This is a genomic window from Haloferax marisrubri (assembly GCF_001469875.2).
Lineage (GTDB): Archaea > Halobacteriota > Halobacteria > Halobacteriales > Haloferacaceae > Haloferax > Haloferax marisrubri.
Map to the genome: position 1 here is coordinate 1 of NZ_LOPW02000016.1, position 104,248 is coordinate 104,248.

Consider the following 104,248-nt stretch of genomic DNA (forward strand, 5'->3'; position numbering starts at 1 on the left):
CTGTTCCGTAGTTGTCGACGTCCCGGTCGATGTGACGAGTGTGTCCCAGTTCGTGTTGCGAGCGGTGTAGAACCGCCAGACACCACGGACCCGGGAGCTCTCATCGTCGGTGAGCGTATAGCCCTGCCACGGCCGGGACTGGAAAATCGCGACGCCAGTATCCCCGTTCGGATACTGCGCGTAGTAGGGGTACGCCGCGAGGTCGTAAATCTCGGTATCGAGTGTGTCCGAGACGGTTCGTGTCTCGGTCCGGTAGTTGACTGTCGTCTCAGGTTCGCCACCAACCGTTGTCTCAACGGTCTTCTTGAGGCGAACGGAGATGTTCGCTTCGAGCGTGAGGTTCGCGCTCCACGAGTGAGTGGTGTGATACTGTAATTCTGGCGTGTGAGTGCCGCTCGCAGTTGCGACTGGAATGCCATCGATTTTCAGACGGATGTTCTCAATCTCGTGGGAGACGAGTTCCCAGTCGGTAGTCCGATTACCCGTTTCGGTCCCAGTTGGAACGCGAACGCGGTAATCGACGAGTCCACGAACCGTCCCATTAGGAGCGATATAGAGCGGTGTCTCACCTGCGTCGAGATGCCCGCGCGTCGATGGGGTGACTGCGAAAATCGTCGCGTGCGCATCGTCGATGAACGTCCCATCTTCGAGTGATGCGTGGGGCGGGTACGTCGACGTGTTGGGCCCGCCGGCGTCGAGATCAGCGAAATCGTTGCGCGTCCACGTCGCGGCCGTTGCCGGCGGGCGCGTGAACGTGATGTCAGTCCCGTTGGCGAGTTGGTGGAGCGCCGTTCGGTCATCGCCGTACTGCTGCTGGTAGTCTTGTTGGCTGACGTAGCGGTCGCTATCACGAGACCAGAGCGTTGCCGACTCGTTTTCCGTGAGGCCGTTTGTCTCAGTCCCTGGTCTCGGGGGCTGTGCCGTGGCGAGGCCGATAATGGAACTCGACACGAGCAACGCGGCTACCAGTACGGAGGGCACTCGATGCTCCATGGGAGGGCAAAGGTGGATTGGTGGGGCGCTTACCAGGGAGTGAGATTCATACAGTCCCCAAGTGGGAGGCCCATAATCGACGCCACAACGGAATACAGCGGGCCGAGCACCGCCAAGATGAGGGCGGATTTGAGTGCTGCGCGCTTGTGGACTTTGAGTCGCTTTTTCTGTTCGGGGCTGGCGGTGAAGATCTCAGCGAGGGAGTCGGCCTGCCAGATGACTGCCAACCCAATGAAGCCGAGCGTCGTCGTGATCTGGAAGAAGCCCTCAACCATCCCCGGCAATTTCTCAGCGCTGCAGACCACGCTGTCTTGTGCGGCAACTGGCTGGACGGCAACGAGCGCGAACAGGACGCCGCCGATCGCGACGTGTCGGAGGATGGATTGGGAGGGCCGTTGCTGGTCGGCGGAGCGAGCGTCAGTTGGGGAGTGTGAGTCAGACATGAGGTCACTCGGTGTGGTCGTACACGAGCGCTTGGAGGTCGGCGTAGCGACTCGTCATAGTTGCAATCTCATCGAGCGAGTAGCCCAACTCACGCGCTTCGGTGAGTTGTGCGCGGAGTTCGTGCGGCTCAACGTCGCGAAGTTGCATCTCGTCGCGGAGGGCTTGCCGATAGAGGGCCGATGCGTTGAGATGGTCGTTCCACCTGAGGAACAACTCATCGATGTCTTCGACGGTGACTGAGCGGGAGATCATGTGTTCGGTATCGTTCCACATCGATTGTCTTGCGGTGCGTACATGTCAATCAGATTGATGGAATATTATATATTTACTGGCCGATATGAAGTGTGATGACATGCCAAACTAGGTACTAAATGATCATCTATATCCAAGACCGGTGTAGAATTCTCGTAGTCACTATATGTACTGATGAAAGAGTAATACCAGATGGGCCACGTCTACTACCACCATCCCGGTGACAAGCAGTTCTCTCTTGACTTCGTGCATCCAGACCCTACTGAAGTCGTCTCGCATATCGTCAACTACGACGACGACGTCGCTGTGAAGGTTCAGAAGTGCGAGATTGACGAAGCGTTCTACGTCGGCTACACGTCCCGTGTCGATGGTGGCCCTGTTCGTGAGATCAACTTCGATCTCAAAGCGTCACTCGCGAAGATGAGCGAGGACAACAGAACCATCGTCGTTCGGCTGCTCGAGATCTACCGCGCCCTCATCGCTCAGAACGAGGAAGAAGAGGGCCTTCCCGTCGAGGCATACAAGCAAATCGATGTCGACGCGCTGCCGGACGTGCTTGATCGGACGGTCTGGGAGGGCCCAGCAACAGCCGTTGCAGGCCGGCTCGCCTCAAACCTGATTCTGAAACACGCACTTCCGAACGCCAACCACCGGACTGCTGTCGCATTAGTTCAGTTCTACCTCCGACGTCTGAACTCGGATTTCTCGATGCCGGAAACGTCCGTCGAAGTCGATCCAGAATCGTACGACTGGCGAGAGTGGGTAAACGAGTACATCAACGAGTCAAAGCGGCTACTAACCGTTCGGCGGAAGAACGTCCTCTGCAAGCACCTGTACCGTTTCGGCGCGAGAACGCTTGAACGGAAACACGCAGTCGAGATCGACCTGACTGCATACGAGCTGGATATGTACCCGAGTGAGGCGAAGGTCGTCTACGCGGAGCAGCATGAAGAGCTCTGGATCGAGTTCGTCGAGGAGGCTGTCGAACGCGCAGGCTATCCAGAGCTGAGGGAAACGCCAGGGCTATTGAAAGCAGAGTTCGCTGAAAAGATTCGGAACCTCGACTAAGCGGCTCTGTTAGTCTTGGAGCGTGGCGACTGTTCGGCCCGTTTCCTCGGCCTCTTCGCTGCGCGACATATTGTACGTCGCGAGTGCTTCGTCAACCGCCTCATCAAGACTCATTGGTCAACCTAGTCTTGACCCTTCCAGCGTATAAACGCTTGCATGGCTAAAACGCCTCTACCCGGCGGAGAGAAGTCGGTCGAAGGAGTGATCTGGAAGTCAGATTATAAACTTAACTAACAGTATCTTCGGTGAGCGCTTCGTGTTGGTTAATACGAGGCAGCAACCGATGTCCGACGAACCACCGACGCCGCCGACGAACCTCCCTACAGAAGTCGTCAATGCCCTCAATGAATTATCACCGACCCGTCTCCGAGACGTTGCCCGCTATGCCGAAGAGTTGGCCGAACACAAGGAGCGCGAGACTCGTATCGAAGAAAATCAACCGGAAGGTGAGTTCGAAGAACGGCCCGAGGACCTTCCAGATGATGTCCCTACGAAGGCGACGATCACCATCAAAGAGATCAACGACAACCGATACTACTACTGGCAGTGGAGAGAGGGAGACAAAATCAAGTCTAAATATAAAGGCCCAGTCAACCCCAATGAGTAGCAAGAGCAATTTCCATGGCTGTAATCTGATCGCGTTTTAGACTGGTCTAAGCAGATAGTACCGCTCTCGTATTGTACATACCAACCCGTCATGATAGTTGGTTGAAACACCGGTGTTGCCAGTACTGCCAATAACCAGTCCACTATTGCCAGTAAAGATGGCGAAAGCGTGGAACTCTCGAAATCAAAGGTAGATCCGTTAGAGAATTTGTTCTCGGGACACCCCCGTTGCCAGTACTGCCAGTATTCGCTCGATTTAAATAACACACACACACCACCTTTGCCAGTAAAACTACTCGAACGAGTAGAAGACTACTCGTACCAATACTGATTATGCGATAGTTTTATGTTAACAGTAGTAAAACCAAATCCGCACTAGAAAAGAATTAGTAAAGCAAAGCTGTAGATATAGTTCGATACTCTGTTAATTACTTCATTTTGAACTCTGACCCTCTCCTACGAGAGAATACTGGCAATAGTGGAGAGAGTGTCTTTTATAAGCCACCGTGATATTGGCGGTACTGGCAACGGGGGTATGGTTATTGGTCATACTGGCACCCGTGGTTTTATCACACATAGCAACATCGTCCAATCCATGGGCCGGTTCACTCGGGAGTCATTCATCATTCGAGACAACGACGTGTTGCGAGACGATTACCAGCCTGAGACTCTTGAGGAACGAGACGCTGAACTCGACGAATACGCGGCAGCCCTCCGGCCGGTAATTCAAGGATGGCAGCCGAACAACGTGTTTCTGTACGGGGTCACGGGTGTCGGGAAGACTGCGGCCACACACGATCTACTCAAAGAACTTCAGGAATCAGCTGACCAGTACGACGATGTCGACGTGAATATTATCGAATTGAACTGTACTGGCTGCAATACGTCGTACCAAGTCGCGGTGAACCTCGTGAACGAGATTCGAGAGCCGAATCACCCACTAACAAATGTGTCGTCTTCACGGATGCCGATCAGTGAGACTGGCTATCAACAAAAGCGCGTGTTTCGTGAGCTCTACGCTGACTTAGAAGATATTGGGGGGACCGTGTTGGTTGTCCTCGACGAGATTGATAACATCGGATCGGACGATGATATTCTGTACGAGCTCCCGCGGGCACGTTCACAATTGGACCTGGACGTGAAGTTGGGCGTCATCGGCATCAGTAACGACTTCAAATTCCGCGATAATCTGTCCCCGAAAGTTAAAGACACACTTTGCGAGGAGGAGATTTTGTTCCCGCCATACGATGCTGGCGAACTCCAAAACATCCTCCGCGAGCGAGCAGAGATTGCGTTGTATGATGATGTGTTGGAAGATGATGTGATTCCGTTGTGTGCCGCGTTTTCAGCACGAGACTCTGGGTCGGCTCGACAGGCACTTCGACTGTTGCGGAAGGCAGTCGATATTGCAGAGTCTGAAGCACGGGCCGGTGGGGACGCGTTTGTAACAGAGGAACATGTCCGCGAGGGGGAGTTCCAGATTCAGCGCCAGCAGGTCGTTGAAGGGATGCATTCGTTGACACAACATGGGCAGCATGTGTTGTTGACAGTATGCCAACTGGCTGCTCGAGGAGAAACGCCCGAACGGACAAAGGCAATCTATCGTCGGTACCAGAAGGTTGCAAGAAAGAATGGGCAAGAGCCGCTGAAGCGTCGGCGCGTACACGACCACCTGTCGGATCTGAACCTCCATGGTGTGTTGCAGTTGGTTGATTCGAGTGGTGGTCGAGGGAACTACAACGAGTACGATTTGGACGTGTCGCTGTCATCGGCGTTGGATGCACTAGAAAGTGAGTTTGGGAATTTAGAAGGCATCCGCGAACTCGCAAAAAAGAACGGGACGTTAGACTAACCCCTCTGTTGTGGGGTGACCCCCGTTGCCAGTGTTGCCAATAACCTGTCCACTATTGCCAGTTTCACCTGTCGACGTCGAGTTTGATATTCTGTCAAAAATACGTGGAATCTAGATTAGACCACCGTTGCCAATACATTTGGTGACGCTTGTGTCTACGGGTTTTACTGGCAAAAGTGGTGTGTCTGACGAATTGTCTGATAGGATTAAATTTGCTTTTTCTCCATTCAAGAATAAGCCTTCGTAGCGTTAACCAACATGAATTGTAGGTCGGTAGGTGTTGGTTAATCTGTGATCAGTCAGTAGTGCGTGGAGTTCAACGACGAAGGAGGTCTCCGTTGGTTCATTGTGTTCGACTCAAACCGCCCCCCGTAGTGTGTGACCAAGGTGTCGGCGAGATAGAGTCCGATACCTGTATTGGAGATCTCGAGGCCTCAATCCCGTATACAGCCTAATCCAGCGGCAAAAAGCGCTAAAACTGCTTATCCTCCGAGATTGTGGGTGTCAAACCACATAGGGAGTTTGATATAGCGACATAAGATTCATCAACTAACTCGCAGACTCGCCAATATTTTGCTAATCCTCGTTGTCTCTGTGGGACAATGAGGTAATTGAGAATGTAAGATATCTACTATTATTGCGCTACCTTCGAACTCTTTGGTCCTTAGAATGGGCTACCAGGGAAACGACGCTCGTTCTCTTGGTCAACAAACCTCCCAGCGGATTCCAAGTCTCGGACCGTGGCCGACCGCCAACTGTCGACTTTCGCACCCACACTGCTGTAAGCGCCGTTTCTTGGCTAGTCGAACGTCATCCCGTAGCCCCACTCTTCGAGGCACTCTTCTGTTTCATCGAGGTGCTGCAGGCCGACCTTCATGAGCGCTTCACGGAGATCGGTGAGCGAGACGTTCTCTTCGAACCGGTCTTCGAACTCCCGGAGGGCGTCTCGCTCTGCGACTTTTGTCTCCTTCTGTAAGAACAGCGGAACCCGGTCACGACCGTCTTGGACGCCATCACGGCGGAATTTGTATGGAATCTGGATCTGCTGGCGAGACTCTTGGGTGTCTTCGCCCTCGGCTTGGTTCGAATTCGTTTCTTCGGCCTGTTCAGGCTCTGTTTCCTTCGTCTGAGTCTCTGTATCGGTCGTCGAGTCAGTCGACGAGTCATCTGCAAACGGATCTTCACCAGCTCCTTTCTTCATGCCAGTCATACCGTCACCACCTCGTGATCGACGTCACCCGGTTCCGGGGGGTTTGGCGCTTCGATACCAACCTGTTCTTCGAGATGTCTCGCGATGCGGTCGAACTGAGCAAGCGTTTCAATTTCGTAGTCACGGCGACGATCACGATGTTCACGGACGTATTTGAACGCCGAACATTGCTCCATCCAGCACCCCTCCATCAGGGAGGCACGCTCGCTGATGATCTCTGGGATCGGATAGTCGATTTCAGCTAAAACCTGCCGTTGGTCACGTGTGTTTTTGAATCCGGTTGGCACGGCGGCGAGCACACCAACGTCAATCTCGAGTTGGTCTTCAAACCCGGCGACGAGAGCCTCAAGCCCTTCAACTGCTGCACGGCCCTTTGCGCTTGGCTCAACCGGGATGACAAGCGACCGCGTCGCGTGAATCGCGTTGTAGAGGTGTGGCCCTTCAGTTGCTGGCGGGTCACAGATCAGTACATCGTACTCCTCTGGGACGCCGGCCTCGCGGAGTACACGGAGTAACTGTGCGTGCATCCCGAATGCTTCGCCCATGGCTTCGGCCTGGTCTTTCTCTCGCTGGAGAAAATCGGCTAAATCTGAGAGCATATTGTGCTCCGGAACGATGTCGACACCTTCGACGGTCCGAATGAGATCGTCAAAGTCGCCGTTGGGGCGTCGAATCATATGCCGGACAATGTTATCGACTGAATCCGTCCGCTGGTCGTCAACCCCGAAGAGACGTGAAAGATCGCCGTCTTGTGGGTCAAGTGGAACGACGAGCGGTTTCAACCCTGCCCGAGCGTGCGCAACCGCCAGGTTTGCTGCGGTGGTCGTCTTCCCGACCCCGCCTGCCTCGCTGTAGGTCGAATATGTGAGCATACTGTGTTCATGATGAACCATCACCTTGAACCTTCTGTGCATGCACTCATTGTGTTCAACAGAGGCATTCATTCGTTGTGTTCAGCAATGAATACACACAATGAACAAACGGGCTGAATATCTCCAATGAACAAACACAACGAACGCCATGGCTGGGTGAGACTATGCTCATCCATGATTACAGCGGTCTGCGGAGAAATCTGATCTAGTGAACAAAGTTAATGAACACAATTCATGAATGTATGTGGTGAATATCATTCTGGGCAAACAACTTTGCTGTGGCAGCGTGTGCACACTAGTGGAGACAATCTGTGTCACACACGTCTCCACAATCCCCCTCTGACGAATGATTCGACGGCGTTTGGTCGATGCCCAGACTGCGGCGAAGAGATTGAGGCATACCAGTCGCTCATTGAGTTTGAGCAGGCCGATGGGTCAACTGGCGTGTTCGCAGATGCTATTCATGCGACGAAGTCGTCCGTCCAGAGTGACGAACTGGCGTACTCGCTTTCGGTTGCTTCGGCTCTGAACTTCGGGTGAACAATTCGAACAGTCAGAGTATCGCCATATAGCGGTGCTGGCTGCGAGTTTCAATATCGTCGTTTGGTGTAGGAACCTGTGGATTGTCCTATGGAGGATACAAATCGAAACAACAACTCCCAGAATGAATGGCAAATCAGTCGCTCGATGAATGGACACCAACGATGAGTCGCTAATTGAACTATGTTTTGCTGAACTGTTATGTATGCCGGACAACTATTTCGGGGGGAGATGGGAAGAAAACGAATCACAGCGTACGAGGATGCGGGTAAAAAAATGAAATTGGTAATCGATTACTGTGCCCGATACGCAGTCGTTCCGCGGAAGAGCGATGACCCGAATCTTCCGAGCCCCTGGGAGGGAGTACCTGCTAATGAAGTCCAACAGGGTATCCTTGAGAAGTTCGGAGTCAATGTCTCAAATGGGACTCCAACATATACTTGGCAACGACTGGGTGCAGATAACGACCTTGAGGGCGCACTAAAATTCCTACAGGACCGACGGGAAGAGATCTTAGAGAACGGTCAAAAATAAACGAACGGCTCGATCCCCTATTATCGAAATCACGAATTAAATTAGAACTCGTCGGTATGGCCGAATTATCACAATGCAATTACTGACAAACCGGACTCAATACTGAGTTCACCTCGATATCAACGAAAATATCAGATGAATATTTCTTTCCTCCCTTTCAAGAATACACGGCCACTGTCGCTCAAAGTAACCGTTTTCGTCCGTCCCTCTTTTTCTGTTATGACCAAACATTCTGATTCCAAACTATCGACATGGCGAGCAACTGTACTCTTTGATTTCTCGAGCTCACTAGCAATTTGGCTTATCGACAGGGGTGTGTTCAGTTTCGATAATTCAATGAGTAGTTTTGCTTCGGCGTCTGAGACGTTCCCACGAAGGTTTAGACGTGGAATACGACGGACGCTACTGTCGATATCTCCGACTTGGAGTACTGTCTCGACGTAACTCTCGTTCGTGAATGTCGCGACTGTCAACGGCAATAGAATCTCACGCGCGCCCCCACCGAGGATGACGATGGTTTCACCTTTTGATGCCTGCATGAGGTCGGCGCAATACAGGGTTGTCTCGATAAAATCTGTATAGGGCAGGTATTCTGACTCCAGATCAAGACCAGGGACTACCTGTGTGAGAACTTCTTCTACTTCCCCGAAGGCGTCTTCGCCTCGCTCAGAACCGTTCGCTGGTTGTAACAGAATAACTCGGTCTTCTTCGTCAAGACCCATGCTAAGAACTGGTCGAACGACACGCCGACTGTCAAATCCTAAGGGGGCGAGGTAGGTTCTCATATCTACAAATTGGATATGCCACCTGGTTACTGTTCCGAATCAGTGCAACAGTTGGTGTGATTCTCCCACACAATTGGGGGCGTACGAGGCAATATTACGAGGGAACCGGTCTGTGTCCACTCAGACCGTCCCAAATTACTGCAATTGTCACCAATATGTTTCACTTGCGATAACTATTTGATAAATCCCGACAGAATTGATAATTGCTCGCACAGTCCGCAATCGGGTGACACCCACCTATCTGCGGTAGTGATATCTCTGCCCTGAAAATTATCACTTCCGCGACAGGTTTATGTAACTCGGGATGAAAGTATCATCCGGTCGAATTCACTCGAAACGGCCTAAACGGCTGATTCGGCATAGCCACGGCTATGTTGAGGGTGCGAGCGCCGGCGTCTATCCCACACTCGACGCCAACAACGATTCCCAAGCGAACCATGCAAGACCCACCCGATCCGCCCGACTCAGAAAGCCCCACACTCGCTGATTTCATCGGAACACGAGACTCAGTTTTCGTACTCCGAGACCCACAACTCGCGAAGACGGGTTCACAAGCACGTGCACAACTCCGTTCGTTGCCGTTTCTCGCACAGTTCGGCCTCGACCGAGTCGCCCATCCTGGTATCTACGATAATGGGTTGCGACTTGTCGAATACAAACTCCTCCCGAACGAAGACTTGCGAGCGAACGGAGTAGCCAACGTCGGATTTCCACTAATTCACTATGTCAGCCAAGAGATGCTGACTGGAGAATTACGGGATGATGAGAGTGTCTACGACGAGCAAGACGTTGTTCGCCGATTGCTTCGGAAGCGCCCCGACGGTGTACCGTACGTAATCGTCACTGACACGGGTTCCCCAAAGATGCCACGCCATACCCGAAAACCGGGTAAATCGTTTGTCGATGAGTTCGAGTGTACTGTCGTCGAGTACAAGGGGTTACTGAAGCGGTATCTCCAGTACAATCTCGACTCGGACCTTCCGCTATCGTCGACACAGAATCTGTACTTCCATCAGATTTCGGCCCACCACAAGCGGTTGGGTCTCGATGCGGGCTCAATCCCCGACCTCTTCGACTACACACAGCTTCCAGCGGACAGTCCAGCCTGGGATCCGATTTACTATCTCATCCGCGAGGATGCTGACCAGGTTCTCGAAGACTACACCGAGCGTATCCGCGAGGCACTCCGTTCGTGGACCGAGCGAGGCCCCACACAGAAGATCGCGAATAGTATGCTGGACATGCTTGAGTGGGTGGATTACGAAGAAGAACGCCTTGACGCATACCGATATCGCCATCAGGAGGATGCATGAGCACAAAATTCACACCGGCCAGTTCTAAGCCGGACAAACTACTCACCGGGTTCATCTCGGTGCGAGCACCGGAACTCAAACACATCTACAACGCAATCCAAGGCCCGACCTCCGTCTCCGAACTCACGAAGAAGTTCGGGAAGCCGACTAGCGGCGGAGTCGAAACCGATCACGTCGAAGAGACGGTTCGGTTCCTGAACGCGGTCGACTTGGTCGAGAGTCCCTCGGGAGACATCAGGGACACTGTCGAGCGCATCAACGAGCGTCACCTCGTTGGGTTACCGTTCGAAGCACGACTCCTGTACCACTGCAACCAACAGGGGGGACGGCAAACACACTTCGCAGCAGTTTATCGAGCTCTGCTGAACGAAGGAAGCCGAACTGTGAACGGAGACCGTGACAACCTCCGCACTATTCTGAAGCGTGAGACTGACTACGACTTCAGTTGGACCGACGAGAAGATCGACATGTGGGTGACGTTGAGCGAACAATTGGGACTGATTATCGAGTCCGAAGACGACATTACCCTGAGTCCTTGCCGGGCTCTGATGCACGATGCACTCGTCCTCGCTCCGATGAGCTCTGACGGGAACCCGAATTACGACGACGTCACCACCAAGAATGGGGAATTCCGTCGTGCACTCGATTGGATCAACGATAATCTCTTCAGTGTCTACGAAGAGCGCGCGGGAACGCCCCGTGTCCACCCAGCGATTGCCGACGTACTTCGCAACATGGAAGATGATGGCGTCATCTCCCTGTCGAGTCCTGGTGACTCACAGAACGCGGTCAAAATTCCACCGGAGAACCTCAACGAGGACGTTCGAGGGAACCGACGTGACGTGACCCGCATCTCGATCCAATCGCACCCTGACGAAACGGCCTACCAGTACCCCCTCACGCAGTTCCTCACCCAACAATGAGTCAAGACGCTCAACAACTCTCAGCCGGCAGCGAGATGCCGTGCTACTGGGATGATAACGAAGTTGACCACTTCATCACCTCGGAAGCACACACGGCGACGAAGACGCCCGAACAGTTCAAAGAAACTCACGTCGACATCGACCGAATCTGGGCCGATACGCTGACTCCTCTCGGCGTTTCGGGCGACTTTGTCACTCAGGAAGACGTACTCGAATCAATCACAGATTCCAACCTCGACGACCCAAACCGAATCTTCATCGTTCGCGGTGAACCCGGTTCCGGGAAGAGCCAACTCTGTGAGTGGACGAAGTACCAGATCAACGGCTTTGGTGAAGACGACGACGGTATCGAGGACTACGTTGCGCTTCACGTGTCCCGAAGCCAGACTCGGATGGACCAGATCATCGACGTTCTCACCGAACCGCTTGGTGTTGACACTGACGTCAGGAACATTCAGGGGAGCGACCCCTACGATCTGGCCGAACCAATCGCGGGACTCCTTCGTGGGTACTGGTCGACCAGTCTGCTCACGGATGAGGAACTGCGTGAGCTCACCGAAGAGCGTGACGACGGAACGGACCTCCGTGATATATTCGCCGAGAATATTCGAGACTACCAGGAGGCTCTGGAGTCCCGTGACGAGAATCCGGACTTCAAACTCCTCACTCGAGATAACTACCGCGACCTGCGTCTGACTCTGAGCTTCGGTGATAAGTTACGAGAGGAGAGTGAGTTGATCTTCCCTGCGCTGAAGAACCAAGCTCACGAGTATCTCTCGAACAACCTCGTAGGCAACTTCAAAGAGCAACTCCAGGAGTACTCTGAACTGTATCAGGAGAAAGGTATCCGGCCGGTCCTCATCTGCGAAGACCTAACCACGTTCTCCGTCCTGAAGGAGCAACTTCTCGACCACATCTTCGAACTGAGTAGTAGTCACTATGACATTGTCCTCGGATGGACAATTGGATGGGAACAGGATAACATCGACGACGCGATGACCCGTTCGGATGCGGCCACGTACATGAAAGGCCGATCCGAGGGGTACCTGACGATGACCGACGAGAATGGTGCGGCGTACTTCCTCGACGACGACGTCTCTGTCGAGCTCACTCGGTCGTACCTCAACGCAATTAAGCGCCACTCCACCACCGGATCGGCACCCGACGATGTCGAAGACTCCTTCGACGGATTGTACCCATTCAACGAGCGGTTCGTCCACGTCGCATACCGCCAACTGAACGACGAGGGGAGTGACCGCAAGACACCACGGTTGCTCCTGCTTCGTGTCGTAAAACACTGTCTGAAGTCGTCTTGGCCGCCTTACGAGGCGATGAAGTCGAATTCCTTCGTCGATACCCCTACCTTCGGGATCGACATGAAGTACGACCAGATATATCTGGATCTCAGCCGCTGGTACGGTGTTCCTGTCGAAGGTGGTGTCGGCGTCAAGGTCGGTATCTTCGAAACCTTTGGAATCGACCTCCCTGACAGCGACGTGGCACCAGTGAGGGGTGAGTACGTTGTGTTCGATAAGGGCAAGGGAAGCGCCGTCCTCGACAAAATCAAGAACCCACCGACGCCGAAGCACGAGACCGATGAGGACGAGGACGACTACGATAGCGATGAAGAAACTGGTGGAGACGACCAGGATGATGGTGAGACCGATCCCGACGAGGAAGATGACGACGTAACCGTCATCGACGAACCCGAACTCTCGGAGGAAGAGCGTGAGCGTCAGCACAAGTTCCAGGAGTTCCAAGACTGGGTTACAAACGGTGAGGAATACCCCAGTTCCGACACGCTTCACGATGGCGCAGTCGAAGTCCTCGAACGCTGGCACGACCCGACCCGCCTCAGTAACCCAAACGCATCGACGCGGTCCGCAAGTGCGATCTACTACGCACGCGGTGACAACATCCCAATATCAATTCAGGGAGACCAGCAGCGACAGGCAAGCATCGATATCGAACTTGAGTGGGGCGTAGAACACGCCGACCTCTACACCCCAATGCTTGAGTACGGTCTCTTTGAGGTGTTCGATACCAATGATACCAACTTCGACCGACTACGGGCGTGGGCCGACACCAACGTCGCGCAGTTCAAGCGTGAAATGCGTCAGGAGATCGAAGACTGTCTTCCCGAAGGGCTCACTATCGAGAAAACGCTCGTGCTGGCACAGTTCTTCCTTGTCAACGCTGCACAGGGGACAGAGGTCGAAGGCGATGAGATTCCCGCTGAACTTGTCTTCGAAGAGTACGATGCGAATCAGTCGTACGGGAAGCCAATCGTCGAAAACTTCGACCGAAGTAGTGCGTTTGGGCAGGCCTTCAACAACCTAACCACGTATTCGAGCGACATCAACGACCTCATCGAGGGCTTCTTCCTCCTCAAGTCGAACGTCGTCGACCACGACCGTCTGGCAGAAGCGCGGCGAGAGGTCGCTGCCGACTTCGAAACTCACGTTGACGACGCGATGATGATCGATGCGGGCGACCTGCCCGATGCGTATAAAATCGGCTCGACTCGCAAACAGGCGAAGACAAAAGTCTCGACGCTATTCGGTTGTATCTCCGACTACGCGGCCGAACTCCAGCGACTCACTGCGGAGGAAGACGCTTCGCATATCCAGTCCGCTCTCAAACCCGCCGAGCGGTGGTACGACAGCAGTCACACGGTCAACGACCTTGCTGAGTGGTTCGAGACGCTATACAATTGTGCCGGTGCGATGGACGTGCCCATCAACCCGACCTACGAGGAAGTCCACGAGATCCTTACTGAATCACCCGAGGAGGTGAAGCTCACGCCCTTCGGGAAAGACGTGAAGCGGTTCCAGAACATGGACGATGCGACCGGCGTGACGCTCGTCGCTCGATTGCACGACTTCGCTCGCAGTCGCCACGAGCAGCGTGCGTGGAAGTTATACGAGGCGTTGAACTCATTTATCAGTGATCTTCAAGACCAAGAACACTCCACTGGGGCCGACCTCGACCACAGAATCAAGCAACTTAGTGAGTACACCGAGTACGAACAGAAACGGCAGGAAATCACTGATATCACGGAGGATCTATAATATGCCCAACACTCAGTCACTACCCAACGTTGTCGAGGCTCTAGAAAATAAGGCCAAAGAGCACAAGCAAGCAGAGAACACCCAGTTCCACGTCTCGGTCGCCCGGCACAACATCCGCGAAGTAAATCGCGAACTCGACAAGCTTATCTCGAGCCTTCGGGACCTTCGGTACTACAAGACGGTCCTCGAAGGTGCCTTCGATGGTTCGCCACCGACAATGACTGGTAGCGCCTCACAGGCCGCAAAAAAGGCTATCAAGACGACACAAGAGGACTTACTGGGTAACATCCAGAATAACGAGATGGACGACGACGTTGATCTCGAAGAAAGCGGGGGTAGTGGTAACCCAGAAGTCCAACTGACCCCCGAAGTCGAGACGCAAATCGGACACATCAAGTCAGCGAAGCGTCAGGTCAACAACGTCGTCGATATCATCGAGAGTCGACTCGAGTCGAAGCGAAAAGACTGGAGTACAAAGGTTGGTGCAGCAGAAGAACTGCAAGAGATTCTCGGGGGGAAGAATGGTGACTTCTCGCGTACGCTCAACCACATGCATCAACTCCTGACTCGAGAGTTGATGGACCCGAGTGGATCTGCATCGAACTTCGTTTCCCAGTGGAACAACGCCGTCAGCAACTGGGAGGAACATCAGTCGCTCCAGAGCTTTGACGACTTCCAGGCGAAACACAACCTCTCGGACTCGACTATCGAGGACGTAAAGACGCTCAGCAAGTCCCAAAAACTCACCTTAGCTGATGTCTCGCTTGATTCCCTCAAGGAGATGAAGCGCGTTGATGAACTCGAATCGGCCGTGGAACTGAGCCTCTAACAATGAAAGACCCCGTCGCCCGCGCGGAGCAGATGCAGGATGCGTACCACGACTACTTCATTGGTCGTGGTGGGCGCGCGGCACGTAGCGTCGCCAATCGGCTCGCCGAGGGTGAGGACGACCTGACGGGAATACGCGGACCATATCTCCAGGCTCTGGACATCCCGAACTGGAGCACCCGTCAGTGGAACGATTTCGCCCGATCGGTACGTCTTGAACCACACATCCGCCGTGCCTTCTCGAAAATTGGCTTCGAGCGGTTGTACGACTTCCAGGAGCGCAGCATTAAGGCTATCCTCGAAGGCGACGACACCGTCATCACAGCCGCAACGGGACGGGGGAAGACCGAAGCATGGCTCATTCCGATTCTCAACCGTATCCTCGAAGACAAGCGGTACGGTAGGGACAGTAACGACACCAGCGTCAAAGCCACGCTCATCTACCCGACAAAGGCGCTTGCACAGGACCAACTGAAGCGTCTCCTTCAGTACCTCTACCTCATCAACAAACAACTGAAGTCAGAACAGCAAATCACGGTCGGCATCTACGACGGTGACACGCCGCGAAACGTTAGTGAATCGGGGTCTGAGGGATACCTCAACGCGACGTTCCGTCACTTCGAGTGCCCAGGGTACAACGACGAGCTCGCTAAGTGCCAAGACTGCGGTGGCGGTGTCCGAATCCGGAATACGGGTTCTCGGTTCAAACTCATCCCTGAAAAGGCAAAGTGTGAGGATGATGATCCGAATGACGTCCCGCTTGACTTCTTGCGTCTAACAAAATACGACATCCTCGAGAACGGTGTCGACATCTTACTCACTAACCCAGACACGATCAATTACCGGCTCATCAATACTAACGCCGAAGACGAACATGAGCGCTTCATTTATGAGCCCGAGTTCCTCGTGTTCGACGAGGTTCACACCTACGATGGCTTGTTCGGGAGTTACACCTCGACGCTGATGAAGCGGATTCAGTCGCTGCGGGAGGAACGCGGCGTTGAAGACCTGCAACTCATCGCGAGCAGTGCAACCGTCGAGAACGACGTCGAACTGTTCCAGAAAGTGAGTGGTGCTGTCGACATCAAGCAAGTGAGTGAGTCACCTCGTGACCTCGATGGGTCCGTTCCAACTGAAGTCCCAGACGAACTAACGTCGGATAGTTTGACCGTCGACCGCATTCTTGGTTCGACGGCGGACCCCGACGATGATGTTCCGGGGCTCGACGGGTTTGAATATACACTCGATGATTCGTCGAGTTATGACCGTGACCGGCGCGAGACTCTGGTGAGTGATGCGCTCTTCGACCATCTCACCGAGGCTGATGACGATTCGGGAGCACAGGTTGTTCGATACGTCCACCAGTTACTGTACAACGAACCCCTCACGCGGTCGGACCTACACGACACACTAGCCACGACGCTTGACCTCGACGGCGAAGAGACGTCTACGTTGGTGTCGAACGTCCGCACACTCGGGGAGTTCTCAGGTATGTTGGAGAACCGCAGCCACGTGTTTTCCTGGCCGATTGATGGCTTCTACACGTGCCCGTCGTGTGATGCGGCGTATCGGTCGCCACAAGACGGTTGTCGAGAATGTGGGTTCGGCTTCGTAACGCGAACCACCTACTGCCGTCATTGTAGTGACGAGCACCTCGTCGCGTGGTACTGTCCGAGTTGTGACCAACTGGAACCATACACACCGACTGAGCATGGCACGGTGGACCAGGATGAGGTCCATATCTGTCGACGATGCGAGTCTGGCCGAGATGATGTCGTTCAGATGGTCCGAACGACGTTTCAACCGTTCCTCGAGTGCCTGGATTGCGGGAATCAATCAGAGCGAACGACGAATCTCGAATGTCGGGACTGCGGCTCTAAGACCGTCATGACCGACACTGAGACGTTCACGTGTATCAACCCACAATGCGGGGCGACACACGAACCAGAACATGTCTGCACTCACTGCGAAGGCACTGACTTCGAGGTAAGCACAACTGGCGGTCAGTTCGACTGTCCTGACTGCGGGAGGATCTACGATCGGACAGAGCAGTCCCCCAACCACTGCGTTGATTGTGGCTCCAGTATCACTCCGACACGATTTCTTCCGTGGGTTTGCACAAACGATGACTGCGACCGAGTTCACTTCGAGAGTGACCCTAAGCAGTGCGACTGCGGAGAGTTATCGTTTGTAAAGCGCGGACTCTTCGAAATACGACATGACCACTACTGCCGGTCGTGTGACACAGCGTTTTTGGGTGACGAGGGGTGCGACTGCGATAACCCGGACGTTCATCCTCGAACTGGTCACCACCAGGCGTACAAGACAGTCGATACCCACGGTTGGATTCACAACATGAGTTCACAACCGTCGGCCGTCCCGTGCCCGCATAGGTATGCCCGGTACGAGATTGGCCGTCGGTTCGACGAACTGATGCGTGGACCGAGTAACCTCGCGGTGACGACCTCGCAGTACATGCTTCGGGCAGTCGCCGACGAAGAAGGCCAGCAAGCAGCGAAACTCCTCTCGTTCGCTGACTCTCACCGCGACATGAAAGAACTCAGTCGGGACTTCTCTGAGCCAGAAGTGGAAACGTTACTGGACCAACTCCTGATTGAGAGTGCATCGTCCAATGACGATGGCAACCAATGGATTCGCTTCGACCGTGTCCTCGAACATGCAGACGAGACCGTCGACAGGGTCAACGACGAATTAGAACCTCCACAAGTTGCACGGAGAGTCGAATTCAATCTCAAATCACGGTTGAAGGGTCAACCTCGGAAGAGGTGGGACGAGAATAACGCACTCCGAGATCGGTTGTCTCGTCGTGCACTCAGGCACACCTACAGTCAGCGGCTAGGCGAACGAGATGGCCCTCTCGACGAAGTTGGCCTACTTGACGTCCGCCTCGCCTTTGGTCTGAGCGAACTCGAGAATGACGAGCGCGCCATCGTTCGTGAACTTGCGGACGAAGGCAATGACTATCGGGTGGAAAAATTCGACTCACCGAGTCCTGACCGATCTGCCGGAGCTGTTGTCGAAGCGTTAGTCAACCAGGGAATCCTTGAGTATGGTCACTCTGAAGACTACGTCTCGTTTGACCCATCCGCACTCGAGGTCACGGTTGCTGGCGACGGAGACAACATCCGATTCGACCCCAACAAAGAGCGATACTACACGACGTTACAGCACCAGTTCGGCTTAGACACCCAGTCGACTGTCCGTTCAGGAGCATCACTCTTGGATCGTGCGTCGGTGTCGCATCCTCGGTTCTCACAGCGAGCTCACCGCGCTGAATACTCGCGAACACGAATCCTCATCTCCGAGGAGTATCTGGGAACAACTGACAAACGTAAGCGCCGTGAGTTAGAGTATCTCTTCCGCGAGGAGAACTACCCGCACCACCTCTCATCGGGTCCAACGATGGAACTCGGTGTCGACATCGGCGCACTCGACGCGCTCCTCCTGTACGGGACGCCCCCGAACATGAATGCGTACCTCCAGCGGGTTGGGCGTGCCGGGCGTAGTTCACACTCGTCGATGGTTCATTCTGTCAGCCAACGGAATCCCATCGATTACTACTACTACGACCACCCTGACGAGCTCATTGACGCGGAACCTACACCGGTGCCGCTCAACGAGCACAACGAGGAAGTCCTTCGCGTCTCGCTTTCATGGGCTGTCTTCGACTACGTTGCGGCTCACTTCACTATCCCATGGGACGTTAGCCGTCACGGTCGTGCACGCTCTATCGATGGTGGCGACACCTACCATCGTCGTAGCATGCTCGACGCCGCCGCACGCGAGGACGCCAGTAAGTTGACTCACGTGATGTCACTCAACGCTGATACATTGTCTCTTAGTGAGGTGGATTCGAAGCTCGAAATCCTCGGTGAGGTTGTCGAAGACCACAAGCATGACATCTCCGGCTATCTGGAGTCGCTACTCGATTATCGGTACTGCGAGGAGTGCGAACGCCGATACGCTACGGACGATGACCGAGGAGTCTGTGAACGGAGAGATTGCGACGGAACAGTCCGATACGCTCAACATGAATTCGATCACCTCGTCGACGACGCTCTCGATAACTTCGACGAGCGTTACATCAGCGGGTATCGAGAGTACAGACACTTGCTCGAAGACGAGCTTGCTGATCTGAAGCGGCGGAATCAGAAACTACGACGTACTCAACAGCGTGCCGGGTCAGAAGAGCGCAGTCGCATCATGCGAGAACGACGCGGTCTCCAGGACCGAATAGAGGTGCTCGACGACTATCTGTCTTCTCTGGGTAAGTCGAGTTACTTTGACTTCCTCAGAGAGTCGCGCGAAAGCAAGTACGACTTCTCCATGAGAAGTGTCGCCACCACAGCTGGGCTGACGTTGGTTGATGAGGGATATGACCGACGGAATCTCGGTGACCAGGGAAGCGGTCGCGCGATGCAGATGGCACTCTCCGAACTCCATCCTGGGGCCGCCTACCTCGACAGCGGTGAAACCTATACTGTCTCTCGTGTTCGTCTCGATGACAAGGCTGGATCCGACCTTCGCGAAGCAGTAAGCGAGGCGGTAGAGGGCGAACGCCTAGCTGAGGAGCTGATTTGCCCAGCGTGTCACACCTCATATGACCTCGATGCTCAGGGATGCGACTGTGAGTCTGATGCGCCGCTCAAGGTTCGGCGACTCACGATGCTCGACTCTGTCGAGGCATATCACGATAACCTCAAATTGACTGCGGAGGGCGACGAAGCACGACATCTCCACAACGAACCAAACAACCAGGTGCAAAATACGTACGCAGAACGTGAGACGTCGATTCTCGACTTCGACTCAAACAGGACATTTGAGCTTCAGGCTGCCGATGGCGAGCGGCTTGGAACACTTGAGTACGGCGATTACTCGGTGCTCCTCCACACCAAGAGCTACAAGACGAAGTACAAGTCCGGTGAGGTCGATCCCCGTGAGACACTCTTCGAGGTCTGTGGAGAAGAGAACTGTCCAGGCGTCATCTATCGCGATGGTGATGATGAACGCCGGTGCAGTGCCGACCCTGACCACTTCCCTGACGGACGTGGTGCAGATTCCCAGTTCATCAGATTGGGGTACCAATACAACACGCAGGGTGTTCGTATCGACCTTGACGACCGTGAGTTATCCCACACGCTGGCTCACGGGGTTCGGGTCGCACTACAGTATCTTGGAGGCGTGAACATTCGTGACCTCGCCGAGCACGTCGGCGAAGAGCGTGTTGACGTCTTCGAGTCGCAAGAAGGCGGATCCGACGTCGCACGACTCCTCTTCGAGCAGACTGATGGCGAGTTCAAATCATTCAGCCGCGCGCTCGGACTCATGCGTGACCAGTTCGATTGTGACTGCGACAGTGGGTGCCCGTCTTGTCTGTATCAATATGGGTGTGATCTCAGAAACGATCAGCGCTCGTTCGACCGTGAGCGTCTCCGCGAGATCCTCGAAGGGGGCGATATGACTATTCGAACAATCGAGAACCACGAACCCGACGAACAGTTCGCGAACTAACCAACATCCCACACACATTGCCACCGATGGAATTCGACCCACTCGAACTAGCAAACTCGATGCAAGAATCGTACGCTGAACACTATGCCGGCTCCCTGCCCCAGCGGGCAGTGAAAAACCTGGTCTCGCGGTATCACGATGGTTCGGGGGAGTCACTAGAGGACGACCTCCCCGAATTTATCCGGACTAAGGGACCCTACCTCCAAGTCCTCGACCTGCCACGGATGAGTGACACTCCGTGGGAGACATTCGCCGACGATAATGGCCTCCACGACGACGTCACCACGACGTTCACTGAGGCTGGATTCCGTTCGCTGTACGAGTTCCAGGAAGCGTCTGTCAAAGCCATCCTCGAGGATCACCACACACTCCTGACCGCGAGCACTGGTCGTGGGAAAACCGAAGGGTGGCTGATACCCATCCTCAACTTCATCACCGATGCGAAGGACGGACAGCATGACGCCCATCCACCGGAGAGCGTCAAGTGCGTTCTCACGTACCCGACGAAGGCACTCGCCCAAGACCAGTTGAAGCGGTTAATCGACTACCTCTTCACGCTCAACCGAGAGCGCTCGTCTGACGAGCAGATAACTGTCGGCATCTACGACGGCGATACAAAGCGTCGCGACCCGGACGAGCTCTCGTACCTCCAGACCACGTTCCAATACTTCGATTGCCCATGCGGAGAGTGCGATTCTTCGCTGACAGTCCGACGGCGTGATGATGAGTCGTTCGTGGTCGAACCGATGGAAGAACACGAAGACAACCTCACGTTCGATTTCATCAAGGTCACGCGAGATGCCATCGTCGAAGCACCTGCGGACATACTGCTGACCAACCCAGACACGATTAATTACCGACTGTTCAACGTCAACGAGGACGAAGAACAGCACCGCTTCGTCGCTGAGCCAAAATACTTCGTCTTCGACGAGATTCACGAGTATTCCGAGCTCTTCGGTTCGTTCACGTCGACACTCATGCGTCGGTACATCCGAGAGCGGCAGGAACTAAACGGCTACGAAAGCGAGAGTGACGACGACCTCACGATTATCGGTGCGTCCGCAACTGTCGAGAACAAACGGGGCGTCTTCCAGCGTATCAACCCGTTCGTTGACCCCGATGTTGAAGTCGTCGAGGAGGACGAGCGCACACTCGACTCGCCTTTCCCGACGGACATCCCCAATGAGTTCCTCTCGTCAACGCTAACCGCGGATGGATTGCGTAACGGCGACACAGCGGCCGCAGTGAGAGCACTCGAGACTGCTGGTGTGGACGGCGGTGATGAGGGCGTTGACGAAGCAATTTACGAACATCTCGTTGAGGAAGATGGTGGTCCACTGGAATTCGTTCGTGGGATCTACACGGCGCTTCGGAAGAAACCGCTCCGTCCTGTTGAGCTCCGCGAGCGCCTCATCGACGAGTCTGAACTCACCGAACAGCAGGCAGAGGTAGTGGTGGAGAACTTCATGACTATCGGCGAAGTGTCTGGTATTCTGGAGCGGCGTGCTCACCTGTTCAGTTGGCCGCTTGACGGCTATTACACGTGTATCAACTGCGGCACGGTGTACGACACCCCGCAGTCGTCCTGTAGTGAGTGTGACCACCACTTCGTGACGAAACTCTCACTGTGTAATCAGTGTGGTGAGGAATCGCTCGAATCGTGGTTCTGTCCAAACTGTGAGCGACTTATACCGCACACAGTTACGTCTGAGGAGGGGAGATTCGAGTATTTCCAGCGCAGGGAATGTAGCTGTGAGACTCTTGAGGGAGAGAATCCAGAGATGGTTCGGGTCTACTGGCGACCATACTACGAGTGTACAGAGTGTGGTGAACGCCAGAAGATCGACCACCAGCACGACTGCCTAACTTGCAACGCTTCGATGGTCCTCGACGACTTGATGGAAAACCACGTCTGCACCAACCCAGACTGCGACGAAGAACTCTCCATCGAAGAGGCTCACGAACCGGAGTGTCATTCTTGCCACTCTGCCGCATTGGAACCGCTAGCAGACGAAGACGTCCAGTACTGCACCGAGTGTGGTGAAGTCTACGAGGACCCGGAAGGGCAAGGATGTACTGCGAATGACTGTGACGGAGACCTCACTCCTAAGCGGTTCCTCGGGTGGACGTGCGGTGACCCCGAATGTGACGAGGTATTCTTTGGTCGTCCACCGGCGTCATGTACCTGTGGCAAGCGAAAGTTCGTCCGGTCCGCACTGTTCGATATTCGGATGGTCGACGAGTGCCAATCGTGTGGACATGAGTTCCTACTGAACGGCCCACACGACTGTAACTGCGAAAATCCCGAAATCAGCCAGCGTGCGAAAGGGTACAGCAACTTCCGGATGGTCGACGACGACGGACGGATCCGAAAGGCGAGCCAATTCCCCGGTGGACTTCCGTGTTACCACGAGGACCAACGCGAGACCTACTCGAAGAACCGTCGGTATGACTCAATGCTCCGTGGTCCAGCCAACGCAGCGGTCACGTCTGGCAGGTATCTCCTACGATCTCTCGCAGACCGAAACGACCCTGACACGTTCACCGAGTCGAAGATGCTCTCGTTCGCAGACAGTCAGTCCGATATGAAGGAGCTAGAACGGAACTTCCGTGAACCAGAGGAGTCGTTCTATTTCGACCGACTGTTCGTTGAGAGTGTCCGAAAAGAAGCCGACGGGTCTGGATGGGCGACACTCTCTGATGTCATCGACTGTGGCGTAAGCGACGCCCACCAGTACGAAGAGGAACTAGCAGGTGACGGTGGTAACTCGCCAAAAATGTACGAGTCGCTGACTAGCTACAATCAGTCGGTGGACGAGTACCTAACTGAGGAGTTGCTATCACGTGCTCTCGAAGGGAAGTATTCCGAACGTTACCGCAGCAAGCAGTTGAGTGATGAAGGGCTGGTCGACCTTCGTTTGACTGTTGATATTGATGACCTCGACGGTGGGGAACGAGAAATGCTCGTTGAGACCATTGGTCAAAATCATCGCTACGAACCCAACTTAGTCGCTGAAATCGACAACGGCCACAGCCACCTCGACTCACTCATCGAGCGTGGAATCCTGCGCCGCGTCGAAGAAGATGGAAGTCGGTTTGTGATGGTAGAAGAGGACGTAGTTGAGTGTGCGATCGTTGACGAGGAGACGCCGACGAACTACAGTCCGCATGAAGAAACGTACTCGACCTCACTTGATGTTGCCCTCGGCGTTTCCCCTGGGGATGTTGTTGAATTCGATGCGACGATCGAGGACCGGGCCGTCTTCCACCACCCACACTACTCACTTACTGCGCAACAAGTCGCTACGTCTGACCCGATGATGCTGCTCGCACGGGCGTACTACGGTGAAACTGACCGTGAAGAGCGGCGGAAACTTGAGTACCAGTTCCGGCAAGGGAGGTATCCACATTTCCTCTCGTCGGGTCCGGCGATGGAGCTCGGTGTCGATATTGGCGACCTCAATACGCTTCTCCTCTACGGCACGCCGCCGAACGCTAACTCGTACCTTCAGCGAATCGGCCGAGCAGGGCGTTCTTCGGGCAATTCGCTCATTCACTCAGTCAGCCAGCGGAACCCAATCGACTACTACTACCACGAGCACCCCGAGGAACTCATCGCTGCTGAACCGCAACCTGTCCCACTTAACGAGGTAAATCGAGAGGTTCTCCACCAGTCCCTCACTTGGGTAGTCCTCGACTGGGCTGCAACGACCCGGTGGGTTCCATGGCGTCAAGAGCAGAGCGGACTCGATGATTTCGTTGTTTGCAAAGATGACCCAACGCCTCGGACAGAACCCCGACCGAACGACATAATGCGGTTCACGGGAGTCCTGTCGTCTTCCAATTTTGAGGTCCAGCATCAGGGCGGTGACGCCCCGCTTGAGACACTTCGTACGCTGATATCTGAGAATCGCGATGAGGTTGAACAATGGCTCCGTGACATCCTCTCGTTCGGCGTTTGCTCGTCGTGTGGTCGGAAGCACGCGACTGGTTACACCGGAGCGTGTCAGCGGCAAGACTGCGACGGGAGCGTCGAATCCGTCTTGGACAGAGGCGAAGACGTCGTAGAGGGTGTGCTCACCGGGACCACAGAGGAGTTGAGTTTCGAGGAGACAATTATCGACCTCTACTTCGATCAGCAGAACAACATCAACGACGACATCGACGTACTCGATAGAGATCGTCAGGACCTACGACGAAAGGAGCGTAAAACACGCGACCGTGACGAAAAGCGCCGGCTACGGGACCAAAAGAATCAGATTAATCGTCGGATTGACCAGTTGTACGACTATCTCCAACGGCTCGAAGATATGGACTTCGGGCGGTATCTGAGTCGAGAGAGTCCGGCAGCGTTCGGGCTACGGTCGGTCGGTGACTCTGTTGATTACCGACTCGTTGGTGAAGACTTCAAGAACGTCAGCGACGGGTCACGTGACCGACGTATCGCCCTCTCCGAACTCCACCCCTCTGCGGCGTATCTCCACGATAGTGAAACGTACGTCGTCACGCAGGTGTCGTGGGAGCCGTTGGAGACCTCACGGATCAGCGAGGATTTGGAAGATGCAGCAATTTGTCCGACGTGTGCTGCTGAGTTCGATAGTGACACCTCGAACTGCGAGTCCTGTGGAACACGACTGAAGCGACTGGTGACTCGTGTTCCCGAGCGAGTAATCGCATATCAGCACGACTTACCGCTGAGTTCCACGCCCAGTACGGCACAACTTCGACCATCTACCGTTTACCAAGACGATAGCGAACCCCAGAGTACGTACGCACCCGTTGAAACTGATGCAGGAGACTCGTTCGAAGCGACGTTCTCTCGTAACATCGTCGACGAGGATGGAACTGTTCACGGACAGTTCGAATACGGTGATGTCACCCTGGTCGCTTCGACGGACAAATACTGGGCGACCTACAAAAACGGTGGCTCAGACCCGCTTCCGAACGTATTCGAAATGTGCGGTGTCGAGAACTGCAATGGGGTAATTGCGAAGACAAAGGACTCGGCGTATTGTTCGAACAACGTCGAACACCCTGTTGAAGAGAGTGTTGCTGTGCGCCCCGCAACGAAGTTCTCCACGAAGGCTGTTCGTGTCCGCTTCGACAGCGAAGAACTTGAACACGGTTTCGCTCACGGCCTCCGCGTTGCACTCCAGTACATCGGCGGCGTCAGCGTCAGGCAGGTCCCCGAATCCATTGAGGACGAAGGAACCTTGGTGTATGACTCAGACGAAGGTGGCAGTGGGATCACTGTACTGCTGACGCAAGATGACGGTGAGAAGTTCGAGCGAGCGATTAAGATAATGCGCGACGCGTTCTCGCCAGACGAATCGAAGTGCAACTGTGAAAACGGCTGTCCGTTCTGTATCTACCAGTACGGATGTGTAGAGCAGAACGACCCTGAATCATTCGACAAGGACGAACTGCTCGACCTGTTAGCTCACGATCTCCACCTCGAATCACGTGACGATGCCTGAGGATATACCCAGCGTTTCCACCGAGTTGCGAACGCAGTCTCCAGAGCGACTCTGGGGACTTTCACCGGAGAGTATCTACTCTGCTTTGGCGGCCGAGGCTACTGGCGACTCCGTTCATAAGCGACTCGAGCCACACATTCGGGCAGAAACACTCCGAACGAACGATGAGAGAGAACTGGACCAAGTTGTGGAGATGCATCAGTGGCTACTCGATGAACTCGGTCTCGTCAACGGTGAGGAGGTCACACTTCTGGGCATGGTGGTGCTCACCTCCGAAGAGCCACAACCACTCATTCGGGCTGTTGCAGTTTCCCGACTCCAGTCAGCTGAGATGGTACTTCGCTCGTGTGTCGACGTCGACGAGAACATCCCTCGACGTGAACTTGACAGTCTGATTGCTGATGAGTGGCATGAGTTCGTCTTAGCACCTCTCCTCGGTTCTCTCGGGTTCATGACGATATTCCCGGACAGTGTCGATCTCGAAATAGAGAGAATTGACTCCTCGCTCACGGCACAGCAGTCCACATCTTCCGGTAAGACGATTGCAGAGGCATACCGCAGAGTATTACCCTACATCGTGGACGTTACCGATGAGTCGTCTCTCGATGATTTGGTCTCCGGATTGACCGGTACCAAGTTGAACGAGAAAGAGTCGACCGTCGGTGTAGCAGCTAGGCTCGCAAGTTTGCCGTCTGTGGCCGTTGAGGAGGACCAAATTACTGAGGTAGTGAGCGAGCAGCGCCGTGAGTACGAAGGAGAATTCGACACCATTCGATCGCTACTGACGCCGTCTACTGAGAACGAAGTGGCGCGAGTTGAGACAGAGCAACCGATTGAAATCGACGACATCCCGGAAAGCGACGCGTTGGACGCTGATACACGAGATACTCTTCTCAATATCGTTGCTACTGTCGCCGCACATCCTGACCTCAGAACTCTTGACGTCACCTTCGTCACGAAGCGTGGTGTGACGCCGTACATCCTCTACCAGACACTCTCATCGATTCCAGGTGTCGAGTGCGAGGTGGGCGACGGCGTAATTGAGTTTGAATCCGTTCCAGAGGAGGTTGAGGGGGATGATTTTCGAGAAGAGTACACTACACATCTTATCGAGCGGTGTTCAACACTCAAGTCCCGGATAGACGAACTTTCCAACGTTTCGGTGTCCATACCTCCCGAACCTGTCTCCGCAAAGTCAGTCGTCACCCGGGATTACGAATCACTTCGCGATGGCGATGTCGAACCAGCCTACTTCACCTACACGCTCATCGACCCGGGGGCACTCGGGGAGAAGAAAATGAACGATTACGTCGGTAAGTCGAGGGGCCTCGGGCAAGAACGTGCCAGGCTCCGTCGTTGGCATGAGAGCCGACCATCCGGACTCCGTTCATATACGGAGATGACGGACCGACTGTTCAGCCTCGGCTTGGAGCGAGAAATTGAGGACAAGGTGCTGCGCATCATGACGCCGTTTGACGACGATACGTTCAACGAATACGTTGCCCAGATTCGACGTCTCCTCAACCATGGATTCGAATTCCGTCTGCTCACACGACATACCAAAGAGTCCTGGGAGTGGGAACGACTCCAGCGAAATCTACTGAGCGAGATCAAAGAACACCGCGACCAGGTAACAGTCAGAACCTACTCTCGGTTCAAAGAGCACCAGCGTGTGACCTCCGACATGGATCTCCGAAAAATCGGTGAGCTCGGAATCCACGGAAAGCTTCAGACGATTGGTGCCCCTGAAGAAGGGGCCGCTCTTCTCGGCTCTGCAAACTTCATGGAGAACAGCTACGACTGGAACCCGGAGTGTGGTGTCTACACTGAGCGAACACAATTTGTCGAAGCGGCAATCGAGTTCTTCGACATCGTCTGGGACATCTCGGCGGCAGATGAGATCTCGACTGAGCGGTTACAGGAAATCCCAGACCGGAAATTGGTTCCGACGTACTATACGCAGGGTTAGCTGGTTTCGCTTGACTACTGAAAAGGGAAGGCTCGATGCCACCGATGGAGGATGGCGATTCCCAAGCTTCCCAGGTGGAACGACAGTGTCGAACCGCGGCAGACCACGCATCCCACTACGTGATCTGCATGTCGTCCGAATATACGAATGAGTTCGGGAAGTAAAGATATTGTTCCTATAGAAGCCCCAGAATGTTCGAACTGTAGCTAGCTATGTATTTAGATTACAGTACAGTATAGATAGTGGAATCCATTCCTACGAGTTATTACAGTGGTACTGGGCGTTACGTGTTTCACGGGACGGACCCCGAAAATATCGATTCAATACTAGATGCGGGGATTCAGCCTGACCACGAAACCGGTAGCGACACCAACGCCGGTGAAGGTGTACTCAACGAACTCATACCGAACGAGTCGTTCCCATTTGACCGGACAAATGTCGTGTACTGTTACACGGATGCAAACTATGTTACAGAGTCTATTGAGCAACAGCAAGCCCATGACGTCTTCCCAGATGATTCATACGTGGTTATAGACGTGACACGAATCGACGCACCAATGTATCTCACGGACATGCAGGTCGTGTCTGACCTCATTGACTACTTTTACGGCGGTGAAGACGCCATGCTGAGATTTGACACCATTAAAGAAGCGCTTGCCGCGTACCGTGAAAGCATTCAAAGTGTTGACTCATTTTCTGACATCTACACCTATAATCAAAAAACCGAACATGGGGTTCCTGAACTACTCGTAGGTGGAATCATTTCTACTGACGCAATTGTCGATGTGATTTGAATGAACCTGTGGTGGTCTCAACGTTGGAACAAATGAGTAATGGCTGTATTTTTGAAATCCAGAACCAGTTTTGTGCAGTCCTTCACAATGTGAATCAATTTGTAGACTGTCTTAGTAGCAGGTTGAACATTTTTTCAAGGTCCACCTTGAGATAAAAGCAGGTACAGCCGTTTCCCAAACCGAGTAGTGCTATTGCTTGTGGCGAAGTTCAGACACTAGGGCGTCCTCAAGTGCCTCACGCATGAATTCGGGAGTAGAAATCCCGTGCACTTCAGATAGTCTTTCAACAGCATCGTGGTAGCTCTGCGGGACACGTACAGTCAAATCTACTTGTTTTGCTTCATCCACGTGATACTGAAGAGCAGCGCTAAAGAATTGGCCTCGACTCTCATAAGCCGAAGAAACCTCAACTACAGAGTCAATCATCGAAAGTAGATTCGCTGGTAGTGAAACCTCAACCTCAGTTGTAGCGATTGGTGCCTGCGGGGTACATTTGACACCGTCAATCGTGTTCTTAAGAAGCGATCGGACAGCTTCACCGAAAGCATCGTTTGTCCCATCATCTGTGTTAGCAAGGTAGAACGCAAGAGAATCAACCCGAACTTGGACACATTCATAATCAGTTTCTTCACTGGAACTGCCGATGACGACCGAACTGGTACCCACCGCTTGTTTCCTCCCCTCGTCTTCCCAATTATCCAGAATCCACGAAAGGGATCTTTTTCGCCACTCTGGCCAGTTGCGAAGTATCTCAGAACTTGGTATCTCAGTTTCTTCTTTAGTAATACTGTGAGCGTAAATACTCCTCCTGTGAGGCTTCACATCGAATGTGACAATGTCACCAACGTCAATACCGCCGCCCTCCACGTCATCCTCTGAATATGTGAAAGCACGACCTGAATGCGATCTAATTCTGCCGTACCCCTTGTTGCTTAACGAGAGTACAACACCTAGAGACCGCTCATACTCTCCTGGATCTATTCCACCCAAGTCATTAAGAGACTCAACGCGCGTTTCGTCTTTCGGATTGAGGTTTGCAGTCGGGTTCGACGTGATCTTCTTTGGACTAGCACTCGGCCTCGTAATCAAGTGATGAAAGTAGTACAGTATATCTGGTCCAACTATCAGGAACTCGTCAATCTGCTCTCTCGAGAACGTGTCACCCGCTGTATGCCATTCTACCCCGTCGGGTCCCATTGTGATTGACTGAGAGTGGCTAGTTCCAGGCTGGATTTCGAAGAACAGCTCGGCGTTGGTACTCACCTTGTTAACAGTCCGGAAATCATGGACTGTCCACGCAATACCATCAGTATCGAACGAATACGTAGGGACTCCTTGTGAGCTCACCCGAAAGCGCTGCACAATAATCGGGTGTTCAGTCGAATGATGAGCAATTGATTTCAGGATACCATCTGGGTTATCTGCCCTCGCAATACGATTTAATGTTGCTTCATACTCGTCATCGGACGGACTCCACCTTTTGATGAACGACCGCTTCGAAGCGTCAATACGACCTACAATCGTGGTTTTCTCATCTGGACTTGTCGACAATTTCTCTTTTTTCAGCTCGGAAGCGGTAGGTGTGTGCTGGTTTAGAAACTCTTTGAGCCGTCGCTTCATTTCGAGTGTCAGCTTCTCCGAGGAGAGCGTGGCTTCGGGGTCAATATCTTCTGTGTTCACTTCTGTACCAGACTTGTTAGTGTAGGCATGACCGATGTCACAAAGAGGCTTGAGAAACTGCCACGAAATTTGGTCGTCTTCACGGAGCCCAAGATCGGAAAGCAACCCTTCAGCCTCCGGACTCAACTGAAGTGTAACGTAGCTTCCGTTGATACTTGATCTGATATAATATCCCTTCTCATTTCTATACTCCTTGACAGTAGGCATACTATCCGAAATTTCACGCAACGTAATATTTTTTCGGAGTTCGAGGAGGAGAACCCAGGCGAGGATTTAGTGATGCGCCCCTCTCACTCCCTAGTTCGTGTGAACCCTGCTTAGGGAGGATGTAATCTCAATCGAGTCTAACCGGACTATCAGGATTCAACCTAACCGCTGGTATCCGAACTTCACACCCCATCGTTTCCGGAGAAACGAAGTCAGAGAACAGATGATACACCACTAGATTTGATTCAAGCTCGAAATCGTCGTTGAAAAGACACGCAACACACCCCATTTTCCGAGGTTGTGGGCTATTGGTTCTGAATCTGGGAGTGAAACCTATTGGTACGGTGAGCAATCTAATTATTTTTATATTGCATATGTTACCCCCCGTTAGTTATGGATTAGAGACGTTCCATGGACTTTTTGACAAACTCTTTGATATCGTGTTGAAGTTTTCCAGAAGGTGAAAATTTGGTCTTCACTGTCTCAGAGTTGCCTGACAAATCCTTCTGGCCGAGTTCCATAACGTATTGATTATCTCTACTTGACTTGATTTTGAACCAGGCAGTCTCAGAACTCTCGTACGATTTCAGCCAACAAATATCGAGGTCTTGCCATTCTCCCTTTTGTTTCTCCTTCTTTGCAGCTGACTGGATAGTTGATGGTATTTTCTCAACCAGATTAACTTCGTTAGGGGTCACGCGAACAAGTATACTTTCAGGCCGAGTTCCTCGTTGACCTTTACTCAATTTCAAAAAATACTGTCCTGTGGGACTCTCAACGAATTGGAGAGACCTCTTCGTCAGGTCTGCCTTCTTACTCAACCAAACTTGCTCGTGTGTCACCCAGCTACTGGACTTGTTACCAGAAACTGCTTTTTCTCTATGTGACGTCTCTGTAGGAGTTGATAGAGTTGGCGACTGAGACGCTTCTTGATAAGCCCGTTTTAATTTGGCTTCATTTGCTTCAAAATACTCTCTTGGGAGTATAATATCGACCTCCACTGACTCTGGGGGTTCGCAGATAGGCAACTGAAGACCATCGTATCCTCGAAGCTTTGGGAGTGCGCGTGGCCAAACGTGTTGAACATGATTAACTGAGACGTCGTATCCCGAATAGTGCTGTTCTGAGAGCCACAAAACACTGAACCCTTGCTCATAATAATCTGAATCAGTCGCGAAAAGGTCCTTGGAATTGTTACGGTATTGGACCTCAACTGCGATGCCATGCCCAAACGGATGTCGTGGTTGGTTGAATTCTACGAGTAAATCCGCTCGTCTGTTTCCGACTGTCTTTTCCAACGAGACCGTGGCGTTCGGAAATTCAACCTTCAGCTTGGACAATGCGATCAACTTCATTCGGAGGTGAGGAATGGATTCGCCAACACAGTCCTCGTTCGTTTGGTGCCGGAAGTGCCGTGCGACGAATCTCCCATTTCGGTGATGTCCAGTCACTACGGTCAAATTGTCTGAACACTTTGGGCAGGTGAGTGAGGCCTCGGCAGTAACTTGGTGTGGTAACACTCGCTCACCATCGTTCATTGCTGAAAATGGCATGTTGGGTTACCTACTCTCCCCGAATATTCTCGACAACTAACTCTCTGATCAAGTCAGATTCTGTTTCGTACGTGTTGTCATTCTCGACTCGTTTCGTCAGTTCAATTCCGACGTCCGGCGGTAATGTTACAGACACAGAGATTGGTTCAGCAATTGAGTTCACGTTCTCCTGTACGATAGATCCTACAAGCTCAGAACTAGTTTCAAATGCTTCATCCCGTCCAACGATTGCATTAACCATATCTGCAAGCAGTGAATCGATGGGGATTGAAACGACTTCGCTAGACGATTTTTTAAATATGGGCGGCAACGACTTTTCATCGCTCCGTAGATGTTCGGCTACTGAGTCTCTCACACAATCATCTACGAACGACTCTACCGAGCTGGCTTCGATGACACTACGATTGACCAACGCGTCAATCGTGGTCACTAACGAACGTGGTAACTGGACCGAGTCCGACGAAGGTTTCTCATGCTCGCCTTCGACACTAGATATTTGAGTGGCCGGTTCTGTTTGAGTGTCTTCAGTACTCTCCTGGTTATCTGAACTTACGTTAGCGTCGGGCTCAGTACCCTCACCTAACGTATCCTGCTCGTTTTGTGTCTTTTCCGATTCGATGTTGTAGGTCTTTGTTCGAGCAAGAGCTTCTTTCCCTCCGAGTGCGTCCGCGATGTCTTGGTAGGTGTTTCGTATCGTGACTTCAGTCACACCAACGGCCTCTGCGATGTCCCCTTGGGTGTACTCCAGACGGAGTTCGTTAAGATAGACTACGAGATAGAGCGCAGATGCGGCGATACCAGCAGGAGAGCGACCTCCGTTTATCACCGAGGCTTCCTCTGTACGGACGTCTGTGAGTAACTGTTTCGTCTGTTCGACGATTTCATCTGGCGTCCCTAATTCTGTACCGTAGCGTTCGACGAGATCTTCGGGTTTTGTAGGCGTGTTTTCGATATCGAACTCTTTTGCGAGCACTTTCTCTGCTCGGAGGACACTCTTCAGGCTGAACTCTTCGTTGAGGTCACTCGACGCATCCACCTCACGCCAAGAATTCACGATGTCTTTGGCGGTGTACCACCCGCCAGACTGTTTGACCGCGAGAAGGAGTGCTGCTGCAGCGATAGTATCGTTTCCTCGCCCAGACGTGATGCCTTCCATCGAAGCTTGACGAGCAAGCATCTCTGCGGTTTGAAGAGAATCACCCGATACCTCGAGTTCCTCGGCGACACGGTTCATTCGATCCCCTCTCGGAACGTCTGTCATCAGTTATCGTGGAGGTACGACCAAGGGCCGTAAAAGTATTCCTAATACTGCATCTAGAAAACGGTAGAAAACTATTTACCACATTGAGATGTATCTATCTATGAAAAGATATTCGACAGGGAGTGTGACTGTATAGGTGATTTATGTATCTGTCAGTACGCTTGTCGAGCACACAAACAAACGAACCGGCTTGGGGCGTTCCGGTTGATCCGACTCGAAGTTCGTCCTATCCAAGAGACAGTGGGGCACATAGATGGGTTTTGATCCGTTCGAGAAGCAGTTCGGCAACAACAGCAAACAGGTCGACGAAGTATTCCGAGAATCGCGCCTCGATGGTCGTGGGCTGAGTGAAACTCAGTGGCCTGCACAGATCGACCGCGCAGCGACGGACCTCCTCTACGGTGTCGCAATTGGTGGGGGAACGAGCACAGGTGATATCGGGGGAGTCATCGATCAAGTAAACTTCTCGGAGGCAACCGGGAGGTTCTACGTCGACGGACTCAGAGATCTCGGTGGTTCCGGTTCTGACCTCGACCGATCCCTGAGACGATACGATTCAGAAGCCGTCGGGAAATTGGCCTTCCACCTCAACAAGTTCCGAAAGGAGCTCTCAGAGCACGGAGATGGTCAGATGGACGTCGACAGGGCGGTGGAAGCTCTCGTCGAAAAGGCAGCTACCGAGGCTATCGAAGATAGTGTTCGCGTCGACGCGAACGACGGTGCTGGACTCCGGCAACTCCGCGATTCGAGTTCTGCGTCCGACCTCGTGATGAAACTGTTCTCTGATCCGAGCGTCGAAGCGTACGCCGACGCTCTCATAGGAACTGTTTCGGATCGATCGACTACGACGAGTGGGCTGCTCGCTCGGCTAGACGAAGCCAGGATGACGACCCCGCTGTGGAAGCATCAGAAGCAGGCACTTCGAAAGTGGTTCGAGAGTGACCAGAAAGGCTACGTGAACATGGCGACGGCTACGGGGAAGACCGTTCTCGGTCTCGCGACGATCGCTGCTAGATACGGTGCTCTCCATCCAGTCGATGCTCCCATCGCAGAGGATTACGAAACAGGGGGATCTGACCCACGAATTCTGGTTGTCGCCGGGAACAATCTCCTGCTGTCACAGTGGCGCGAAGAGTTAGACGAACACCTCGATATCCCGAAAGACAGGACCGTCCCCGTGGATGGAGACGGTGGGAAAGACATCGAACTTGGGTGGGGGACCATCGAGTTCAGGACTGCGCAGTCTCTCCTCACCACCCCATCGCTCCGTGGATACGACCTCGTCATTTTGGACGAGGCACACCAGTATTCACGACGGAAACGAGGTGACGAACGAGGTTGGGGTGACGTCTTCGAGGAACTCGTCGATGGGAGTGACGCGATCTTGGCGATGTCTGGATCCGTGGACGGTGGGTGGAAAGGTGACGACGCTGCGGAGAACGCCCTCGAAAACCATCTCGATAGGTGTTACCGGTTTACCATTCCGATGGCGCGTAACCACGGTGTCATCGCAGACTTTAGCTGGGAAGTTCACTACGCTGCAGCGACCGAGGAAGACGAAACGAAACTGGCAGAGCAGACACAAATAATCCGGAAAAACCTCGACTCGCTTACTGGGGAACTGGATGCAGAGAACTTGGGTGTCGACCCCGACGACCTCCCAACACAGGTCGGATCGTATGCAGACTTGCAGTCCTTCGCACAGTCGAACGCCGGTAACAACCTCCGTGAGCAGTCAGAGGAGTTCGACCTTCTCGCGACTGCGTTGTTCACACGCCGCCCAGTTCGCTGGAACCTCTCACCACAAGACGACGCAATTGTCGAACTTATTAAAAGACACGCACCTGCGCAGAAAACCGTAGTCCTCGTCCAGAACTACGATGACGCATCTCGGCTTCGGACACGCCTTGTCGAGAACGAAGGGTTCTCCGACGACAGCGTCATCGCTCTCGAAAGTGGCGACGACGACCGGACCGAGAAAATCGGCCGATTCAAAGACACAGCTGGCGGCGTCCTCCTCGGGTCTGGCAAACTACTGGGGACGGGTGTGAACATGCCCGATGCTGAAGTCGCGGTCAACGTCGCCAGCGGTGGTGTGAACGCGTCCCTCGTTCAGCGGATCGGTCGAGTCCTTCGGAACCCAAAAGGCGACAAGGAGGCTCGATTCTACCACGTCGTCCCGACTGCAGTCCACGAACACGCAATCGACCCACACGAGGACGGTCAACAACTTCTCCGCCGAGCGGCCGAGTTCTCTGCACTCGGAGAGACGTTCAAAGAGGCGCCAGGGTTCTCCGTTGCGACTGAAAACGTCGGGGTGACTGTCTCTGCCCTAGAAGTTGCAGGCGAAGAGACGCTCTCCACCCGACCCGACAGCCACATAGGGGAACTCGTCGATACTGACGCCGCTGCCGACGCTCTCAGAGAACTTCGTGCTGCAGTCCAAGCGGACGAGGCCAGCGCCGGAGAGCAGATTGAGCCGGTCGTTGCTCGTCACTGGCCACCGACGACCTCTGACGACGATACTGGATCCTCCGCTTCCGGAAGTGAAGGTGAGGAGGAACCACAGAGTGAGGGCCTCTTCCCGACACGGAACGAGAAGTACGAACGATATCGGCTTGCACTCGACAGGTACCGTGCCGCGAAGGGCGTCGCAGAGCACCTGCTGGGGATCGACTACGAGTTCCATCGTGAGAATGGTTCGTACGTCGTGTACCTGCCCTCGGAGTACAGTGGGTCCGAGTTCCACGAACATCTCGAAGAGGCACTCGACGAGTACCGTCGCATCAAGGCGGTGGTGAACGGTGAAGACGGTGAGAAAGGGTCGCTGCCAAAATACCGTGCAGAGTGGCCCGCACCACCGAAATCGACTGCAGCGATGGTCGACGAAGGGATCGCTGCTGCCATCGGCACGGACTACTCAGAAGATGACCCACTGTTCTTTGCTCGCGAAGATGGCGAGCTCTACGAACTCCCACTCCCAGATGGGCGGCGGCTCGCGGTTGACCGGGTGTATGACCCGACTGAGACCACAGACGATGGAGGCGCACCAAACGTGGTTCGGGTGTCGACAACGTTGGTCGAAGTTGCGCGCGGCCGTCTCGACGCCGAGACGAAATCGTCCATAGACCAGACGATAGAGTCGTGGACTCGCGACCTTATCGTCGGCTCGCTCAGTGGAGAACTGCCAGCCTTCGCCGGCGACGTCGAAATTGGTGAGCAGACGACACCGGTCGAGCTTTCAGATGACATCCTCTCGTTCGTACAGGCGAGTTGTGAGAACGAGAGCAGCCCGTTCACTAAACCCGACGTCCTCGTCGAGACTGCGATGCGGTCCGCACTCGACATCGAACCGGGGGCGACAGAAACGGTGAGCACCGAGGTTTCGGCAGACGTTGCTGCGCTAGCAAGAGAAAACGACATCGACCTCGAGGCTGCGCTGAGGAGTGCACTCGAACAGGAGCTTCAGAAGTGGTGATGAACGAAGTGACTCAGCAAGCTTCCCAGTCCGTGTTGTTCCACGGGCCCGATGCAGAAGCCCTCGACGACGCAGCGTTTCAGTGGGCACACGCGCACTCGTCCGGACTCCCCGAGAGTATCCTGTACCTCACGAATCAACCCCACAGAGAGACGGTCGTAGAGACACAGTGGCAGGAAGTCGGAAGACCCGCTGAGCTCGTCGCGATGAGTCTGGACGACTTCGTCGATCGCTGCTACGACCGGACAGCGATCGGTGGCCCGTCGACACGAATCGACCAACCGACCCGACAACGCTTGATGGAACGAGCGGTCGAATCGCTTCCTGAGGAGTCACCACTCCACAGCGACAGAGACGGACTTCCGTCGACAGGCTTGACTGGTGAACTGGAAGACCTCTTCAGCTTACTCGAATTCGCTGGTGTACTCGACGTCGACACGTTGCAACAGCGACTCCGTGACGAAGGTCTCCCGAACCTCGCCGACGAACTCGGTCGTGTTGCAGCGGAATTCTACGGTGGACGAGACGACATCGAAGACGGATCTGGCACCGTTCTCCAGGCCGAACGGTATCAGCACGTCGAAAGCATCGACCCATCTTCGATCTTCGAACACGTCGACGCCGTCATTGTCGCCGGATTCGACCGGTTCTCGGTACTCGCTGAGCGGGTCGTCGCGACGATTGCAGAGACGTGGCCGACGGCTGGAACGGTCGTCCGACTCACCGACACTGACGAACCAGTGGGTGTCGACGTCGCTGCCGACCGTGCTTGGTCGTTCTTCAACGACGACCTCGAGTTCGAAGCACAACATATCACCTCACGATCTGACCTTCCACGTGAGAACGCAAAGCTCGCAGCATCGCTCTTCCGCCGTGAGGGGCCGACTATCGACAACACCGAACTTACTGCTGACTTCGTGGTCCCGTCGTCTCTCGAAGCCGAGGTCCGTTTCGTTGGTCGGCAGGTCCAGCAACTCGTTGGAGAAGGTGTCGACCTCGACGATATCGCCGTCGTTCCGACCTCGTCACAGGCGTACGTACCGGCACTCGCCGCCGAGTTCGAGAGTCGTCGGATCCGATACGCAGCGAACAAGCAGTACGATGTCGACGAGACCGCGACTGGAACAGCACTCATCGCGGCACTCGATCTCGTAATGGACGACGATCCCGACGCACTCACGAAGATCGTCGACAATCCAGTCGTTACATTCGGCGAGTGGTGGCCGTCTGGGCAGTCACGTCGAGAAGTCCACGATATGATTACCGAAGCCGTCGAATCCGACGACTTCGACGACGGGATTTCGCAGTCCAGTGACGAAGTCGAGCAGTTCGTTTCAGACGTTCGGTCGCAGGCATCCACAATTCAGACTTCGGACACTCCACTTGCTGAATTTAGAGCGTTCATCTCGGACCTCGGCATCGACGAGACCGTCGAGAACCGGGAGACGACCGGATCGCAACGCGTCGTCCGAAGTGGTGTTCGGCGTGTCCTCGATGCAGTCGACCGAACCGCTGTCGACCGTGGTGGCGTGCTCGAACGTGCACGACACGCACTGTCCGGGGCATCTGTGACAGATACTCCCCGAGGGTGGGACGGTCGCGTCGACATCATCGACGCGGGTTCGGTCGGGGCGAGAGCCTACGACTACGTCTTCGTCGTTGGCCTCACCGCCTCTCACTTCCCGGGTGGAAACGGTCGGTTAGCACTGTATCAGCGCGTCACAGACGCGCACGAAGATTTCGAGGAGGCAGACCACGCTCGACGTGCCGAGTACCGCATCGCTGGGTTACTCGGTTCGTCGGCCTCGATAGTGTTCTCACGCCCATCGAAACAACTCGATGGCACGAAATACGTCGACGCATCCATTCTCGCGGAGCTTCGCCGTGTGACTGACACGAAGACGACAGTCAGAGACGAGTTCGAGAACCTGTTCGACTCGACTGTCTCACACCGAGACGTTGTGGGTTCCCGAGGAGACCTTCACCGTGCGTTTGGTCTCGTTGGTGTCTCGGGTGGCAAACCCGCTGTTGCGGACGCGATCGAGACTGCAGAGTCCAGTGGGGTATTCGAGATGGCACCCGGTGCGAACGACGCGCTCACTCGGCCACAATCTCCTTGCAGTCGGAATGGTGTTCGGACTGCGTCATCTCGCGACCGGGCACAACTCGACGATCGAAATGGGTGGCTCTCGGAAGCGACGGCAACAGTCCTCTCTCTCGAACCCAAACCACTCTCACCCACTGCGGCTGAGGACTATGCAGCATGTCCGTTCAAGTACTACGCCAGGCGAGTTCTCGAACTGGACGACGACGACGAGACGACTGTTCCGATGGCCCGGGGGACGGTTGTCCACGATATACTCGAGGCGTTTTACGAGCGCCTCGCTGAACAGGAGGGACGTCCAGTACCGCTGGGCTCGTTCTCTCGGTCCGAGCTCGAAGGTGAACTTCTCGAAGCTGCACTATCGAGGCTCCGTGGAGCAGACAAGACAGAACGAGAAGCACTCGACGACGAGTGGCGGTATCGGCATCTCGTGGGACTGGGGACAGCTAGCTCGAACCCGTACTACACGCTCCCCGGAATAGAGGCGGAAGCATCTGGCATCTTTGTGCGGTTCCTCGACGAAGAGGTCCGGTTCCACGTCGACCCAGACGACGACCTTCGAGATGGTCCAGTCACGGTTGCACCGTGCCAATTCGAACAGCGCTTGTCTGGCTTAGTGGGTTCCGTTGAAATGTTCGGGTATCTCGACCGCCAAGACCGAAGTGATGGTGGCCTCGCCGTCGTCAGGGACTACAAGACCGGGAAAACGCCGTCGGAACGAGACACACTGGATGGCATCAAATTCCAACTTCCCGTGTATGCGAAGCTACTCGAGCAAACGGAAGACGTCGAAGTAGTTGGCGGGACGTACTACCGTCTCCGGAAACCGGGCGACGTATCATCCAACGCGGGACAGGTGACCTTCGACGACGTTGCTGCATGGTATGGACACGGGGGGACACCGACTGTCCGTGGGCGAACACCGGCGATAGAGACGAGAGATGGGTTCCGCGAGTTGCTCGACGAGGTCGTTCCCGACCGACTCTCACAGATCGTCAACGGTATCGAGTCAGGAGTCTTTCATCCGACAACCAACAAAGAAGATGCGGCGGGGTGCTCGTCGTGTGCGTTCCGAGACGCCTGCGACGTTCGACACCACAGACGGCGCGACCTCGTAGCGAATCTCGAATCAGCGGAACGGGACGCCTACGTTCCACCGATGGCGCGCGGTGTCGAGTGGGAACCGACTGTGGAGCGTGACGAGTAACGATGGAACGAGACGAACTTACAGACCAACAGAAGCAGGCGGTACAGACTATCGACGAGAACTACCCACTGACCGCGGGTGCAGGGACCGGAAAGACGACGACGTTGTCGTTTCGGTATCTAGAACTCCTCGAACAGAACGAAGAGCTCCTCCCCGAGAATATCCTCGTGACGACGTTCACGCGGCGTGCAGCGCGTGAACTCACCGCGAAAGTTCGGGAACGAGTCCTCACTCGACTCTCGGAAGCGGATTCAGAAACTGACTACGAACGATGGCGGGACGTTCTCATCGGGCTCGAAGACGCGTACATCCACACGCTCCACGCGTTCTGTCAGCGTGTTCTCTCCGAACACGCGACTGCAGTCGATGGTCTCGACCCGGGATTCGACACGCTCGACGACGTGGAGGCGACGCGTCTGCGGAGTGATGTTATCGACGACATCCTCTCGGATCGGCCGCCAGCTGTCGAACAAGCACTACCTGCTTTCTCCGAGTACACGCTTCGTGAGGCCCTGCTCGACCTACTGGGGAAGCGTCCCTTATCTGAACAGTGGGCCTCGTACTGGAGTGCGCCTGAGCGAACGACTGATGAGTACGTTGAGTACGTCGAACGCGTTCTTCATCCGTTCCCAGTCAACGAACTTGTCACTCGACTCGACGACGAAGATCTTCGAACAGACGTCACAGAACTTCGAGAACTGCTCGATAACCTCTCGTCGTCACCAAGTGGAAAGCGAACGAGATATGCAGTTACACTCCGCGACCTGTTCGACGAACTGGAGGGGGTTGCAGACAACGAAGCGTACGAACGCGTGCTCGATGTCTGCGATACTCTCACCACGTCTAGCGGTGGCCTTCGAGCAAACTACACACCGACGAACGGAGATTGGAACGGCGACGACGTGGGACAGGAGCGTGTCGGAGAACTCGTGGAGTCGATTCTGCGGTCGCTCGGTGTCCCGGAACTCACCGAGGCCGACATCGATACGAGCGTCGACCGTGAGACAGCGCAGTACGTCTTCGCCCTCGCCCGGTTGCTGAACGAGGTCGCACAAGAGTACCGTTCACGACTTCGGGAACGGAATGCAACCGACTACGCGGGGTTAGTCGAACGAACGAGCAGGCTTCTCGACAGAGAGGCTGGCGTTGAGGACGTTCGTACCTCGCTTCGAGAGCAGTTCGACTACGTCATGATCGACGAGGTTCAGGATACAGACCCCAGTCAATGGGACATCGTTCAGTCCCTCACGAGCCTCGCAGACGAGACTCCGTATGGTGGCAGGAACGTCTTCGTCGTCGGTGACGAAAAGCAGTCTATCTACCGGTTCAGAAACGCAGACGTCTCTGTTTTCGAAGCGGCACGCCGACGGCTTACCGAGGCTAATGACACTGACGAGACGTCCACAGAAGGTCGGTACGAGCTTCAGGACAACTTCCGATCGCTCGATCCTGTCCTTCGATTTACGAACGCCCTCTTCGAGGAGGTGTTTCAACGTGGCCCCGACGCCGACTTCGAAGCAGAACCTCAGGCTCTCGGTCCCAATCGAGACCACGACGGAGACGTGGACCCAGTCGTCGAGTATCTCCTCGTTCCAGACGACGAACTCGCTGTCGACCTCTTACCGGTGGAACACCCATTCCGAGAGGAGAGTGGAGACGAACGACGGTGGAACGAGGCTCGGGCCGTTGCCTCGCGAATCACACACCTCGTAGAAGGTGAGACAAAGGTGTACGAGCCGGATCCGGAGGACGGAGTAGAGCCACCGCACGACAGACTGGCGAGCTACGACGACGTGGCGGTCATCATCCGCAAACGAACCCACCTCGGCGCGTTCAAACGGGCGTTCGACGAGACGGGTATCCCCTACACCGTCGTCAACGGCGAGGGGTACTTCGATACCCCAGAAGTTCGGACGCTTCTCAACCTCTTTCGGGTCCTCGCTGACCCTGAAGACGATATCGCGTTGTACGGATTACTTCGCTCTCCGATGTTCGGGTTCACAGACGACGAACTCGCACCCGGGTCTGTCGGCGGTGACATCTGGCAGTCCCTCGAAGGCGTCACGACAGGCGAGTTCGCGAAGGCTCGCGAACTCATCGAAGACCTTCGCCACTTGGTCGGGTCGACGGACGACGCTGCTGGTCCGCAGGTGGATTCGTGGACTGAAGCACTCGACGCTGCACTCGACGCGACAGGATACCTCTCGTCGATCTCTGCAGACAACCGACCCAGTCAAGCGGCAGCGAACGTCGAACGGTTCCGTGAGTTACTCAGAGAAGGTGTCGGAAGTGCACAGAGCGTCGGGGAAATCGTCGAGCGTCTCGAAGAGCGTCAAGAGCTAGCGACACACGACCCCGAAGCGTCGATTCCTGACGGCGCAGATGGGGTAAGCGTCCTCACGGTCCACGCAGCCAAAGGTGAAGAGTACCCAATCGTCGTCGTCCCCGGAATCAGTGACGCCTTCAACACCTCAGCACCCGTCGCAGGTGGCGCCGAGTTCGAACGAATCGACGACAGACCCGCACTCGGCTTGTCGGTCCCCAACCCAGAGGACCCCTTCGAGAGCATCGATACGGTAGCGAAACAAGGGATCCGGCGACTGCGGCGACAGCGACTCGTTGCAGAGGAGAAGAGAACCTTGTACGTTGCGTGTACACGTGCACGAGACCACCTCGTCCTCGCTGGAACTCACGGTGGTTCAGATGGGCAGTTGGACGAGGCAGACCCCGAGGACCCGAAGAGTTGGCGTGACTTCGTTCAGCAACCGCTCCTTGGTCACGACGACCTCCTTGCGACACTTGGCACTAAAGGGACATTCGAAGGCCAGCTGGCACGCGACCCCCTCCAGGACCCCCCGACGTTCCGTGTTTCACTCCCTCGCCCACCGCTGAACGTTGCTGAAAGAACAGACGCAGTAGCGGATGCACCCACCGAACTCGACGTCAACACTCCACCAGAGAAACCACTCACGTACCGCCTGTCGCCGTTTCAGGTAGCAGACATACTCAAAGAGAACCCTAACGGGGAGTTGGCCTACGACGAACGAGACCGGACGGTTTACTACCGGCGGCCGGACGACGAGGTGGAAGCCGAGGAGTCCGAAGAATGGCGGGAACGGGATGAGTTCGACGACGAATCGACTCGAGATACCCTCTCAGGGATGCCGTTTGGGGAGGCAGTCCACCGGATCGCAGAACTCCGCCTTCCAGACGAGCGGTGGGACGAGATAATCGACGACGCACTCCGTACACAGGAGTACGACCACGAGATCACAGCAGAAGACAGGGAACGCGTGGCACGCCACGCACAACGTTGTATCGCCTACGTCGACGACGTCTCGGGAGAAGGCGGGTCGGTCTACCGAGAGTTCCCAGCGTCGGTGGAACTAGTTCACGGAACCATCTCGGGCCTTATCGATTGTCTCGTCGTCGACGAGGTCCTGACCATCGTCGACTACAAGACAGGACGTGTGACCGAACAATCAGTCGAGAACAGGGCAACCCAGTACGGTCCACAACTCGAAGCGTACGCTCTCATGGCGCACGAGTTCGACCCTGACCGCCCTGTGAAGACACAGTTGTATTTCAGCGAACTCGATGCCGTCTCCGAGCAGTCGTTCGCTGCTGGTGAAGGACAAGATTCACTCTCGGCACTACAAACGTCGCTCGACAAACGGATCAGATCTGTCATAGAAGCGCGACTGGACATCTCGTGGGAGTAAACCCCGAGAATACCTGCCGTTGTCGAACCGAGATACACTCTCAGTTCTACTCTCCGAAAAGGATTGTAGTGTTCGAATGTCGTAAAAATATGATTAGAGGAGTGAGATTGTGCAATACTTAATATCGTTGCACGCTGGTGTGTGACTATGATTGATTCCTCGACGACGGCGGAAGACTTCATCGCCGATGCCGAGTACCACAATCCGTGGTGGAGCGGCACTGGTGGACTCGAGAAGCTCCGATTCGTCTCAGAGTGGAAAGAACGATCAGATCTCCATCGGTTACTCGACAGTCTCGAGACTGCACACGACGATGGTGTTGGCAGTCTCGTCCACGCAATGTATGGGCAGACAGGAATCGGAAAATCCACTATGCTCCGACAACTCGTCGCCGCGCTCGTCGACGACGATGCCGTGTCTTACGCTCCTGGAGACCGCGAGCGCTCACTGGTCGGGTCTGTCGCACCTCGGCAAATCCTCTACATCCCGCTGGAGGAGTCGCTTTACCACCTCGAACCACCAGAGGTCGCGTTCAACCGACTCCAGAGTGTTGTCGATTACTTCGACTCCCACGTTGCCCCACGACGTGGAACAAAGTTCGTCATCTTAGACGATATCGGGGCACTCTCTTTTGGTGAAGACGACGGCCCAGATCGACTGCAGGAACTCGTCGACGACAGAACCTACCTCTTCATCACCGGTATCGTCAGCCCCCAGGTCGACGTCAACACGGACTCGTGGAAAGACACGGTCGACCAGGTGTCCGGATCGTTCCCCATGTTACCTACGAAGTTCATTGACGCGGTCAAACAAGGCCACGTCGTCGACTTCGACGACGAGCACGCGCGGAAGCTGGCCGAAACGCTCGAACATCATCAGGTTGAGGGACTCATTCATCGTGCGCGCAAGGAGGAACTGAGCAGTCGGAACATTGCAGGGATGGTGGACGCACTCTCGACGCTATTTTTCGACGAACTCGACACCGTCGACCACGATACCCTTCACGAGGCTGCGAGGGCGTATCTTCGACGAGGAGGATCGTTCCACTCAGTGGAGGGTGATACTGTTCGGAATGACCTCGTCAAGTCGCATTTCCTCTTGTATCTCTACAAGGAACTCGCGCGGTACCACAGTGTCCAACGCCCCGAGAACCTCCATCGGTTGGGTTCGCTCGCTGCGAGTAAAGCCGGAGAAGAACTCAAATATACAACGCTGAGCGAGCAACTCGGCGTCGATAGACGGACCGTCGATTCGTACCTCTCAGTCCTCGAAGGTGGGTTGGCTGTCGGCCAGTCGCACGACTTCGCACTGCAGCGATATCGACGGACTCGACTGTATCTCCGCGACCCCCGACACGTTGTACTCCTCTCTCAGCGTAGGGAGCATCATGGATTCGAAACGTACACAGATGCTGGCGTGCTGAACGCCGAGTTCGAACACGCTCTCGCCCGGACGGTCGGATTCGATCACGCGAAGCGACTCGCATGGTCACTCCCCGGAGAGAGTGACCAACGGTTATCGGTCGAGTACGCTGAGACAGGGAGTGGAACAGTAGACTACGTCCTCCACGGTGACGGTCTCGTGCTCCCGTTCGTTCTCTCGTATCAACCATTCGCTGACGGTACCCTATCGACCGCCCTCGAGTTCGACCCGACGACAGGAGCTCACTTCGACGAGTCTGGAGAGGAACTTCGAGAGTTAAGCTACGAGGCACCGTATCGGTTTGTTGTGACCGATGCGCTCCCCAGAGAAGTGGAGCAGTCTTCCTCGTTGGTCGTCGACCACAGCGGTACGAAGGTTTGTTACCTCCCGTACTGGTTGTTCCTGTTACTCGCCTAAGAACGGCGACTTCTAGCGATTTTTCTGTTGTTTTCGCGCTTTTAGCGGTTCTAGTCGTTCAGCCACAGGACCCACCAATTGGGACCATTACAAGCACCAAAAACTAATTTAGGCACATTAGGTTGTAGTTACAGACAGATTTATATTCTTGGATAAACAACTGATAAGTGCAATATGGGGATTAGGGACAACCGGAAGTCGGAAGTTTTGGATGTCACAGCTGAAGGGGAATACACGTGGGACGAGGCGGTGGAGGGCGAACAGATCTCGGAGGGAACGAGGGTCACTCTCACTGGCGAGTTCGTGACGCAGCACACAACACGGAACGCTAGCGTAGTTGCAAGCCGGATCTCGATCCGAATTGACGAGGACACGCTCGTCGACGTGATGCTCACTCCCTGTGACTTCGAAGAGCGGTTTGACCTCGTGACAGGAGCCCAGTACACGGTTACGGGGAAAGTAGCAACCTCACCGACGGCCTTGCCGCGCCACGAGTCCTCGTGTCCGGACTGTGGCGGAGCCCTCCGACAGCGAGGTGTAGTCGACAGCACAGAAGGCCTCGCGACCGCAGTCACCTCACTGAACGTCGGCGACCACTTCGTCGTGTGTGACGAGATTCACCGGGTCGCTCGGGATCTGAACGAGAAAACCGACGATTGGATACCGAGGGAACGACAGAGCAGACCGATTCCAAGCGGTCGATATCTGTGCGTCGACTGTGGGTCCGACGTTTCAGACTACGACCTCACACGAGAACACGGTGGCGAACCCATGCTGGAGATGGATGCGTGTGCTGCACCAGCCAGCGAGTCACTCGGACTCTCAGTCGGTGGTTCTCGTGACGCCACGAACTTCCGTGAGAACATCCACGAGGGCTACGTTCCCCAACCTGACGCCCTCGCGTACGAAGGGTTGTTCTACGACTACCGGTTCCCCACAACTGAATCCGAGCACACGGAAGATGCTCTGTTCACACCGACCTTCGAACGTGCCTCTGCACGAAACCCCGTGACCGGGGAACGAGAGGTGTACCTCTCGGTGGGACTCGATTCGTCGCTCAGTTCTTCTGAGTTCGAACGGCCACCCCTCGATGTCGTCGCTGTCCTCGACACCTCCGGCTCGATGTCGTCACCGTTCGACGAGTACTACTACGACTCTACAGGGACTCGCCGAGAAGTCGAAGACGAAGAGAAGAGTAACGACACCAAGATGGAGGCCGCAGCGGCGTCGTTGTGTGCCCTCACGGAGCAACTTGCTCCCGACGACCAGCTAGGTGTCGTGCTATTCGACAGTCGTGCCCACGTCGCGAAACCGCTTCGAGACGTCCAGTCGACCGACATGGACGCCATCCGAGGCCACATTCGTGATGTTCGTGCGGGTGGTGGAACGAACATGGGCGAGGGGTTCGACGCCGCCCACCAGATGCTCGCAGAAATGGAACCTGACCGAGAGCAGCGTATCGTCTTCATGACCGATGCGATGCCGAATACGGGTACGACACGGTCGAACCAACTCGTCGACCTAGTTGCCGATGCAGCGAGCGAGGGAACACACACCACGTTCGTCGGCATGGGCCTCGACGAAAACGCCGAGTTGGCAAGTGACCTCTCTGCAGTCCGCGGAGCGAATCACTACTTCGTCCACTCCGCTTCTGAGTTCGAGCGGCGGCTGGGAGAAGAGTTCGACTACATGGTCTCCCCGCTCGTCTTCGACCTCTCGTTGTCGGTCGACACCGAGGGCTACGAAGTCGACGGCGCCTACGGGGTTCCGAACGCGGATATCGAGGACGGCAGGGTGCTGGACGTCACCACTCTCTTCCCTTCGCCGACGAGCAATGGTGAATCTCGCGGAGGTGTCATCCTCGTACGGTTGCACCGAACCAATAGCGAAGAACCGAGCGTCGAACTCGACCTCTCGTGGGACGAAGGTGAAGGTGTCACACGGGGGACCCGTGTCGCCGTCGACGTCCCGAGCGGGAAACACTTCGACGGCTCTGGAATCCGAAAGGCCGTGGTCTTGAGTCGATACGGACGGGTCCTCCGTGAATGGGCGTCGTGGGCACGGTCTGTGTCAGCTGCTGACCAAACAGGGATTGTCGACGACTGGGTCGGTGCGCGAACGACTCGGAACGAACACGAACGTGGCTCGGTACCGATACGAATCTCCAACTCCTACGCTGCGGTCTTCCGCGACCTTCGTGCACACATCGTCTCCGAGTCCACAGAAATCGACGACGAGACACTCAGCCGTGAAGTCGAGGTTCTCGATAGTCTACTCGCACACACCGAAGAGGAGAGGCGGTCGCAATGAGCGCCGACCTCGTAGGCGATGCCGATGTCGTCACTGAACACGTCGTCTCCCGTGTCTCGTACCACCACGTCAACGTCGACGCCGGTAACGAATCGGTTCTCCTCCGGTTCGAATACGAAAACCGAGAACAAGCATCCTGTATACTCGTCGACGCGGGAGAGGGGGTAGAACTCGGCCCATATCTCCGCCCGAACGATTCGCTCGTCGCGGTCTGTCTCACACATGCCCACGCCGACCATTACCAGTCACTCGAGAACGTGGTTCGCGACGATGCTCCGATACTAACATCTCCATCGACAGCCGAGATACTCGAGACGGTCCTCAAGTCCGCTGCAGACCGCGGATTCGTGACCGATACGGGTCGTGTCTGTGAGGCCGTGAACCCCGTCGATACGTGGACAGACGTCGCACCAGGAGTCCGCGTCCATCCAGTTCCTTCGGGCCACGCACCAGGTGCTGTTGGTTTCGTGATCCGGTTCCGTGACGACGATGGGACCCACGACATCCTCTTCACCGGTGACTTCACCTGTGAGTCTGCAGGAGGGTACCCCGGATTCGACCCTGACGTCGCTCCAGACGTAGAAGCGCTATTCCTCACAGTCGCGACGGCAGAGTCGTCTAGCGACGAGTTGACCGCTGGAATCGCAACGGCGCTGGAACGGGCACACGGTGGTGCAAGCGTACTCGTCACCGCCGGGGGACTCGATGCTGTACACCTTGCAACACTCCTCACCAGTGCGTCCACCGAATTAGACCTCGACGTTCCGATACGTATCGCCGGACAAGCGGCGAAGCTCTACGAAGACCTCGAATACGAGTTCGAAGGTGTCCACACCATTCCGGAGTTCGAACACACGACTGAGTGCCTCGATAGTGGTGCTATCACTATTGCTGGGCCAGACGTCCCAACTGAGGGAAGCTCAGGACGACTCTACGACGCACTCTCGGACGACCCGAACGCGTGCCTCGTCCAGTTTGTCTCGTCTGGGAAGTCACCAATATCCGGTGGTGGACCGTGTGCGACGTTCGCCTTTGCCGCTACTGCACACCCTCCGAGAGACGTTCTCGACAGTGTCGTCGACGAAATCGACCCTGTTGAGGTCGTAACGATCCACGAACACGGTGGTGCAGGAGGTCGATACAACGACTGGAAACCGTGCGTCTGGTCCGATGGTTCTGACGAGGAACTGACTCTCTTCGATGACGGTCGATGGCTGACTCCGCCCTGGATGGACTCTCGGTTTGCTCGAGTTCCAGACCGTCCTATGGACCTCGGGTTTCTGGCCAGACAGGAGATCGGTGATCTCCCGCTCGTGTCGCTCGACCGGTCCGAGACGATCGACCTTGAAGAGGAAGGTATCGATATCGAGCAGCTTCGCGAACGGTTGCACCTTGGTCACAGAGACGACCACAAGCCAACCCAGAATACGACATCCAAGCAAATGACTGACGAATCAGAGACACCCGATCAGACGAATCGCTCCGAACAAAAACTGTTCAAGACCGTCGGTGCAGACGTCGAACAACAGGATACGCTTTCGAACGATTCCATCACACCGAAGGGTCTCGTCTCGGCGCGAGCGTGGAATGGACTTAGCGGCCAAGAGGCCACACAGAGTTCCGACACGGAGACGCATCAAGAGGACTCCGACCCCGAAGATCACGACCAGAAGAGCCAGGCCACAGAGAGCGATACGGCGTCGGCCACCAAGGCCGAGACCGAGGATTCAGAAGTCGAAGAACCCGCCACAGTTCGCGATGACGACACAATCCCCACGGAGGACACACAAGTGACAACCGACACAGTCGACGAGAAGAATTCTGACGAACGGATACACGGCGCTGAATCTGCACAATTCAGTCTCGAAGCCGACCCACTTCTCCTCGCGCTGGTGGAACGAGAGGTTGGTGCGGGCTCCATCGAAGCCTTCGTCACCGAATCCATTCAGGCGTACCTCGAAGCATTGCTCCGGACAGGAGAACCACCAGAAGGGACGGTTGGAAGTCTCGAATTCGACGTGACGGCAGGTACTCGGCTAACGCAGGCGCTCGAAAGCGCCGTCGAAGACGACGGGCACGACTCACTGTCATCATTCGTTCGGACAGCGCTCACAGACCTTCTCGGTACCACTGCTGGGACCGAAGTCTCCCTTTCCGACCATCGGGTCGACGAGCGACTGATCGAAGCGGCGGTCGCCAACGACAAGCACGGCTTCGATACTCCTGGGGACTTCGCTAACGCGGCGATCCTCTGGGCACTCAGTGACGAAGAGAACTAGCCACGGATAAGCCAACTCTCCAACGACCATGACATCAAAGATACACCTCGATGAACAGGATGGAACCGTTCGGCTCGACGACCTCACCATCGAAGATAACGAGTTAGTCGCGTACCTCGCAGAACACGACGCTACAAACCGCGAGGAGGCCTTCCATCAGGCATTGCGAATCGGCACTGCGACACTTTCGCTCGCAGAAACATCGAAGGAGGTCGAGCACGTGAAACACGAGTTCGAGCAGATGCGTTCGGACTTCGAAGCCGAGATCGATGACGTCAGAGAGGAACTTGACCGGCGGTTTGGTGACGACGGAGAAGTCTCCTCGATTCTCGACCGGCACCTCGGTCCCGAAGGCAGGCTCAACCGGGAGCTCGACGACGTCTTCGGTGGGGAAGGGCTCTTCGCGAGACGACTCGACGAAGAGCTCGGAGAAGATGGCGAGCGAATTCAGGACGCACTCGACCCAGATAGGGAGGGAACACCGACGAACCGACTTCGTGAAGCACTTCGTGGGGAGATACGCGAACTTTCGAAGCAACTCCAGGTCGAAGAAGGGAGAGAAGAGGTTCGACAACGAACGACCGAGAAGGGTCACGTCTTCGAAGATACTGTCGCTCAGTTCCTGACTGACCTCGTGTACGGATCCAGCCACTCGTTCGACCGAACTGGTGAGGTCGTCGGAGAACTCGCTGAGAGCAAGGTCGGCGACTTCGTCGTGACTCTCGGCCCGACCAATCAGCGGATCGTCGTCGAGGCCAAGAGTGAACAGAACTACACACAACCTCGCATCAAAGAAGAGATGCGAGAAGCCATCGAGAACCGCGATGCAGACTACGGAATCTTCGTCAGCGAGTGCGAAAGCTACGTTCCAAACAAGGTGGGCTACTTCCGGGAGTTCGATGGTGAATTCCTTTCTGTCGCACTAAGTGCCGACGAAGACGACAATGTCGACTCCCGGCTCTTCAATATCGGATTCAATTGGGCAGAGATGCGAGCCGTCCAGTCTCACCTCGATGCTGGCGACGATGTCGACCCCGAGTTCGTGAGAACACAGGTCGAAGAGATCGAAGACTCCGTCAGCAAGTTCACGAACGTGAAGCGGAAGTGTAGCAGCATCAGGAAGAGTACAAACGGTATCGAGGAAAGTCTCGACGACATTCAGGGAGAAGTGACGACGCGGTTGAACAACATCGTCGGAGAGATGAGCAAATCCGATCCAGGCACACAAGCCTGAGCCAGGACCCCCGGGTGGCTATCCGAATAGGTCTTCGTAATCGTCAGGGTCGCTCACGAGACTTCCCTCTCCGTCGTTCTCTTTGTACTTCCACGAACTCGGTTCGTCGACGACACCTGCGAAGATTGGGTTGCCATCTTCGTACGCGATTGCGTGGTGTGCTTCGTTGACTGTCACAGCACCGCCTCCTTTGAGTTCATAGACGAACTCGGCAACCTTCCGAACCGAGTCTGTCGTGATGAACTTCCGTCCATCACTAGCCTTTTCGAACGGAGACCCTTCGTGGTCGACACTGAACTGGTATCCGTCACGTGGGCCGGGATATGGCTCGCCCACCTCGAGTTCATCTTCGCTTGGGACCGGCTGGGATTCACGGGCTTCTGGGAGTTCGTCAATCGACGCTTCGCGAAGTTCACCCGCCAAAGTGCCATCGCCGGGCACCCACGTCTGGTGAGTCACCTCTGCACTCGCGAGATCCTCTTCCCAGTCGTGCTCGTAGAAGATGTTCTCGTCGACTGTGTCACGCGCATAGAGAACGTGAAGCTCTGAACGCCCCGCAGACTTTCCGGTACGGAGTACACGACCGAGCGTTTGGATTCGCTGTCGAACGCTTCCTGAAGAAACACGGACGATTCCGACGTCTGCACTCGGAACGTCCACTCCCTCGACAAGTGCTTTCACACTGAGCATGACGTTCGCGAACCCGTCGTCACCGAACCAGTCGATAGCGAGGTCGTTCCAGAGGGGATTTCGATGCCCCGAATGGTACATCACCGGACGGTATTCGCTGGACAGGAAGAGTTCCTCCAGTCCTTTGTCGACCTGTTTCAGTTGTGGATACTGTTCGTACAGTTCGGCGCGACCAGTTTTCGGCCCCGAGATTCGACCAGTCCTGACGTTTCGCCCACGCCCCTCACTCGGCGCGACCATCCGCTCTAACTGCTGAATTCTCTCCTGGAAGACGATGGCTTTCTTGTCGTGTTCGATGGTGTCCTGAAGAAGGTGGAGCGTAATCGCCTGTCTCGCCACTGCGTCGGCGATGAGGTCTCGTCGTTCCTGGGTGTACCTGAAGTAATCGCCGATCGCAGGGGTTGCACCTTCGGTGGAGTTCTGTATCGTCCGAAGCTTCTGGGCGAAGTTGCCATCGAGTTCGTAGAGTCGATTCTGATACCGAAGTTCGATATCGTTGACTGCGTCCGAGACCTTTCTCGATAATCGGTCGTATGCCCCACGCTCTGCAGGTGTGAGGTCGAATCCGATGTAGTTCACACGGAATTCGGGGATGAGATTGCGTGAGATGGCTTCGTCGTACGTCAAGTCATAGTAGACGTCGCCCAGTTCGGAGACGAGCAACGAATCGGACGCCGTCCACTCCTCTGGGTCTCGGGACGAGAGCGGTGTCGCAGACAGACCCAGTTGAGCAGTTCGGTGATAATCGAAGACAGACGAGAACACGTTACCGGTGTATCTGTGACACTCGTCGGCGACGAGGAGGTGTGGTGGGTTGTCGACTCGAGAAAGTGAGATCTCGAGGTAGTCGTCTTTGACGACTGAGTTCACGATACCGACGAGAACTCGGCGGTCATCAGCGAAGTCGTCTTTGTGCCCACCGCCAAGCCATCCGACGTCACTTGGTGGGACGTTGAGCTTCTCGATGAGTTCGTCGAGCCACTGCCGCATGAGGATGTTCGTTGGGACAAGTACGGTGACGACTCCATCTGGGTTCTCGTCTAGCCACCGCTTGATGATTTCCAATGCCATGACCGTCTTCCCTGCACCAGTGACGACACTCGCGATGCCAGAGTGTGATGGGGTGGTCCCATCTCGGAACCACTGGTTTGCCGCCTCTTCTTGCCACTCGTAGAGTGAGAATTTGTCTGGGAAGCGGTAGTGAGTGCGTCCTTCTGGGGACTTTTGCTCGAGCATGTCCCGTGAGAGCCCTGACCCGGTTCCGTCGAGGATCGCGCGTACCTCTTCCTCGTCGGTCGCATTCACTAATCGCTCTAAGACCGAAGCAGTGAGCCCAGAGAGATCGTTTCCACCGACCGACTCGAAACGAGACTTCACTTTTTTCCGGAGTTCGCGCCGGCGGCGCTCTTGGGCGACGTACTTCTCGTCGCGTCGCATTCGAGGCCGGGTCGGGTCGTTCGTTAAGACACCGTCGTCGAGGTAGTCCTCTCGGAAGGTGTCGAACATCTGTCGGTGCTTCCCAAGTCCTCCGGACTCCCGGTACACGTAGTACTTCGCCAACTCACGTTTTATTCTGTCATCGGGTGGGTCGACGTCGGAGCCCTCTCGTGCGAGCCATCGCTCGAACTGCCAGAAGATGTCGGCATCTCTGAAACGGTCGGCAAACCGTTCTGCGAGATCACCTACAACGTAGCCATCGTTTGTCTTACGTGCAGCACCAAGTTCACACAGCAGTACTGGATACCCACGGATGCCCTGTTCGTTGAACTCGTAATCGTGGTCGTCTTCTAACCGCGAGCGGAGTGCTCCCCGTGAGAGGGGATTATCCGCGTTGAGTAGGATGCGATTGAGTGCGTGGAGCCCCTCGATTCCCTCTGGAAAGTTCCCATCGATGGCCCAACTCTGTTTGATCGCATACCACAGGAAAGTCTCGTAATCGATGTCGCCGTCTAACCACCGATCGGCGAACGACCAAACCGAGATGTTTCCGTCGACCTGCCTGAGTACGCCTAACTGAACGTACGTACTCACGATCCGTTTGAGATACTGTTCAGAGTATTGCCCACCCTCGGGTTTCAATAACCGCTCCTGTGCGCGTGCGACGAACGAACGCTTGTCTATCGGCTCCGCGGCAGCTATCGAGACGAAGACCCGACAACGCCGGTTCGTATCGTCGTCCACACCGAACAATGGGGTCGGAAAGCGGCGACTCATGGGCTACCAGTCTTCAGGATCGTCGGAGTATACGGTGTGGTCCTTGGAATCCGTTTTTGATGTGGTACCAAGAGATGCAGCCCAGGATTCGAGCTCCTCACGCTCGTCGACAGAGAGTGAGTCTGTCAGCGATGGTGGCTCGCTAACCTCGAGTGGTGTCTCTTCGATCTCCCCAATGTAGACGGGGAGCATCTCGACACCACGCTCTTTTCGGAGCTTGATCACGTTTCTGACGACTCGGGGGAGGTCCCCGAACTGACTTCGAACTTGCTCGGGAGCAGGATGGGCATTGACTAGTGTGATAACTTCGTTTGAAGGCGTCACGCGGAACGACCCGCCATTTGGTTTGTACGACCGGAGTGCAGCGAGAATATCTCCAGAAATCTCTGTCTCGACTGGATGACGTTTCCCTGTTTCTGGGTTCTGCCACCAGACTCGTTCACCACCGGCACCGAGAGAGAATTTCGAGCCATCGTACACACTTGGCCAGAGGTCGCCCATAGAGAGACCAGATGGAGACACATCGAACGCAAACGTCTCTGCGTCTTTTGGCACCAGTTCACCCTGAAGATCGAGCGTACCCACCCACGTGGTCTTGTACGAATCCCCGTCTTCTTCCTGAGTGAGGACGTCCCCTGATTCTGTGACTCTGACACGACCCCCAAGACGCTTGATCTTCAGGAGGTCTTCAACGAGGGATTCGGGCGTTGGGTCAAGGTACAGACGGTCGGTACCTTGGTAGACCTGCCACCAGACGTCTCCATCTGGGTTCGTGTGGAGTCGAAATCCTCGATAGTATTCTGGCCATTCGTCACCGGGAGAGAGAGTGTGGCTCGTCATTGATAGTATCGCGTTACTATGTCTTCGGTCAGTCGGACATATATATCCACATGGAAATGCACCTGAAATAGAAATTCCGTATTTACGAAGGTTTTATTCTACTGACTGAGAGAGTATCGCAAAGACACCATGGGCAAGGGGAATTTGGGCACTTCACCTGACGTAGTGATGGATGTGAACCGGCGACCCGAGATACTCGAACGACTCGGCGAGACCGACGTCACAGAGATCGGGGGACTTCCAACGCATCTGACAAATGTCGAAGCACAGCGCTTTGCAGCCGCGCAGGGACAACAGGAACTGCTGTCTCTCAAAGAGATCGAGGACAAGATCAAACTCCTCGATCACCAGTTGGACGCAGCTCACAGGGCACTTTTTCAAATGGGTGGAGGTGCGCTCTTTGCAGACGAAGTTGGGTTAGGGAAGACAATCGAGGTTGGCATGGCGTTGAAAGAGATGGACTTCAGGGAGACGCACAAGACGTTTCTGGTTCTAACACCTGCTCAACTTGCTCCTCAATGGCAAGAGGAACTCAGGACCAAATTTGATCTTGAGTTCGTTTGCAACTACGACGAGGAATTTGGGGGATTCGACGACCACGACAAGGTCGTCTCGAGCATCGATACGGCGAAGACGAAGAGTCACATCGACGATGTTCTCGAACGGCGCTGGGACGTGCTCGTCCTCGACGAAGCACATTACATAAAGAACGAAGACACCAAGCGGTACGAGCTCATCGAAGAGTTGGACTACGGACACGCCTATTTTGCGACAGCAACACCAATCCAGAACGACATCACGGACCTGTACAACATCGTCCGTCTCATCCGACCGGGTCTCCTCGGGAGTAGAGAAGAGTTCCGCCGAAAATTCGTTCCCAAGAACGACGATGCGCAGGTCAAGAACGGTTCAGAGCTTCAACGTCGCCTGAACCGAGTCATGATCCGCAACCGCCGTGAGGAGACGGACATAGACTTCACGAACCGTCGAGTGCAGACGAATACGTTCGAGCCCACACGCGACGAACGCGACGTGTACGACGCAGTGACGGACTATGTCCGTCAAAATTACACGAGCGAGGGGGCGAAGCACCTCGTCATGCTCATGCTACAGAAAGAAGCCGTGAGCAGTCCCTATGCCGTCCTCGGGACGATCGAAAAGTGGCTGAACGACCCTGAGAGGTCGGCCCCAGCAGAGCGCGAACAACTCTACGAGATCGAGACGCTGATAGATGGACTCGGTCAGACGACAAAACAGAAGAAGCTTGCAAACGTCGTCGAGGGCCTCGAAGAGAATCTGAACACAACCCGTGCAGTCGTGTTCACACAGTTTAGGCCAACGCAAGACGCGATTGCAGACTACATCTCTGGGCGTGGACACCCGGTCCACGTGGTCAATGGAGACGTCTCCAGTAAGGGGAAGCAACGAGCAATCGACAAATTCGAAGACGAAGGCGGCGTGATGGTCGCGACCGACTCGATCAGCGAAGGGCAGAATATGCAGTTCTGTAACGTCCTCGTGAACTACGATCTACCCTGGAACCCGATGAAGGTCGAACAGCGAATCGGACGTGTGGACCGCATCGGCCAAAACAAGGACGTCTACGTGTTCAACCTCGCTCTCGAAGGGACTGTCGAAGAACACGTCCTCGACAAACTCTACGGGAAGATCGACTTATTCAATCAGTCTATTGGAGGATTGCGGGACGTCCTCTCTCGGATGGAAAAATCGGGTGCAGACTTCGAGCGGGAAGTCTTCGATAGGTTGCGGACCGCAGACGACGAAGTCGAACTCGAGAACAACTTCGAAGAGATGGCGGTCGACCTCGAGAAGAACAAAGAGGCTGCCGAGAAGATGGCAGACTTCAACAAGGACGTGTTCGGAACCTTCGAGTTCACTGGAGGGACAGCGTGAGTACCGACGCTCAAGACTCGAAGGACACCCGCGTCCTCAACGTGCTCAACGTCAAGCGGTTCACCGAAGCTGTGATCACGTCCAGGGGAGGAACCGTCGACAGGGACGACCCATCACGCTGGGATGTCAAACTCCCCCCAGAGTTGGTCGGCGACCAATTCGATAGGCGGGCCACACTCGTCTTCGACCCTGCCGAGCGACAGATCGGCGAAGGAGACGTACTCGCGGCACCAGGAACACCATTTTTCAACACTCTCGTCCAGACCACAAACAGAGGAGAGACGATCGGCAGTGTTCGGTTCAGTGCAGAATCTGTACAGCTGCAAGTCCCACCGGTTCTGGAAGTGTGCGACCTCGACGTCACGACGAAGTCGTTCGTCCGCGAGCAGACGAAGACAGCACTCGTATTCCACGTCGCTGCGGAGTTCGAGAGTAAGAGTTCCTTCCAGCAACTGACTCTCGAGACGGTCGTCGTCGACCCCAACACAGGAAAACGCCTGCCGGCCATCGAAGACCGGTACCTCTCACACTGGAACTCGTTCCTCGGTCAGACGCCCGCACGGGCGGATGTCGATGTCGGCACTGAAACCCTGTATTCCACCTACGACGTGGCTCTCGAAACCGTTGAAGAACGGATTCAAGACACGACACAGGAACTCGTTTCCGAAGCAGATTCGGACGTCTCTGAGCGTGCCAAGGAGATTCGCCGACTCTACAAACAACGTAGAGGTGAACTCGACCAGCGAATCGAAGACAAAAAAGAGGAGATCAGGGAGTGGGAAGACAAGCGCCAGCGTGCTCGAAAAGACAGCACCAGGAACCGGTACTACCAGAACTATATCTCGGCAAAAGAGGAGCTCGAAGAGATCAAACAGAGCGTCGAAGACCGCAAAGCAGAGCTCAGGCGAGAAGAACGCAACCGAATCGAGAACGTCCGCGACGAACACGACGTGCAGGTCGACGTCTCACTTGCAGGGTTCACGTATCTCGAGTACGACGTTGGCACGCTTCGAATCGAACTAGACGACGGGGACCGGAGCGGGGTCTTGGGTATTGGATACACCCCCGCAAAAGGTGAGTTCGACCCCGTCGAGTGTACGGAGTGCGGAGTCACGTTTTCGAAAAGTGAGCGTCCACAGCTGTGTGACGACGGCCACGTCGTCTGTGCTGACTGTCTCGAAACCTGTGTGACCTGCGAAACAACACTCTGTGGCAACTGTTCGAACGGGTACGGATACGACTCGTGTGGTAGTTGCGGTGCCTTAGAGTGTGCACAGTGTTCCAGCACGTGTACCTCCTGTGGGAGCAACTCGTGTTCGTATCACAGATCCGAGTGCACGATGTGCGGCGAGACAACCTGTGTACTCTGTGGCGTTGGGTGTTCGACCTGTGGTGAGTTCCACTGTGACTCGCACCTCGTGGAATGTACTACCGACGGAGAACCACGATGTCTCGCACACGCGGCCATGTGTACCATCTGCGGCGATTACCACGGCGAAGAACACGTCGAACCGTGTGGAGAGTGTGGTACGCTCATCTGTCCGGAAGACAGTTCAGATTGTTATACCTGTGGTGAGGTACATTGTTACGACCATCTTGTCCAGTGTGCAACTGACAGCGAGTGGCGCTGTGCCACACACGTCGACGTTTGCGAAGTTGACGGCGATGACCACGGGATAGAGAATCTCGAAGGCTGTACCAAATGTGGTGACACGCTTTGTCCAGAAGATCGGGAGACTTGCCTTACGTGTGATTCTATTCGGTGTCACGAACACTGCTCCCCGTGTCCCGCATGTGATGGGCACCACTGTACTGAGCACCTCGAAGACTGCACAGTCTGTGAGGTCGGCCATTGCGGTGACCATCTTGAGGGATGTTCTGCATGTGGTGATCTCCTCTGCCCCGAAGACCGAATCACTTGTCAGGACTGTGGTGACGTCCTCTGTCCGACTCACGCAACTGAGTGCTCACACTCTGGGACACACTATTGTGATGACCACATGGGAACGTGCAGGCGGTGTGAAGAACCGGTGGGGTCCGAACATCTCATAGCGTGTGCCGATTGCAGTAAACCAGCGTGTCCAGACCACGCTGATTCGTGCACCGTCTGTGACGATGACTTCTGTGAATCTCACGTCGAAGTCTGCCAGACATGTGAGCTTGGGGTTTGTGAAGACCACTCTGAGACCTGTGTAGTGTGTGAAGAGGTCACGTGTATCGACGACCTCGAAACGTGCCACACATGCGATCAGAACGTCTGTGAAGGACATTCAGAGACGTGTGCGTCCTGTGAAGAGGTCACGTGTACCGACGACCTCGAAACGGGCACATACTCCGGTGAGCTGTTCTGTCCAGATGACCGGTCCAAGTGTATCCACTGCGGAGAAATAACTGGATACGTATTCCTCACGGAGTGCGAAACCTGCACTGAGCTCACGTGCCCATCCCACACCGAAGCCTGCTCTATCTGTGAGGATGACCTCTGTGAATCTCACGTCGAAGTCTGTCAAACGTGTGAGCAGGGAGTGTGTGAAGTACATTCGAAGACTTGCGACGCGTGCGGAGAAGTCACCTGCACGTCTGATTTAGAAGCGTGTGCCGACTGTGGAGACCAGCTCTGTCCCGACGACAGGTCGTCATGCGGTCACTGCGGCGAACACTTCTGTACAGATACTGTCACCCAATGTGGGGTTTGTGACGAACCACACTGCACAGAACATATCGATCACTGCTCAGTCGGTGAAGAAGCAGTCTGTGTTACTCACATCACGACGTGCGCGGTTTGTGAAGACACCATCTGCGTAGACCACGCCGAAGCGTGCGTCGAGTGTGGAGAGGATGTGTCGTACTGTCCGTCTCACCTCGTCGAATGCGGAACGTGTGACGACAAGCTGTGTCGCGATCACCGGAGCCAATGCGACGTTGGTGGGGACGAGTTCTGCCGACGTCACCTGTCGGGCGGTGGCCACGGGGGCGATCTCGTCGCGTGTGACGACCACGTCCACATGTGTGTAGAGTGCAACAAGCCGGTTATCTCGGTGAATGCAGTCGAAGCACCAATCCAGTCGGGATACGTCGCCAAGGAGCACGTAGAGGCGTGCTCTCTGTGTGAGCAATCGTATGCGCCGGTTTCCCTAGAACAGGGTCGTTGTGAGACCTGTCGAACACTGGGTTCTGCCTCCAAGCAAGCGGTCCCCCAGTCCATCCAAGACGACTTCCGAACAGTCAAAGCGAGCACGAATGCACGGTATCTCGTCGTCTACGGGAAGTCACTGTTCGGCGCGAACGAACTCGTCGTGTTAGATGATGCCGGGAATGAGGTCAACAGGAGGAAACGTGGGGTCATTCGCCGCATTGTGGAGGTGTTCCGATGAGCAACAGACACAATCCAGAGTGGTACGATGCGGGGTCGGTCCGGAAGACAATCGAACGAGCAGTCGACGACTCAGTTCCAGTGTATAAACTGATAGACTTCATCCACAAGAAGGAGTATTCGTCTGTGTCCGAACGACGGGTGAAGCGACTCGTCGAAGGAACCCTCGAACAACTCGACGAGAAGATCAGTCAGACGGAACTCTCGCAGCCCCGGTCGACGGATTCGTCACCCCGCCCGATGGAGAACCGACGTGCAGACGTCGACGACGTCGAATATCTTTCGACGGACGAGTTCGCTCGCGTGTTGGGTGTCGTCCTCCAACGTTTCGAGGGGAGGACTCGACGGTCTGACGTCCGTGACTCAGCCGTCGACCTCTACTGGAATCGCTCGCACACCACTGTGGGAATCCGTACCGTCTCTGTCGTATCTGGTTGCTCAGTTTCTGCTCAGGAGGTGCGTCCGATGGTGGACGGCAACACGAAACCCCGGGAGGGGCGAGCACCGTCTGATCTCGTCGTCGTCACGAACGGCACCTTCGACGCAGATGCTCGAGAGTTAGCTGACGAACACGGAATTTTCCTGTGTAATGGTGACCAGTTGGAGCAGTGGTTCCGGATTGCTGGCGTCTCTGATAGTCTTCTCGCTGACGTGCTCGAGAGAGGGAAGGAACGCGAGTTCGACATGGACGCTCGTGTCGAAGAAGAACCAAGCATTCCTCCCCAAGTCACGGACTTTGACGTGATTGAGGAGTTGTCGTCGTCATCAGCTTCACGACCTGAGATCGTGGACGAGGAGCACGAGATCGAACCACCGTCCGAACCTCCGCAAGGTGGTGCAGATGAGTCTCCGCAAGCAGGAGAGTACGGTCGCCTCGGTGCCGACGAAAGCGAAGATGCAGATGGAGACGTGTTCGGTGACCTTCAGAAAAAGGTGAATGAACAAACAAATGATTCAAATTGACAAAGTGCAATTTCCGAACACGTCAGTGAATATGGGAAACGAACCTGATACACATCTCTGGAGGGTCGTATGACCGCGACGTACAGTCGCGAGGAGACCACGGTACCGCTCCCTGGTGGAAGGTCTGTGACCATCGAGCCCGGGCAACCGTGGCCATCGACGCATCGCGGTTCGCGATACAGTCTCGTGACGAGTGACGAGTTCCCTGAGGGAGCGATCAAGTGGGAGCAACGCGACCTCAATATCCATGCACGACCTCCCGAGGGTCTTCGGGATGTGCTGCGGAGCTTCGGGAAAAAAGGAGGACATGGGATCGTTCGTATCACGGCAGGAGGTGAGGTTCTGACGAAGATCAGAGCCGACGACTACGTGAACGTCGACCAAGCAGTAGTGTCGTCAGGTTGGGTTCCGGTATACGTGGGTAAGCTCACCGGAGAAATCGACTTTGGAGAAGTCGATCTGAACCCTCCAAGGCAGACCGATTCTGTTCGTATTTGGTCCGGACTGCCGTTTCACCACGGAGAGCGCTGGTCGTTAGCAGAGGATGACGAACTTCACTGGCGGTGGAAAGATTACGACTTCACCTCAGCGTTCGACCACGACGAATTGGTCGAACGATACCGAACATATCGGCCTACTGGAGGTCGATTGTACATCACTGAACTCGGTCACGTGTGGGGTAACGTTTCACCGGGTGACCTCTCCGGGGAACGAGCAAGAGATATTCAGAATGCAGTCGATACGTGGGTTACTGAGACCGAACGGCAAGGAAACACAGCGGCACGTCGCCTGGTTAACCGACGGTTGTTAGTAACGAGTCAAACGGACGACCCGTCTGATGGACTACTCCCAGTTCACCTTGGTCATATCTCAGAGTTCGACGGCGGGACGATACCACGCCCAGTCGTCGACGACGAGTCGTATTTCAAAGTCGTTGGCCAGTACGAACAAGTGTGGGAGTCCTGAGTTCTCTAACAAGATACATACAGGGTTAAGCCCCTCCTCGGGTTAGACCGGTCCACGTAGGTGCTCACCATCTGGTGGCCGCGAAGACCCTGGAAAAGGTGTGAGAATTGTTATCAGCTCATCACTTTAACTTCCCACTGCCTTTTCGTATGAAGTAAAAATACGTGAGTGCGGACAGTACAACTAGACACCGGTCCCGTTCCGACCGTGTTATGGGTTTTGAGGCCCTCTGTCGCGGGTTAATTGGATATCTCTCGTTTTGAACGTTCAATAATCCGATCTTGTTATGGGCGGTGGAGACCCACCGAGGAGTAGGTATTGCACTAGCGATGCGTGGCTGACCTGTCGCGGTTATCTCAGAAACTCGTACAGTTCGCTAGCAAGCTCTTTGTTCGCCGGATTTGTCGCTCCGTCACTGATCGCCTGGAGAGTCTCTTTCGGAGGGACATCCAACTCATAGACGTTCGTCGCTCCTCCGAGCCCGCTCATGTCGTCGACTGTCGCTATCGGTACTCTCTCGCACCCCAAGATTCCGAAATCTACAGATCTTGAGTCTCGGAGACACACGATCTTTCAGATGCTGTGTTTCTGGTGATGGCTACGGCTCTCAGACTGCTCTCGAGTAGGATTGAGCGGTTGGCGTCGAAGCGGCCGTATCGAATGTTCTCCGCGATCGTTCCGTCGACCAGGAACGTGTCCTGACTCACGTACCCAATCGAGGATCGGAGGTCTGCGAGGCGGACATCCAACACGTCGTGGCCGTCCACGCGAACCGCACCACCGGTAACGTCGTACAGTCGGAGGAGGTGCTTGGCGATGGTCGATTTTCCCACACCAGTCGGACCAACGATAGCGACCGCCTCACCCGAATCGGCCCTGATATCTACCCCTTCTATTGCTCAGTACAAGAACCACCATGCACGTAGAAGGAGGCACTCCATGAGAGACCGTTCGCATAAAATTAAAGAAGGGAAAGGGCTTCTTGATCGGTGAACAGGTCTGAGTCTCCGAGTAACTCTGTCCGAATCAGGGTTGCTTCTTTTGAGAAAGCATCCGCTCTCTCGATCGGATATGCGCAGCCAATTTCGCGTACCGAGGTGCACAGCTATCGTCTTCTGTTCGGTGAGGTGCGATCGTTGAGAGCGTCTCCCAGTTGCCGATTAGAACCAGTCGCTTTCTGGCCCGCGTGAGTGCGACGTTCAGCCGACGAGGACCGACGTCTGGGAACTCTAAGAACCCTGCGTGTCCATCTGGGTTACTTCTCACGAACGAGACGATGATTGCCTCCCGCTCACCCCCTTGGAAGGAGTCGACAGTATCGACTGTTAGTCTCCGAGAGTTCGGGATACTGAGTGAATTCACCTGTTGCTTGATTTGGGAAATCTGTCCAGAGTATGCAGTAATTACACCGATGTCGTCGATAGAGAGATCACTCTGGACGAGGAGTTTGACCTGCTTCGCGACTGCTTCGGCCTCTTCGCGATTGTAGTAGGACTTCCCATACGATTCCTGTTGTTCTTTCCCCTCGATATCGATCCCCATCAACGGCTTGAGGTTGTCGACTCTCCAATCCCGGTTTATGTCGGCTGTCTTTAGATTCCCGCCATAGAACGCAACGTTAGGGAACTCCGCGATCTCCTCGTTCATCCGATACTGCTTTCTGAGGAGCACGGCGGTTTTCTCCCCGTATCGCTCGAGTAAGTACTCGAACAGCGAGATATGCATCTCCTCATCTTGCATCGTCTCGTCGGCGCAGTATGGAGGGAGTTGTTTGTGATCTCCTGCGAGCACCAACTTCTTCGCGCAGTTTAGCACGATGGAGGTGGCAGGCCGACTCGCTTGCGTCGCCTCGTCGATGACTGCGACGTCGAACGAGTTCGAGTCGAATTCTGAGGCCCCGCTCGTTGTCGCAGCAACGACATTCGAACTGCTAGGAGATACGTCCGTGTAGTGGGCGTTTACCACATCGTTCTTCGAGTTGCTCCCCACTCGAGCGATAGAGAGGTCCACAACCGGGTCTTGAGCCATCTCGTGGAGCGTGTCCTCGTCGGGCTTGTGGACGGTGCTGTCGCCGACCAAGAGGTTGTCGACCGCTTGATTGGAATGTGCGGTCACGAGCACCTTCTGGCCCCTCTCCACGGCGTGTCGTACGTATGCCGTGAGTGTTCGAGTCTTCCCCGTACCGGGAGGTCCGTGGATACAGACGAAATCTTCTGCACCGTCTGCCCACACAAGCGCGAGTCGCTGATACTCGTTGAGTTCGATCGGCGAGTCGATGGTTGCGTACTTGTTCACCGAGAACGATATCGGACGGTTTCCAGTGAGTAGACCACTTTTCTTTCCGTTCCGCTTCACTGCGTTGATGGCATCGAGTTGTCTCTCGTACGGAATGGGATTCAGGAGGTCGTGTAACCAGAGCTCTACCGTATCGCTACAGAGGTACTTGTCGACGGTTTGTCGGTTACCCACAGAACCCCAGCGTGGTCGGAGTGAGACGATTGGATCGTCGACAGACATCACCTCTACTTCGATTGGGAACTCTCCACCGACGCCGTCGATGTCGGCGATACACAGGTTCTTTGGGAAGATTCCCTCCCCGTCGCGGATGTCGACTGGTTCGCCGTCATCTTCGCCTTCATCCTGTGCAAGTTGGAAGCGGTAGACTTCGTTCCCGTTTCTGTCCTTTCCCTTCCCTAGCGGGAGGAATGGCCCAGATACTCGGTTTCGGCGAATTGCCTGGTCCAGTTCTATCTCCTCGTACTGTTCCCAGTTCGACTCTCGTGCAGCATCCATCTCGGACCGGACGAACCCTGTCAGTTCTTCGAAGAACGCCTTTCGGCCCTGTTTGTTGAGACTGTCGACCGGGTGGACCGTGGACGCCGGGAGTTCTGATTCGTCGAACTCTATTTCGACTTCGCTCTGGTGTGACGGATGCCAGAATCGGAGTCGTTGGCCGATCTCTGTCGTCTCGAGTTTCTCCGCTGCTGCAAACCGTTCTACACCTCCAGAAAATCCAGTATCAAACCAGCCTATCTGACCGGTATCTGGTTTATAAATGACGTACTTGTCGCGTGGGGTTGGCTCGTAGAGGGAGAAGAGGGGTACGATGTAGCCTTTTCCCGACGGATTCTTGATGCTGAGTTCGTCTACGGCGTTGGATGCCGCTTCTGTGACCGGTACTCGGTCGTACGTCTTCGAACGGGTGTTGACCCGAAGTAGGTCTGCCCGACTGTACTTCCAGCTATCGAATAGTTCCTTCATGAGGATTTGTGTGGGTGATGTCTGTAGATCAATTCGTAACTCAATCCAGTACTGTCGAACTATCCTTCAATCAGTATAAAAACATTCCTCAGAAGACAGACTGTCTAATCTAGAAGTCGTCGAAGCCTGTCTGCTGGATCTACTCTGTGTCCTCGGCGAAGACGTTCGGACTGAAGTGAGGCCCAATACGCCTCGGGACCGACCGACAGCGAGGCCGCGAGCGAGTTCCTAGTCTATAACACACTATGCATTCTCGGGACTAGAACTAAGACTATTGATGGAAGTTTCGAGTTTAGAGATATAGATGGAGCGATAGCAACGGCCATCGGCGAAACCTCACTAGAATATCGAGTATCAACACCCGCTGAAAAGGATGGATTCCGCTTCATTCGGCTGGAACCAGTCGAACAAGTTGATACAGTCTATATCTCTCAATCTGGTTGATGGTTATGGCTCTAAGACTGCCCTCTCTCGATTAGAATTGAGCGGTCGGCTTGACTACATCGAGCGAAACCTCATCGAAGAGTGTTGCACACCCTCAAAATGCGGGTCGACCGCTTCCATAATTCGTGGGTGGGCAATCACGGAAGCATCCGCGAATGGATCATACAATTTGCGCAATACTACAACTTTCAAGGGCCTCATCAAGCGCTCGATGGACAAACATCAGTCGAGGAAGCCACTAAACAGACAGTGCCCATCGGGTCAAATTATCGGATGGGCGTATAACCTACTGAGGATTTCAATAGATCCACTTGTGCGGGTTTAGTTCACTTTCAATCAACAGAACACTTTTTGCATCACCTTGATAATATCAGAGTGTGCCTGAGAGAATACCTGAAGAATCGGAGTCCAGTCGGACTACACTATCTGATGCCAGTGAACGAACACTCCATATCGGACGAGATCGACCAATCCGAATCAGTTCGGGCCATCGACTTATTCACCATGAGGGAAAGTGTTCTCGACCACATGGACACAACTACGAAATAGCCGTCACAGTCACGGGCACGCTAACAGAAGAGGGATGGCTCGTCGACAAGGCAGACATAACGAGTATTATCGATGAGTGGGACCACCGCTTTCTTCTGGAGAAGGGTGACCCACTCATCGATGCATTTACTCAGTCAGGAGATGGGGATGCCGTCATCGTCCTTGACCACCCACCGACAGTAGAAGTAATGGCTGTTGTTCTCGAAAACCGACTGCTTGAGTCGTTACCGGACAACATATCGGATGTCTCCATAGAGATTGCAGAGACGAATGAGCTCTGTGCTGAGTAAATGTCTTCACGCATCAATCCAGAGTTAGGTGACCTCCTCAACTACGTCGACGGAAATCGTCTCATAGTCAGCGTCTGCAGCATCGTCAAGGAGTCGACTACAGAGCGCTAAGATTTGACGAACATTTCCCTGTGAGCGCTGCAGAATCAGATTTAGACTCTCTTCAGTAAAGGGTCGTAGCGACTCTTCCGCACCACCGTCTACGCGCTCTAACGAGAGATAATCTGCGATGAGATCAGACAGATGCTCGCTAGTGAGTGGCTTAAGCGTCACTTCTTGGCCGATACGCTCGCTGAATGCATGGTATTCGCTCATGACATCTTGCCACACTTCAGGTGCACACCCGAAGAGCAAGCAGAGACCAGAACTGTTCTGGTCCATGAGGTGACGAACACTATTCAGCGTCGCTTGTTCGTTTTTTGGAGAGAGTCGAGCAATACTCTCGAACTCATCGACAAAAACGAAGACAGCCGTATACCCTAACTCGAGAAGCATATTTTTGAGCGCTGTAAATGCTCGAACCCCCATCGTATCATCATCAAGGGCGCTGTGAATCTCCATCTCTTTGCGCTGCTCGTAGCGGATTCCCTCAGCTGTCAGCCACTGCCAAGCGTAGAGGTTGGTATCTTCGTAGATCATATGAACGATGGCACGAGCGAAGTCGGCGAACTTTGTGATATCGCTTAATTGCTTGATTGCTTCAGGGACGATCTCAGACAGCAAGACGTCTCCCTCGTCGATGAGCGATCGCATCGCTGCTGCACTCGCTGGAGACTCGTCCGTACATTCTTGCGTGATTGAGGCAAGGAACTCGTAGGCTAAGTTCTGAAGGTGAGTGAACCCGAGGTCGTAGACAAACTCATGGTAGATGTCGAGGAACCCCTCACCAGGTTGTGCGACATAGCCGACAACGACGTCATCGCGATCACGAAGGAGCGAGCGAGTGTACTTTAGCGTGTGCGATTTCCCGTTTCCGTATTTGCCAGTCACGACGAGGTGTTTCGACTTCCCAGTAGACAGCACCGAAGACACCGTCGAACTGATTTTCTCTGAGACGTGGTCTTGGCCACAGAATATCTCGGGATTCTCTGCGGGGACTGGACTGTAAGGGAATGGGTTTCCGCGAAGGTCGTACTGTGAGTAGTCTCGCTGCTGATCGGTGATTGTGAAGTTGTTGGACATTAGTGTGCCTCCTGCTCAAAGGTGATGTCGCGGTCGTGAACCGCGAGATAGTAGTATTTCTTCCCGTACAATTCGACGCCTGACATAACCTGCTGCGTTGACTGTGAGGTAGTGATTAGTGGACCCTCATCCGCAAGCTCGAGTTGTTTGATGCCCAGTACTGCATCTTTGGCGGCAGTATCCATGGGTGCTCCCGAGAGTTCGAGTTTCCCGACGTTTTGCTGGCACAGCGCAAGGAGCGCGTCGTCGAAATCGTCCCGCCGACAACCGATTCGCTCACAGATTTCCTCTCTGAGTTTTGGGATCGAGAGATACCGCTGTCGTAAGTTAACCCCCGCAGTCTGTTCAAGATCGTCGTACGCGTCAAGCACGATGAAATGGAAGTTACGTGGGACTTCGGCTGTCTTCGAGAGGTAGTAGTTGCCTGTGAATGCATTTCGCTGTACGCTTCCGAGACGTTCAGCCCAATCTCCGACGATTTCGATACCCGTTTGGTTGAATGAATACGGCGAGTATTCGTGAGCCTCTTCGAGATGCTCTAAGAGGCCGTCAAGATCAACATTCTCGATTGCGTCGAGTGCTTCGAGAAATGCACCGTAATGCGGACTCCGAACGGCAAGGATTGAGCTCGCTTTTTCCCAATCCTCGGTTCGAATTGCAGTTAAGAATGATTCGCCGACACTTGTCGTCGTATAAATCGCGCCGTCGATATCCTCTTCTTCGGATAAGAGCGAGATCCGTGTTGCTTCGAGAATCGTTTCACGGGCACGGCGGTGGGTCACGTCGAGGATGTCTGCAAGTTCCTCTGTCGACTTATAGCCATCTTCGCAACTATAGGTGAGTTCCACCAACCGACTCAACGTAACCGGGCGTATCGTCGGTCGTTCGTCGGTCATGTGAGCCTCCGGACTTGTTGCTTCGCAGTCTCGTATGCACGCTTCGTGACCTCGTTTCCGCTGAACCTGAGATCGAGATACTCTTCGATGTCTCGTCCAGATTCAGCAACGTACTGGAATCGACGTAGTTCGGTCGCTAACGCCCACAGGTTGTGTTGCACGAGTGCAGAGCGGTCCTCACGAATCTCTGCTAATGTCCGTGGGCCACAGACTGGACATGGACACGGCAATCGCTCTAACTCTTCGATGTTCCGTAACTCTTCACCACCGAATCCTGGTATCAGATAGTTTCGATTCCCTGCACTTCGAATGAACGCTGACGAATCAAAGCTATCAGCACCCAGATATAGTAAGAGTGGTTGATATACAAGGCCACCAAGTCCGTAGACATGGAGATGTTTGTCTGTCGCAGTTCGTGCTGCTAATATCAATTTAGTTACTTTTTTGTAGTCTGTTCGAATGGGAACCATACTTCCGAGAGCATAGCCATCAAAGTCGCCGTGTTTTTCCAGATGTGCGATAGAGTTCCGAACTGTCTCGGGGTCATACCCGTGTACACTTGCAAAAAGGACTGCGTCACCAGGATGTTGGTCACTCGCCTCTAGTGCATACTCGATACTCTGGTTTACTCGGCGCTGGTTCTCTGCTGCTCGATTCTCACGGGAGAGTGGAATATCAACAGTTCCGTAGATGTCCGCATCTAGTTGTTGCTGTGCTTCGAGGGTTTTTGCTGGGGTAGTGTCAACTTCCTCCGAACTAAAATCGAAGCCACCACTATCAGCAAACACAATTGTCTCGTCCGGGACATCCATCTCTTGCCGGAGTGTAACACCATTTGTTAACCGATTCCACATTGGTTTCCGATTCCGGATTGCCCGGGTATTGACCATGGCGACTGGTAAGTCAGGAATTGATCCAATGTAGGGGGGAGTATTGTCACTCGACCGTTTTCCCACATTACGGACGGGGAAGAGAACAGGTGTCTCTAGTTCTCCGTGTGGGAGATCGAGTTTTCGTCGTCTGTATAACATGCCTCCCGCTCGGATAGGCTGTTGGCCTACTTAGATAATGGCCTAATAGAAAGATTACTTACAAAACCAGGATTGTCAATTAGTACTGCTCAAGTGCTGCTTGTGTTGGCCCCTCTACGACTTCGCGACAAAGTGTTTCAACGAGATCTGGGTCGAGTGAGTCGACAGTCCCAACACGGCGAGCGAAGTTCTTGAGATATACCCCCTTCAGGCCAACAACAATTGTGCCGTGATTTTTTGCGTCTTCAGTTCGTGCACCAACTGACACAATATTATCATATTGGTCGTTGACCAGATCACGATTAAACACAACACCAATCTGGTCCGCAGGAACGTCTCGGACGAGCGAGTCAATGTCAATGCTCGTGTAATAGTCACTTCCGAGTGTGAAGAAGATGACATCGTAATCACTCTGCTTGAGGACGTCCTCCAAGTCGGGGCGGATATTCAACTCAGACGAGCGGTGGCGAATCTCGCTGACGTTCATCGAACTGAACGTGACTTCGTATGGCGGGAGCGGGTCATATTCTGACACGAGTCCGAAACCGGCACTAATGAAATACCGACTAACCTCGTGCCCGTCATCGCGAAGTGTCCGAACAGCCTCTCGAACATACTTTTGCTGGCGGCCAGTATACAGGTCGCGTGCTGCAATCTGGGGAACGTTATCTCGTTCGAGGAGTTCTTCTCGTGAATATTCAAGCGTCTCCTCTGCATCGAATACCGGTGCACCGTCCGGGAACTCCTTGCTCCCAGAGCATTGGTCGACAACGAGAATATTCAGGCCGTCAGTAGGGTCCACTTGGGGGACGTGCGGGACGAAGTCATCACCAACAACGTAGTCTTCACCACACGCCTCCAGAACCTCACGTCGGAGGTCCGCTGGACTGGAGAATGTTTGTAGCTCGCAATTACTCGCTGCAACTGCTTGACCAAGTTCACCATCGACGTCACCGTCTGGGGTGACAAGGAACAGGTGCTGGTAGCGGTTCGCCTGCTCTTGAAGGTTCTCCTGCATCCGTGTTGGCGCAAAGGAAACAGTTTGGCCCGTCTCTGTCCACCACTCACGGACACCTGCCGCATCGAACACACCGATCTCAGCGACCGGCAGATCATGGACGGCCTCCCAGAACGCTGGCTCTTCGTTTTGGAGATAGTCTTCAATCGTATCATACCGACTGAGCCCTGCAGATCCCTGAACCGCTACGAGAATCTTCGGAATCGAATCAGTAAACTCGTCGTAGAACCGGCGTGTGTTGTGGAATCCGCGCCGTCGGTTCCGGTCATTCCCACGGAAGATGCAGACTTCAATACCGTGTTCGCTGCAGATTGGGCACTCACAAGATTCCCAAGGTCGGTTCGCGAGCGTGCGACGGTAGTCTTCGAGGAGGTCATCATCACCGATCCACGTAGCGTAGTCCTCGACCGCAGTCCAGATTCTCTCAAGCGGCGTCGGTTCGGCGTCTTCAATAAGTGTGGGTATTCGCGGGAAGTCGGCGAATGCGGTCGCTGCAGTATTCAGTAACTCGTCGTACTCCTCGAAGGGGACTGGGTCTTCGGGACTGTCTTTGCGCAGCAGTTTCACAAGCTTTCCACGGAGAGAGTCGCTGAAACTCGCCTGCAACTCGCGGGCGTGTGTGAAGTCGTCACGGAACGCCTCTTCAATATCTTGCAGAAGCGACTGGTCATACCGATCTTCATAGCGGTGTTCTCGAAGGTACTCCCGCGTCTCTGGGATGACTGTCGCTGCCGTTTCGTACCACGTGTCAACAGCCGCTGAGAGCGATCTCTTGGCGTCGTACGCTCGTAGCGCAACTAACAGTTCTCGTCCACGGAGTGATTTTTCGACTGACTCGTGCAACGAATCCCGATTCGAGGGGTATCGGACACGAATCGCGTCATACCGCTCGTCGTTGGTCAGTCGGTAGTTGTCACCACCGGTCCATGCCGAACGAAGCATACTGGCGCTGTCGAAGCTCGTCATTCCAGAACGACCGACTGCGTCGAACCCTTCGGTCTTCGCAAACCCGAACACGTGAGTATCGATCCGGCAGGTGTGTTCGCGCTCGAATGCTTTGACTGACTTCCCGACACTCTTCACGATTTTTCTGACGTCGTGGATCGGACTCCCAGCAACACCACCGATTCCGACATAATCGTAGCCAATCTCGAGAACATGCTCAAGTGCCTCAACATAGGAGGACGGATCCCATCCCTGGATGGCAACCATCAGCCGGAATGAATACTCTCCGGCTTGGTACTGATTGTACATCTCTTGGGCATTGTCGAGCGTTAATTCGTATCGGAACGCAGCGTCGTCAGCACGATAAACCGCCCGCGGGTCTGAAGCTAATGTAGAGAGGACAGTATCAACCTCACCTTCGAAGTCAGACTGTGTGAAGGGGCTGACAGCCTCGTGTGTCCGGAGACTCGGCTCGTAGTCATCGACGTAACTTGGCCACTCGTCTGGCCATTCATCGACCATCAGGTCGACGACATTGGTTATCCGGTCAGGGATATCTGTTTTAGAAAACCCATCGCTGAAAGCACGTTCATCGAGATACAGACGACCTTTGTCTTTTCCAGACCCTAACACGAGATGATCGATTGTGACGCCCACAGAGACATCGAGCGTTTCGTAGAAATCCAGCATCTCCGCGTTGTCGTACGGGGGGAAAGGGAGAGATTTGTAGCCCCACGCACCACAGTCACTAATTGTTGGAAGCCAGTCCGGAATCGACAGGACAGGGTCGTCGTAGACACCGTGTTTCCGTAATCGCTCAGATTTGCGGTTCGTCGTTTCGACCTGCTCGCGCGAAATTAGAACGCCATCAATCGGGGTCGTGCCGTACTCAAAGATATCCCAGATGTAGCTAAGTTCCCGCTCTGAGCGGTCAATCGCAGAGAGTTCGTCGTGCTCGAAATCATAGTGAGCATCGACAGCGTCGTCCCATTCTGGAACGTAGAATCGCACAGATTAGATCACCTTACTAGCCATAACTCCAGCTCTCCTTATGTATGTCTCTATCTCTGATTCATCGAGGCGTATAAACGAGAATATCTGTGGGCACTACCAGTATTCGTGAGGGATGTTTTAGCGTCTCAGACACCGAGAAGTTCTGCGCTACTGGTGGAGAGTTCGCGGTAGACTCACCAACGAAACGAGATACGCATAGTAGAACACATCGGTTAAAACACCGATCTCTTTGCCACGCTCGTCATATTGAATGAGTCCATGCTCGTGCATCCGTGGTAGGTGATTTTGAATTAGACCGTTGTATACTGATTCATACGCAGTAGAAGTCACCTGACTCGGCGGCGTGTTTGTTTCAATGCCACAGATGACTCGTGCAACGTGACGGACACTTACTGTCTGGCCGCAACTAAACAGCGAGAGGTAACGGACAACGAGGAGCCGACGACGGTTCCCCAGCAATGCAAAAACATCTGCTGCAGTAGGGCAGGAGAATTGAGTACTCATACGCACTGATCACCGGCAAGCCATCGTCGGTCGTAACTACGTCGCCACAACGAAGTTGATACAACTGAATCGTTCGTGTTCGAAGCTTGTTGGGTGCTTACTGACATGCTCCCACCCTTCTGGAGCAAAAAATCAACTAGAAGCGCCAGCAGTTATTGACACGGACCTGGCCCTCAATCAAGGAACTCGAGGATGATGTCTTCGAGACAGAGGATCGCGAGGTGAGTTACACCATCAATCGGGTTTGGCCCCGCGAGCTCGTCGAAGGGAACGGGGGCATCAAACTGTGTGGCGATACTCCACGGGCAGAGGTTGAAATCATCCTGCATTGCAGTCGCCGCCTCGTATGAGTCATACTGTTCAGCGACCGAGCGGTACTCCTCAATATGCTCATCCACAAAATCGCGAACTGCCGCCGAAGACTCAAAATGAATCGTCTCAGATTGGTGCCCGCTCATGTTTCAACCCGATGGTTGTTCAAGACTTGAACCTTCGGTAGTCAGTTGACTACTCACCAAATGCCGTTTTGATTGTCTCGGATACATATTCTATTCGAACACCACTCTCAGAGCGGTCCACCCTGAATTACTGGTGCCCTCACCATTTGGGGGCCACAAAACTACCGCAAAGACAGGAGGAAACTGGTCTCAACGAACAGCTAACACAGTACTTGGGACCGAGACTACACGAATCGTTCGAAATCCCAAATCTGAATCCCCTGTCCATCGAACCGAAGAGACCGAGACGGAGTCAAAAGATAAGTTAGACCGCAAATCCGAATCTCAGCGGCCGACGATGGATTCACTCCCGTACAAGCTCCGCCGTAATAAGGTAAATGAGGGTCGCGAGCAGGTTCCGTACTTTCTTCGTGAAGAGGTATAGTAACCGTTAGAACTTTTTACTCAAAGACTCTTGTATGAGATAATGAACCATCTCGACGATGTTTCCGTCGAGGAATTGCAAGATGCTCTCGACAACGTGGACAGAAAGAAGCCGACACAACGGCTCTTAGCAGCTATCGCGTACAAGAACGGTGTCACGCAGACCGAGCTAGCCCAGTGGTACGATGTTCAGCGGCGGACGATCTACAGCTGGCTCAAGCGACTCGACACCGATGAGTCGCTTGAGAAAGCCGTTTCTGATGATAAACGAACTGGGAGGAAGCGAAAACTTTCAGAAACACAGCAAAATGAATTTCAAGAAACCGTCCACGAACCTCCTGAAGAAGTCGGGCTCGACGCGCCGGCGTGGACGCCGGCGCTTGCCCAAGACTTTCTCGAGGAAACCTACGGCGTCGAGTATTCAATCCCGAGTTGTCGGCGGTTGCTGAAAGAAGCGGGATTGAGCTATCAGAAACCACGCCGTACAGCCGCCGAAGCTGACGAAGACGACCAAGAAGCGTTCTACGAAGAACTCAAAAAAAGCGGCGGGAGATGGACGCCACCGTAGTCTGTATTGACCAAACCAAGAAATCCGTCCAAGTTGAGCCGCGTGCCGCGTGGTTTCCGCGCGGCACGCGACCGTCTGTCGAACTATCTGGCCAACGCGATTGGACGTGTCTGTTGGGCGCGATCACCGAAGACGGTGATCGCTTCTTCTCGCGATTCGAAGAGTACGTTACCGCCGAACACGCGAAACATTTCATTTTAGCACTATATAAAGAATTTGAAGATGACTTGCTCGTGGTGCTGGATGGAGCGCCGTACTTTCAAGCGTCGACCGTCACGGACCTGGCGGCCCGTGACGACCTCGCATTCGTGACGCTTCCATCGTACTCGCCGGAGCTAAACCCGGTCGAAGAGTGTTGGAGACAGCTTCAAGCTGCTCTGAGCAACCGATTCTTCGACTCGCTTGACGAGCTAACAACAGCGATTGATACTGCTCTTGAGCAACTTTCGGTCCCAAAAGTGAGTAACTACTTCTAATAACTACTATAGGAGCCATTGTGCCATTGCTCCGCTGCAGATCGTTTTGGTTACAGGTTCGGTCCCCTATAGGTGTAATACTCGACTTCAGTAGCACACCAAGAACAGCCACAGCCGTAGTAGCCGCTTCGTCCCGTCAGGTAATCAGGATGCACGATCTCGATATTGCGCTCGAATTCTTCCGCGAGTGCGTGATAACGGTTGCAGTCCCGCCAGAACAACGCAGCAGCGGTCGTCATAATCGAACCAACGAGTGGGAAATAGGTGGGTTTCTCTCCCGCTCACGCCTGCACGACAACTATTTGTATGACTGTACAGATCTGACCAAAGATAATCCGTAAGATCCAGCTTCCTGTGACGCGTGTGCCACGACGGCTTCCCTGTCACGTTCACTATCGGCCTTTAACAGACCAGTGACATCAGCATTTGAGAGGTTCGACGGTGGCGGTTTATTTTCTCATGGTTCGATGGACAACAAATAGCTCCCGATGAATCGTGGCTCTAGAGAATCAGAGTCCAACCAAAGGTTCGTTCGATGCTGACGAATCGCAACTATCTGACGTTGCATGACTCGGTGAGTGCCGACGTTTCGATTCCGCTGCTGGGGCCAGTAGCGTTGGACGTTGCTCAGAGGATGATAGGCTCTACTTCCCACTCGAACGTGATGAAGTCGTGGTCGATATCTGGATCAAACGTTCGGAAGGTAGCGTAATCCGCAATTGCACGGAGACGAGCGTCACGGTCGCACTCGTCGTCGTCCTCTTCGTACATCCCGATCCGAAACAGCTCTTTTCCTCGCGCAGCGTGCTCGACGAACTCGGTGAAGATGTCACCGAGTGCGTGTTTGAGACTGCTGTCGGTCACTCCGGATTCTTTCTGCAGGTCTTCTACGGAAATCGACCCACAGATTTCGAAGCCAACTCCCGTTCGGGCTCCGAAGTCGTTTGGGCGGAACACGTCGAAGCGAACTTTTGGGTCGTTCCCGCTAATTGCGTCGACGAGACTGACGTATGTGTACGCCTCGGCAGACGTGGGGTCGATTGGGAGGGAGTCTGTTCCCCCTCTGTCCAGTTCCCTGACTCCCTCACATAGGTTCGTACCGAAGTATTCGATTGCTGCCTCGACTTGCTCGTTCGTCGGCGCGTGAAACGGGTTCACCAGATACTGACACATCGGTTCAAAGGGGACGACGTACTCGAACGTCGGTCTGGAAACCTTCGGCACCGCAACGAGAGCGAGGACCTCTTTGAGCGGATCTAAATCACCGTTGTCACTGAGATCGGGCGCAGATTCGTGTGTTGCGAAGTGGGGGTAGTCGAGCAGTTTCGACGCTATCTCGACCTGTTCTAACGGTGCACGTTCCGAGGCCAGTTCTCGAACCGCGAGGAACACATCGCGCTTGCGAGATTGACCAAGAATACGCCACACATTGTTCCGGAACCGCGTCGGGGCACTCTCCGTGAAGTCCCATTCGGGTTGGTCTTGGTTGCAGTCCATCTCGTCTACACATAGAACACCCAACACTGTCGACACGTCTACAGGTCAAATCGTTCGACCGACTTATATAGGAGTCTTTCACTCGAGCCTCCAAACAGGACGATGGCTCGTCACTCGTGGGATAGCTCCGTTCTCCCCCTTTCTTCGTGTGTCTCTTGGGGGCGTGTGACCACACTAAATGTGATTTTTACTTCACCGAAGGGTACTCACGAACAGGGAGTCAGTGAAGTGTTGTCCTGCTCATGTTGGACCGGGTCGAAGGTGGATGCAGAACTCACCCCGACTGAAGTCGGGATGGGGAGAACTAGTGCGGTCAGAGTACTGATGATGGTGCCCTAAAACACGCTGTACAGATACGGACGTATTTGTGACATAGGTCACGACATACCTGTCTTGTCACACGCCCCAACAACAGTCAGTCCATCAACGTTGCAACGTCACGATTAGGCTCCGTTCAGGGACGCGTATCCAAGTCGATCTGTTGTCGTTCCTCGACAAAAAAAGTCGTAGCCAGCGGTTGTGGGATACCGACTCCCTCTTCAGGCGAAGTTGAGGATGTAGAACCAGGCGGCGACGATCGCTTCTTCGGGAGCGTCGTGTTCGAACATCTCGTCCATATCGTTCACGTGCATGGAGACGCGCTCGAAGAAGCCGTCTTTGTCGTGGCCGGCTTTGAGTGCGCGTGCGGTGACGCCACCGATTCGTTTGAGGTCGCTTTCGAAGTCGTGGCCGGGTTCGGGCGTCGATTCGGTCTGGGTGTAATCTTCGGTCGCCATTACAATATCGAGTATACACCCTATCGTAGCAGTGCTATCGACAGGTTCGAAATTGGGTTCCTTTTATATGCTGTTTTTAGGGGAGGGGTGGGTACCCCCGCTGTACTTATGTTGACAGAACGAAACTGTACCGATAAATGAAACCCGGCCGGACAGACGTTAAGAATATTCTCGAGGAGAAACGGATCAGTCACCCGACGTCGGTGCCTGGATACGAGCCCGTGTTGAGAGTGACAATCTATGGTGAGCCAAGAAAAATCGGCGACGGATTCGACCAACGGTTCTATTTCGAACCGACGGAAGGCAAGAACTGGGACATAGAACTCTTTGGGTCGGGAAACAAGACGTACATCTCGTACGATGAGGTCGTAAACGACCGACGATTGCAGTCACTTCTCACCACGGAGTTGGCACAGGGGCAGCGATTGTTACGACACCCTTCCGTCGGTATCCCACAGCGACGAATCGTAGACCCCGAGTCGGGACTGTATGAGGACCACGCCTTCATCCGTGATGCACCGGATGACGAGAAACTCCTCCGTGAAATCCTGTTACGGTACGTGCTGTTTCACCACGAAATCGGCTCAGATGAATCGCCTGGTGGCCACTTCATGACGCTCATGCACCCCGAAAACGTCGTGTTTGGCTACATCCTCCCCTTCTCAGATATTCCGAGCATATTGCAGAACAACGGGACGTTCTCGAGGGCGATTCCAACCCTCTATCACGAAATCCCCGCGTTCCTCCAAGAACGAACGGCACTCGAAGCCCTCCGAGAGTCAGGTTCCCCGTTCGATGTGCTGTCCGACGTCGTCACCATTCAACCGGATGAACGTGAGGCACTCAAGAGTACCAACCAGGACGTGTTGGATGATCTCATTCAAGAACTGATTACGGACTTCATCTCACCGGCAGACCCCACTACCGTCCCTCGGGATACCATCGTTCTTACCATTGCAGATTGGCTCGAACAACAAGTGGGGCGCGAGAACGCGATAGAACTCCTCGATGTGCCTCGACAGGCGGTGATGCATCCCGACAAGTGGGTGTGCCACATGTTACACGACTTAAAAAACGGCGTCGACGTCGAAGAGATAGCCACCAATGGTAGTTATTGGGATACTCGGCCAGGTGGCGCAACGTACGACGAAGCGAAAGAAGACACTGAACAGCGAAGAGAGAATTTAATCGACGACCCGGGCCGGCGAGCGTTTTACTCGACGCATGAAACAGTCACGATAAAACGCGATCGAATGGTTCGAACGTGGTACTCGCACCAACCGGACTCCGACTACTCGCTTAGCCATATTCGCTATCGAATACTGCTGCAAGAGCTTTTCTCCACGTGTCGTAAACCCCTCGACGTAGATGGGTTCGATGAAGATGTGTACGTAAATTTACTCGGGGATACAGCGATGCCGGGGCAGATAATCAAAAATTCCAGCGATAGGAACTCGTTCTTCGAGGCGACGTATCTGGGTGGAGAATATACGACACCGTTCTACGAAGCTGCCTATCAGACGTACGCCCGAGAGAACAGAATCCAACCCGGGTTCCTCTACTACCGAGCGATGAACGGACAGACGTCTTCCGAGAAAATCGGGGGGTACTACCGCTACGAACGAGACAATGCAGTCTCTTGGAAGGCCTGGAAAGCAAGCCGGGATGACGCAATGTCCCAACTCCAATTCGACGAGCTTGAAAACTTGTTCGGCTGGATTCACGGCGAGACAGATGACGATTTCGTCCGGAAGTAATCCGTACCGGCGATACTGTCTGAACCTGCTTTAGGCGAACCCGAGGTGTGACTCGTCACGGTCGTCTTCATCGCTCGTTCCGAACAGACCGTCGAGGGATGAATCTCCCGATGCCTCACCGTCACCAGTGCTGTCTCCGTCTCCGTTTCTCACGCCTTCGTTGGCTTCGTCTTCCAGTTCGTCGTCGACGTCCATGCTGTCGAGGTGGGCGTAGATCTCTTCGACCGTCTGTTTCGAATTAGCCAAGAACCGTGCCTCACTTTCACCCATCATCTCCTCGTCTTCGAGTTTCTTCATAATCGCCTTCAGACGTGCGAGGAGGTCGTTCCAGATGGTGTCGAGAGGGGCATCGATATCGTGGACCTCGTCCAGACCCCACTCGAGTTGGTGCTGGACGTACACTCGGTTGTTCCGACGGTGGCAGTCCAGGCCTACGGACGTCCAGAACGTGCTACCGTGAGCGTTGCCCTTCCGGTACGCTTCGACCCCTGCTTCGATCCACTCGTTTCGACCCCAGAACGACATGAAGTCGTTCACGTCTGCTTCGGACAGCTCACCGTTGTCCTCGGTCGCCGCGAGCAATTCCTCGAAATCGTCCCTCGCAGCTGCGATGCCAGCACCAGCGAGTGCAGGCTCAGCGTCCAATAGCTCGTTGAGCTGGCTCTGTGCTGGCTCACCTCTGAGGGTGCTGTTGCGAATCTCCGAGAGGACGGGCTGGATGTCCTCACGGCGGTTGAGGCACGTCTCGACCGCGTCCGCAACTGATGAGATGAGGCTGTCGTCGAAGTCGGTCGGCGCGTCGGCCATGTGGGGGTCGTCGTGTCGGTTTCCGTTCATTGGTTGTCTCCTCCGGAGCGGCTCCGGACGTATTTCTATCAATGCACTGGTAGGCCTTCGTCGGTTCCTCAGGCTGAATCTGTCCTCCTGTTTAAATACTGTCTTTCAAGTGATGGGAGGCCCGTCCCTCACAGCGAGTCCCCGTAGCCGTCCACAACTTGACTTGGCTCACGACGGGGGTAAACTGGCAAAGGGGCGCCACAGTAGGTGACTCCGGCCGGACTAGCCGATTGTACTCGATGTCTGTCGACGATACTGTCGAAAATGAGGAATGCCGGTGTTACGTCACTCAGGCAAAGCTGAGGATGAAGAACCAGGCGGCGGCGATTGCCTCTTCGGGAGCCTCGTCTTCGAACATCTCGTCGATGTCGTTCGCGAGTGTGAAGACGCGGTGTTTGAAGTCTTCCTTGTCGTGGCCGGCTTTGAGTGCGCTCGCGGTGAGACCACCGACTCGGTCGAGGTCGGTTTCGAAGTCGTGGCCGGGTTGGGGGTTCGATTCGGTCTGAGTGTAATCTTCGGTCGCCATTACGATTTCTAGTATACACCAAATTGTAGCAGTGCTGTCGACGGGTTCGAAGTTTGGTCCGATTTATAAGTGTCGTCCGTGATTGACAGAACTCGGTGTGACGATTCGGCACGTTCACGCTGCAACAACCCCGTCACGGAATTATTTTCGAGCGTGTTTCTCGTGTCGAACAAGGATAATCCAGAGAGCGAGTGAGGTGTGGTGGAGTCCGACATCTTCCGCGACGAGTTGTTCCAGGGTGGGTTTGAGTTCTCGAACCGCCTCCTTGACCGTCTCTTCGTCTGTCTCGAATTTGTGGACGAGGAAGTCGAGGTAGTTGGTCACGTTGTCCACGTCCACAGCGAGTTCGTCTGTACCGGTAGTCGACTCCGTATTCGAGATGTTTTCACGGAGTTCGAAGATTGTCTGCTCGGCGGTTCGAAGTTCCTCAGAGAGGAACTGGATTCGGTCGTGGAGATAGTCGATGTACTCTTCGACTTCGTTGTCACCTTCGAGATGTTTCGCCGACATCGTATGTTCAGAGACGAGCGTAAAGTGCTCAGAGGTGTCTTCAGACGTTCACCTGAACAGCTGTTTAAAAACTCACGGGCACTGAAAAACAGCCGACCAAAATTGGGAATTCGCCTATTCGTCTTCGTCGTTCATTCGCTTGACAATCTGGCTCTCTACCCGATCCTGAATTAGTTTCTCGAAGAGGATTTCACGTTCTGCCGGGCTACTTCCCTCGAAGAGCTCTTGTTTGAGCAGATCTTCGTAGCTCGCAATAGCCTTCGAAGCGAAGACGACCATAACTTGGTCAACGAGGTCAAGAGGGACATCAAGGACAGAATTGAGAACCTCTCGATCCCTTTCGAATTGACCTCTCGCCACCATCCTGGCGACCGATTCTTCATTCCGCTCTCCACTGGGTTCTTGTTGTGGTGATGCTGAAGCTTGCTGAGGGGCGTTATCGTCGTCACCAGTTGCGGCGGTTGCTCCACCTGCCGATTCTGCCTCGGGGTCGGGTTCCTCGGCTTCACGTCCTTCTATCACATCGGGGTTCGGAGTCCCCATGGATGCCCCTCCAGAGGCTGATGCGGTTTCCGGAGTCTCTGTGGGTGTTTCCTCAGCGGTAAGCGAAAGCGAATCCCCGTCCAAAAAGGCGGTATCGTTGATCATGCCACCCGCACCAGCGATGCCCTGGTCTTCGAGGACAATGTCGTTTTCACCGGGCGACTGCGGCGTGAACGGCTTACTAATCGTCCGTGTCGTTTGGTCTTTCGCCGTCTCCTGTGTCGAGCCCGCAGTATCAATCGACGTGTCCCACGGTGTGGGCTCGCGACTTGTCGTACTCGTTACTGGGCCTCGTTGGTCAGCATCCAGTCGCTTGGAGAGGACTGACTTCAGCTCGTCTTTCACGTCAGTATCATCGTCGATTCCAAACTCAGAGAGGTCGAGACTGTCAACGTGTGTCGTGACGATCGTCTCTAACTCTTCCTTCGTTGGCGTTCCGAATGCGGCTTTCGGATGTGACTGAACCAGTGTAGTGATGGTATCGGCTTTTGTCTCGGGTACTCCCCGACTAACTAGTATCTCTTTCCAGACCGCTTCGATCGGTCGATTCTGTTCGTCTGTTTCGGGTCCGTGTTCGTTGTTGTTCATTGTAGTGAGGGCTATTCAGGTTACTTTTGAGTTGATAACTTCTGGCGGACGTAACTTCCAAAGATGACGCGGTCGTTGGCAGCTTTGACACCGAATCCAAAACGCTTCAACGCGGCACTCAGTCCGTCTTTATCCAGTAATTCCTCACTGAGAGCGGCTACTTGCGCACCTTCGAGCGTTCCTTTCGTTCCACCGTCGCTCCGAGACGCACTGTACATCCCGAACGCACCGGCCGACCACGTCGCAAGTTGTATCTCGATGCGTTTCTTCAGGTCTTCCGGCTCGTGAACGTTTCGAACCTCGCCAACCAACCCCGAGATGGAGTAATCGTGCACTTGTCGTTGGTCGTCGTACGGGTCATCTGGTTCAGGAAGTTCGACGTTTAGGTCTAGCGCCTCGAGTAACTCCATGAACTTCGTGTCGCGAATCTCATCGAGACTCCCTAATGCAATCGCGAACGTGGGGTCTTCGACCGTTGCGTGTTGCTGGACCGCCGTATAGAGCGTCGCTTCGATCGGAAGTGTATTTCCTGTCGGTTCACTCTCTGAGTCCTCTTCAGCGTCTTCGGTGTACTGGCTACCCGACTCAGATGCGAGCGCGTTGCCGATGTAGTACACCATGCACGCCGACCCCTCGTCTTCCTCTTCGGGGAGCGTGGTCGGTGAGTTCTTTTCGAGGTCCTGATTACTGAGCCAATCCCGGATCCAGTAGTTGACGAACGAGATATACTGGTCATCTCGCTCCGCCTTCGGAATCCGTGTGATCACACCTGACGTTTCGAGATGTGGAAGAACCGAATTCAGCTTGTTCCGACCGTACTCTTCACCATCGTCGAGGAGGTCGTCCTCACGCAAGCGGTCTTCTACTCGTGTCGCCAGCGAGGTGGTGGTGAATACCGACTTGTCGGTTTCCGTGAGCGTCTCTAACGCAGCGCGCCGTTTGGGGTGTTTCAACACGGAATTGTACAGCTGATTCCAGTATGCGACGAGTGCTCGTGGGTCTGGTTTCTGAGACATCTATGAGATTTCCTCCGCGATTCTGTGCCAGTTCGGTCGTGTGAAGGGGTGTGAAGCCTTCGTGAATTGCATCGAATCCATGTTAGTCCAGTTTCAGGTACGATGGCGTTGGTCTACGGGGTTACGTTTCTGAGGCACGAACGTTAAGTTTTTATCCACCCCAAATGTCCGGTATGCTACTGTCATCACCCCGCAAGGTAAACTATCGGTAACACTCTACTTCCATGACCCCCAGTTGTGTCTACGAGGGTAGCAACTGAGCGCTACGCAATGTGACTGACAGCATCTGTTCCGCCCTCTCCGAGCGTTATCGAGTATACCGAGCACTTTCCGGCATTCAGACAGACACATCCTTCAAACAGAGTCACTCCCTCTCCCTCGTGTACGTGACCGCAGACGTTGAAATCGGGCGAGAACTGTCGAATGTGGGACCGAACCGCTAGTGAACCCAACAGTCGGCCGGGGTACCGTGGATTGGTTTTTGACAGGCGGTCGAGTCCGGTCCCGAAGGGAGGGAGGTGCGTCACGACGACGGTGTTCGACTCTGTGGCGGCCTGTCCGAACTTGTTGAGCGATTCCAGACGGCGTTCGTACAATTGAAGCCCGTCTTCGAAGCGGCCTTCGAGATGGTCCTCGACGACGCCCATTCCGGACTGACGACCAACCGCAACGTCTTCAATCCGTTCTGCGAACGCGGCGGGGTCTGCATCTGCATCGGCGAGTGAAGGGAACTCAGGATATCGAATCTCTACGCCGTCATCGAATCGGTCACTTCCAAGCCCGTAGAACGTCCATCCATCGACAGTCGTGGCGGACCCGTCGACTGATTCGACTGACGAGAGGCCCTCGAAAATCGCGGGATAGTGCTGAAAATCGTGATTGCCGGGGACGACGACGGCCCGCAGTCCAAGGTCGTCTAATTCTTCGAAAAATCGGCGCCCTGAATCGCAACTGCGCGCCGAACAATCCAGTACGTCACCAACGACCACAGCGACGTCGTACTCACCCCACGTCTCGGGGACGTCGACCTTGGAATCGAAGGCCCCAAGATGGACATCTCCGATGACGAGACACTCCATACGGTGAGTTTGGAGACAGTCACTATACGTTCTTCGAGTCTTCTGATAGCCTAGTCGCGGAGTGAACGACCTCATCCAGCGGCACTCTTCCGAGTACCGCTACGGTACGCAGAGACAATCGCGACACCAAGCAGTAGTAGAAAACTGAATCCGAACCTCGGGGGAAAACTGGAACTCGCCGTGAGAACGACGACAGTGTCGACGAGTGAGACAACGTGGACGAAACTAACTCGTCGCCAAACAGCCGTGTCCGAGAGCTTGTCATTCGAGAGATAACGCTCCGTGAGTGCGCCAGCGAGTACAACGATTGCGACGAGATACGTCACTGTCCCCACTCCGCGAAGCGTTGTAACGGACTCGACGTATGGGCTCACGTTCACGACGACCAACCCGACACCCGAGAGCCCAATTGCTCCCCAGACAAACCAGGACAGTCTGCGTCCCGATGGTGAGGGCGCCTGCCTTCTGTACTCCCGTACCACTGACTTCAGTGAATGAATATACTGGACAGATACGAACGTCACTACCCACGGGAGCACTCCGGCTGTCGTCTTAGCCAGCTCGCTCCCGAGATGAACGAGCGTGGTTACCATCACTGCCGGATTCGTGTCGCCCAGCACCGTGCTAAACAAGGCGACTCCGCAGAGGAACGTGAGGAGCGTGGCCGTCGTATCGACGACGCCAGACGCGAATTCACCAACTGGCCTCGGGAGAACCGCGAGTGAGGACCCAGCGATAACTGGGCCCCTGTTGGGCGGGAGGCACCGAGAATCGTCTTCACGGTGCAGTCGTGTGTGACACTGCCGACACAATGTGGTGAGATTATCTGGCGTGTCGGCCCCACCCATCCGCTTAGGGACGATATGATGGCACTCGAGCTGGGCTGCACCGAGCCGTCCTCCCTTCTCCCCACAGTGGTGACACTGGTAGCCGTCTCTGAGAAATACCAACCGACGTCTGGAGGCCCAGTCACCCGGATACGACATCGGTGACCCCACGACACGTTTGTTTGATTGTGCTGGACAGTGACGCCATTTAGAGATTCGGCCCTGGACGATCCGAATCGCCGGTATCCCGATTGAACGGCAGCAACCGCGAGAGAGACAGCGACCTTGCTGACCCATCGTCGTCTGTGCTGTCGTCACCGGACCGACGAATCGAGAGGGACGACTCTAATGTAGAGAGGAGTCGTTCGAGGCGACGCTCTACCGTCGGGTTGCCAGCCCGGGCAACCGATTCCGCCTCGTCGGAGATCTCTTTGAAGATTCGTTCGTCGCGAGTTCTGATACGCCGACGAACGAGGCCTAACGTAACCACCGCTGCAGTGATAGTCGCGATGACGATAGCGACAGACATACGAGGGAGAGGGTCCTCCGAATCTCGCGGGGCTATCCAGGGGTTCTTCGAGAGGTCAGTCGTATCCGTCACGGTTCCGTCCATTCGCTGCCCGTGGCGCGTGAACTCCACGTATGCCGTAGCAGGCTCGATACGCTCGTACTCTAGGGTTGACGGGACTACCTCGAACGAGATTCGGACTTCCTCGCCCGGTTCCAACTCCTCGATAGTGAACGTGTTCTGGCCGGTTGGTGAGACAGACACACCGTGATTACTTGGATAGACCGTGGTCGAGTAGCTATCCGGTTGAATGAGCGTCTGCTCACTCGAATCTAACCGGACGACGACGTTTGTGAGCGTCGTCTCTTGTGCCCGAACCGTGACGACGACCTGAATCGCTTGTGAGGCAGTGTCTGAATCGTACGAACTGTCCACGGTTACTACCTCGTCGACGGGGTCTTCGGCGGCGATACCGACAGCTGGCACTGTGACCCCAGCGACTGTGACCAGGGCAAGTGCAACGACGATGGCCACGGTCCGACGACGAATCATGCCACCACCTCTTCTTCATCGTCTGCGTCGTCTTCGTGACCGACGAACGGTTCGTCATCCAGAAGCGAGTTTGATGGGACGAGTTCCGGGTAGGCGCGGTGTTGGCGAACGTCGACGTCCTTCCCGAGAAGGGTGTCAATCTGTCCGGTCTCCCAGCGCTCTGTGAAGAGCCTGAACTCAGAGGTGTTTGCCAACCTGACGTTACCGTGCAGCATCACGAAGTCCAGTTGGAATGGGGCGTCGATCGTCCCGACGTTGAGCTGCTTGGTGACGTCGTTGTTGGCTGTAATCGCCCCCATATTCGGTTGTGCGGTTCCGTTCAAGGTGAACACAGGTTTGTTCCCTGCCGCAGTCATGGGAATCAACAGCCGCGAGGGCTGGTTGTCGGCCATCTCGTGGAAGTAATCCTCCATCGGCTCCTTGAGAAGCCCCACCGCCCTGTTGATTCCCCGTAAGATGCTGTCGTTATCTATGAGACCGGCATCGACGAGGTCGAAGAGATCTGTTGCGCTTTCGAGCGTCTCTCGGCTCAGGTTCTTCGTCGAGTCGATGTTCAGCGGAATCTCCGTAATTCGACCGGTCGTCGTGTTGACCACCCGGTTGTGGTAGGACTGCCGCGTCTGCTTGAGGTTCCGCAGGCGATTCTGCTTCGCTTCCAGCAGGTTCGATGCGATCTCGGTCCCCGTGTCGACCAGGTCCATCGTCTCTTGGATTTCGGAGCCGAGTGCAGGAAGCTCGGCGCTCGCGATACGCTCCTGCAGGGACGTGAGCCGCTCGTACTCTTCGAAGAGCGATTTGAGCTCGCTCCGCGTCTCTTGGATACTCGATAGCTGACGGCTCAGGCGACTCCGCTTGCGCACCGACACGATTGAGGTCGCTGCAATCTGGTCTTGGACGTCCGACTCGTGGTTCGAGAGGAACGGGTCGAGCGCTTGCTCGTAGCGGGTCGGCGCGTCAGAGCCAGCAAGGCCAGCGAACTCATCTTCCAGTTCAGCTTCGTTCTTCTCCCAGAGGTCTTCGACTCGGTTCTCGAATGGGTGGTCCTCGAGTGCGGCGTCAATCCGCGCGAGGACCATCTTCAAGAAGGCGTACCGACCGATTGCTGCGTGAGGGATGAACCCGTCGGGTTCGAAGACGTCAATCGCGTTCGCCTGCTGGTCGTCTTCGAATGGGTCTGAGTCCACCTCTCGTTCCGGGACTTCCGAAAGCACACGCGAGATGTGGGTTTCGACTTCATCGAACTCCACGTCCGTGATCGCAACTCCGGAGACCGCTTCGATGAGCTGCGACGACCTGCCAGCCAAGGGCGAGCTGATGTCGGTGACCACATCTGGGATGACCCCGGACTTGAACGTCGTCGACCGAAGCGTCTCGAGGTCGTTTGCGAACGTCCTCATCCCCTCGAGATTCGACTCGAGGTGGTCGAGTTGTGAGCGGACGGTAAATATCTCGTTCTCTGTGTCGATGAGCTGGAGGGCTGGCTTGACGCTTGCGCGCACGCTCGCTGCGTCGAGCGTGTACAGTCGGTCGGTCAGAACTTTGTTGTACAGATTCCCGAGGTCGTTGTCACCGCTGGTCGTCGAAAGCCCAATGACAGTCGACGCGAGCGTGTAATTGACTCTGGCGAGGTAGCTCGTTCGCTCGTTACCCTCCCAGTCAGCGTCTTCTGCGGTGTCCTCGTTGATCGGCATGAGGAACAACGCATCCAGACGCGGGGTCGAGATATCGAAGTCTGACTGGAGCAGTCCTTTGGCCTCGCCTAGCCCCGGTGCGACGAGCATCTCGAGGCTCTCGGGACCGTTGTTTCTCGGTCGACCGTGTGCGTCGGGGAGTGCAAGCAGCGTGGACATCGCACGGAGCGAATTGTTCGTGTTCACGTAGTACTCCGCCACGCCTCCCGGAGCCGTTCGCCTGTTCTCGCTGAGCTCGGACACCGTCGCGAGTCCATTGAAGTAGACATCGATGTTGAGGTCGTTGCCGATGTCGGAACCAATCCGATGGACCATCGCGCTCAGCAGTGGAAACATACCGGCGCCAGTCCCACCAGACAACGTCCCGAGGATCCAAACCGACAGCTCAGAATCCGCTTCGGTGACAGCCGAGCGAATCTGCTCGGTGATCATTTCGTAGACGCGGCGGCTGTGGTACTCCAACAGGAACCGTCCAACGGGCGGATCTCGCGTCGCCCCTTGGACCAGTAACTCGTGTTCGTCGTTGAGGTAGTCGACTGCTTCGTCTGCCTTCGCTTGCTCGAACCGCTTCTTCACGCGTGCATCGGTTTCTAATGGGATGGTCAGGAATTCGTCCGGAACGCCACTCTCATCGAGAGAGGTGGTCTCGATCGAGACGAAACTGAACTCCGGGGCGATGTCGTATTCGACGGACATTTCGTGAATCCATCGTGCTGTTCGCCGCGCTCCCGTGCCGAGAGAGATGACGACTGCTTTTCGTGAGCTCGTGTCGTTGGTCATGGGTGGTGATGGTGCATACGGTTCTGATGCGGACCGTACTGCACTCATACCCACAGTTGCCTGTGTCTCCCTTTGTCCTAGTCGCGACCCGAATAGCCCTTGAGAGAGGGGACCGGGTCGACGTGAGTTGAGTAGGCCCTCTCGGTTCTCGGCGGCATCGCCAGACAAGCAGCCACAGTCTCAGTGCACCGCTGAAATCCCGCTACTGGTCTGTATATCACGACGTGTGAGAGGTGAATCACACTGCAGATTCCACGACTGGTGGTCTCCCTCCGAACCGGCCGAAGAATCATCTCTTCTGGTTCCTACACACACCCACAAGTGCGTCTGGGAGAACGAGACATAGGGCTCGATAGCGACATCGAGAAATGACCCAGACTCGTGTCGGTCTGCTTCTGGCACCACATCGTCACTCACCTTCATGGACACAGCGAGTCTCTATCCTGCCTCTCGACAGAGCTCCGACTGCTGGAGTCCGCACCAGACGAGACAGAAGCTGGTCGCTAAAACCTCCATAGGGGCGGGTGTTCGAGAATTAGGTGACATGGTCGTTGGCACACCGACGCCCCAATCATCGGTACACACCCCACCCGAGTTGTACGTCCGTTCAACCACCGACGGCCGGGCGGTCACCCGGCCACACCCACACCACACACAGCTATGGCAATGATTGTCAATGTCGAGAACCAGGAGATACCGATTGAAGAAGACACGACTGCGGCCGAGCTCAAAGCGCAGGCGAATTTGAGTGACAATGCCGTCCTCACCTACCGAGGTGAGAACGGTTTCGAGTCGCTCAACGATGACGACATCGTCGTCGACCACGTCGATGGCGGCACTCGTCTGATGGCCCAACCGCTCGCAGACGACAACGTCTTCGGGGGCAGATGAACGTCTCTCGTGCCCTCGTCGAGATCCAAGATCTGAAGGCTGCGCTGAGTGAGCGGTTCACCGGCCGGCTATCGTACGATTTCGTCGAGGACGACGACGTTCGAATCGAAGGTATGGCCTTCCCAGACGGGTGGACGAACCAGCGAGGTGGCCGCCATGGACGAATCCTTCTCGAACTCCCTGAGAAGTATCCTGAGCATCCACCACACGTGTACATCAGCGACGACATGCGCTACGAGGGAGCGCGTCCAAAGTGCATGGCACCTCGCAGAGAAGAGGGAGAGGCTGTCTGGGCCCCTTTTAGTGTCTTCGAGACGGCCGACGACTGGGACCCCGAGTCGGATACGTTAGTCTCTGCATTCGAACGCACGCTGGACGCGATTCGTAATGCGGAGTGTGCAGAGCCGGTCGAGGAGTAGTGTCAACAATGGAGATACACAAATGAGCGACAACCCGCGTTCGAACCGACAAGAAGCAGTGGTAACCGAACAACGGCCCGGGACCGACACACAGGCAACTGATTCGGCTGACGACGGAGTGCACGATGCGGCTCAGCAGATGGGTGTTATCGTGGACGGCGAGCCAGTTGACGTCGAATCAGGGACGACTGTGGGCGAACTTCGAGATAGGGCTGGCGTTAGTGAGGAGTCAGTACTAACGTACCGCAGTGAAGATGGGATTGAAGCCCTGACTGACGACGAAGTCGTCTCTGATGTCGTAGAGGAAGGGACGGCCCTCTGGGCTCAGCCACTCAGTGATGGGGAGGTGTTCGGCAGTTCATGAATCCCCAACGTGTCATTCCCGAAGTCCAGAACCTCCACGAACTGATTCGAGAGCGACAGAGCCCGGTCATGTCATACGACCTTCAGACCGACCTGACGGTCACGATTCAGTTCCTCAAGTTCCCAGAGGGGTGGCAAAACAGCGACGGTAGTAGATTCGGTGACGTCATATTCGACTTGAGCCCATTGTACCCGCGGAAGCAGCCGAAAGTGTACGTGAGTGACGACATGTTGTACGAGGGGCAGAGCCCGCACGTTCTCTACGCCCGGTCCAGTGCGCCACCTGGTTTCACGAAGTACTGCATTCACCGGCTATCGGAGTGGAACCCAGATAAGCACAGTCTGACGACCATGTTCAACCTGCTCGAAGTTTCGCTGGAAAATCCACACTCAAAGAATCCCCTTCAGGAGGCCTAACGAGATGATATCTACCCAGACGACGGACGTCACCTCCGAGTTAGAACTCGTCATTACAGCAAGCCAGATGGAAGCGCTTCGAGAATGGACACTCCAAGAAGATGGTATCGAACGGTTCGCGTACCTCTTCTGTGAAGAGAACAACGGTCGACTACTCACGAGAGAAGTCGACCCAGTCCCTGCTGACGAGTGCGCAGTCCAGGAGGCACACGCTGTCCGGCCGTCTCTCGACGTCGAACGCGAGCGGCTCGGATCGGCGATGGAAGAGGGGCTAGTTCCCGTGATGGTTCATAGCCACCCATTCAGTGACCACCCCGGATTCAGTAGTCTTGACGACAACATCATGGAGTCGTATCGAAACTGGATTGGCCAACTGTATCCCGAGACTCCGTTAGGGTTCGCCGTCGTTGGTCACCGGGGACTCGAGACTGCGGTCTACGTCGATCCAGCGGACGAGACGCGAACGCGACTCGGAATCGATATCGTTGGCGAATGGATGCTTGATACCCATCTGCGAATCCCTGATCGAGAATCGAAAGCGGTGATCGACACCGACCGATACGACCGCGCGATTCGTGCTCTCACGGAAGACGGCCAACGGGCGATAACCGAGACAACTGTAGCCGTAGTCGGTCTCGGTGGCCTCGGTTCGATGACGGCCGTGCAGCTTGCACGCTTCGGCGTCGAGGATTTCCTCTTCGTCGACCCGGACGTCGTCGAACGGTCGAATCTTCCGAGGATCTACGGCGCAACAGACGCCGACATCGGGAGGCACAAAGTCGATGTCGTCGGCGAACACGTCGTCCAGGCAAACCCGAATTCAAAGGTGCAGGCGTACCGAGGCCGCGTTCAGGAGGTCCCAGAAGATGCGTTAGTAGCCTGTGACGTCATTATCGGAACGGTCGACCGACTGACTGCGCGACTATACTGCAACGAGTTCGCTGTCCGTCATCTTCGGTATTACATCGATGGTGGCGTCGCCATCGAGACTGACGACGATGGCCACGTCACTGACGAACGTGGACTCGTCCAGCTCGTCGTTCCTGGAGTCAATGCCTGTATGGACTGTCTCGGACGTAACGACGCTGAACATCTCCACGTCGAACAGCTCAGCGACGATGAACTCGAAGCCGATATCGAACGCGGTTATATCGACGAAGAGGTTCGCTCGCCCGAACCGGCGATTACACCGCTCAATGGGATGGCAGCCTCGAGTATAACGCGGCTGTTCACCAAACTCGTGACTGGCTACACGGCCCCCGCTGACTACCTTCGAATCGACGGTCTGAATGACGAACTCCTTGGGATAGGAACCCATCCGACCGAACAGTGTGTCACCTGCGGTGATGGTGGGATGTTGGGGATGGGGACGCCGAGTTTCGACGAAAGTGAACTCGTCGCCCCTCCAACCGACGAGTTCGACATCGATGGACTGCGCGACCATCTTCGAGCGAACGATGAGCTCACCTCGCGGCTCATCACCAGTGACCGACTCGCGCAACAGCCCGACGGTGACCTCTCATCGTTACCTGAGAACCTCACTCCGATGACCTGGGCTGAGGGAGAGTCAGCACACGTTGATGTCCCTTCACGCGCAGAAGACGCCGAAACGAACGCTGACAGCGACAGGTCGCAAGATATCGACCCAGAAGAACACCCAGCGAAGGGAGACCCTGAGCAAGAACTGGTATCAGATACTGGAAGTTCCCCGACAGACGATGCAGGAGGGGCAGTATTCTCACGAGACGAGTCCACAGAGACGGTCGGTGGACTGCCTGAGGCATCTCAGGAAGGTGAGACAGGTCCCGAAAAGACGCATCGTCTCCTTGCCAACAAGAAGGCTGTAGGTGCGGTGGCCTTCGTGGCACTGCTCGGCTGGTGGCTGTTTGGCAGAAACCGGTGACCGTCACCATCTGTGGCTTACCGTCTCGACGACTTTCCTTTTCGAGGTTGCCGCGGCGTGCTAGTGATGGTGCTTTCGCTGTCGGCTATTTTTCTAGGGAACCCGCACGGGACAAACTGAAAGTCTTCGGTAGACGGACCACGGGAGTTCGCGGCAGCGTAGGTTCCAGACTAGTATAAAATGCGCCAAATATGGATTTTAAATTTGTGAATTTCGTATGCGATTACAGCACTACCCCCGTAATTTGCGTGTCACTATCACTCGTAATCAAGATCCCACACTTTCGGATGGTTTGCTATGAAGACACCGGCCGTCGACGAAGCGCGTCACTGGAGTCTGTATCGTTCCTGCCCTCAGAAAAACCTGAAACGCCTGATCGATCAGTCCCTGAAGATACAAATGGACACTCAGAACAAATCGAACGCAAAAGACCGTTTCTCGGTGTCGATGTCAATTCGGGCTATCCCCCGAAATCCAGGGTTGTAGACGTGCGTTCCCCCAACTTCTCCCTCTACGTAGTGGTATCCCTCTTTGTGAGAGTGTCCACAGAGATGAGCGAACGGAGTGTGGTCCTCGATAGCGAGACGGAGAGCGAGCGACCCACACGCAAGTCCATCCCGGTCCTCCTCGCGCGACCCAATTGAATGGTGGGTATCGACTGCCGTTGCGAATGCAGGAACGTGAGTGAGCAGAATTGTCGGAGCTTCGGAAGCAGATAGGAGCGTACTAATCTGTTCGTACTCCCCCCTGAGATGTTCGAGTTGAGACTGTGCGGTCCCCCGGTGTTGGCGCTGGATTTCGAGCGTCGAAAGAACATCCCGGGCGGTACAGTCACCGTGGACGAAGGGGCGAAGCGCACACAGGAGAGTCTCACCGACACGCTCCATCGCACGGTGACGTGGTTCGTCGTGTCGTCGGGGGTCGGTGGCGGGAAACGTGTCGTACTCGAATTCTGGGCTGAAATCGAACTGTTCGCATCCCCACCCAACGATAGCCGGAGGCCCCCCGTTTTCGGAATGTCCGTCTCTAGAGTCATCGAACTGGACAACGTTTCGATGCGCTGATTCTACTGGTGGGGGGAGCAATCGGTCGATATGCGGGGCAGGGTCGTGGTTTCCAGGGACTGTCACGACCGAGATATCGTGAGTTGAGAGGTGAGCGAGGAACTCTCGTCCTGCTTCGAGGCTTGCTTCGTCCGAGCGGTGAGTTAAATCACCGTTGACGAGGATGGCGTCGACGTCAGACGGAAAACTGAGTTTCTCGTAATCGACCGACTTTCCGGTGGGCTTGATGTGAATGTCCCCAAAGAGGAAGTATGTGTGTTCAGACATGATCTCGAATGAATACACTGAATATGTCCGCTTTGCGTTTACGGTGAGCCTGCCATGGCGTTGTGTTTAAGTAGGAAAATGTACCTCCGGTCCACCACACTAAGGGAGGTTTCGACAGCAATCTTCGAGATACGTCGTCGTGAGTAGTCGAGAACTGCCCGCGGGCTCACTCACCTTTTCCGTTCGCTCCAAGACGACTGTGCCCGTCGTCGAAGGGCGTCGTGTGGATTAGCGACAGCTCTCGAATCAGACACCATCTGGAATGCGCGTTCGATGTCGCACTCTTCTACGAGAGCGACCACGACTGCTGTGACCGCCACACTTCGTGAAGCACTGGCCGAACAATGAACGAGCGCTCGATTATTCTCTCGAACGCTCTCGAACACAGCAGTGACCGCTCGGTCAAATTCGTCAGAGTCGTTGCGGGGGCCATCCATCATCGGTATGCTCCGTAGCTCGGTATTCTGGGGAACAGTACCGTCCGGGTCTGCATAGGTTAACGAGACGATGGTGTCGATATCGTGGGTCTGCAACAACGATTGATTACCTGCATCTTGGGACGTGCCGACGTAGAGGCCCGAGAGTATCTCGTCCATGGTAGAGACTGTTGAAGGCCCCGGGTTAATTCCTTTCTAGGAAGGATACCGAGTCCAGATCGACGCCAGAGAACAACAGTACAAGCCGGCATTGATCTCCAAACCCTCTATTCAGCATCCCGCCGAGGTGGCACCACGTCTCGGTTGCATTCGGTGGCCGTCGATTCGTACCGAGGTAGTCCTCCAGTTCTCGGAACTCCTGTAGCTGGAACGGGGCACCGAATCTGACCACACCAAGACCCCCATCGGCTGTGTCTGTCTCACCGTCACACAGTCGGTGAGATGTCGCGTGTTCCACGAGTGTTTCGGGGACGTCATCACGGACCCCCGCTCCCACGTGGGCGGTGGCAACGCCCCCTGATTCGAGGAGTGACCACACTCTCAGAAAGTCAACGGGGGCCGCTATCGGAACCTGCAGCAACTCGAAGATGTCTCTCGATAGTTCCATGAGAGCCCTTCCAATCGGCGTCTGTTCGGTCGTTCGTTCGCCTTCGACGACCTCTTTGTCGGCACCAAATATCTCTTGTACACGCGAACGTTCGAGTGGAATCGTCGTATTTGTGACCGTGACCAATCGGCGGAACGCTACTGCATCTGTCGTTGTGAGTACGTCGGCGGACACGACGGGGAGACACAGGGTGAGTGTCTCTTCTGCGAGGTGTCGACAGACGTGTTCCATCTGAACTGTGGTACTGACCTGTGAGACGCTTCCGAATACAACGGCGACATCGTATTCCTGGAGGATATCAGTGTCACCTTCGAAGGTGTGACTGCTGTCGTTCGGTTCTGGCGACGACTCACCGTTGCGGTCGATAGACGCGACAGGAAATACTTCGTCGACGTCGTTCGCGCCCGACAGGCTAGATCGAGAACCAACGGCGATCGTCGTGGTGTCGAAGTCGACTTTCGTGTCGAACAGTCCAGTTCGGGGTCGGAATTTGAATCCATCTGAAAGCCAATCGATTCCGTCTTCACCACATCCAATGACTGCAAACTTTAGGTCTCCAAATCCGTCGGTAGAGCGTTCTGCGGATTCGGTCGGCTCAGAGGCAACGTCTTCTCTCTCCCGACTGTTCAACGCTGCCTCCACGATATCTTTCATTCGAGAGCTCCGGGGTTCGCTGTGGGACTCATTTGACGAGCAGGGTTCATGCGCAGGGATAGCAGTAGAACGGAAGCGACGGATACTCTCATCAATTGTCGTGGTCGGTCGCAGTTTGTTCTAATCGATAACACACCACAACTTGAGCATCGACGACGATGTGTCCTGGGTTAAGTTTGATACTGGGGTCGAACCCCATCGCCTCGTCGACGATATCTTGCATCCCATCTGCCGTCTCCTCTACGTCTTCGGTCGTCACGGTCGTTACCGGACCGAGTTTGGAGCCGATCGCGTCAGCGATCGTTTCGGCACGCCGGCGGGTTTTCTCCATCGCATTTTCTAGCGCACTCTCCTTCAGTCGTTCTCGCGTCTCTTCTGGAAATCCATATTCGACGTAGTTTATGCTAGCTCCTGCATCGATTGCTGCGACGATTGCATCGCTAGCCATCTCGAGGTCGCATCTGACGACGAACGTCTCTGCTGCTTCGTATTCGTAATCGAACGACTCGTCGAATATGTCCATATTTTCTTTCACCTGGACGGTCACTTGCTGGATCGACGATTCGTCGATACCACTGGTGACGAGCGCGTCGATGACGGCCGCAGACCGGTCCCGAGCAGCGTCCCTCGAACCGGATGCAGTATGTCCTTCGCCACGGATTCGAACGGAGACTTTCGCGAAATCTGGTTCTTCACGGACCCGACCGGTTGCACTCGTCGTGATTGTCCCGTCTGTCATGTCCGTCCTTTAATCGAGGTGTCACAAAAATCACCGTCAGACACACGTCCAACCAACGAAGGTTCAAGTGGTCACGCAACCGACAATAAGATCCGATGAAAATCGCGCTTCTATCAGACGTTCACGGCAACTTGCCGGCACTCGAAGCGGTCTTAGACGACTTACCAGCGGTCGACACAATCGTCTGTGCGGGCGACGTCGTCGGATACAACCCGTGGCCCTCGGAGTGTGTCGAGCGAATCCGAGACGTTGCCGATATCGTCGTCCAAGGAAATCACGATGCAGCAGTCGAGAACCCTTCGACCTTCGACGCAAATCAGATGGCCAAGGCTGGTATCGAATTTGCTGCAGAGAGTCTCTCGGAAGAACAACGAAGATGGCTCACCGAGCTACCGGAGTCTGAGACGTTTGCCGACGACACATTTCTTCTCGTTCACAGCCATCCGACGATTCGCGGGAAGTACGTCTTTCCCTCTGAGTTCCCCAATCTCCGGAGACACCTCGACGACTACCGCGGCGTCGTCATCGGCCACACCCACATCCAACACTCTGCACACATAGATGGGAGAGTAATCGTCAACCCAGGGAGCGTCGGACAGCCTCGAGATTCTGATGCACGGGCGGCGTACGCTGTGTTGAATACCGAGAAGCACGAAGTCGACTGCAGACGAGTCGAGTACGACATCGACCGAGTCGTCGACCGAGTCAAAGAAGTGGGTTTGCCGATAAAGATCGGAACTCGATTACTGGACGGGTCGTAATTTGGTGGTTCGACTGACGATTCGAGCGATATCCTCGGGGCGTCACCGATCTATTTCAGGGATCTAAGCCGCACCGAACGACGAGTCGGGGGTGCTGTCTATCTATGTCCTGTATTCAGCAACGGTAGTTTTCAGAGCGGTGAGAACGTCGTTTGAAGCAGTTACACAGATTGGTGGAGGCTTTCACTTGGTCGGCCTCCGCTGGCAGTCGTTGTCTTGCTACTCATTCTCAAACAATATTATCCTATTCGGCTATAAATTACAAGAGTACTGCCGTAATTTGTCTATTTTATTATATTCAAAAATTGAATATTGAAACTAAATACCGATGGTAGATGAATCGGATAACTGTGTTTCCTCGTTGTGACCGAAAAGTGGGATAGATTGATATTACTGACATCCACGCATTGTTGTATGTCTCGACCGATATCTGTCTCAGTTCCACGACGACTCCTTCACAGGGATGACCCGACTAGTCGTGCATATCTCAGTGCAATCGCCGAACGTGGCCTCTCTATTGAACTCTTCACACCGCCCCGAGAGCAATTAGATGGTCCACTGAGTGGATTCATGCACGAAGAACAGTACAACGAATCGGTTGTCCAGCATGCTAACAAGCTTGGGCTCTCTGTCGAGAGCGTTCACATGACACCACTGGTGAGCGGATGTAGTAGCAACGGCGCTCGTATTTGTGCCGATAAAGTCAAAGACGCCATGCTGGGCTATTCGGACACGGACTCTTCTGACGAGATTGATAGATACCAATACTGTGAGCCGGATACGGTGGTCTTTCACCCACCCCGCCTTCCTTCAGACGATACCGCTGAGTTAGATTTTCGACGCCAGCAGCTCATTGCGACACTCGGGAACGCCACGCTCCAACTCCAGAAGACGAAGGGAATTGAGGAAGCCCCCACAATCACCATCGAGAACGTGTGTCCGCGTGGTTCTTTCACGTATCTGCTCACAGAATCAACAGATGTCAATCGTCTCGAATCTGCACATGCCCAGTTACAAGCCAAACAGAAGGCATGACTGTGCCATCGGTAGCATATACACTCGACGTGGGTCATGCAACAGACCCGTTCGCGATGCTTGAATCGATGGGTGTTCCTGCGCACGTACATCTACATGGCTCCACGGCGAATACAGATAGCACTCGTCACCAGTTGCGCGACACCTACAATCTCGACGCAGACGACACAGTTGGTACTGTGGAACCAGACAATAGCCTCCAACATCTTCCGCCGAAAGCAGGCGATGAGTCGATCCAAAAGGTCGTCGACAAACTCACAGAAGTTGGATACTCAGGACCAATCGTGTTAGAACTCATCCCCTCTTACTGGACTGCTGAGACGCTTCATAACAGTGTGGATGCGATTCGTGATGCTGGATGGTAGGTCATTGGCGCCGTAGAAATCATGATTTTCTTAAAGCTCCTCGAAACGAAACCTCGAGCGAATCTGGATCTAACGAATTGGCTTGTGTATCCGGGGTTTAGTTGACCTCCACACTGGCTTTTTCTTATGGGGCACCGAACATAGGTATATGGCGCAGATCAGCTGGGAATTCTCCGAATCAGAAATCAATAACGTTCGAAAAATCGTCAACAGGCAGGAACATAATCCGTTCGTGCAAGAGCGACGAGAGCGGAACGTTGTAGCAGCTGAGATCAAGATTACTGCAGATCAGTTCTGGAACGCGCACCTGGCGGCACTACTAACCTCTCAGCAGCGATCGGGACCAGAAAGCCATGTTTCGCAGTTTCTGAAGGAAGAGATTCATTCGGTGAGTCTTGACAAGTGTCGGAATACAGATCGGATCCACGAATACGTCGCCGAGATACTCAAGGAGTACGGTGGAATTCGGTACTACAATAATATCGGTGAAGCCTGTGAGAGAAATCTTGAGCGATTGGATGCTGGTGGGTGGGACGAACTATGGGATGAATTTGAAAAGCTAGTGGAAATGCGGAAGCAGGAGCCAAGAGATAGTGACTACGTGGTGGAACGAGAGGTAGCGACGTATCTGTCTGAAGGATTTGCTGGTGATGGATTCCACAGAGTTGGTTCAAAGCAGGCGCGGAATATCCTCCAGATTCTCGGGTTGACACGGTTTGAGATACCTCTCGACTCCCGCATCACAAAATGGTTAAACTCCAATCTTGAGCTGCCTTATCGCGTCTCCGGTTCCGGGCTCAGCAACCGAGAGTACTATCACTTCATTTCGGATATCGTCCAGGATAGCTGTTCAACGGCCGATGTTCTCCCGTGTATTTTTGATGCCGCAGTATTCTCAAGCTACGACATGAATCGGACACAAAACAATGCTGACGCGATTTTCTGACTGGCCCAAGAGTGGTGAGTGAACTGCTCCACCGAGAGGTGCGCGAGCAGTTTGCTGGTGCGTACGCTGCGTCCCAGCAGTCCGACGACTGACGAGTACTTTGGTGACGTACGAACCCTCACCAACAACTATTCAGACAGATTACGCTGCCCAGCGTCGACACAGTTCCAGCACGGCACGTCTTCGGACAACTGCTTACACTCGCAGGGCAGGTCCGCTGTGTCATCATCGCCGTTTGGTGGGCTACCACCGTCTGCGACCCGGAGTGACCCTCTGTCTCGGAACCTCTCTGTCGATACACCACGTCTCTTCTTGTTTCTGCGACGTGACGCAACCTGGGCTCTCGTCGAGATCCTCAGTAGCGTCGCCTAAGCTATATCGGTTTGATGCTCTCCGTAGCATTCTTCGCAATAAAAAAATGGCTTCATTTTGAGATAACAAGCATAACTACAAACAGGCTAAAATTACAGTTGCATGTCGGAAAAGAAAAAAAGCCAGTGACCTCATCGAACAGGAAGACGGCGAGAGAGTCGAACTACCGACAAAAACCGGCCACAGTCGAAACCACTGTTAGCTGATTACAACCAGACAACCGTTATTTATCACGTACACTATGTCAAAAGCAGCCTCACGTATCGCGACACTTGACCTCACGCCAGGAGACATGTGTAACCTTGAGTGTGAGCATTGCTACGCAGCATCCTCGAAAAACGGAGGTCACGGTGACGACCGGTTGATGACTGAAGATGAGATTCGAACAGTCGTACAGAATCTGGCCGAGTGCGGCGTCAAAACAATCGACATCGCCGGTGGCGAACCGACGCTGGCGTACGATCGGTTACTCACTGCAATCGAGGAGTTCAAATTTCAGGTCCCGGATGGCTACGTCGGGATTGTCACAAATTCAACACAACTGGATCCCGAACGTGTCGACGAACTCAAATCCGCAGGATTGGACGCAATCAACCTCTCGTTCGAGGGAACGACTCGCGAAGTAAACGACAGCGTCAGGGGTGAGGGACATTTCCGATCTGCCTGCGCTGCAGCGTCGATGGTGAAAGAAGCTGGACTTCATCTGGGTGTTTCGATTACCATCAATGCTGTCAACAGATCTCAGGCAAACCAGTTCGTTCCCTTCGCGAACCGACTCGATGCAGACGGTCTCGCGTTCCAGGTTATCGAACCCAGAGGACGCGCCCCAGAGTACTGGGACAAGCTCGGACTCGAGATTACTGATGGACTGGAGTCGCTCTTGCTCGTCTTCGATCGGCACACAACCATGCATCTCGATATTCCTGGGGCGTACAGATATCGAGAGTTCCTAAACACGTATTTTAATGCAAATATCCCACTCGTCGACGGACAGTGTCCGGGCGGTGATAGGAGTTATGTCGTCACCTCCGGAGGTGACCTCGCCCCTTGCCCGCTTCACGCGTACGTCCTTGACGAAGGCACATACTCCGTCGCGGACTCATCGTCCAATCTCGACGCGATTACGGCCGAGTATCTCGATTTCAACGCCGAAATTGATAGTCGAGGTCGTGAGCTAGTTCCCTGTGCCGGCTGTGAGTATAACGAAGAATGCACGCACTGTCCAGTCAACGACGACGTCGTCGACGAGTGTGTGTGGGTAAACAAGAAAGAACGTGAGTTGCGGCAGTCAATCCTCAAATCCTCGCTCACACAGAAGGCACCCTACACTGCTGTCGGTGGAAAACTTCAGTTCGACGTACCGACACAAACGACACATCTAACGGTGCATCTCACGGAGTCACAGTTCCAAGAACTCCTGAGCTACGATACTGCCGAAGAGATACTGGCCGCCGACGTTCTTCCACTCGATGACGAGGAGGCCATCGAATTTCTCTGCATGCTCCGGAGTCACGGCGTCATAGAAATCGAGAAATTCTGGGAACCGTTTACTGTGACTCCACCACGACTCGACTAGACTCACAATCGACCATGGACGTCCAGTTTCGTATGACCTCAGCGTCTGCAGAGGTTACGGCGAGTGAGGTTCGGTGTCCAGCCTGTGGATCGACCGACTATCTCATCGAAACAATCTCTACGAAATTCGAGGGACGTGTTATGTGCGTCTCCTGTGAGACCCCCTATCACATCTCGATCTCGACTGTCGAGTGAGGTGGATTAGATATCCGTGAACCTTCGCTGAAAAGTCCAAATTGAAGTCAACGAAATTTCAGACTGATAGCATGCGCGTCAGACTTTATTTTCGAGCGCTTACTAAACAGATCTGAGTCGACCGATGTCACGCTCCGAAGACCCACACGATCTACAGCGGTTCGTCGAAGCACAGGAGTCGGTGATTACGCAAGTCAAGCGAGAGCTTCGGGCGGGACGCAAGCAGAGCCACTGGATGTGGTTCGTGTTCCCGCAGGTGGAAGGCCTCGGCAGTAGTCAGATGTCCCAGCGCTACGCGATTGCTTCACTCGATGAGGCCGAGGCCTACCTCGGGCATCCGGTGCTCAGTCCACGGCTTCTCGAGTGTACTACGCTCGTCAACGACATCGACTGCCGCTCCGCGAACGACGTCTTCGGATCACCCGACGACCGGAAGTTCCGCTCGTCGATGACTCTCTTCGAGACTGTCGCGGACGATCCGGAACCGTTCAAGACAGCCCTAATGCAGTATTACGACGGCCAGCGCGACCCGAAGACGATCGAACTATTGGCGGACAAGTGACGGGGATCGTCTTTTCCCAATGTAAGCTGTGGAGCGTCCCTTTTGAGAGCGGATCCGAACCCGGTGAGTTAGTTTGATGATCGATAGGTTAGATAGAAGCACCATGGTCAATACCGACTTCGAGTGCCCGGAGTGCAGTAGCGCGATCGAACCGGAAGCTGTACTCGTCGTCCTCGCGCGGACAGCCAGTGCCGATAATGTCATCGAAGAGAGGGAAGATGTCGAGATGCAGTGCCCACACTGCCGGTCAGGTATCACACTTCGAGCTGAGGAGGTTGTCGTCAAGATGGCCGCCGACAACGCCACGCTGAACGTGTTCCGGCAGGTCGCCGAAGAAGGGGACAACTTCGTCAGCAACAGGTCGCCCAATTTGACCGAGGCGATGGAACGCGAACGTGAGTCGAATCAGAGAAAGGCAGAACTGGAAGACAAGTTAGAGGAGATATCAGATTCGTTGTGAGCGCGCCCTCCCCACACGAGCGGGGTTCGTAATCGGTACTCGTACACAACTATGACGACACGGAGTGTCACCCGGACACGACAGTAGTTGTTCCAAGAATAGACCGTACAGCGCAGTCAGAAGTGACGCAGATACACTATGCATACCACTACAGGATAGACGTACAATCCCGCTCGTCAAGGAAGTCGACGACTGTCTTCGAGTCGTACTGCACGGTGTGGAGGTCGGCTGCACACGAATCGGGCACGCCGTCCTGAATTCGAACGCGGTACTCGTGCGCGGTCGGGTCGGCATAGCTCTCGTTGCGAACACGGACATCGCCGTCGAGGAGTTCGAACGCGAACGCCTCGTACTGCGCTCGCTTGAGGACACGCGTAGGTGGATCGAACTCTGGTAGTACAGGAATCATGGTAGCCAGCGCGCAATGCGCGCACCCCTTCGGGCGCATGAAAAACTGCGCCGGACGGCAGATGGGGTTAGACCGCGTCGAGTGTTGAGAGAATCTCTTCGGCCGTCCCGCTAATCCGACCCAGTCGTTCTTGGAGGACATCTGTCTCGTCGCCCTGCCACGCTGCAAGGTAGAACGCCGACCCACTCGTATCCAAGCCGAGGTATCGACCAACGACGTACGCAACGGCCTCAGCCTCGGCCTCGCGTTTCGCCCGCTCGGTCGCGTCAGTAATGTCGAAATGCAAAATCGCGTGGGCGTACTCGTGGATGATCGTCGACGCGAGGTCTGCGCGATTCGCCCGGTCCTTCACTTCTACGAGTGG

71 protein-coding genes and 5 pseudogenes are annotated in these 104,248 nt (G+C 54.7%); 39 read left to right on the plus strand and 37 right to left on the minus strand.

The genetic code is table 11. The features are described 5' to 3' along the window. The 3 genes and pseudogenes from AUR65_RS11440 to AUR65_RS11450 all read right to left on the minus strand — a co-directional run. A pseudogene (locus AUR65_RS11440) lies at positions 1-993 on the minus strand (hypothetical protein); the annotation flags it as partial. 29 nt (positions 994-1,022) lie between these two features. Beyond that, positions 1,023-1,436: a hypothetical protein gene (locus tag AUR65_RS11445; protein ID WP_058567002.1), complete on the minus strand. Its 414-nt coding sequence runs from the start codon at positions 1,434-1,436 to the stop codon at positions 1,023-1,025. 4 nt (positions 1,437-1,440) lie between these two features. Continuing rightward, positions 1,441-1,689 (minus strand): hypothetical protein, encoded by a 249-nt coding sequence (locus tag AUR65_RS11450; RefSeq protein ID WP_008606465.1) that lies wholly within the window; start codon positions 1,687-1,689, stop codon positions 1,441-1,443. A 192-nt stretch (positions 1,690-1,881) separates the two neighbouring features. Between AUR65_RS11450 and AUR65_RS11455 the strand changes: the two genes are divergently transcribed. From AUR65_RS11455 to AUR65_RS11465, 3 genes are all read left to right on the plus strand, one after another. After that, positions 1,882-2,757, plus strand: a complete 876-nt coding sequence (locus AUR65_RS11455) for a hypothetical protein (protein ID WP_058567003.1) — start codon at positions 1,882-1,884, stop codon at positions 2,755-2,757. 283 nt (positions 2,758-3,040) lie between these two features. Then, entirely contained in the window at positions 3,041-3,364 is a 324-nt protein-coding gene (locus AUR65_RS11460; protein WP_084816430.1) for a hypothetical protein, read from the plus strand. A gap of 594 nt (positions 3,365-3,958) precedes the next feature. Then, positions 3,959-5,215 (plus strand): Cdc6/Cdc18 family protein, encoded by a 1,257-nt coding sequence (locus tag AUR65_RS11465; RefSeq protein ID WP_004967636.1) that lies wholly within the window; start codon positions 3,959-3,961, stop codon positions 5,213-5,215. Between the two features lie 799 nt (positions 5,216-6,014). On the opposite strand, the gene AUR65_RS11470 is transcribed toward AUR65_RS11465, so the two are convergent. Next, positions 6,015-6,425 carry a hypothetical protein gene (locus AUR65_RS11470; RefSeq protein WP_058567005.1) on the minus strand — a complete coding sequence of 137 codons (411 nt, stop codon included), beginning with the start codon at positions 6,423-6,425 and terminating at the stop codon, positions 6,015-6,017. Then, the gene (locus AUR65_RS11475) at positions 6,422-7,297 is read right to left on the minus strand and encodes a ParA family protein (RefSeq protein ID WP_058567058.1); all 876 of its coding nucleotides are present in this window, start codon (positions 7,295-7,297) and stop codon (positions 6,422-6,424) included. Before AUR65_RS11475 ends, AUR65_RS11470 begins: the two co-directional genes overlap by 4 nt. 234 nt (positions 7,298-7,531) lie before the next feature. On the opposite strand from AUR65_RS11475, the gene AUR65_RS20600 reads away from it, so the two are divergent. Both AUR65_RS20600 and AUR65_RS19495 read left to right on the plus strand, forming a co-directional pair. Continuing rightward, on the plus strand, positions 7,532-7,837 hold the full coding sequence (locus AUR65_RS20600; RefSeq protein WP_449405009.1) for a DUF7837 family putative zinc-binding protein: 306 nt from the start codon (positions 7,532-7,534) through the stop codon (positions 7,835-7,837). Between the two features lie 231 nt (positions 7,838-8,068). After that, positions 8,069-8,371, plus strand: coding sequence for a hypothetical protein (locus tag AUR65_RS19495; protein ID WP_146047404.1), 303 nt, complete (start codon positions 8,069-8,071; stop codon positions 8,369-8,371). Between the two features lie 131 nt (positions 8,372-8,502). Here the strand turns inward: AUR65_RS19495 and csa3 are convergent, their stop codons facing one another. Next, the gene (csa3, locus tag AUR65_RS11480; protein ID WP_084816431.1) at positions 8,503-9,156 is read right to left on the minus strand and encodes a CRISPR-associated CARF protein Csa3; all 654 of its coding nucleotides are present in this window, start codon (positions 9,154-9,156) and stop codon (positions 8,503-8,505) included. A 437-nt stretch (positions 9,157-9,593) separates the two neighbouring features. Between csa3 and AUR65_RS11485 the strand changes: the two genes are divergently transcribed. The 8 genes from AUR65_RS11485 (at position 9,594) to AUR65_RS19500 (ending at position 29,063) form a co-directional block, all read left to right on the plus strand. Beyond that, positions 9,594-10,469: a hypothetical protein gene (locus AUR65_RS11485; protein WP_058567006.1), complete on the plus strand. Its 876-nt coding sequence runs from the start codon at positions 9,594-9,596 to the stop codon at positions 10,467-10,469. Next, on the plus strand, positions 10,466-11,392 hold the full coding sequence (locus AUR65_RS11490; protein ID WP_058567007.1) for a hypothetical protein: 927 nt from the start codon (positions 10,466-10,468) through the stop codon (positions 11,390-11,392). Before AUR65_RS11485 ends, AUR65_RS11490 begins: the two co-directional genes overlap by 4 nt. Further along, complete coding sequence (locus AUR65_RS11495) at positions 11,389-14,463, plus strand: hypothetical protein (protein WP_058567008.1); 3,075 nt, start codon at positions 11,389-11,391, stop codon at positions 14,461-14,463. The genes AUR65_RS11490 and AUR65_RS11495 overlap by 4 nt, the downstream gene beginning before the upstream one ends. A 1-nt stretch (position 14,464) precedes the next feature. After that, a complete protein-coding gene (locus AUR65_RS11500; RefSeq protein ID WP_058567009.1) occupies positions 14,465-15,292 on the plus strand; it encodes a hypothetical protein in 828 nt (275 codons plus the stop codon). Positions 15,293-15,294: 2 nt separating this feature from the next. Continuing rightward, entirely contained in the window at positions 15,295-20,823 is a 5,529-nt protein-coding gene (locus tag AUR65_RS11505; RefSeq protein WP_058567010.1) for a DEAD/DEAH box helicase, read from the plus strand. Between the two features lie 26 nt (positions 20,824-20,849). Continuing rightward, positions 20,850-26,300, plus strand: coding sequence for a DEAD/DEAH box helicase (locus AUR65_RS11510; RefSeq protein ID WP_058567011.1), 5,451 nt, complete (start codon positions 20,850-20,852; stop codon positions 26,298-26,300). Further along, positions 26,293-28,269 carry a phospholipase D-like domain-containing protein gene (locus AUR65_RS11515; protein WP_058567059.1) on the plus strand — a complete coding sequence of 659 codons (1,977 nt, stop codon included), beginning with the start codon at positions 26,293-26,295 and terminating at the stop codon, positions 28,267-28,269. Before AUR65_RS11510 ends, AUR65_RS11515 begins: the two co-directional genes overlap by 8 nt. A 242-nt stretch (positions 28,270-28,511) precedes the next feature. Continuing rightward, complete coding sequence (locus AUR65_RS19500) at positions 28,512-29,063, plus strand: hypothetical protein (RefSeq protein ID WP_146047405.1); 552 nt, start codon at positions 28,512-28,514, stop codon at positions 29,061-29,063. A 189-nt stretch (positions 29,064-29,252) separates the two neighbouring features. Here AUR65_RS19500 and AUR65_RS19505 read toward each other — a convergent pair whose 3' ends face one another. The 3 genes from AUR65_RS19505 to AUR65_RS11530 all read right to left on the minus strand — a co-directional run bounded on the left by AUR65_RS19505 (position 29,253) and on the right by AUR65_RS11530 (position 33,764). Further along, positions 29,253-30,950, minus strand: a complete 1,698-nt coding sequence (locus tag AUR65_RS19505) for a hypothetical protein (protein ID WP_146047406.1) — start codon at positions 30,948-30,950, stop codon at positions 29,253-29,255. 398 nt (positions 30,951-31,348) lie between these two features. Beyond that, positions 31,349-32,305 carry a hypothetical protein gene (locus AUR65_RS19510; RefSeq protein ID WP_449405010.1) on the minus strand — a complete coding sequence of 319 codons (957 nt, stop codon included), beginning with the start codon at positions 32,303-32,305 and terminating at the stop codon, positions 31,349-31,351. Positions 32,306-32,513: 208 nt separating this feature from the next. Continuing rightward, the gene (locus tag AUR65_RS11530; RefSeq protein WP_084816432.1) at positions 32,514-33,764 is read right to left on the minus strand and encodes a transcription initiation factor IIB family protein; all 1,251 of its coding nucleotides are present in this window, start codon (positions 33,762-33,764) and stop codon (positions 32,514-32,516) included. Between the two features lie 253 nt (positions 33,765-34,017). Here AUR65_RS11530 and AUR65_RS11535 point away from each other — a divergent pair, with 253 nt between their 5' ends. From AUR65_RS11535 to AUR65_RS11565, 7 genes are all read left to right on the plus strand, one after another. Continuing rightward, positions 34,018-37,242: a DEAD/DEAH box helicase gene (locus AUR65_RS11535; protein ID WP_058567014.1), complete on the plus strand. Its 3,225-nt coding sequence runs from the start codon at positions 34,018-34,020 to the stop codon at positions 37,240-37,242. Then, entirely contained in the window at positions 37,242-40,553 is a 3,312-nt protein-coding gene (locus tag AUR65_RS11540; RefSeq protein WP_084816433.1) for a PD-(D/E)XK nuclease family protein, read from the plus strand. The genes AUR65_RS11535 and AUR65_RS11540 overlap by 1 nt, the downstream gene beginning before the upstream one ends. A gap of 2 nt (positions 40,554-40,555) precedes the next feature. Then, complete coding sequence (locus AUR65_RS11545; protein ID WP_058567017.1) at positions 40,556-44,275, plus strand: UvrD-helicase domain-containing protein; 3,720 nt, start codon at positions 40,556-40,558, stop codon at positions 44,273-44,275. Between the two features lie 147 nt (positions 44,276-44,422). After that, positions 44,423-46,114, plus strand: a complete 1,692-nt coding sequence (locus AUR65_RS11550) for a DUF4143 domain-containing protein (protein ID WP_058567018.1) — start codon at positions 44,423-44,425, stop codon at positions 46,112-46,114. 174 nt (positions 46,115-46,288) lie between these two features. Continuing rightward, positions 46,289-48,424 (plus strand): vWA domain-containing protein, encoded by a 2,136-nt coding sequence (locus AUR65_RS11555; RefSeq protein WP_058567019.1) that lies wholly within the window; start codon positions 46,289-46,291, stop codon positions 48,422-48,424. Beyond that, complete coding sequence (locus AUR65_RS11560; protein ID WP_058567020.1) at positions 48,421-50,703, plus strand: MBL fold metallo-hydrolase; 2,283 nt, start codon at positions 48,421-48,423, stop codon at positions 50,701-50,703. Before AUR65_RS11555 ends, AUR65_RS11560 begins: the two co-directional genes overlap by 4 nt. A gap of 28 nt (positions 50,704-50,731) precedes the next feature. Then, positions 50,732-51,937, plus strand: a complete 1,206-nt coding sequence (locus tag AUR65_RS11565) for a hypothetical protein (protein ID WP_058567021.1) — start codon at positions 50,732-50,734, stop codon at positions 51,935-51,937. Between the two features lie 18 nt (positions 51,938-51,955). On the opposite strand, the gene AUR65_RS11570 is transcribed toward AUR65_RS11565, so the two are convergent. Further along, positions 51,956-54,808, minus strand: coding sequence for a DEAD/DEAH box helicase family protein (locus AUR65_RS11570; RefSeq protein ID WP_199180600.1), 2,853 nt, complete (start codon positions 54,806-54,808; stop codon positions 51,956-51,958). 36 nt (positions 54,809-54,844) lie between these two features. Further along, the gene (locus tag AUR65_RS19515; RefSeq protein ID WP_146047409.1) at positions 54,845-55,681 is read right to left on the minus strand and encodes a hypothetical protein; all 837 of its coding nucleotides are present in this window, start codon (positions 55,679-55,681) and stop codon (positions 54,845-54,847) included. A 129-nt stretch (positions 55,682-55,810) separates the two neighbouring features. Here AUR65_RS19515 and AUR65_RS11575 point away from each other — a divergent pair, with 129 nt between their 5' ends. The 4 genes from AUR65_RS11575 to AUR65_RS19535 all read left to right on the plus strand — a co-directional run bounded on the left by AUR65_RS11575 (position 55,811) and on the right by AUR65_RS19535 (position 62,897). Next, positions 55,811-57,595 (plus strand): DEAD/DEAH box helicase, encoded by a 1,785-nt coding sequence (locus AUR65_RS11575; RefSeq protein WP_233194359.1) that lies wholly within the window; start codon positions 55,811-55,813, stop codon positions 57,593-57,595. Beyond that, positions 57,592-60,969: a hypothetical protein gene (locus tag AUR65_RS20205; RefSeq protein WP_158250839.1), complete on the plus strand. Its 3,378-nt coding sequence runs from the start codon at positions 57,592-57,594 to the stop codon at positions 60,967-60,969. The genes AUR65_RS11575 and AUR65_RS20205 overlap by 4 nt, the downstream gene beginning before the upstream one ends. Next, the gene (locus tag AUR65_RS11595; protein ID WP_058567025.1) at positions 60,966-61,931 is read left to right on the plus strand and encodes a restriction endonuclease; all 966 of its coding nucleotides are present in this window, start codon (positions 60,966-60,968) and stop codon (positions 61,929-61,931) included. The genes AUR65_RS20205 and AUR65_RS11595 overlap by 4 nt, the downstream gene beginning before the upstream one ends. Positions 61,932-62,000: 69 nt before the next feature. Further along, positions 62,001-62,897, plus strand: coding sequence for a hypothetical protein (locus AUR65_RS19535; RefSeq protein ID WP_146047413.1), 897 nt, complete (start codon positions 62,001-62,003; stop codon positions 62,895-62,897). Between the two features lie 539 nt (positions 62,898-63,436). On the opposite strand, the gene AUR65_RS20210 is transcribed toward AUR65_RS19535, so the two are convergent. Both AUR65_RS20210 and AUR65_RS11605 read right to left on the minus strand, forming a co-directional pair. Next, positions 63,437-63,793 (minus strand): ATP-binding cassette domain-containing protein, encoded by a 357-nt coding sequence (locus AUR65_RS20210; RefSeq protein ID WP_084816435.1) that lies wholly within the window; start codon positions 63,791-63,793, stop codon positions 63,437-63,439. 130 nt (positions 63,794-63,923) lie between these two features. Beyond that, the gene (locus tag AUR65_RS11605) at positions 63,924-66,158 is read right to left on the minus strand and encodes a DEAD/DEAH box helicase (protein WP_058567027.1); all 2,235 of its coding nucleotides are present in this window, start codon (positions 66,156-66,158) and stop codon (positions 63,924-63,926) included. A gap of 430 nt (positions 66,159-66,588) precedes the next feature. Between AUR65_RS11605 and AUR65_RS11610 the strand changes: the two are divergent. Both AUR65_RS11610 and AUR65_RS11615 read left to right on the plus strand, forming a co-directional pair. After that, positions 66,589-66,887: pseudogene (locus AUR65_RS11610) on the plus strand (hypothetical protein); the annotation flags it as partial. 92 nt (positions 66,888-66,979) lie between these two features. Then, positions 66,980-67,441 (plus strand): 6-pyruvoyl trahydropterin synthase family protein, encoded by a 462-nt coding sequence (locus tag AUR65_RS11615; protein ID WP_084816436.1) that lies wholly within the window; start codon positions 66,980-66,982, stop codon positions 67,439-67,441. Positions 67,442-67,465: 24 nt separating this feature from the next. Here AUR65_RS11615 and AUR65_RS11620 read toward each other — a convergent pair whose 3' ends face one another. From AUR65_RS11620 to AUR65_RS11640, 6 genes are all read right to left on the minus strand, one after another. Then, entirely contained in the window at positions 67,466-68,623 is a 1,158-nt protein-coding gene (locus AUR65_RS11620) for a BREX system ATP-binding domain-containing protein (RefSeq protein ID WP_058567028.1), read from the minus strand. Next, complete coding sequence (locus AUR65_RS11625; protein ID WP_058567029.1) at positions 68,623-69,519, minus strand: hypothetical protein; 897 nt, start codon at positions 69,517-69,519, stop codon at positions 68,623-68,625. The genes AUR65_RS11620 and AUR65_RS11625 overlap by 1 nt, the downstream gene beginning before the upstream one ends. After that, positions 69,516-70,550: a tRNA-guanine transglycosylase gene (locus tag AUR65_RS11630; RefSeq protein WP_084816437.1), complete on the minus strand. Its 1,035-nt coding sequence runs from the start codon at positions 70,548-70,550 to the stop codon at positions 69,516-69,518. The genes AUR65_RS11625 and AUR65_RS11630 overlap by 4 nt, the downstream gene beginning before the upstream one ends. Positions 70,551-70,629: 79 nt before the next feature. Next, a complete protein-coding gene (locus AUR65_RS11635) occupies positions 70,630-73,524 on the minus strand; it encodes a hypothetical protein (RefSeq protein ID WP_058567030.1) in 2,895 nt (964 codons plus the stop codon). A 150-nt stretch (positions 73,525-73,674) separates the two neighbouring features. After that, on the minus strand, positions 73,675-74,031 hold the full coding sequence (locus AUR65_RS20605; protein ID WP_439650167.1) for a DUF7344 domain-containing protein: 357 nt from the start codon (positions 74,029-74,031) through the stop codon (positions 73,675-73,677). 173 nt (positions 74,032-74,204) lie between these two features. Next, positions 74,205-74,489, minus strand: a complete 285-nt coding sequence (locus AUR65_RS11640) for a hypothetical protein (protein WP_004971298.1) — start codon at positions 74,487-74,489, stop codon at positions 74,205-74,207. 466 nt (positions 74,490-74,955) lie between these two features. Here AUR65_RS11640 and AUR65_RS11645 point away from each other — a divergent pair. Further along, a protein-coding gene (locus AUR65_RS11645; protein ID WP_103429263.1) for an IS630 family transposase occupies positions 74,956-75,956 on the plus strand; the annotation gives its coding sequence in 2 pieces (ribosomal slippage) (positions 74,956-75,448 and positions 75,448-75,956; 1,002 coding nt in all). A gap of 627 nt (positions 75,957-76,583) precedes the next feature. On the opposite strand, the gene AUR65_RS11650 is transcribed toward AUR65_RS11645, so the two are convergent. Further along, complete coding sequence (locus tag AUR65_RS11650; protein ID WP_058567033.1) at positions 76,584-77,453, minus strand: hypothetical protein; 870 nt, start codon at positions 77,451-77,453, stop codon at positions 76,584-76,586. A gap of 539 nt (positions 77,454-77,992) precedes the next feature. Beyond that, positions 77,993-78,229, minus strand: coding sequence for a hypothetical protein (locus AUR65_RS11655; protein WP_058567034.1), 237 nt, complete (start codon positions 78,227-78,229; stop codon positions 77,993-77,995). A gap of 137 nt (positions 78,230-78,366) precedes the next feature. On the opposite strand from AUR65_RS11655, the gene AUR65_RS11660 reads away from it, so the two are divergent. Continuing rightward, positions 78,367-79,986, plus strand: a complete 1,620-nt coding sequence (locus AUR65_RS11660; RefSeq protein ID WP_058567035.1) for a hypothetical protein — start codon at positions 78,367-78,369, stop codon at positions 79,984-79,986. Positions 79,987-80,016: 30 nt separating this feature from the next. On the opposite strand, the gene AUR65_RS11665 is transcribed toward AUR65_RS11660, so the two are convergent. The 10 genes and pseudogenes from AUR65_RS11665 to AUR65_RS11695 form a co-directional block, all read right to left on the minus strand. Continuing rightward, on the minus strand, positions 80,017-80,793 hold the full coding sequence (locus AUR65_RS11665; protein WP_158250840.1) for a hypothetical protein: 777 nt from the start codon (positions 80,791-80,793) through the stop codon (positions 80,017-80,019). Positions 80,794-81,112: 319 nt separating this feature from the next. Continuing rightward, positions 81,113-81,349: a hypothetical protein gene (locus tag AUR65_RS11670; protein ID WP_058567037.1), complete on the minus strand. Its 237-nt coding sequence runs from the start codon at positions 81,347-81,349 to the stop codon at positions 81,113-81,115. Positions 81,350-81,490: 141 nt separating this feature from the next. Further along, a complete protein-coding gene (locus AUR65_RS11675; RefSeq protein ID WP_058567038.1) occupies positions 81,491-81,859 on the minus strand; it encodes a hypothetical protein in 369 nt (122 codons plus the stop codon). Positions 81,860-81,973: 114 nt separating this feature from the next. Further along, complete coding sequence (locus AUR65_RS19545; protein ID WP_146047415.1) at positions 81,974-82,990, minus strand: hypothetical protein; 1,017 nt, start codon at positions 82,988-82,990, stop codon at positions 81,974-81,976. 20 nt (positions 82,991-83,010) lie between these two features. After that, on the minus strand, positions 83,011-84,006 hold the full coding sequence (locus AUR65_RS11680; protein WP_146047416.1) for a hypothetical protein: 996 nt from the start codon (positions 84,004-84,006) through the stop codon (positions 83,011-83,013). A gap of 263 nt (positions 84,007-84,269) precedes the next feature. After that, positions 84,270-85,085: a metallophosphoesterase family protein gene (locus tag AUR65_RS11685; protein ID WP_158250841.1), complete on the minus strand. Its 816-nt coding sequence runs from the start codon at positions 85,083-85,085 to the stop codon at positions 84,270-84,272. Between the two features lie 71 nt (positions 85,086-85,156). Next, complete coding sequence (locus AUR65_RS20215) at positions 85,157-85,678, minus strand: hypothetical protein (RefSeq protein WP_233194360.1); 522 nt, start codon at positions 85,676-85,678, stop codon at positions 85,157-85,159. A gap of 189 nt (positions 85,679-85,867) precedes the next feature. Further along, positions 85,868-86,209: pseudogene (locus AUR65_RS20540) on the minus strand (HNH endonuclease); the annotation flags it as partial. Further along, complete coding sequence (locus AUR65_RS19550; protein ID WP_146047417.1) at positions 86,121-86,954, minus strand: COG1361 family protein; 834 nt, start codon at positions 86,952-86,954, stop codon at positions 86,121-86,123. The pseudogene AUR65_RS20540 and the gene AUR65_RS19550, both read right to left, overlap by 89 nt. Before the next feature lie 14 nt (positions 86,955-86,968). Further along, positions 86,969-89,443 carry a tubulin-like doman-containing protein gene (locus AUR65_RS11695; protein WP_158250843.1) on the minus strand — a complete coding sequence of 825 codons (2,475 nt, stop codon included), beginning with the start codon at positions 89,441-89,443 and terminating at the stop codon, positions 86,969-86,971. A gap of 666 nt (positions 89,444-90,109) precedes the next feature. Between AUR65_RS11695 and AUR65_RS11700 the strand changes: the two genes are divergently transcribed. The 5 genes from AUR65_RS11700 to AUR65_RS11720 are packed head-to-tail and all read left to right on the plus strand — an operon-like array spanning position 90,110 to position 93,436. Further along, entirely contained in the window at positions 90,110-90,334 is a 225-nt protein-coding gene (locus AUR65_RS11700; protein WP_146047418.1) for a hypothetical protein, read from the plus strand. Next, entirely contained in the window at positions 90,331-90,753 is a 423-nt protein-coding gene (locus AUR65_RS11705) for a ubiquitin-conjugating enzyme E2 variant (protein WP_058567044.1), read from the plus strand. Before AUR65_RS11700 ends, AUR65_RS11705 begins: the two co-directional genes overlap by 4 nt. A 22-nt stretch (positions 90,754-90,775) precedes the next feature. After that, positions 90,776-91,117, plus strand: a complete 342-nt coding sequence (locus tag AUR65_RS11710; protein WP_146047419.1) for a hypothetical protein — start codon at positions 90,776-90,778, stop codon at positions 91,115-91,117. Continuing rightward, positions 91,114-91,533, plus strand: coding sequence for a hypothetical protein (locus tag AUR65_RS11715; RefSeq protein ID WP_058567046.1), 420 nt, complete (start codon positions 91,114-91,116; stop codon positions 91,531-91,533). The genes AUR65_RS11710 and AUR65_RS11715 overlap by 4 nt, the downstream gene beginning before the upstream one ends. Positions 91,534-91,537: 4 nt before the next feature. Continuing rightward, the gene (locus AUR65_RS11720; protein WP_084816441.1) at positions 91,538-93,436 is read left to right on the plus strand and encodes a HesA/MoeB/ThiF family protein; all 1,899 of its coding nucleotides are present in this window, start codon (positions 91,538-91,540) and stop codon (positions 93,434-93,436) included. A gap of 407 nt (positions 93,437-93,843) precedes the next feature. On the opposite strand, the gene AUR65_RS11725 is transcribed toward AUR65_RS11720, so the two are convergent. The 4 genes from AUR65_RS11725 to AUR65_RS11740 all read right to left on the minus strand — a co-directional run bounded on the left by AUR65_RS11725 (position 93,844) and on the right by AUR65_RS11740 (position 97,204). Next, entirely contained in the window at positions 93,844-94,767 is a 924-nt protein-coding gene (locus AUR65_RS11725) for a metallophosphoesterase family protein (RefSeq protein ID WP_084816442.1), read from the minus strand. Positions 94,768-94,937: 170 nt separating this feature from the next. Then, positions 94,938-95,363 carry a dual specificity protein phosphatase family protein gene (locus tag AUR65_RS11730; protein ID WP_084816443.1) on the minus strand — a complete coding sequence of 142 codons (426 nt, stop codon included), beginning with the start codon at positions 95,361-95,363 and terminating at the stop codon, positions 94,938-94,940. Positions 95,364-95,388: 25 nt separating this feature from the next. Continuing rightward, the gene (locus AUR65_RS11735) at positions 95,389-96,465 is read right to left on the minus strand and encodes a hypothetical protein (protein WP_058567050.1); all 1,077 of its coding nucleotides are present in this window, start codon (positions 96,463-96,465) and stop codon (positions 95,389-95,391) included. 91 nt (positions 96,466-96,556) lie between these two features. Next, positions 96,557-97,204 carry an SIMPL domain-containing protein gene (locus tag AUR65_RS11740; RefSeq protein ID WP_058567051.1) on the minus strand — a complete coding sequence of 216 codons (648 nt, stop codon included), beginning with the start codon at positions 97,202-97,204 and terminating at the stop codon, positions 96,557-96,559. A 95-nt stretch (positions 97,205-97,299) separates the two neighbouring features. On the opposite strand from AUR65_RS11740, the gene AUR65_RS11745 reads away from it, so the two are divergent. The 6 genes from AUR65_RS11745 to AUR65_RS11775 all read left to right on the plus strand — a co-directional run bounded on the left by AUR65_RS11745 (position 97,300) and on the right by AUR65_RS11775 (position 103,475). Continuing rightward, complete coding sequence (locus AUR65_RS11745) at positions 97,300-97,965, plus strand: metallophosphoesterase family protein (protein ID WP_058567052.1); 666 nt, start codon at positions 97,300-97,302, stop codon at positions 97,963-97,965. Positions 97,966-98,535: 570 nt separating this feature from the next. Next, the gene (locus AUR65_RS11750) at positions 98,536-99,000 is read left to right on the plus strand and encodes a hypothetical protein (protein WP_146047420.1); all 465 of its coding nucleotides are present in this window, start codon (positions 98,536-98,538) and stop codon (positions 98,998-99,000) included. A gap of 513 nt (positions 99,001-99,513) precedes the next feature. Further along, the gene (locus AUR65_RS11755) at positions 99,514-100,311 is read left to right on the plus strand and encodes a hypothetical protein (RefSeq protein WP_058567054.1); all 798 of its coding nucleotides are present in this window, start codon (positions 99,514-99,516) and stop codon (positions 100,309-100,311) included. Between the two features lie 664 nt (positions 100,312-100,975). Next, the gene (locus tag AUR65_RS11765; protein ID WP_233194367.1) at positions 100,976-102,259 is read left to right on the plus strand and encodes a radical SAM protein; all 1,284 of its coding nucleotides are present in this window, start codon (positions 100,976-100,978) and stop codon (positions 102,257-102,259) included. 318 nt (positions 102,260-102,577) lie between these two features. Next, positions 102,578-103,015 (plus strand): DUF1810 domain-containing protein, encoded by a 438-nt coding sequence (locus tag AUR65_RS11770; RefSeq protein ID WP_058567056.1) that lies wholly within the window; start codon positions 102,578-102,580, stop codon positions 103,013-103,015. 103 nt (positions 103,016-103,118) lie between these two features. Next, positions 103,119-103,475 (plus strand): hypothetical protein, encoded by a 357-nt coding sequence (locus tag AUR65_RS11775; protein WP_058567057.1) that lies wholly within the window; start codon positions 103,119-103,121, stop codon positions 103,473-103,475. Positions 103,476-103,704: 229 nt separating this feature from the next. Here the strand turns inward: AUR65_RS11775 and AUR65_RS11780 are convergent. Then, a pseudogene (locus AUR65_RS11780) lies at positions 103,705-103,884 on the minus strand (SWIM zinc finger family protein); the annotation flags it as partial. Between the two features lie 67 nt (positions 103,885-103,951). Continuing rightward, positions 103,952-104,248 (minus strand): annotated as a pseudogene (locus AUR65_RS20220) (DUF955 domain-containing protein); the annotation flags it as partial.

What these genes read in the sequence shown, in the direction of transcription:
- AUR65_RS11445 (WP_058567002.1), bottom strand. Translation starts at nt 1,436, where the DNA reads ATGTCTGACTCACACTCCCCAACTGACGCTCGCTCCGCCGACCAGCAA.
- AUR65_RS11450 (WP_008606465.1), bottom strand. Translation starts at nt 1,689, where the DNA reads ATGATCTCCCGCTCAGTCACCGTCGAAGACATCGATGAGTTGTTCCTC.
- AUR65_RS11455 (WP_058567003.1), top strand. Translation starts at nt 1,882, where the DNA reads ATGGGCCACGTCTACTACCACCATCCCGGTGACAAGCAGTTCTCTCTT.
- AUR65_RS11460 (WP_084816430.1), top strand. Translation starts at nt 3,041, where the DNA reads ATGTCCGACGAACCACCGACGCCGCCGACGAACCTCCCTACAGAAGTC.
- AUR65_RS11465 (WP_004967636.1), top strand. Translation starts at nt 3,959, where the DNA reads ATGGGCCGGTTCACTCGGGAGTCATTCATCATTCGAGACAACGACGTG.
- AUR65_RS11470 (WP_058567005.1), bottom strand. Translation starts at nt 6,425, where the DNA reads ATGACTGGCATGAAGAAAGGAGCTGGTGAAGATCCGTTTGCAGATGAC.
- AUR65_RS11475 (WP_058567058.1), bottom strand. Translation starts at nt 7,297, where the DNA reads ATGCTCACATATTCGACCTACAGCGAGGCAGGCGGGGTCGGGAAGACG.
- AUR65_RS20600 (WP_449405009.1), top strand. Translation starts at nt 7,532, where the DNA reads ATGAATGTATGTGGTGAATATCATTCTGGGCAAACAACTTTGCTGTGG.
- AUR65_RS19495 (WP_146047404.1), top strand. Translation starts at nt 8,069, where the DNA reads ATGGGAAGAAAACGAATCACAGCGTACGAGGATGCGGGTAAAAAAATG.
- csa3 (WP_084816431.1), bottom strand. Translation starts at nt 9,156, where the DNA reads ATGAGAACCTACCTCGCCCCCTTAGGATTTGACAGTCGGCGTGTCGTT.
- AUR65_RS11485 (WP_058567006.1), top strand. Translation starts at nt 9,594, where the DNA reads ATGCAAGACCCACCCGATCCGCCCGACTCAGAAAGCCCCACACTCGCT.
- AUR65_RS11490 (WP_058567007.1), top strand. Translation starts at nt 10,466, where the DNA reads ATGAGCACAAAATTCACACCGGCCAGTTCTAAGCCGGACAAACTACTC.
- AUR65_RS11495 (WP_058567008.1), top strand. Translation starts at nt 11,389, where the DNA reads ATGAGTCAAGACGCTCAACAACTCTCAGCCGGCAGCGAGATGCCGTGC.
- AUR65_RS11500 (WP_058567009.1), top strand. Translation starts at nt 14,465, where the DNA reads ATGCCCAACACTCAGTCACTACCCAACGTTGTCGAGGCTCTAGAAAAT.
- AUR65_RS11505 (WP_058567010.1), top strand. Translation starts at nt 15,295, where the DNA reads ATGAAAGACCCCGTCGCCCGCGCGGAGCAGATGCAGGATGCGTACCAC.
- AUR65_RS11510 (WP_058567011.1), top strand. Translation starts at nt 20,850, where the DNA reads ATGGAATTCGACCCACTCGAACTAGCAAACTCGATGCAAGAATCGTAC.
- AUR65_RS11515 (WP_058567059.1), top strand. Translation starts at nt 26,293, where the DNA reads ATGCCTGAGGATATACCCAGCGTTTCCACCGAGTTGCGAACGCAGTCT.
- AUR65_RS19505 (WP_146047406.1), bottom strand. Translation starts at nt 30,950, where the DNA reads ATGCCTACTGTCAAGGAGTATAGAAATGAGAAGGGATATTATATCAGA.
- AUR65_RS19510 (WP_449405010.1), bottom strand. Translation starts at nt 32,305, where the DNA reads ATGAAGTTGATCGCATTGTCCAAGCTGAAGGTTGAATTTCCGAACGCC.
- AUR65_RS11530 (WP_084816432.1), bottom strand. Translation starts at nt 33,764, where the DNA reads ATGACAGACGTTCCGAGAGGGGATCGAATGAACCGTGTCGCCGAGGAA.
- AUR65_RS11535 (WP_058567014.1), top strand. Translation starts at nt 34,018, where the DNA reads ATGGGTTTTGATCCGTTCGAGAAGCAGTTCGGCAACAACAGCAAACAG.
- AUR65_RS11540 (WP_084816433.1), top strand. Translation starts at nt 37,242, where the DNA reads ATGAACGAAGTGACTCAGCAAGCTTCCCAGTCCGTGTTGTTCCACGGG.
- AUR65_RS11545 (WP_058567017.1), top strand. Translation starts at nt 40,556, where the DNA reads ATGGAACGAGACGAACTTACAGACCAACAGAAGCAGGCGGTACAGACT.
- AUR65_RS11550 (WP_058567018.1), top strand. Translation starts at nt 44,423, where the DNA reads ATGATTGATTCCTCGACGACGGCGGAAGACTTCATCGCCGATGCCGAG.
- AUR65_RS11555 (WP_058567019.1), top strand. Translation starts at nt 46,289, where the DNA reads ATGGGGATTAGGGACAACCGGAAGTCGGAAGTTTTGGATGTCACAGCT.
- AUR65_RS11560 (WP_058567020.1), top strand. Translation starts at nt 48,421, where the DNA reads ATGAGCGCCGACCTCGTAGGCGATGCCGATGTCGTCACTGAACACGTC.
- AUR65_RS11565 (WP_058567021.1), top strand. Translation starts at nt 50,732, where the DNA reads ATGACATCAAAGATACACCTCGATGAACAGGATGGAACCGTTCGGCTC.
- AUR65_RS19515 (WP_146047409.1), bottom strand. Translation starts at nt 55,681, where the DNA reads ATGACGAGCCACACTCTCTCTCCCGGTGACGAATGGCCAGAATACTAT.
- AUR65_RS11575 (WP_233194359.1), top strand. Translation starts at nt 55,811, where the DNA reads ATGGGCAAGGGGAATTTGGGCACTTCACCTGACGTAGTGATGGATGTG.
- AUR65_RS11595 (WP_058567025.1), top strand. Translation starts at nt 60,966, where the DNA reads ATGAGCAACAGACACAATCCAGAGTGGTACGATGCGGGGTCGGTCCGG.
- AUR65_RS19535 (WP_146047413.1), top strand. Translation starts at nt 62,001, where the DNA reads ATGACCGCGACGTACAGTCGCGAGGAGACCACGGTACCGCTCCCTGGT.
- AUR65_RS11605 (WP_058567027.1), bottom strand. Translation starts at nt 66,158, where the DNA reads ATGAAGGAACTATTCGATAGCTGGAAGTACAGTCGGGCAGACCTACTT.
- AUR65_RS11620 (WP_058567028.1), bottom strand. Translation starts at nt 68,623, where the DNA reads ATGTCCAACAACTTCACAATCACCGATCAGCAGCGAGACTACTCACAG.
- AUR65_RS11625 (WP_058567029.1), bottom strand. Translation starts at nt 69,519, where the DNA reads ATGACCGACGAACGACCGACGATACGCCCGGTTACGTTGAGTCGGTTG.
- AUR65_RS11630 (WP_084816437.1), bottom strand. Translation starts at nt 70,550, where the DNA reads ATGTTATACAGACGACGAAAACTCGATCTCCCACACGGAGAACTAGAG.
- AUR65_RS20605 (WP_439650167.1), bottom strand. Translation starts at nt 74,031, where the DNA reads ATGAGTACTCAATTCTCCTGCCCTACTGCAGCAGATGTTTTTGCATTG.
- AUR65_RS11640 (WP_004971298.1), bottom strand. Translation starts at nt 74,489, where the DNA reads ATGAGCGGGCACCAATCTGAGACGATTCATTTTGAGTCTTCGGCGGCA.
- AUR65_RS11650 (WP_058567033.1), bottom strand. Translation starts at nt 77,453, where the DNA reads ATGGACTGCAACCAAGACCAACCCGAATGGGACTTCACGGAGAGTGCC.
- AUR65_RS11655 (WP_058567034.1), bottom strand. Translation starts at nt 78,229, where the DNA reads ATGGCGACCGAAGATTACACCCAGACCGAATCGACGCCCGAACCCGGC.
- AUR65_RS11660 (WP_058567035.1), top strand. Translation starts at nt 78,367, where the DNA reads ATGAAACCCGGCCGGACAGACGTTAAGAATATTCTCGAGGAGAAACGG.
- AUR65_RS11665 (WP_158250840.1), bottom strand. Translation starts at nt 80,793, where the DNA reads ATGGCCGACGCGCCGACCGACTTCGACGACAGCCTCATCTCATCAGTT.
- AUR65_RS11670 (WP_058567037.1), bottom strand. Translation starts at nt 81,349, where the DNA reads ATGGCGACCGAAGATTACACTCAGACCGAATCGAACCCCCAACCCGGC.
- AUR65_RS11675 (WP_058567038.1), bottom strand. Translation starts at nt 81,859, where the DNA reads ATGTCGGCGAAACATCTCGAAGGTGACAACGAAGTCGAAGAGTACATC.
- AUR65_RS19545 (WP_146047415.1), bottom strand. Translation starts at nt 82,990, where the DNA reads ATGAACAACAACGAACACGGACCCGAAACAGACGAACAGAATCGACCG.
- AUR65_RS11680 (WP_146047416.1), bottom strand. Translation starts at nt 84,006, where the DNA reads ATGTCTCAGAAACCAGACCCACGAGCACTCGTCGCATACTGGAATCAG.
- AUR65_RS11685 (WP_158250841.1), bottom strand. Translation starts at nt 85,085, where the DNA reads ATGGAGTGTCTCGTCATCGGAGATGTCCATCTTGGGGCCTTCGATTCC.
- AUR65_RS20215 (WP_233194360.1), bottom strand. Translation starts at nt 85,678, where the DNA reads ATGGTAACCACGCTCGTTCATCTCGGGAGCGAGCTGGCTAAGACGACA.
- AUR65_RS11695 (WP_158250843.1), bottom strand. Translation starts at nt 89,443, where the DNA reads ATGACCAACGACACGAGCTCACGAAAAGCAGTCGTCATCTCTCTCGGC.
- AUR65_RS11700 (WP_146047418.1), top strand. Translation starts at nt 90,110, where the DNA reads ATGATTGTCAATGTCGAGAACCAGGAGATACCGATTGAAGAAGACACG.
- AUR65_RS11705 (WP_058567044.1), top strand. Translation starts at nt 90,331, where the DNA reads ATGAACGTCTCTCGTGCCCTCGTCGAGATCCAAGATCTGAAGGCTGCG.
- AUR65_RS11710 (WP_146047419.1), top strand. Translation starts at nt 90,776, where the DNA reads ATGAGCGACAACCCGCGTTCGAACCGACAAGAAGCAGTGGTAACCGAA.
- AUR65_RS11715 (WP_058567046.1), top strand. Translation starts at nt 91,114, where the DNA reads ATGAATCCCCAACGTGTCATTCCCGAAGTCCAGAACCTCCACGAACTG.
- AUR65_RS11720 (WP_084816441.1), top strand. Translation starts at nt 91,538, where the DNA reads ATGATATCTACCCAGACGACGGACGTCACCTCCGAGTTAGAACTCGTC.
- AUR65_RS11725 (WP_084816442.1), bottom strand. Translation starts at nt 94,767, where the DNA reads ATGTCTGAACACACATACTTCCTCTTTGGGGACATTCACATCAAGCCC.
- AUR65_RS11730 (WP_084816443.1), bottom strand. Translation starts at nt 95,363, where the DNA reads ATGGACGAGATACTCTCGGGCCTCTACGTCGGCACGTCCCAAGATGCA.
- AUR65_RS11735 (WP_058567050.1), bottom strand. Translation starts at nt 96,465, where the DNA reads ATGAAAGATATCGTGGAGGCAGCGTTGAACAGTCGGGAGAGAGAAGAC.
- AUR65_RS11740 (WP_058567051.1), bottom strand. Translation starts at nt 97,204, where the DNA reads ATGACAGACGGGACAATCACGACGAGTGCAACCGGTCGGGTCCGTGAA.
- AUR65_RS11745 (WP_058567052.1), top strand. Translation starts at nt 97,300, where the DNA reads ATGAAAATCGCGCTTCTATCAGACGTTCACGGCAACTTGCCGGCACTC.
- AUR65_RS11750 (WP_146047420.1), top strand. Translation starts at nt 98,536, where the DNA reads ATGCACGAAGAACAGTACAACGAATCGGTTGTCCAGCATGCTAACAAG.
- AUR65_RS11755 (WP_058567054.1), top strand. Translation starts at nt 99,514, where the DNA reads ATGGCGCAGATCAGCTGGGAATTCTCCGAATCAGAAATCAATAACGTT.
- AUR65_RS11765 (WP_233194367.1), top strand. Translation starts at nt 100,976, where the DNA reads ATGTGTAACCTTGAGTGTGAGCATTGCTACGCAGCATCCTCGAAAAAC.
- AUR65_RS11770 (WP_058567056.1), top strand. Translation starts at nt 102,578, where the DNA reads ATGTCACGCTCCGAAGACCCACACGATCTACAGCGGTTCGTCGAAGCA.
- AUR65_RS11775 (WP_058567057.1), top strand. Translation starts at nt 103,119, where the DNA reads ATGGTCAATACCGACTTCGAGTGCCCGGAGTGCAGTAGCGCGATCGAA.